Consider the following 115,343-nt stretch of genomic DNA (forward strand, 5'->3'; position numbering starts at 1 on the left):
TTGCGCCCAGTGAGAACAGGCTTGCTTATTATTTACCGGCAATTTCAGCCAGGTTGTCTTTATCTACACCAACATAAGGAATGCGAACAACTTTGTTCTCAATTTTCCAGTTGGTGCCGGCAGCGGCTTCTTTACCTTCGGCGAGGTTTTTCGCCAAATCAAAGCTGGCTTTTGCCTGGTTGTTGGCATCGTTCAGCACGGTACCGGCCATCGCACCGGATTTAACCAGCGCCAGAGCTTCAGGCAGCGCATCGACACCAAAGACCGGAATAGAAGACTTGTTGTGGGCTTTCAGCGCTTCTACCGCACCCATTGCCATGGCGTCGTTGTTCGCGATAACCACTTCAATTTTGTTAGCGTTAGGACCGGAGAGCCAGGCATCCATTTTATCTTTCGCCTGAGCGGTGTCCCACATTGCGGTATCCAGTGCCAGCTGCTGGGTTTTGATGCCCTTGTCATTCAGCTCTTTAATAACGTAAGTGGTACGCGCTTCCGCATCCGGGTGGCCCGGTTCGCCTTTCAGCAGTACGAACTGGATCTGGCCATCTTTATTCAGATCCCAGCCCTGATTCGCCGCCCAGTGTTTCGCAATCAGGTCGCCCTGAATAACGCCGGATTCTTTGGAGTCGGTACCCACATAATAGGCTTTGTCGTAGCTATCCAGCGCTTTGCGAGACGGCTCTTTGTTGAAGAACACCACCGGCACATTCTGGCCGCGCGCTTTCTCAATAACAGTCCCCGCCGCTGCCGGGTCAACCAGGTTGATCGCCAGTGCTTTTACGCCTTTCGCCAGCAGGACGTCGATCTGGTCATTCTGTTTGGATTGGTCATTCTGGGAGTCGTTCATCAGCAGCTGTACATCCGGCGCTGCTTTGGCATCTTTCTCGATAGCCTTACGTACAACAGACATAAAGTTGTCGTCATACTTATAAATGGTCACACCAATACGGGTATCCGCTGCGTGTGCGGCTGCGCCAAAAAGCATGCTTGCCATAACAGCAGACAGAGTCAACACCTTCTTATTCATGGTATCTCCGGTTTTTTATATGCAGGGTAGTTCTTGTGAATAATGCTCGGCGGGAAGTATGTTAATGGAACGTTACTTTCGACCGAAGCTCACGCTAAAAAAATCCATTCGTCCGTGTACGGTAACGCTCCAGAATTCGCTTTCTTCGATGTGTAACGCCGCAAAGCGCAGGTAAAATAAACACTCACCGTTACATCGTGTTTCAGCTTCTAAGACGCTGACATCATAGTCAGCGTCTTGTTAAGATACTGTGAATTTACTCACAGATTGAAAACGGTTACATCACCCGACGTTATAAGTTAGTGATCGATGCCACAGTTTGTCGCTGGCTTACCGAATGGCGACGCACCAGCGTGGGCATAAAACAGTGAGAAGCCTGTAAATCCAGCTTCCCTGCGGCACCCAGCAGTGCCAGCTCCGTCGCAAGACGCGCCATCGAGGCCACCGGATAACGCACAGTAGTCAGTTGAGGATCGGTGTAGCGGGCAATGGGAATATCATCGAAACCAATCAATGACAAATGCTGTGGCACCGCAATGCCGTTATCTTTCAGCGCCGTCAGCGCACCTGCGGCCATGCTGTCGTTATAGGCAAATACGGCCGTCAGTTGCAGGTTACGCCCCAGCAGCTCGACCATCGCGGCTTCACCGCCCTGCATATCCGGCGATCCGGTGCCTACCCAGCTATCCGGCGCGGCAATGCCCTGCTCTTCCAGTGCGCGGAACCAGCCTTCGCGACGTAAATCGTTATCTTCAATCTGGTGACTGGACGCCAGATAACCAATGCGCTGATGACCATGATTGAGCAGCATGCGTGTTGCCATCATCGCGCCGCTGACGTTGTCCAGGCAGACACAACGATGGGCATAACCCGGTACCAGCCGGTTAATTAACACCATGCCTGGAATCTGCTCCATGAAACCGGCCAGCTCTTCATCGCTTAAAGCTTTTGAATGGACAATCAAGGCGTTACAGCGTTGTCGTATCAGGACTTCGATGGAGTGGCGCTCTTTCTCGGCTTCGTGGTAACTGTTTCCAATCAGCACATATTTCTGGTGCTGCTGCGCGACGGTATCGACCGCTTTCACCAGCGCGCCAAAGAAGGCGTCCGACACGTCCATCACGACCACGCCGATGGTGTCGCTCACCTGCGTCGCCAGCGCCTGGGCATTGGCATTCGGGCGATAACCAAGCTGTGCGACCGCTTTCATCACCGCTTCACGCGTCTCCTGGCTAACCAGTGCACTGTTGTTAAGTACGCGGGAAACCGTCGCGACAGAAACGCCCGCCTGACGGGCAACGTCACGAATGGTGATCATTTTTCCCCACCTTTTCTGGATTGCGGCAGTTCACAGTCACCCCCTGGGTTAAGTAAGGGGGCTATTTTGTCAGTAGGCTGGTGATTGCTACGTGAGTGGCATCACATCAATGGAAACGGTTACATCCGTTTTGTTAACGATTGTGATCCAGATCGTTATCTGGATGTGCGCGATAATGATGTCCCTGCAGCACGTGCGGTTAACTGCCGCCATAGCCATTCCAGTGGCCCCTGACGGAAGCGTTTAAGCCAGAAGAGGGAGAAGAGAATATTGATGCCCCACACCGCTGGCACAAAAGCCAGCAACTGGAGGCGGTCAAATTTCATAAATAAACCGAGGTGATTGAACAGCGTTGTGCAGATCAGGGTCTGTAGCAGATAGTTGCTCAACGCCATACGGCCGACACAGGCAATGGCACTGACCAGCCTGCTGGCGCAAATCTGCGGCCAGAACCCCCATGCCAGTGCGGCATAACCCAGCGCCTGCAGCGGTGCGCCGAGTTCTCGCGGCGCCTGCAGGATAAAGGCACACCAGCGATAAGACCAGCCCAACTGCCATTGAGCAATAATCGCGGGCAGATTAATCAACATACCGAGCACAATCAACAGCGCGCCCACTTGCCGGTAATGACGCAGGCTGAACTGGCCTTTTAACCAGCCGCTACGCATTAATGCCGCCCCCAGTAGCATTAACCCAGCCAGTTGCCAGCCATACTGCGCGCCCAGCGCCAGCAGCATATTAGAGAGCATATCCGCCCGGTTGCTGACCGCTTCGATGGCGCTACCGCTGGTTTTCCACCAGGCTTCGTATTGCAGATTTGCCGCATCCGGCAGCCAGGCACGATTTGCCTGCCCTCCCGAGATGCCGCCAAGTAACAGCAGTACAGCAATGCCAATCAGATAAAGCACGATCCCGGTATTAAAGAGGGATTTTACGCTCTGTGCATCACGGATCATCCGCCAGGCAATCAACCCTACCAGGCCATAAGCCAGCAGAATGTCGCCATCCCAGAAAAAGAGCGCATGAATAAACCCTAACAGCACCAGCAGGGTCAGACGGGACTGTATCCAGCGTTTACCCCGCGGCAGCAGCATTTGCAGGCCCGCGCCAAACAAAATGGCAAACAGCGAGAGAAATTTAACCTGGGCAAAAAGATCGAGAAAGGCCCATGTCCAGGCATCCCGTTGCGTGACTTCGCCATACCAGGCAGGGTTCAGGTAGGCTGCCTTTGGCAAACCAAAGGCAGAAATATTCAGAAGCAGAATACCCAGAATGGCAACGCCACGAACAAAATCCAGCGTGACATTGCGTTCCATGTCTCCGGCTCTCCGACAATCAGTTAGTGTGGCGCACAGCGCGCAGGAACTCCTGGCGGGTATTCTGGCTTGATTTAAACAAGCCTCCCAGCGAGGTGGTGGTAGTGGCGCTGGTCGCATCTCGGATACCACGTGCTTTAACGCAATAATGCACCGCATCAATCGATACGGCCACATTGTTGGTGCCGAGCAGGGTTTGCAGTGCGGTCAGGATCTGCTGCGTTAAACGCTCCTGCACCTGCGGACGCTGGGCAAAAAACTGCACAATGCGGTTGATTTTCGATAAGCCTATCACCGACTCTTTCGGGATGTACGCTACCGTCGCTTTGCCGTCGATAGTAACAAAATGGTGTTCACAGGTACTGGTCAGGGTGATATCGCGTACCGTGACCATTTCATCCACTTTCATTTTGTTTTCAATGACGGTGATCTTCGGGAAATTGGCATAATCGAGGCCAGAAAATATCTCATCGACATACATTTTGGCGATGCGATGTGGCGTTTCCATCAGGCTGTCATCATTCAGATCGAGATTCAGCAGCTGCATCACCTCGGTCATGTGGCCAGCGATCAGGCGCTTACGGGTTTCGTTATCCATCTCGCGGACCGGTGGACGCAATGGCGTTTCCAGACCACGGGCAACCAGTGCCTCATGAACGAGAGCCGCTTCTTTAGTGAGTGATGACATCTTTTTATTCTCCTGCAGGTGTGGCGTGCTTCGCCATGACAACGGGCGAAGTGAGCAATCATTGTGCGTGAGGTCGCGCACATAATCCAGCCCTGGTATCGATAATTATTGAAATCCGGCTCTCTTTCAGGGTGAGCGTTTCCAGACCAGAATGCCACCGATCAGCAGAGCGATGGCAGCCACCCCGAGCGCCGGTTCAAGACGCTGTGTGAGCCAGGTCGAAAGCGCTGAGGTCATCGGCCCGACCAGTTGCCCCAACGCATAACCCGTGGTCAGTAACCCCGCCATGTAGCGCGCATGGGCAGGAGCAAGTTCACGTCCATACAGCAACGACAGCTGGACTGCGCAAAGGAAACCGCCGCCGACCAGTAGCGCTCCGGTAATCAACCCGCCAATGCCTGGAAGCAGCCATGCTGCCAACACCCCTGCTCCCTGTAACCACAGTACGATGGCTAAGCGCTGATGCGTGTGGCCCGCATGACGCAGCAAGATGCTTAACGCAATGCCTACCACCGAGGCCACGCCAAAAACCGGCCAGACAAACTGAGCAAACAGACTGCCAGGAAAGCGCAGCGCCGCCATTTGAGAGAGGAAAGTTGCAGGCAGAATATAGCCAAACCCGGCGAGGCTGTAGCTCCAGACCAGGCGTTTCACGTTCGCGGTCATGGGCAGTGCTTGCACGATTTGCCCCGGCCGGTGCCATTCGCCGGGGCGCGGCAGGTAACGGGCAATCATTACCACCAGCAATAAGGCCAGCACGCCATACACTTGCCAGGCCGACGCCGCCGACAAGCCTTTCGCCTGGATAGCCACTGCCAGCAGGCCGCTTAAGGCAATGCCAGCACCTGGTCCGGCAAACACGGCGGCGCTCAAACCTGGCCGCCCGGCCTGGGCCAGTCGATCATTTGTCCAGGCGGCAATCAGCACCATCGCCCAGCCGCTCATCGCGCCGATCACCAGACGTATTGCACCATGCAGCAGTGCGTTGTCGGCTATAGACGATAAAAACGTCAGCGCCACCGCGCCGCCAATACCTGACCAGAGACGGAGTTCGATATGTCGCTGCGCACGCATCGCATCCCACGCGCCGAGCAGATACCCCAGATAATTGATCGCCGCCACCAGCCCGGCGCTGGTCAGGGTGAGTTGCCCATCGCGGATCATCAGCGGCACTTGAGGCGTAAAAGCAAAGCGCCCTATTCCCATCGCTACCACCAGCACAATAAACCCGCAGAGCGCGACCGCGCGTACCATGCACACCTCATTTGTTAACGTAAAGTTATGTTTATGATGCAGTATGTCGCATTTATGCGAAAGTGAAAGTTACTCACAGCGGGATGAATAATCTGTATTATGCAAAGATCGCTTTTACTTACGACGCACCATTAACTGAGGAGCCCCGCATGGAACTGCTCGAAGAGCACCGCTGTTTTGAAGGCTGGCAACAGCGCTGGCGCCACGACTCCGCCGTACTCAACTGTACGATGACCTTTAGCATTTTTTTACCGCCGCAGCACAGCGCCACGCCACCGCCGGTGCTGTACTGGCTCTCCGGCCTGACCTGCAATGATGAGAATTTCACCACCAAAGCGGGTGCACAACGCGTCGCGGCAGAACTGGGTATTGTACTGGTGATGCCGGATACCAGCCCGCGCGGCGATGACGTTGCCGATGCAGACAGTTACGATCTTGGCAAGGGTGCCGGTTTTTATCTTAATGCCACTGTGCAACCGTGGGCAGCGCACTACCGGATGTATGATTATCTGCGCGATGAGTTACCGGCGCTTATCAATAACGAGTTTAATGTTAGCCCTCACTGTGCCATCAGCGGCCATTCAATGGGCGGCCACGGTGCCCTGCTGCTGGCGTTGAAAAACCCGGGGCGCTATACGAGCGTTTCCGCATTCGCGCCGATCGTTAACCCGCTGCAAGTTCCGTGGGGGCAAAAAGCCTTTAGCACCTATTTGGGTGACAATGCGCAACAATGGCGCGAATGGGATAGCTGTGCCTTGATGCTGGAGAGCGATGAAAGTCGCGCAATACCGATGCTTATCGATCAGGGTGATAACGATCAGTTCCTCGCCGATCAGCTGCAACCTGCGCGACTGGCGGAAGTGGCCAGGCAAAAATCCTGGCCGCTGACGCTACGCATTCAGCCTGGCTATGATCACAGCTATTTCTTTATCGCTTCGTTTATTGAAGATCATCTGCGCTTCCATGCGCAGCATTTGCTGAAGTAATCCCGCTACCGGTGGCGTCCTGCCACCGGTTTTCTTCATCAGAAACGGTAATCCACTGCCATAAAGTAACGACGGCCATCTTCGTTATAGCTGTAGTCATCACGGCTCAGATCTTTGTCGCCAAGGTTCAGCACACCCGCACGCAGTTTGACGTTTTTACTGGCCTGCCAGGCGCCGCCCATATTCCAGATAACGTAACCGCCAGGTGTAGTACCCTGCGTGGTTGAACGCTTTTCACCGGTGTAGTTCGCAGAAAGATAGAACGACCAGTCTTCGGTGGTCTGCCAGTCCAGCGTGCTGTTGGCGGTGTGGTATGGCAAATCCTGCAGCGGCTTATTACCACCGCCACTGAGATTGCGGCCGTCGTTATAGGTGTAATTCAACGTCAGTTTCCATGCCTCACCAAACGGCACTTTCAGCTCCGTTTCCACCCCCTGAATGCGCGCTTTATCAACATTGTAATAACGGAATACCGGGATCGATCTGCCATTCGCATTGCGTTCAAAGCCGACAAAGTTGGAATAGCCCGGGGCTTCGCTCAGGCTGGGTGTGCGACTGATATTGATCATGTCGTCAATGTTGTTTTGAAATGCCGTTACACTCCCCTGCACACCGTCCAGCCAGCCCTCTTCGCCACTGTAATAGAGCCCGAGCTCGAAGCTCTCACTGGTTTCCGGCTTCAGTTCCGGGCTACCTACAATACGGCAGCTCCCACGACAGGAGTTAGTGGCCCAGTCAGGGCTGAGCTGCAGCAGGGACGGCGCTTTGAAAGCCGTTGCCCAGCCGCCTTTCACCGTCACTGTATCCGTCGCGCTGTAAACGAGGTACGCACGCGGGCTCCAGTGGTCGCCGTAGGTATCGTGGTCATCCATACGTACGCCGGTGGTCAGTGCCAGCGGCTCAAAAATACGCCACTCATCTTCGATAAACAGCGCGTACTGGCTGGCAGAGGTTTCGCTGCCGTTACCGCCAGTCAGATTCACCGGATCTGTCAGCTTATCGTGCCGCCACTCGCCGCCAACGGTGAGCAGTTGATTGAGGGTGCCCAGCGGCAGCACGTACTTACCGTCCAGGGTATTGCTTTGCGAAGTGATGGGGCTGCTATTTCCGGGGTTTTTATTGTCGACCTTTTCGCCATAAAAACGCAGTTCGCTGTTGCCCATTTCCCAACGGCCATTATGCGCCAGCGAGTAGTTCTGCCTGTCGAGGCGATTTTTGTTCAGCGAATCAGAATCCCGATCCTGGCGGTCATAGCCGTAACCGGCGGTAATGTCCTGATCCTCTGTCGGTGTCCAGGCAAACTCGACATTACCATCACGGTTGGTAAAGCCTTCAATACGCGGCGTCTGGCCGCTGGCGTCGCTTTGGGATGACTGCTGCTGATCTTTTTCGCGTTTCGCCACACTACCAAATGCTTTCATCCCGAGCACACCGTCAATTAACGGGCCGCTGGTATAGAACTGACCATTCCAGGTGTCGCCACGATCGCGATGTTCCTGAACAGTGCTGTCGGCGGTAATGCTGCCGCTCCAGCGCTGGCCAATCTTTTTGGTGATGATGTTCACCACCCCGCCCAACGCATCCGATCCATACAGTGACGACATCGGCCCGCGCACTACTTCAATCCGTTCGATAGCATCAACCGGGATCCAATTGAGATCAAAATCGTTATGGCGGAAGACGGCATTACGAGAGTTGACGCGCTTACCGTCAATCAGGATCAGCGTATAGCTGCTGTCGAGACCGCGCAAACTCACGCCTTTACGGTTATCGCCTTCATTGGTGAGCTGTACGCCGGGTACCTCTTTCAGCACATCCTTCAGGTTTTGCACCGGCTTACGCTGGAGATCCTGCTGGGTGATCACGCTGATACTGGCTGGGGCATCTTTCAGGTTTTGTTCGCTGGCAGAGGCCGTCACCACCAGTGTTTCACCGCTCTCTACGGCCGCCAGGGTTGGCAGCGCCCAGCACAATGCAGACGCGCAAAGGCCTCCCCGCACGATGGGATTCAAGGTAAACATTCCGTAACTCCATGAGGTCAAAATAAAGGCAAAAGGGGTGCTCACAAGCCAAAGACCGCGCCTCATTACTGTGACAAGGGCGGAAGCATTACCGGAGATCAGGGCGCAAAAAGTCGCAGCCAGCTCCTTGTTATTCAGCGAGTTACATTAATGAAAATGATAATGCTTATCAATTTCATTATTTTAAAGTTATGTAAATTTGCAGACGCGCAGGGAACTTTTTCAGGCAAAAAAAAGCCCTCCGGAAAGAGGGCTAAAAGAGTGAATACTTATTGAGTGAAACGCTCCGGGAACTCCATCTCACTATAGCGCACGAAACGCGTACCTTTCGACAGTTTGTAACCGAACCAAATCAGCAGGAATAACGGAATGCCGATATACGTCGCCGTTACCGCGCCCCAGTCGATACTATCGGCGAGGAAAGCCTGATAGTTCTGGCCGAGGGTAATGATCAGGCACAGTACGAAGGCGAAGATCGGCCCCAGTGGGAAGAAGCCAGAACGGTACGGTAAGTTATCCAGCGAGTGACCCTGCGCAACGTAACCGCGACGGAAACGGTAGTGGCTAATCGCAATGCCCAGCCAGGCAATAAAGCCCGTCATCCCTGAGGTGTTAAGCAGCCACAGGTACACGGTCTGGTTGCCAAACATGGAGGTCAGAAAACAGAGCGCCGCAATGACGGTAGTGGCATATAACGCATTACGCGGTACGCCACCTTTCGACAGTTTGGCGAAAACACGCGGCGCTTTACCGTCACAGGCCAGGGTATAAAGCATACGCGTGGAGGCATACATGCCGGAGTTACCCGCCGACAGCACTGCCGTCAGGATCACGGCATTCATCACCGCCGCTGCAGACAACAGCCCCGCATGCTCGAACACCAGTGTGAACGGGCTGACGCTGATATCTTTCACATCGTTACGCAACAGGCTCGGGTCGGTATACGGAATGATCAGGCTGATAATCAGGATCGCGAAGACGTAAAACAGCAGGATACGCCAGAACACCTGCCGCACCGCACGCGGAATATTCTTTTCCGGATCTTCAGATTCACCCGCCGCAATGCCGATAAGCTCCGTCCCCTGGAAGGAAAAGCCCACGATCATCGCCACACCAATCATCGCCGAAAAACCGCCGGCAAATGGCGCATCGCCAATCGCCCAGTTGCTCCAGCCTGCCGGTTTTTCGCCCTGGAAAATACCGACGATCATCATCACGCCGACCACGATAAAGATGATTACCGTTGCCACTTTGATCAGCGAGAACCAGTATTCCGCTTCGCCAAAGCCTTTTACCGAAATGTAGTTGAGCAGGAAAATCACAACCAGGAACAGCGCGCTCCAGATCCAGCCTGGCGTGTCCGGGAACCACCAGGTCATCACCAGCTGCGAAGCCACAAGGTCAACAGCAATGGTTACCGCCCAGTTGTACCAGTAGTTCCAGCCCAGGGCGAAGCCAAAGCCCTCTTCAACATATTTCTGACCGTAAGTGGAAAATGAACCTGAAACGGGCATAAATGCGGCGAGTTCGCCGAGGCTGGTCATCAGGAAGTAAACCATCAGACCAATGAGAATATAGGAGAACAGCGCGCCGCCCGGGCCCGCTGAAGAAATGGTCGCCCCTGATGCGACAAACAACCCTGTGCCGATGGATCCGCCAATGGCAATCATCGTCAGGTGACGCGCCTTCAGTTCACGACGTAGCGTGGGCGCTTGTGTGGTTTTTGATTCGGAAACCATAAGAAAAAGCTATCCATCCAAAAAATGAGGCGCGATTGTAGCAAACGAAACGCAGCCATTCCGGCATAAAACGTCTGTTATTAGAGAGCTTCATGATAGGCAGCGAATTATAAGTAAAGCAGTGATTGGGGAATGTTGCGAGGCGGTAAAGCGCTCCCGCAGCGCAGCGGGAGCGACGGCGATTAATTTAACCCACGTACAGAGGCGATAAACTGTTGCAGTTCTGGCGTGCGCGGCTGGGTGAAAAAGGATTTACTCTCCCCCTGCTCCCAGACTTTACCCTGATGCATAAACACCACGCGATTGCCCACTTCACGGGCAAAATTCATTTCATGGGTAACGAGGATCAACGTCATCCCCTCTGCGGCAAGTTGCTCCAGCACGCGCAGCACTTCACCCACCAGTTCTGGATCCAGCGCTGAGGTAATCTCATCGCACAACAGCACTTTGGGTTTCATTGCCAATGCGCGGGCAATGGCGACACGCTGCTGCTGCCCGCCGGAGAGATTCGCCGGATAGGAGTCAATACGTTCGCCAAGACCAACCTTTTCCAGCATCTGGATCGCCAGCTCCCGGCATGCCTGCGCCGGGAGCTTCAGTACCCGACGCGGGGCCAACATCACGTTTTCCAGCGCGGTCATATGCGGGAACAAATTAAAGCTCTGGAACACCATACCCACGGAGCGGCTTATTTCCCGCGCTTGAGATTCCCGGTCGGTCACGGTCATTCCGCCCAGCTTGATACTGCCGTCCTGATAACCTTCCAGCCCATTCATACAGCGCAGCAAAGTACTTTTGCCAGAACCGCTACGGCCAATGATCGACACCACTTCGCCCATCTCAATGTCGAGACTAACACCCTTCAGCACGTGATTGTCGCCATAGTATTTTTGAACATCATTAATGGTGATGAGCGGCATGGAATTTTTTCTCCAGATAACGGCTGTAGCGCGACAGCGGATAACACAGCAGGAAGTAGCCCAGCGCAACCAGGCCGAACACTTTAAACGGAGCGAATGTGACATTATTGAGCATGGTTCCGGCTTTAGTGAGTTCCACAAAGCCAATGATTGACGCCAGCGCCGTGCCTTTGATCACCTGTACCGAAAAACCGACCGTCGGCGCAATAGCAATACGAATGGCCTGCGGTGCCACCACCCGAAACAGCGTCTGCCCAAAACTCAACCCCAGGCAACGGCAAGCCTCCCACTGCCCCTTTGGCAAGGCTTTAATGCTGCCGTACCAAATATCCAGCAGAAACGCGCTGGTAAACAGCGTGAGCGCAAGTGTGGCCGCTGTCCAGGCGCTCACATCAATACCAAACAGCGCCAGACCAAAAAATGCCAGAAACAGTTGCATTAGCAGCGGCGTTCCCTGAAACAGCGCCGCGTAACCGGCTATCGCCCTTTTTGGCCACTGCCAGCGGCTAATGCGCAACACCAGCAGTGGCAGCGTGACCAGCGTCCCGCAAAAAAACGCAATCAGCGACAGCAGTACCGTCCAGCGCGCTGCCAGCAGCAGATTGCGTAGAATGTCCCAGTCGGTAAAGGTACTCATCAGCTCTCGCTCCCTAACCATTTACGGCCAATCGCCAGCAACGCCTGACGCATCAGCAGCGACAAGGCCAGATACAACAGCGTGGTGAGGAAATAGGCTTCAAAACTTAAAAAGGTGCGCGACTGGATCAGGTTGGCCATAAATGTCAGCTCTTCATAGGAGACCTGCGACACCACAGATGACCCCAGCATCACGATAATGCACTGGCTGACCAGGGCTGGATAAATACGCTTTAGCGCAGGCGGCAGGATCACGCGGATAAAAGCCTGCCCACGGGTCAGCCCGAGCACCCGCGCAGCTTCCCACTGTCCCTTCGGCGTGACCTGAATCCCGGCACGGATAATTTCGGTACTGTAGGCACCCAGATTCACCACCATGGCAATCAAGGCAGCCTCACCCGCGGTCAGCTTGAGGCCCAGCCCTGGCAAGCCAAACACAATAAAGAAAAGTTGCACCACAAATGGCGTGTTTCGGATCAGCTCCACATACACGCCCCACACCGTGCTCAGCAGGCTGGGCTTTCCGCTTCGTAGCGCGGCACCGACAATGCCCAGCGACACGCCCCCCACCGTCGCCAGCACGGTGAGCGTCAGGGTTGTCCACAAGCCCGCAAGCAGCTGCGGCCAGAATGGCCACAGCGCAACGAAATCCAGCGACGTTGTCATGCGGTTACGCGCCGAAGTTGGCCGGCAACGGTGCCTGCATCCATTTTTGCGACAGGTTGTTCAGCGTGCCATCTTTCAGCGCCTGCTCCACCAGCTTGTCGACTTCGCTTTTCAGTGCCGGTTCGTTTTTCATCAGCCCGATGTAGCACGGCGAGTCTTTCAGCATAAACTGACTGACCGGCGCTTTTTGCGGGTTCTGGCGGGCAATAGCGGCTACCACCACGTTGCCAGTGGCAAGGTACTGAACCTGCCCGGACATATAGGCAGAGAGCGTGGTGTTGTTGTCTTCGTAGCGTTTAACATCAGCATCTTTCGGCGCGATATCGCTCAAAACCATATCCTCCACCGCACCGCGGGTGACGCCAATGGATTTGCCGCTCAACGCTTTTGCATCACTCAACGTTGCCGCTTTCGGGCCAAACACCCCCAGGAAGAACGGTGCATACGCGCGACTAAAGTCGATCACTTTTTCGCGTTCCGCGTTCTTACCCAGGCTGGAAATGACCAGGTCGACTTTGTGGGTTTGCAGGTACGGTACGCGGTTGGCGCTGGTGACCGGCACCAGTTGCAACGTTACTTTCATGCTTTTCGCCAGGTATTCCGCCATATCAATATCGTAACCTTGCGGTTTGAGATCGGTGCCCACGGAACCAAAAGGCGGGAAGTCCTGCGGCACTGCAACGCGAAGTACGCCGCGTTTCTGAATATCCTGCAACTGATCCGCCAGCGCCTGCCCGGCGCATGTCATCATTAATGCTGCACCTGCTGCCGCCATCATCCATTTCTTCATCGTTAACACCTCATCGCTCATGAAACAAAAGATTCTTTGAATAACATTTTGCAACTAATGTGCCAACGCGATATATCCGTCATAACGTGCAGTACAAGCACAACGCAGCAATGGATGGGAGGAAATAGCGCTGCGTCTGCTCACCGAAACGGTGCAGACGCATGCTGATGGTGCAATTAAATGGCGCAGTAACGAATAAAGCGTTCGAGGGCGCTGGAGAGGTGTTTTTGCCGATGGTGTATGCGCCATAATGTGCGAACCAGACGCGGCAGCGGGATCGGCACTTCAACTAATGAACCGGTTTCCAGTTGTTCGGCGATCACCCGACGCGACAGGCAACTGATGCCAAGACCGTGGCGTACCGCGTGTTTTATGGCTTCAGAATTACCCAACTCCATGCCGAGATGAAACTGAGGTAAATGCGACAGCAGCAAATAGTCGACAATCTCACGCGTGCCTGAGCCCCGCTCACGCAGGATCCACGGTGCCGCCGCGAGCCGCTCCAGCGTTATCTCACCCCGTAGCAGGGACGCGGAAGGCGGAGCAAACACCACCAGTTCATCTTCAAGCCAGGGTTCAGCAATGATTTCTGCGGTGTGGCACGGCCCTTCGATTAAACCGATATCCACGCGAAAATCGGCCACGGCATTGATCACATCGAGACTGTTGCCGACGCTTAGCTCCAGCGGTAGCACAGGGAAGTCGCGGCGGTAGCGGGCGATCACTTCCGGCAGGATGTAGTTGCCGATGGTGCTACTGGCAAATACCCGTATTGCACCGTTGTCTTCACGAAACAATTGCTCAATTTCCGTAGCCTGCTCCAGAGCGGCCAGCGCACGCGGATAGAGCAACCGCCCATGTTCATTCACCACCAGACGCTTACCGACCCTGTCGAACAGTTGCACCCCCAGTTGGCCTTCCAGATCGGTGAGCGCTGCACTTACCGCAGACTGGGAAAGAGAAAGCCGCTGTGAAGCCTGGGTGGTGGAGCCGCTTTTCAGCACTTCAGCAAAGACTTCAAGCTGACGCAACGTAATATGCATAGATTCCACTTACCACTTATAAAGATTGATTATAAATATATAATCAATTTTACCTTTAAACCAGCTCACCGTAACCTTTTCTCCATGAAGAGGAGAAGGTTATGACAGATATCACGTTCCACCCCCACCGTTACCCAATATGGCGCTTCGCGCCGGGGCTGCTGCTTAGCGCAGCCATTACGTTCGTTGCACTGTGGCTTGGCGCAATCCCGCGTATTGCCGGTTTCGGGTTAAGCGCGTTAACACTGGCGATTCTGATGGGCATGATCATTGGCAACACGCTGTACCCTAAACTGCACCGGCACTGCGACAGCGGTGTGCTGTTCGCGAAGCAACATCTTTTGCGGCTGGGGATTATTCTTTATGGCTTCCGCCTGACGTTTTCGCAAATTGCCGATGTTGGCGTCAGCGGTATCCTTATTGATGTTCTGACGCTTTCCAGCACCTTTGCCCTGGCCTGTTTCCTTGGGCAAAAAGTCTTCGGTCTGGATAAAAAAACCAGCTGGCTGATTGGCGCGGGCAGCAGCATATGCGGCGCTGCGGCGGTGCTGGCGACCGAGCCGGTGGTGAAAGCCGAAGCCAGTAAAGTGACAGTTGCGGTGGCGACCGTGGTGATCTTCGGTACGCTGGCCATTTTCATCTATCCTGCGCTCTATCCCTTGCTGGGTTCGCTGTTCAGCCCGGAAACGTATGGCATCTGGATTGGCTCTACCGTACATGAAGTCGCCCAGGTAGTGGCCGCCGGGCACGCCATCAGCCCGGATGCGGAAAACGCGGCCGTGATCGCAAAAATGCTGCGTGTGATGATGCTGGCACCCTTTTTACTGCTGCTGGCAGCGCGCGTTAAGCAGTTAAGCCCGCAGAACGATAACGAGAAAAGTAAACTTACTGTTCCGTGGTTTGCGCTGGGTTTTATCGCTGTGGCTATTTTTAACTCGTTTCATCTGCTGCCGACATCATTGGTCAATGCGCTCAACGCGCTGGACACGCTGTTGTTAGCCATGGCAATGGCGGCGCTGGGACTGACCACACATGTTAGCGCGCTGAAAAATGCCGGGGCGAAACCCCTGGTAATGGGTCTGCTCCTGTTTGTCTGGTTGATTGTAGGCGGCGGCGCAATTAACCTCGGTATTCATCACCTGATGGCATAAACCATTACATCTCTCTCCTGCAGACCCGCTATCATTGCCACTTTCCCCCGGCGGGTTTTAACAGGAGTTTTTATGAAATACATTGGTGCGCATGTTAGCGCCTCAGGCGGCGTGGCAAATGCTGCCATCCGCGCCGCCGAGATTGCGGCGACCGCGTTTGCGCTGTTTACCAAAAACCAGCGCCAGTGGCGCGCTGCGCCACTGAATGCGGAAACGATCGACGCGTTTAAAGCCGCCTGCGAAAAATACCATTTCACCCCGGGCCAGATCCTGCCGCACGACAGTTATCTGATTAACCTCGGGCACCCGGTCGCGGAGGCGCTGGAAAAATCTCGCGAGGCCTTCGTTGATGAATTGACGCGCTGCCAGCAACTCGGGCTGACATTGCTTAATTTTCATCCGGGCAGCCACCTGATGCAAATCCCGGAAGAGCAGTGCCTGGCGCGTATTGCGGAGTCGATTAACATCGCGCTGGCGCAAACGGAAGGCGTCACCGCGGTAATCGAAAATACCGCTGGTCAGGGGAGCAACCTGGGGTTCCGCTTTGAGCACCTGGCCGCGATCATTGACGGCGTGGAAGACAAATCCCGCGTGGGCGTGTGCATTGACACCTGCCATGCTTTCGCCGCGGGTTACGATTTACGTACCGAGGCTGCCACGGCAGAGACGTTTGCAGAGTTTGATCGTGTGGTCGGCTTTAAATACTTGCGCGGGATGCATCTGAATGACGCTAAAAGCGCTTTCGGTAGCCGTGTCGACCGCCATCACAGCCTGGGCGAAGGCAATATCGGCCATGATGCGTTTCGCTGGATCATGCGCGACGAGCGTTTCGACGGCATCCCGATGATCCTTGAAACCATTAACCCGGATATCTGGGCAGAAGAGATTGCGTGGCTGAAAGCACAGCAAAACATCGACGCAACGGTCTGAGAAGGTAAACAGTCTGCGCCTCATCCGTGCAAAAAAAAGGGCCGCATAAGCGGCCCTTTTCGGTCCTTACGGATTATGCAGCTTTCGCTACCGCTTGCACTTCCGGACGTTTCAGCCAGGCATATACCAGGCCTGAAAGCAGTGTACCGGCAATAATAGCGAGCAGGTAACCGACCACCGGCGTGATTGCACCGGGGATCAGCAGGACGAACAGACCGCCGTGCGGCGCCATCAGTTTGGCACCAATCGCCATAGAGATGGCGCCCGTCAGCGCACCACCGGCGATACAGCACGGGATAACACGCATCGGATCACGTGCAGCGAACGGGATCGCCCCTTCAGAGATAAAGCACAGACCAAGAACCAGTGCTGCTTTGCCCCCTTCACGCTGACCTTTATCAAACTTGTTGCGTGCAACCAGTGTCGCCAGACCCATTGCCAGCGGCGGCACCATACCGGCTGCCATAATCGCTGCCATCGGTGCGTAAGTCTGGGTACTCAGCAGACCCACGCCAAAGGCGTATGCCGCTTTGTTCACCGGGCCACCCATATCGGTACACATCATGCCACCAAGGATTGCACCCAGCAGAACCGCGTTCGCGGTGCCCATGGTTTGCAGCCAGGAGGTCAGGCCGGCAAGGATTTTCGCCACTGGCGTACCGATCAGGTAGATCATCGCCAGACCGACGATCAGGCTGGAAAACAGCGGGATGATCAAAATCGGCTTCAGCGCTTCCATACTTGGCGGCAGCTTCACGTTTTTACTGATGGCTTTGGCAAGGTAACCGGCCAGGAAGCCAGCAATGATACCGCCGATAAAACCAGAACCGGTGCTCACCGCCAGCATACCGCCAATCAGACCTGGCGTCAGACCCGGACGGTCAGCGATAGAGAACGCAATGTAACCCGCCAGTACCGGCACCATCAGGGCGAATGCGGAACCGCCGCCGATTTTCATCAACGCAGCAGCCAGCGTCCCTTCTTCTTTAAAGGCAGTGATACCAAAAGCAAAGGAGAGTGCAATCAGCAAGCCACCCGCCACCACCATCGGCAGCATATACGACACGCCCGTCAGCAGGTGACGATAGGCACCCGCGCTCTCTTTCTGCCCTTCGCCCGCGTCCGCTTGCGCTTTGCCGGTCGGCTGGTACGTTTTGGCTTCCGCTACGGCTTTGTCCAGCTCCTGCGCGGTTTTCTTCAGCGCCAGACCGGTCGTAGTGCGGTACATCGGCTTACCGGCGAATTTCGCCAGGTCAACTTCAATATCGGCAGCAACAATAACCAGGTCCGCCTGTGCTACTTCTTCTGCAGTGATCGCATTGCCAGCACCCACAGAACCGCGGGTTTCGACTTTCACCCACCAGCCGCGTTTTTTCGCTTCGGTTTCGATGGCTTCAGCCGCCATAAAGGTGTGTGCCACACCGGTCGGGCATGCTGTTACCGCTACAATGCGTTTCGGGCCGCTGGCCGCCACTGCCGCTGTCGCAGCCGGAGCAGTGTAAGGTGCAGCGTGGTTTTTCGCTTCGCTCAGGAACAGTTCCGGGTGAGCAACTGCGCGATTGATGTCGCCCAGCCACACTTTTTTCCCGCTCAGGGCGCCGTCGTTCGGCACCTTGCTGCCCAGAACGATAGCCAGTTCCGCTTCGCCAGGGTTATCAATGAATTGCAGATTCGCCTTCTGCGCCGCCGCGCCCAGCAAGGTCTTTGCCATATAGGCACGGGCCTGCCCGAGTTCGGAGTCAATAATCAGCAGCGTTTTCATTATGCCTCTCCTGCTGTTAGTTAAAGGGTTTTAAGTCAACTCGCGCCATCATCGCGGCTAACTGGGTACGGTCGGTAATACCTACGTTACTCTGACTGACCGCCAGTGCAGCAACAGCGGTGGCCAGGCGTAATGTATGTTCACTGGACTCACGCATCAGCAGGCCATAAATCAGCCCACCAACCATTGAATCCCCTGCGCCAACGGTGCTTACCACTTCCATTGACGGCGGTTTGGCGATCCATTCACCCGAAGCGTTAACCCACAGTGCCCCTTCTGCGCCCAGCGAGATCACCACATGGGCAATCCCTTGTTCGCGAAGGCCGTGAGCAGCTTCAATAACGTCCTTCAATTCAGGCAACTTACGACCCGCCCAGATTTCCAGCTCGCGGCGGTTCGGTTTAACCAGCCACGGCGCGGCTTTCAGGCCGGCGACCAGCGCTTCGCGGCTGCTGTCGAAAATAATGCACGGGCACTGACTGCGCAGGCGCGTCATCCAGTCGGTAAAAGCTTCCGGGCTGACACCAGACGGCAAACTGCCGCTGACGCAGACCATATCGAACTGACCCAGCCAGGTGAGGGAGTCGGCAACAAAACGCTCCCAGTCGGTCGGCGTGACTTCAAAACCAGAGAAGTTCAGGTCAGTGACTTCACCGTCTTTTTCGGTCAGTTTCACGTTGATGCGGGTACGCCCCTGCACCACCTGAAAACGGTTGGCAATGCCCAGTTCACTGAACAGCTGCTGGAATCCGTCCTGGTTGTCTTTCCCCAGGAAACCGCCCACGGTCACGTCGATGCCGAGGTCTTTCAGCACTTTGGCAACGTTGATGCCCTTACCCGCAGCGTGTAAACCGGTAGTACGCACCAGGTTCACTTCACCACGTTCAATTTCCGGGGTGTACCCCACCAAATCATAGGCAGGATTGAGGGTAATAGTTGCGACACGTCTGCTCATTTATGCCCCCTCTCCCAGACCTGCGGCGATGGCTTCGCCAATCGCCTTCAGCGCCTGTTCAGCATCGTCACCCTGGGCGGTAAAACGCAGGCGATGGCCTTTCTTCACGCCAAGCGCAACGACCTTCATCAGGCTGCGGCCGTTAGCAGGTTTGCCGGTGCCATCAAGGTTAGCAACGGTGATCTCGCTGTTGAATTGTTTGATGGTATTCACCAGCATGGTACCCGGACGGGCATGCAGACCATGCTCGTTACGCACCACGAATTCTGCGTTCAGCACATCTTCTGCGATCGCGTCATCACTGGTCAGTAGTGCCAGCAGCGTTGCTGCATCGGCATTCAGCAAACGGTCAGCTTTATTGGCTAACAGCAGGTCACTCAGGCGTTTCAGCACCGCAACAGGTTGCTCATCCGCCATCGCGACGCTGACCAGCAGCGCAGCTTGCTCGCCTTCTACGGTGAAGGGTGTGGCCGCGCGACTTACTGCTACCGCGCTCAGCAGGTTGCCTTCAGCGCTGTCATTCAGCCAGATTCCCTGGCCCAGATTTAACGGTTGCTCATTGATGGCACGAGTGACATACGCTGCGTCTACCGCACCCGCTTCTTTCAGACGCGCAGCATTCAACGCTTGCAGCGTTACCAGATCGGTCGCGGCAACATCGAGGCTCAGTGTGTCGTTATCCAGCTTCAACGAGGCGCTCTGTTTTTCACCCATTAGCAACGCACGCAGCTCTTCTGCGGTGGTTGCAGACTGCAACTGCGCTGCGACGGCATCATCGCTCAGCACATGCGTCAACTGACGCAGCAGGCCAAGGTGTTCATCAGAACTGGCTGCGATACCGATCGCGACATACGCGACCTGGCCTTCACTCCACAGGATGCCCTGAGGGAACTGGAAAACTTTAACGCCCGTTTTCAGCACCTGGTCGCGCGTGTCGGTAGTGCCATGAGGAATGGCAATGCCATTTCCGAGGAAGGTGGAGGTCTGCTGCTCGCGCGCCAGCATGCCATTGACGTAACCGTCGGCAACATTGCCTGCTGCAACCAGTGCAGCGGCAATCTGGCGAATGGCCTCTTCTTTATTCCCGGCCTGCTGGCCCGGATGGATGTCCTGAACGGATAACTGGAACATATGACTCCTCTCCTGCTGAAATTGAATCGTTTCAGCTAAAATGAGAAATAAGACGTCATCGTTTGGGTTCATTAATTACACGATGACGCTGAAACGTTTCATGAAATCTTCACCTTTTTACTTCAGCAAGCAAGAAATCTCTGAATTTTCGTTGCAGAATTTAGAGCTACTGCACATTTCGCCTGCGCATGCGTCTTTTTTGCTGAAGTTGCTTTTGGCGTCAGCGGGCCCCTGTCAGCACGCGTCAGCTTTCATCGGCATTGGCCGCAATGGAATTTTGTTTTTTTGTGGCAGATTGCCCCGGCCAGGCTGTGCTTTTGAAACACAGCGGCGTACACTCCGCGTCTGCCCACTGGATCTTTTCAAAAATGCAAAACTCCCCCGCTGCCGCCAGGCCAGGCGCTTTTGACGTTACGTCGACGGCGTTTTTGATTGTCGCGTTTCTGACCGGCATTGCCGGCGCATTACAAACCCCGACGCTAAGCCTGTTTTTAACCAACGAAGTACATGTCCGCCCGGCAATGGTCGGTTTCTTTTTTACCGGTAGCGCGGTGATTGGTATTCTGGTGAGCCAGTTTCTCGCCGGGCGTTCCGATCGCAAAGGCGATCGGAAGTCATTGATAGTGTTCTGCTGTTTACTTGGCGTACTGGCCTGTGTGCTGTTTGCCTGGGATCGTAACTACTTTATTTTGCTGTTTGTGGGCGTCTTTTTGAGCAGCTTCGGCTCTACCGCTAACCCGCAGCTGTTTGCGCTGGCGCGGGAACATGCAGACAGTACCGGGCGGGAAGCGGTAATGTTCAGCTCCATTTTGCGTGCGCAGGTTTCGCTGGCGTGGGTGGTCGGCCCGCCGCTGGCTTACGCGCTGGCAATGGGTTTTGGGTTTACGGTGATGTATTTGTGCGCAGGCGTGGCGTTTATCGCCTGTGCGGCAATGGTCTGGCTGTTCTTACCCAGTATGCGCAAAGTGCCGCAGGCCCGTTCAGCGGTACTGGAAGCGCCGCGCGCACATCGCCGTGACGCCCTGCTGCTGTTTGTCATCTGCACCCTGATGTGGGGCACCAACAGCCTGTATATCATTAACATGCCCTTGTTTATTATTGATGAGCTGCACCTGCCGGAAAAACTGGCCGGGATGATGATGGGTGCTGCTGCCGGGCTGGAAATTCCTACCATGTTGATTGCTGGCTACTATGCAAAACGTTTTGGTAAGCGTTTTCTGATGCGCGTCAGCGCCGTGGCGGGCGTCTTTTTCTATGCAGGGATGCTAACGGTGCATACCCCGGCGATCCTGGTTGCTTTACAGTTGCTGAACGCCATCTACATCGGCATTCTCGCCGGTATCGGCATGCTCTATTTTCAGGATCTCATGCCAGGCCAGGCCGGTTCTGCCACAACGCTTTATACGAATACCACGCGCGTGGGCTGGATTATCGCGGGTTCCCTGGCGGGCGTGGTGGCAGAAATATGGAGTTATCACGCGGTGTTCTGGATTGCGCTGGCCATGTCACTGCTTGCACAACTGTGCCTTGGGCGAATGAAAGACGTTTAGGGTGCCGTCTGGCGTTCGAGTTCAAGCAGCCAGATCATCGCTTCATGACGATTATCGCCGCACATTTCGTGGCCTGGCTGCAGGCCCGCACATACTTTCGGGCGCAGTGGAGAGGCGAAAATTTTGCAGCGCTGCTGAGCATCAAGTTGCACGCAGGGGGTATTCGCCGGTTTACCGTTCGGCATGCCGGGGATGGGGCTACTGATGGACGGTGCGGTACAGCACGCGCCGCATTCCGGACGGCATTGCATAGTGGCTCTCTTGCTGGTTTACGCGCCGGACTGGCGCGAACAGCCGCACGCTATCATCTTTTACTGCATGAATGCAAAACTCGCCGATTCCTCTTGCCTGGAATGGCCCTCGCGAGTACTTTGTCGCGATATTTTTATTATTTTCTTCTCACAGGACCCTTGCAATGCCAAGAGCGAACGAAATCAAAAAAGGTATGGTGCTGAACTACAACGGCAAGCTGCTGATTGTAAAAGATATTGATATTCAGTCACCCAGCGCCCGCGGCGCAGCAACGCTGTATAAAATGCGGTTTTCTGATGTCCGCACCGGGCTGAAAGTGGAAGAGCGCTTTAAAGGCGACGACATCCTCGATACTGTTACCCTGAACCGTCGTTTTGTTGACTTCTCGTATGTTGATGGCAACGAATACGTGTTTATGGATAAAGAAGATTACACGCCGTATACCTTCAATAAAGATCAGATTGAAGAAGAGCTGCAATTCATTCCTGAAGGCGGTATGCCGGATATGCAGGTACTGCTGTGGGATGGTCAGTTGCTGGCGCTGGAATTGCCGCAGACCGTTGATCTGGAAATTGTTGAAACCGCGCCTGGCATCAAAGGGGCGTCTGCCAGTTCCCGTACCAAACCTGCAACACTGACCACCGGTCTGGTTGTTCAGGTTCCGGAATATCTGACGACGGGTGAAAAGATCCGTATTCATATCGAAGAGCGCCGCTATATGGGCCGCGCTGACTGATAAACGTCGTGCAAAGACAAAAAAAGCCACTTCACTGAAGTGGCTTTTTATTTGTTTCCCGTATCAGGCTTGTTTACAGCAGATCGCGGAACAACGTTTTCTTCAGCGCCAGCTCAACACCACGCACTTCCGCCATCCCTTTCAGACGCCCGATCGCTGAATAACCCGGGTTGGTTTTCTTGCGCAGATCGTCAAGCATCTGATGACCATGATCCGGGCGGAACGGAATAGGACGGAGATCGCCCGCTTTTTTCCGGCGCTGTTCTTCGGTCAGGATCGCCGCCACCACCGACACCATATCCACATCGCCGTGTAAATGCGCAGCTTCATGGAAGGTTTTCGGGTTCGCTTCACGGCAAGTTGAGCGCAGGTGCGTAAAATGAATGCGATCGCCGAAGGTTTCAATCATCTGCACCAAATCGTTATCTGCGCGCACGCCGTAAGAACCGGTACACATGGTAAAGCCGTTGTTAATGCTGTTTACCGCCTCTTTCAGCCACTGCATATCTTCAATTGTCGACACAATGCGCGGCAGACCGAGGATCGGGCGCGGCGGATCGTCCGGATGCACCGCCATACGAACCCTCACGTCCTGCGCCACCGGAACAATGGCCCGCAGGAAATACGCCATATTTTCGCGCAACTGCGCTTTATCAATGCCGTCATATTCTGCCAGACGGGCGTGGAACTGCTCCAGCGTATAGCCCTCTTCTGCTCCCGGCAGACCCGCAATGATATTGCGCGTCAGCTTTTCGATGTCGGCATCGCTCATCGCGTTGAAGTAAGCCTGCGCCTGGCGCTGCTCTTCTTCGCTGTAATCCGCTTCCGCACCTTTACGCTTCAGAATATGGATTTCGAAGGCTGCAAAGGCGATTTGATCGAAACGCAACGCTTTGGAGCCGTCCGGTAAGGTGTATTCCAGATCGGTGCGCGTCCAGTCAAGAATAGGCATAAAGTTGTAGCACACGGTATCAATACCGCATGCAGCCAGGTTGCGGATACTTTGTTGGTAGTTGGCGATCCACAGGTCATATTGCCCGCTGTGGGTTTTAATATCTTCATGTACCGGAATACTTTCTACCACCGACCAGACCAGGCCTTTTTCGGCCAACAACGCCTGACGCGCTTTAATCTCGTCTACCGGCCAGACCTGACCATTCGGAATATGGTGCAGCGCGGTGACAACCCCCGTCGCGCCTGCCTGACGCACATCATCAAGAGATACCGGATCGTTCGGTCCATACCAACGCCAGGTTTGTTCCATCGCCTTACCCTCTAAAGTTGTTATACCAATACACGCAACTGAATGACGACTACCATACATGTTTAAATCAGAGGGTCAAACCCTCCGGCAACAATGATTGATCCAGCTCACATTCCCCGGATAATTACGGCATACCAATTCTTTTTGCTGTCATATAACTTTACACTGGATAATGTTAATTATTGGTTAATCAGGTGTATATAGATGAAGACAATCGCCTCCGTAACGCTCCCCGCCATTGTGCAGCAGCCGCAGTACGCGCGTTCGCAACTGCGTTCAAGGATCGTGCATTTTGGTTTTGGCGCGTTTCACCGCGCCCATCAGGCGCTGTTGACCGACCGGGTATTGAATGCGCAGGGCGGCGACTGGGGAATTTGTGAAATCAGCCTGTTTAGCGGCGATGTGTTAATGACGCAGCTTCGCGCACAGGATCATCTCTATACCGTGCTGGAAAAAGGCGCTGAGGGAAATCAGCCGATTATTATTGGCGCTGTGCACGAGTGCCTGAACGCGAAGCTCGATTCGCTGGCAGCCATTATTGAAAAATTCTGCGAACCGCAGGTGGCGATCGTCTCATTGACGATCACCGAGAAAGGTTATTGCATTGATCCAGCGAGCGGTAAACTGGATCTACGCCAGCTGCGCATTGAGCACGATCTGCAGCATCCGCATGAACCGCACTCTGCCCCAGGGATCCTGGTCGAAGCGCTCCATCGCCGCCGTGAACGCGGTCTGCCGCCTTTTACTGTCCTCTCCTGCGATAACATTCCGGACAACGGTCACGTCGTGAAAAATGCTGTGCTGGGCATGGCGCAAACGCGCTCCCCCGAACTGGCAGAGTGGATCGCCACCCATGTGAGCTTCCCTGCAACCATGGTTGACCGCATTGTCCCGGCGGCTACCGAGGAGTCGCTGGCAGAGATCAGCCAGCTGTTGGGCGTTGAGGATCCCTGCGCCATCAGCTGTGAGCCCTTTATTCAGTGGGTCATTGAAGATAATTTTGTTGCCGGGCGCCCGGAATGGGAAGCTGCGGGCGTGCAACTGGTGCAGGATGTACAGCCCTGGGAGCAGATGAAATTACGCATGTTGAATGGTAGCCATTCTTTCCTCGCGTATCTGGGTTATCTCGCCGGTTTTGCCCATATCAATGATTGTATGCAGGACAGTGCATTTCGCGAGGCGGCGCGCAGGCTGATGCTCAATGAACAAGCACCTACGCTGCGTATTACCGGTGTCGATCTTAATGCCTACGCCGACAGTCTACTCACGCGCTTCGCCAACCCTGCGCTCAAACACCGCACCTGGCAAATTGCCATGGACGGTAGCCAGAAGCTGCCGCAGAGAATGCTGGATGGCGTGCGCGTACATTTACAGCGGGAAAGCGACTGGCCGCTCCTGGCGTTGGGCATTGCTGGCTGGATGCGTTACGTCAGCGGCGTGGATGATGCAGGCAACACTATCGATATTCGCGATCCGTTGATGGATAAAATCCGCGCAATTGTTGATACCAGTGATGACGCTGAACGCGTGACAGCCCTGCTGACCTTGCAGGAAATCTTCGGTAATGATTTGCCGCTGAACCCGGTCTTTGTCGACACTGTCAGCCACGCCTGGCATAACATTGCCACTCTTGGCGCACACGGTGCAGTGAAAGCCGTACTCGATCGTTAACATTTTCTGCTATTACCGCGGGCGATACGTGCTTTCCTTCGCCCGCGCCCTTCTCTTTTCTCCTTTTTTTCGCCAGGATCGTTGCCATTCCTCATTTTGTTGACGCCTGGAGTTTCAGTGACCAAGACCAACCTCATTACCGGCTTTCTCGGAAGCGGCAAGACGACCTCGATATTGCACTTACTGGCACATAAAGAGCCGCAGGAAAAATGGGCCGTGCTGGTAAACGAGTTTGGTGAAGTTGGCATTGATGGCGCGCTAATGGCAGACAGCGGCGCACTGTTGAAAGAGATCCCCGGCGGCTGCATGTGCTGCGTCAATGGCTTGCCCATGCAGGTCGGGCTGAATACGCTGCTGCGTCAGGGAAAACCCGATCGCCTGTTGATTGAGCCGACCGGCCTTGGCCATCCTAAACAGATCCTCGATATGCTAAACGCAGCGGTGTACGAACCCTGGATCGACTTGCGCGCGACGTTATGCCTGCTCGATCCGCGCCAGCTGCTGGATGAGAAAGCGGTTAATAACGACAACTTCCGTGACCAACTGGCGGCGGCGGACATTATTATCGCCAATAAACAGGACCGCGCCACACCAGAAAGTCAGGACGCCCTGGAGACGTGGTGGCGCGAATTCGGCGGCGATCGTTTCCTCGTCAACGCCACGCAAGGCACTATTGACGGCGCACTGCTTGATCAGCCACGTCGCAATCTGCGTGAACTGCGCGCCAGCGCAGAACATCAACATGCGCATGCCAGTAATAAAGGGCTGGCGGCCCTGAATTTGCCAGCACATCAGCGCTGGCGGCGTAATCTGAACAGCGGCCAGGGGCACCACGCCTGCGGCTGGATTTTTGATGCCGACACGGTTTTCGATACCGTTGGTCTGCTCGAGTGGGCGCGTCTGGCGCCCGTAGAGCGGGTTAAAGGGGTGATGCGCATTCCCGAGGGCCTGTTGCGGGTCAATCGCCAGGGGCAGGATTTTCATATCGAAACGCAAAATGTTGCCCCGCCAGACAGCCGGATTGAACTGATTACCGCGTCGGAAGCGGACTGGAACGCCTTGCAGTCCACCCTGTTGAAGCTTCGTTTAAGTTAATGGCACTACCGTTGCGCCTGTGTTAATTGAAAATGCCTTAAAGATGAAAACTCGTTTACCGTTAATTTTGTTGCTGAACGCTGCTGGTCTGGCGTTATTTTTAAGCTGGTACTTACCCGTCAACCACGGTTTCTGGTTCCCGCTGGACTCTGCCATCTTCCATTTTTTCAACCAGGGTCTGGTCGAGAATCGCGCTTACCTGTGGCTGGTGGCGCTGACCAATAACCGCGCCTTCGATGCCTGCTCGCTGGTTGCCATGGGCTGCCTGATGCTTTCGTTCTGGTTACCAGCGGATCGCGATGGCCGCCGTCGTGTGTTGATGATTGGCCTGACGATGCTGTTGATTGCGGTAGTGCTGAACCAACTGGCTCAGTTGCTGATGCCGGTGCAACGCACCAGCCCGTCGTTGTTCTTCAAAAATATCTACCGGGTCAGCGATCTGCTTAACTTCCCAACCAAAGATGCGTCCAAAGACAGCTTTCCGGGTGATCACGGTATGATGCTGCTGATTTTTGCCGCAATAATGCTACGTTATTTCGGCAAACGCTCCTTTGCGATAGCGCTGGTTATTGTTGTGGTTTTTGCTTTCCCGCGGGTGATGATTGGGGCGCACTGGTTCACTGATATTGCCGTAGGCTCATTGTCGGCGGTACTCATCGGCTTGCCGTGGTTCCTGCTGACACCACTTAGCGATAAAATTATTCTCCTGTTTGATCGTTATTTGCCCGGAAATAACAAAATTTAAACAAGTGCCCAACAATTATTTTCGCTATTCATTAGGGATCGTTTTAGATCCCTAATTAAAATTCCCGGCGATTGCCTAATTTTGTCATTTTCCTGTCATCGCAATCCGCCTATAAAAGAGCAATTTGCACGCTATTTAAACTAAATTGTCCATTTTGTGACCAATTCTGAATATTCACTTTCTGTATCATAATTTCTTATAAAAAAAGGGGGAAAAGCGCTCGCAATGCCGGGAGGGTTAGGGTAATCTCGCTTTCGTCTTATCGCAAAGAGTGCTTTTATTCTCATTGTGCGTAAATTTGTGCGTTGTTCCACAGATCCGACCATGAGTGTTTGTCTCGTTGCTTATAGATAATTACTCTCGCTGCGTTGGCAGTATTTATAACGATATTTATCGTTAAGGACTTCAAGGGAAAATAAGCAACATGGTCAAATCTCAGCCGATTTTGAGATATATCGCGCGGGCGATACCCGCGATAGCGGTAGCGGTACTGCTGTCAGCATGCTCATCAACAAATACCGCAAAGAACATGCATTCTGAGACGCTTGGTGTGGCTGAAGACACTTCTTCACTGCAAACCTCTCAGGATGAATTTGAAAATATGGTCCGTAACCTGGATGTTAAATCCCGTATTATGGATCAATATGCCGACTGGAAAGGCGTTCGCTATCGTCTCGGCGGCGACACCAAAAAAGGCATCGACTGTTCCGGTTTTGTGCAACGCACGTTCCGTGAACAGTTCGGTTTAGAACTGCCACGTTCCACCTGGGAACAGCAGGAAACCGGTAAGTCGATTTCGCGCACCAGTCTGCGCACTGGCGATCTGGTTCTCTTCAGAGCAGGTTCGACCGGGCGACATGTCGGCATCTATATTGGTAATAACCAGTTTGTTCATGCTTCCACCAGCAGCGGTGTGATGATTTCCAGCATGGATGAGCCGTACTGGAAGAAGCGCTACAACGAAGCGCGACGTATCCTGACCCGCAGCTAATAACTTAACGCCGGTTTTCCCTTGGCTGGCGCTTAAGAAAGAAGAACACTGCCCCGGCAGTGTTTTTTTATGCTCGCTATCCTCAAACCGCTTTTCGGGCTATAGTCCAGAAATTCACATCGTTCACTGCAGAACGCGGATAATTGGGTCCAACATCATGTTCACCCGCTACTTTCTCACCCTGAACCGAAAAATAGCGCTGATTAGCATCCTCATCGGCCTGTTTTCCGCTGTCTCGGTGGGTGGATTCCAGTTTTGGTTAGAGCAACAAAAACGGCTGACCCGCTATGAAACGTTGCTTAATGGCATTCAAAACTGGTTTACCAACTATCTCGGCGATATCCGCACCACGGCAGAGCTGTTGCAGCCGCTAACCCTGAATGCGTGCCATGATGTTGCCAGTGAACTGACATCGCGGGCCGCCTTCACCCTGAACGTCCGCGCCTTTCTTTTGGTCAAGGATCAGAACGCTGTCTGCTCGTCAGCAACCGGGGTGATGAATGTCCCCTTGAAACAACTGGTGCCGGATATCGACGTCAATAAAGCCACCGATATGGTGATCCTGCCCGGAACGCCAATGATGCCGGATAAACCGGCCATGGCGTTGTGGTTTCGTAGTCCTCTGTTTGACGATCGCGGTGTCTTTGTCTCGCTGAATATCAATCTTTCACCTTACATGCTGTACAGCTCTGAACAGCCGGATCTCACCGGGATCGCCATCGGCGTTAACGGTCGGGCAATATCGACCTTCACTGCAGGGCTCATTAATTTAGCCAGCTTTGATCAGGTGCCATTCAGCACCGAACAGATCGACGGCACGCCGCTGACCATTTATCTGTATGCAGAAAAATGGCGGCGGGAAGACGTGCAATTTGCGCTACTGCTGGGAGCAACGGCAGGAATGCTAATTGGGCTTCTGGCAGCTTACATCTTATCGACGCGCCTGCGCCCGGGCCGGGAGATACTTACCGCTATCAAGCGCGAACAGTTCTATGTGGTCTACCAGCCGGTTGTTGACGCAAAAACCCTCAAAGTCAGCGGCGTCGAAGTACTGATGCGCTGGAAACACCCCACCGCGGGCGAAATCCCGCCTGATGCTTTTATCCATTTCGCCGAAGCGCAACAGCTGATTATTCCGCTGACGTTACACCTGTTTGCGCTGATCGCCCGTGATGCCCCGGTGCTACAAACGTTGTTACCTGCCGGCGCGAAAATCGGCATTAATATTGCGCCCGGCCATTTGCATGCCGAGAGTTTTACCGACGACATTCATCAATTTTCGCAATCGCTGCCCCCACACCATTTCAGCATTGTGCTGGAAATCACCGAGCGCGATATGTTGCGTTACACCGAGGTGACAAAACGGTTTGAGTGGCTCCGCAATGAGGGTTATGAGATAGCGATTGACGACTTCGGCACCGGTCACAGCGCGCTGATTTATCTTGAACGTTTTACCCTCGACTACCTGAAAATAGATCGCGGCTTTGTCAATGCTATCGGCATGGAAACCATCACGTCGCCAGTGCTGGACGCCGTACTGACCCTGGCGAAACGGCTGAATATGCTGACCGTCGCCGAAGGTGTTGAAACACCAGAACAAGCGAGATGGCTGCGTGAACACGGCGTACATTTTATGCAAGGTTACTATTTTAGCCGCCCGATGACGCTTCAACAGTTTGTGGACTGGCAGGCGCCGCCATTTGAGGCTTTGCTCTAGCCGCGAATTATTTCACATCAGGCCGGGCCTCCCTTATTATTCAGCGATAAGAAGTTAGTGCGCCCTGCGCGCTACAGGTCATAGGAACACACAATGAAGTTTGTGCGCATTGCAGCGTTATTGTTGGCCTTTGTCAGTCTGGTCAGTCAGGCGCAAACCATCAAAGAAAGTTATTCTTTCGCCGTGATTGGCGAACCCAAATATGCCATTAACTTTTCCCATTTTGATTATGTGAATCCCGCGGCGCCCAAGGGCGGCAATGTCACACTCTCTGTCATTGGCACCTTTGATAACTTTAACCGTTTTGCTTTACGCGGTAATGCCGCCGTGCGTACCGAATCGCTTTACGATGCTCTCTTTACCACCTCCGACGATGAACCCGGTAGCTACTACCCGCTTATCGCCGAGATGGCGCGCTATGCCGATGATTATTCATGGATGGAGATCAGCATTAACCCACGGGCGCGCTTTCATGACGGCTCCCCTGTTCGCGCCAGCGACGTGGCGTTCACTTTTCAGAAATTTATGACAGAAGGCGTGCCGCAATTCCGCCTGATTTATAAAGGCTCCACGGTGAAGGCCATCTCACCGTTAACGGTGCGCATTGTGCTGGCGAAACCGGGCAAAGAGGACATGCTCAGCTTGCTGACCCTGCCGATCATGCCGGAGTCTTTCTGGAAAGATCACAAGCTTAGCGAACCGCTGAGCCGCCCGCCGCTGAGTAGCGGCCCTTACCGTATCAGCAGTTGGCGCATGGGGCAGTATATTGCTTATACCCGTGTACGGGATTACTGGGCGGCGGACTTGCCAGTCAACCGCGGCCGCTGGAATTTCGATAATATTCGTTATGACTACTATCTTGACGATAACGTCGCGTTTGAAGCCTTTAAAGCAGGCGCCTTTGACTTACGTAGCGAAGGTGATGCGAAAAACTGGGCCACACGCTATATCGGCACTAACTTCAGCCGCGGTTATATTGTCAAAGATGAACAACCCAATACTTCCGCGCAAAATACGCGCTGGCTGGCGTTCAATATCACCCGCCCGGTGTTCAGCGATCGCCACGTGCGTGAAGCCATTTCGCTGGCCTTTGATTTTGAATGGATGAACAAAGCATTGTTCTACGGGGCATACAGCCGGGCGAACAGCTATTTCCAGAACACAGAATACGCTGCACGTCACTACCCTGATGCCGATGAACTAACGCTGCTGGCACCGTTAAAAGCGCAGATCCCGCCGGAAGTGTTCACCTCTATTTACTCCCCGGCAAAATCGAACGGCGATGGTTATGACCGTGAAAACCTGCTCAAAGCCGATGCGCTGTTAAAACAGGCGGGCTGGGTGCTGAAAAACCAACAGCGCGTGGAAGCGAAAACCGGTAAACCTTTACGCTTTGAATTGCTGCTACCCTCCGGCGGTAACACGCAGTGGGTACTGCCATTTCAGCACAATCTCTCGCGCCTCGGTATCACTATGGACATCCGCCAGGTGGATAACTCACAAGCCACCAACCGCATGCGTAGCCGCGACTACGATATGATGCCGCGCCAGTGGCTTGCGCAGCCGTGGCCGAGTGGCGATTTGCAAATCGCATGGAGTTCACAGTATATCGACTCCTCGTACAACGCGCCGGGCGTGAAAAACCCGGCTGTGGACGATCTGATTGCGCAGATTAACCGCTGGCAGGGGAATAAGGAAAAGCTGCTGCCGCTGGGACGCGCGCTGGATCGTGTACTGACCTGGAACTATTACATGCTGCCCATGTGGTACATGTCAGCGGATCGCATCGCCTACTGGGATAAGTTCTCCATGCCTGGCATTCGCCCTGTCTACTCACTCGGTTTTGATACCTGGTGGTATGACGTAAACAAAGCAGCGAAATTACCCGCTGCCAGACGTTAAGGAGAAGCGATGGGCGCGTATCTCGTTCGCCGTTTATTACTGATTATTCCCACGATTTGGGCAATTATCACCATTAACTTCTTTATTGTGCAGATAGCCCCCGGTGGCCCGGTGGACCAGGCGATTGCCGCCATTGAATTCGGTAATCAGGGATCACTGCCAGGCAGCGGCGGAGGTGGAATGGGCGCAACGCATGCCCGCACCGGCGTAGGTGATGTCCTGAGTAATGACAGCCATTATCGCGGCGGGCGCGGCCTCGATCCGCAAGTCATTGCCGAGATTAAGCAGCGCTATGGTTTCGATAAACCGCTGCATGAGCGTTACTTCAAAATGCTCTGGGATTACCTGCGCTTCGACTTTGGCGACAGCCTGTTTCGTAGCGCGTCGGTGCTGCAACTGATTAAAGAAAGTATGCCCGTCTCCATCACACTGGGCTTGTGGGGCACGTTCATCATCTATCTGGTGTCGATCCCGCTTGGCATCCGCAAAGCGGTGCACAACGGTAGCCGTTTTGATATCTGGAGCAGTGCGCTGATTATTGTCGGTTACGCGATCCCGGCGTTTTTGTTCGCCATCATGCTGATTGTCTTTTTCGCAGGGGGCAGTTATTACGATCTTTTCCCCCTGCGCGGGCTGACCTCAAGCAATTTCGACGCATTACCCTGGTATAAACAGGCACTTGATTATCTGTGGCATATTACGCTGCCGGTGCTGGCGACGGTAATTGGCGGTTTCGCTGCCCTGACGATGCTGACCAAAAACTCCTTTCTGGATGAGATCCGTAAGCAGTATGTGGTCACCGCGCGGGCAAAGGGCGTCAGCGAACGCAATATCATGCGCAAGCATGTGTTCCGCAATGCCATGTTGCTGGTGATCGCTGGTTTTCCTGCCACCTTTATCAGCATGTTTTTTACCGGATCGCTGCTGATTGAGGTGATTTTCTCGCTCAACGGCCTCGGTTTACTGGGCTACGAAGCGACGGTGTCGCGCGATTATCCGGTGATGTTCGGCACACTTTATATTTTCACACTGATTGGATTGCTGCTGAACATCCTCAGCGACATCAGCTATACGCTGGTGGATCCGCGTATCGATTTCGAGGGACGCTGATGTTTCAATTAAGCTACGTCAATCAGGCGCGCTGGCTACGTTTTCGCCACAACCGCCGTGGATACTGGTCGCTGTGGATCTTTTTAGTGATTTTTATTCTCAGTCTGTGTGCGGAACTGGTCGCTAACGATAAGCCGTTGCTGGTGCGCTATGAGGGCCGCTGGTATGCCCCGATTGTCAAAGATTACAGCGAAAGTGACTACGGCGGCCCCTTTGCGACACCCGCCGATTATCAGGATCCGTGGTTACGTAAGCAGCTCGACGAGCGAGGCTGGGTTCTGTGGGCACCGGTGCGCTTTGGCGCACGCAGCATCAACTATGCTACCACCGAGCCCTTCCCGTCCCCACCCTCGGCAAAAAACTGGCTGGGCACCGACGCGAATGGCGGAGATGTGCTGGCGCGTATTCTCTACGGCACGCGAATCTCTTTGCTGTTCGGCCTGATGCTCACGTTTTGCTCAAGCGTGATTGGTGTGCTTGCAGGCGCGATCCAGGGGTATTACGGCGGTAAAATCGATCTCTGGGGGCAACGCTTTATTGAAGTGTGGTCCGGCATGCCAACGCTGTTTTTGATTATTTTGCTCTCCAGCGTGATTCAGCCGGGTTTCTGGTGGCTGTTAGGCATCACCGTGCTGTTTGGCTGGATGGCACTGGTTAGCGTGGTGCGCGCCGAGTTTCTGCGCACTCGCAACTTTGACTACATCCGCGCGGCACAGGCGTTAGGCGTCAGCGATCGTGGCATAATGCTCCGTCATATGCTGCCAAATGCGATGGTTGCTACGTTAACGTTGCTGCCCTTTATTCTGTGTAGTTCTGTCGCGACGCTCACCTCGCTCGACTTTTTGGGCTTTGGTCTGCCGTTGGGGTCGCCCTCGCTCGGTGAGTTACTCCTGCAAGGCAAAAACAACTTACAGGCTCCCTGGCTGGGGATTGCCGCTTTTATTTCCACCGCCCTGCTGCTTTCGTTGCTGATTTTCATTGGCGAAGCGGTGCGCGACGCGTTTGATCCCAATAAGGCGGTGTAAGATGGCCTCTCCTCTGCTGAGTATTGACTCCCTGACCATTGCTTTTCGCCAGCAAAACCAATCCCATACTGTTGTCAGGAATTTATCGCTAGCGATTGAAGCGGGAGAAACGCTGGCGCTGGTGGGTGAATCCGGCTCCGGTAAAAGCGTCAGCGCGCTGTCTGTTCTGCGGCTGTTGCCCTCCCCGCCGGTTGAATACCCGTCCGGAGATATTTTGTTTCATGGCGAGTCGCTGCTGCATGCCAGCGAACGCATCATGCGGGGTATACGCGGCAACAAAATCGCAATGATCTTCCAGGAGCCGATGGTTTCACTTAACCCGCTGCATACACTGGAGAAGCAACTGTATGAAGTGTTATCGCTGCATCGCGGCATGCGACGGGAAGCGGCACGCGCAGAGATCCTCGACTGCCTCGATCGCGTCGGCATCCGCAATGCCCGCAGCCGGTTGGGTGATTTTCCGCATCAGCTTTCCGGCGGCGAACGCCAGCGTGTGATGATCGCCATGGCACTGCTGACACGCCCGGAGCTGCTCATTGCCGATGAACCGACCACCGCACTGGATGTCAGCGTCCAGGCGCAGATCCTGGCGCTGCTGCGCGAATTGCGTGATGAACTGAACATGGGCCTGCTATTCATCACCCATGATTTGAGCATCGTGCGTAAACTGGCCGATAACGTGGCGGTGATGCAAAACGGGCAATGTGTGGAGCAAAACAACGCGCCCGCCCTGTTCAGCGCGCCGACCCATCCTTATACCCAGCGCCTGCTGAACAGTGAACCTGCGGGGGATCCCGTTGCGTTGCCGCCAGGCACGCCACCGCTGTTGCAGGTGAACAATCTCGGTGTCAGCTTCCCCATTCGTAAAGGGGTTTTTCGCCGCGTGGTTGATCACAATCAGGTAGTTAAGAATATCAGTTTTAGTCTGCGCCCAGGCGAGACAGTCGGACTAGTGGGTGAGTCCGGCTCCGGTAAAAGCACAACAGGCCTTGCCCTCTTGCGGCTGGTGGCGTCACGCGGGACGATACTCTTTGATGGTCACCCGTTGCATCAGTGGGGCCGTAAGCAGATGCTGCCCGTCCGCCCCCGTATTCAGGTCGTTTTTCAGGATCCTAACTCTGCGCTGAATCCGCGTTTAAATGTGCTGCAAATTATAGAAGAGGGATTACGTGTTCATCAGCCAGAGCTGACGCGCGCCGCCCGCGAGCAGCGAGTGATCGAGGTTATGCAGGAAGTTGGGCTGGATCCGCAAACCCGGCGGCGTTTTCCCGGTGAATTCTCAGGCGGTCAGCGCCAGCGTATTGCCATTGCCCGTGCGCTGATCCTGAAACCGGAGTTGATTATTCTGGATGAGCCGACGTCATCGCTGGACCGCACCGTGCAGGCGCAGATCCTGGCCTTGCTTAAATCATTACAGGAGACGCACCGACTGGCGTATATCTTTATCAGTCACGATCTGCATGTAGTGCGCGCGTTGTGCCATCAGGTGATCGTGCTGAAGGAAGGCGAAGTAGTAGAACAAGGCGAGTGCTGGCGTGTCTTCAACGACCCGCAGCAGGAATATACACGCCAGCTTCTCTCGTTAAGCTGACGTTCAGAAAGGGTTCTGCCCGGAAAAGGGTTCCGCAATGGCAACGCCAAAGTTTTTCAGGCGACAGGTTGCGGCAAATTCATCCTGGCAATTGACGAACAGACACGGCTCACCTTCGCACTCCAGCACCGAGCAATCTACTTCAATGTCACTTAATGCCTGGCTGAGTTTATGCATGACCGGCCAGGCACTGTCACCGTCCGGGCTCAGCAGTTTCAACGCCACAAGCGTGTCATCAGCCGACTGGCCATTTTGCGGAATCGGTTCAACTTTTGCGCCTGCAAAACCATCGAGCCAGCGATAGCACTGGGGTAAACGGTGGATGATAGAGAGCTGTAATGTATTCACTTTCTTTCCCCGGAAGCACTTTACTTCACAAATATTTTACATTTATATTAACACACTATTGACAAATCGTCCTGTCAGGCACGCAGAAAAGGTCACATCCCGCGCAGCGTGTGGTTTTGCCGCTCTTTTGTCAGGTTATTTTTGGGTAAGCGGCGGGTCGGTTTCGGGGTATATGTACCCGTTTCTGCGATCTAACTCAACCTTTTTCACTACAATGGTGTGACTTTTTACACTAATTGATTTTACATAAAAGAAACAAACATGTCAGAAGGTATGACCATTTTGGTTGATATGTATCAAAGAAGGGAGTCTTTTCACTCCCTTTGCTGAAGGGTTACGCCGGTTTTTTTCCGCGACTGGCGTAAAGACAGAAGAGAATGGAGCTGGTTGCGCAGAACGTGATCGACCAAATCATTGGCCAGGCAGAGTTAAAAGTCGCCATCGACAACAACGCGCCGATGATGGCACCAATGCCAAAACGGAACGTCCCGGCCAGCGATGACGCTGTCCCGGCCATATGAGGAAACTCATCAAGAATAACGGCCATCGCATTAGACGCTACCAGCGAGACACAGCCGACAAACGCCGCCACACCAAGTACCAGTGACCAGAACCCGACATCCAGCAACGCGGTTACCACCATCCATATCGCCATGGCAAACTGCACCCACAGCCCGCAGCGAAACATGTTCAGCGCGCCAACGCGACGCACAATGCGGCCATTAATAATAGTGGTTACAAACAGGAAGACGATATTCAGCGCGAAGTAATAACCAAAATCCTGCGGCGAGACGTGATTGATCTGAATGTAAACAAACGGCCCAGCGCTCAGAAACGAGAACATTCCGGCAAAGCTGAACCCGCTTGCCAGCATGTAACTCAGCACGCGCTTATGACGAAACAGCGAAGCAAAGTTACCGATAGTGGTGCGCAGGTGAAATTTATGCCGCTTATCCACCGGCAGTGTTTCACGAATAAAGATGGCGATCATCGCCGATGCCAGGAGCGCGGCCAGCGCAAGGATCCAGAAAATGGCGTGCCAGCTAAACCAGACCAGTACCGCCCCGCCCACCATCGGTGCCAGTAACGGCGCAATTGTCGTCACCAGCATAACGAACGACATCATGCGTGAGAATTCTTCCCGGGGGTAGATATCGCGCATCAGAGCGTTGATCACCACGCTGGCCGCCGCTGCCGCAAGGCCATGGAAAAAACGCATCGTGATCAATTGATCAATACTCTGCGCCAGCGCACAGGCCACCGCCGCAGCGGCAAAGATCAGGGTACCGCCAAGAATGACTGGCTTACGCCCGATGCTGTCGGCCATCGGGCCATATAGCAACTGACCGACCGCAAACCCCAGAATATAGGTACTCAGCGTCATCTGCGCACTGCCCGCCGGCACACCGAATTGCTCTGCAATCACCGGAAGCGCAGGAAGATACATATCGATGGACAGCGGCATAAGCATTGCCAGCAGCCCAAGAATAAACACAATGCTTAGCGAAGAGTGTGGCCTTGAGGTCACGTCAGTCTCCTGATATTAGCGTGGGGGCATGCCGATACTGGCAATTTCTTCTTCTGTCAGCGGACGATACTCACCGGGTGCTAAATCCGCATCCAGCGCAATAGCGCCAATGCGCTCGCGATGCAGACCCACCACATGATTACCGACAGCGGCAAACATGCGCTTAACCTGATGATAACGACCTTCTCTGATGGTCAGACGGACCTGATTCGGTGTTACTACTTCCAGCACGGCGGGTTTGGTGAGATCTTTTTCGTTGTGCAGCTGTACACCACGGGCAAAGTGTTCTGCCGTGTCGTCGCTTACCGGGGATTCGAGCGTCACCAGATAGGTTTTTTCACAATGATGGCGCGGCGAGGTAATACGGTGTGACCACTGGCCGTCGTCGGTCATCAGCACCAGCCCGGTAGTGTCAATATCCAAACGCCCGGCGGCATGCAGCTTGTGTGCAACCGGCTCATCAAGAAAATAGAGTACCGTCGGGTGATCCGGATCGTCGGTTGAGCAAACGTAACCTTCCGGTTTGTGCAGCATAAAGTAGCGCGGGCAATTTTGCTGCACCAGCGTATTGCCATCGTATTCGACATCGTGTTCGGGCAGCAGTTTAAATGCCGTATCACGCACAACGTCGCCATTAACAGTGACACGGTGAGCACGGATTTCACGCCCGGCAATGGCGCGGCTTACGCCGAGCTGCTGAGCGATAAACTTATCAAGTCGCATGAAATTTTTTTGCCTGTATGGTGCTGGATGCGGGCAATGAGCCCAAAAAAGACGTAATAAACGTGAGTAGTATAGCGGCCATCATACACCACTCAAGGGAAAGATCCGTGGCATACTATGCGCCGTCTACCTGCAACCCTCATCGAGACAATGACTTTTACGCTGCGCCCCTATCAACGCGAAGCGGTGGATGCCACCCTCGCCCATTTTCGTCAACATGCTGAACCGGCGGTGATCGTGCTACCGACCGGGGCCGGAAAAAGCCTGGTCATCGCCGAACTGGCGCGTCTGGCACGCGGTCGCGTGCTTGTGCTGGCGCATGTGAAAGAACTGGTCGCACAAAACCATGCCAAATACATTGCCCTTGGGCTGGAAGCAGATATCTTTGCTGCCGGATTAAAACGCAAACAAAGTAACGGAAAAGTGGTGTTTGGCAGTGTGCAATCGGTGGCGCGCAATCTGGCGCAATTTCAGGGTGAATTTTCACTGCTGGTGGTGGATGAGTGCCATCGCATCAGCGATGACGATGACAGCCAGTATCAGCAGATCCTGGCCCATCTGCGTAAGGTGAACCCTCACTTACGACTGCTGGGTTTAACCGCTACCCCTTTCCGGCTGGGCAAAGGCTGGATTTATCGCTTTCATTACCATGGCATGGTGCGCGGCGACGAAAAGGCGCTGTTTCGCGACTGCATTTATGAGCTGCCGCTGCGCTATATGATCAAGCACGGTTATCTCACACCGCCAGAGCGGCTGGACATGCCCGTTGTACAGTATGATTTCAGCCGCTTACAGGCGCAGAGCAACGGTCTGTTCAGTGAAGCAGATCTGAACCGGGAACTGAAAAAACAGCAGCGAATTACTCCGCATATCATTAGTCAGATTATTGAGTTTGCGCAGACGCGCAAAGGGGTAATGATTTTTGCCGCGACCGTTGAGCATGCGCGGGAGATCACCGGGTTACTCCCCGCGGACGAGGCTGCACTGATTACCGGAGAGACGCCTGGCCCACAACGCGATGCGTTAATCGATGCCTTCAAAAACCAGCAATTCCGTTATCTGGTCAACGTGGCAGTATTGACCACCGGTTTCGATGCGCCGCATGTCGACCTGATCGCCATATTACGTCCGACAGAATCCGTCAGCCTGTATCAGCAAATCGTTGGCCGCGGTCTTCGGCTTTCGCCGGGCAAAACCGACTGTCTTATCCTTGATTATGCGGGGAACCCGCACGACCTTTACGCGCCGGAGATCGGTGCGCCAAAAGGCAAAAGCGACAATGTGCCGGTACAGGTGTTCTGCCCTGCCTGTGGTTTCGCCAACACCTTTTGGGGTAAAACCACCGCGGATGGCACGCTCATTGAGCATTTTGGCCGCCGCTGCCAGGGCTGGCTGGAAGATGATGAAGGTCATCGCGAACAGTGTGATTACCGCTTTCGCTTTAAAAACTGCCCGCAGTGTCATGCAGAAAATGACATTGCTGCCCGTCGCTGCCGCAGTTGCGACACGGTGCTGGTCGATCCTGACGATATGCTGAAAGCAGCGCTGAAACTGAAAGATGCGCTGGTGCTGCGCTGCAGTGGTATGACGCTCCAGAACGGCGCGGACGAGAAAGGCGAATGGCTGAAAATCACCTATTACGATGAAGATGGCGCGGATGTCAGTGAGCGCTTCCGTCTACAGACACCCGCGCAGCGTACCGCCTTCGAACAGCTATTTATCCGCCCGCATACCCGTACTCCCGGCATGCCGCTGCGTTGGATTGTGGCTCGCGATATCGTCGCCCAGCAAGCGCTGCTGCGCCATCCCGACTTTGTGGTGGCGCGGATGAAAGGCCAGTTCTGGCAAGTGCGTGAAAAAGTGTTCGATTATGAAGGCCGTTTCCGTCGGGCGCATGAATTACGTGGATAAACGTGCTTTTGATTGATGTATCGAACATTCGGGGATAGAATACCGCCCGCTTTTGCATCCGCGAAAGCCGATCATCTGCCTGTTGCTGGGTCGCCTGTAACAGGATTTATTAAAGAGAGATTTAAATGTTTACTATCAATGCAGACGTACGTAAAGAGCAGGGTAAGGGTGCGAGCCGCCGCCTGCGCGCAGCTAACAAGTTCCCGGCTATCGTTTACGGTGGAACTGAAGCGCCGATCGCTATCGAACTGGACCACGACAAACTGTGGAACCTGCAGTCCAAAGCTGAGTTCTATAGCGAAGTAGTGACCATCGCTGTTGATGGCAAAGAAGTAAAAGTGAAAGTTCAGGCTGTACAGCGTCACCCGTACAAACCGAAACTGTCTCACATCGACTTCGTTCGCGCTTAATCGTCGACAAGTTGAAGAAACCCCGCTACGGCGGGGTTTTTTTATGCCTGTTCGCCGTCCATCAATGGCTGACCAATACGCGGTTCATCCCCTTCATCTGACTGCCGGTGCATGACCTGCTTAAGCAGTGTGCGCTGGCGGATCATCGCCTGAGACGGCGCCCAGGGCAGCATGCGCAGCGGAACAGTCTGCCCTTCCGTTAGCGCATCAAAAAGCGGCTCCTGGTTCAGCAGGTCCTCCCCTTCCCAGCGTTGCCCTGCATAGTCAAAATGAAAATGGACGCGTAACTCCAGCTCATCAATTTCGATATCGTCTTTTTCGCCGTGATCATCCACTTTGTTGCCGACTTTACCGTTGTGGGCCAGACGCGTTTTCTTCAGCACTGTCCCGCTGGTGTTAACACCGTGTTGGCGTAACAGCCCGCTGGCATAGTAATAACGCACACTGCTGATGTTTGACGTCACTGCAAAGCCGACCAGAAACAGACCACAAAGAAAAAAGACCGCAATCCCAATTATGCCCGCAATAGTGTGCGTTTCATCGGGTAACCAGGCATGGAAATACAGCAGCAGCGAAGCGGTCAGAAAAATAACGCCCAGGCCCAAAAGCAGACAAAACAGCAGCGCATGTTTGCGCAACACAGTGCGCAGCAATACAAAGTCGATACCTGGCGGATGCGTCATCGTTAAAACAGCTCCCGTGGCTCGCAAAGAAAAAACCTGCCAGTCAGCAGGTTTTGAGGATTATTTTCCGCCGTTAAGACGGCGTTGCAGCTGGTCGCGGAGGTTTGGCGGCGTGCCTTTGATGGTCAGCGTATCGGTTGCCGGATCCCAGAAAATACGTTCGCCCAGTAATAAGGCATCGAAATTAATGGTCAACCCGCCACCGCTGCCCGCGTATTTGGTCAGTTGGCGCAGCGTGCTGCGGTCGGCCGGGAAACTGTCTTCCAGCTCGTAGCCCTGGCCGGCAGTAAACTCTTCGAAGCTGACTTCGCTCACGCCTGCCAGCTCTTTCGACAACGACGCCAGTTCAATCTCTTCACCGGCCTGCAACTGTTCATTGCAGTAGGTGTAAACCTGCTGGCGTACCGTCTGGCGCTCGGATTTATCCAGCTCCGCCTGGGCGGTGAAATCATCCACCGCCTGCAGCAAACCGCGGTTTTGCGCTTTGGCGTTCAGTCCTTCGCTGGCGCCAAGAAAATCCATAAAGAAATCGGCGACCTTACGCCCAACGCGACCTTTCAGGAAGGTTAAGTAACGGCTGGATTCCGGGTTGGTTTCCCACTCGGTCAGGTCAATTCGGGCGACGATATCCGCATGATTTATATCAAGATAATGCGTGGAGCTGATATCCAGATTCTCATTCACGCGCATGCTGCTTAAGTTGTTCAGCACCGCCACCAGCAGGTATTCCACCGCGAGATAACGGTAGTGGCAAAACAGGACAATACCGCCATCAGCAAAGGGGTATTTCGCCAGCTCATCACGTAAACGTCCGGTCGCCGCACGGCTGAACGCGAGAAACTCTTCTTCACCCTGACGTTGCAAGCGCAGCGCCTGCGCCAGCTCGCTCTCTTCGTTGAACAGGCCATACGCTTTGTTTTTCGCGCTATAGACCCGGTGCAACTCTTCGACCATCTCTTCAACGGGCGGTGTTGGTTCCAGCAAAGAATCGCGCAGCACCAGCTCAAGGGTTTGCTCATCGCGTTTGATAAGCTGATGCAGGGCAATCTGGTTGATGTCCAGACTCATGATAAACTCTCCTTTTAGACCGCGGTATTCAACCACCACCAACGCGACTGTGCAACAGCAGATAAAAAAGCAGAAAAAAAGCTGTTGCTACGGTAATATGTTGCCCTTTCATGAACCAACATAAACTGATGTCGATTTATGCCACAAATCTCCCGTTACAGCGATGCACACGTTGAAGAACTGCTCACTGAGCTGGCCAACGTGCTGGAAAAACACAAAGCGCCGACCGACCTGTCCCTGATGGTGCTGGGCAATATGGTAACCAACCTGATTAACACCAGCGTTGCGCCCGCCCAGCGTCAGGCTATCGCCAGGTCATTCGCTCAGGCGTTACAATCGTCTATTGGCGACGACAAAGCGCATTAAGGGAATTAACAAGAGTTTATGGTGACGAATCGTCAGCGCTATTTTGAAAAAGTCTCCCAGATGGTGAGCTGGGGGCACTGGTTTGCGTTGTTCAACATTTTGTTGTCCATCGTACTGGGTAGCCGCTATCTGTTTGTCGCCGACTGGCCCACTACCCTTTCGGGCCGAATCTACTCTTATTTAAGCGTGGTAGGGCACTTCAGTTTTCTGGTCTTCGCCGCCTATCTGCTGATTCTGTTTCCATTGACGTTTATTGTCATGTCACAGCGATTGATGCGCGTGTTGTCGGCTATCTTCGCCACCATGGGCATGACGCTGTTGTTGATTGACAGCGAAGTCTTTACCCGTTTCCACCTGCATTTAAATCCCGTCGTCTGGGAGCTGGTGATTAACCCGGATCAGAACGAAACGGCGCGTGACTGGCAGTTAATGTTTATCAGCGTGCCGGTGATCCTGCTGATTGAAATGCTGTTCGCGACCTGGAGCTGGCAAAAGCTGCGCAGCCTCACCCGCCGTCGCCATTATGCCAAACCGCTGGCCGTCTTCTTCTTTGTCGCCTTTGTTGCCACTCATGTAATGTACATCTGGGCGGATGCCAATTTCTATCGCCCAATCACCATGCAGCGCGCCAACTTGCCGCTCTCTTACCCGATGACCGCGCGGCGTTTTCTGGAAAAACACGGCCTGCTGGATGCGCAGGATTATCAGCGTCGGCTGGTGGAACAAGGCAATCCGGAAGCCGTGTCCGTGCAGTATCCGCTCAGTGAGCTGCGTTATCAGGATATGGGCGCCGGGCATAACGTCCTGTTAATTACCGTTGATGGCCTTAACTATTCGCGCTATGAAAAACAGATGCCGCAACTGGCGAGTTTTGCCCAGCAGAATGTGAGCTTCACCCAACATATGAGCTCCGGCAATACCGCCGATAGCGGCTACTTCGGGCTGTTCTACGGTATTTCGCCAAGCTATATGGATGGCGTACTCTCAGCGCGTATTCCGGCGGCGCTGATCACCGCGTTCAACCAGCAGGGCTATCAGTTAGGCCTGTTCTCTTCAGACGGCTTTAGCAGCCCACTCTACCGCCAGGCATTGCTGTCTGACTTCTCACTGCCGGCCGCAAAACCGCAAAGCGATGAGCAAACTGCCGATCAATGGATTAACTGGCTGAGCCACTATGCGCAGGATGACAACCGCTGGTTCTCCTGGGTGTCGCTTAATGGCACCGCCTCGCTGGACAGCAACCAGCAGGGCTTTGCTCGCAAATACAGCCGTGCGGCATCCGATGTGGATGCACAAATCGCCCGCGTCATTGATGCGCTGCGCGCCTCTGGCAAGCTCGATGATACGGTGGTGATCATTACCGCCGGGCGCGGTATCCCGGAAAGCAAAGAGGCCAGCCGTTTCGACTGGTCACGTAGCACGCTGCATGTGCCGCTGGTTGTTCACTGGCCAGGCACACCGGCTCAGCACATCAATAAGCTGACGGATCATAAAGATATAATGACCACGCTGATGCAGCGTTTGCTGCACGTCAGCACACCGGCGAATGAATATTCGCAGGGGCAGGATCTGTTCAATGCCACACGGCGTAACAATTGGGTCACCGCTGCCAATGGCGACACGCTGGCAATTACCACGCCGGAAATGACCCTGGTGCTTGGCCAGAATGGCAATTACCAGACCTGGGATGCGCAGGGCAATAAAGTGCGCGAGCAGAAACCGCAACTCAGTTTGCTGTTGCAGGTTCTGACGGATGAAAAACGTTTTATCGCTAACTGATTGATTAATTATAAATCACTCAGTCTGCCCTTCACTTGCATTCAGCGACGAAAAGGGTACTATTAGCGCCACATGTCGGCACGTAGCGCAGCCTGGTAGCGCACTGTCATGGGGTGTCAGGGGTCGGAGGTTCAAATCCTCTCGTGCCGACCAAAATTCCCCCGAAAAACCAGCCTCTTACGGCTGGTTTTTTTATGCCTGCGATCAGGGAAAGGTAAAACCTGCAATGAGTGACACCGCGGCGCTGTGCATACGCTGCAAAAAAAAATCCCGGCGGGTTAGCCAGGATTTTTATCACAGTGATACTCAGTTCACAGGGCGATATCGGCCACCGTTTCACTGTCACTCTGCGGATGCACCAACGGTTTCTGCACCGGCGGCGTGACATCGGCAACCAGTGACTCGTCGCATTTCAGCCCGAGGATCTCGCTGGTGTAACGCAGTTCTTCATCAGCAGCGTCAACATTGCCGTTCAGCTCCGTACCAAAAGAAGGGATGATCTCCTTCAGTTTTGCCTGCCAGCGTTCAGAAGCAAAACGTTCGGTGAACACTTTCTCCATCAGCTCCAGCATAATGGGCGCGGCGGTAGAAGCGCCAGGCGATGCGCCCAGCAGCGCGGCAATCGTCCCTTCCTTATCGCTCACCACTTCGGTGCCTAAACGTAATACCCCACCCTTACCCGGCTCGCGCTTGATGATCTGGACACGCTGACCAGCCTGCCACAAACGCCAGTCTTCTTTCATCGCCAGCGGGTAATATTCGCGCAGCGCATCAAAGCGATCGTCTTCATTTTGCAGCACCTGGCTTACCAGGTATTTCACCAGACTGAAGTTGGTCATCCCCACCGTCAGCATGGGCAGCAGATTCGAGGTGTTGGTCGACCGTAGCAAATCCCACAGCGAACCATTCTTCAGGAAGCGGGTCGAGAAGGTGGCGAACGGCCCGAACAGCAGGACACGTTTGCCATCAATAATACGCGTATCAATATGCGGCACAGACATCGGCGGCGCGCCGACAGTAGCCTGGCCATAGACTTTCGCCAGATGGTGATTGACCACTTCCGGGTTTTCCGACACCAGAAATTGCCCCCCCACCGGGAAACCGGCATAATCCGCCGCTTCCGGGATACCGGATTCCTGCAACAGCTTCAACGCCGCGCCACCGGCACCAATAAAGATAAATTTCGCCTTAATGACCTGTTCACCGCCGCCTTTTAACGCATGCAGTGTCACTGTCCAGCTGTTGTCAGCATTGCGTTTAAGGCCACGCACTTCGGTGCCCAGTTGCAGCGAGAAGTTCTCTTTTTTCTGCAACGAACCAATCATCTGACGGGTCAGTTCACCGAAGTTCACATCAGTGCCAATTTCGGTGCGTGTCGCGGCAATTTTCTGTTTTGCATCGCGCCCTTCCATCACCAGCGGCGCCCATTTTTTTATCTGTTGCGGGTCTTCGGAATAGCGCATACCGCGGAACAGCGAACTCTGCTGCAATGCTTTGTAGCGGGCGCGCAGGAAGTTAACGTTGTCATCGCCCCACACCAGGCTCATATGCGGTACGGTATTGATAAAGGAGCGCGGTTCGCGCAGCACACCGGTCTTCACCTGGTGTGCCCAAAACTGGCGAGAAATACGAAACGCTTCGTTGATTTCAATCGCTTTTTTGATACTGATCGATCCATCCGCGCTTTGCGGCGTGTAGTTCAGTTCCATTAATGCGGCGTGCCCGGTACCGGCATTGTTCCAACCGTTGGAGCTCTCCTCCGCAAGGGCATCCAGCCGCTCTACCATCGTAATCGACCAGTCGGGCTCCAGCTCCGCAAGCCAGGTTCCCAATGTGGCGCTCATGATCCCACCACCAATTAAAAGCACATCTGTTTCCTGCTCTTTCGATGCGGAACCTTTTGCTGCTTTCGAGACAGCATTTAGCCCGACGGCCATCGAAAACAGTCTGGCAGTCATTTTTTTCATGTTGTCATTGCCTTACTTTTAGTGCTGCTTTATTCGCATTTATTGAGGGTAAAGTCGTTAGCGCTCTTAACGTAGCACTTAAAATCTGAGATTTAAATAATGTTTAATCATTAAATTTCCATTGTATAAATGTTACTAATAAGTTGATTTTTTGCATTAGTTTTAACACTTACTGCTGGTCTTAAGCGGGTGAAATCTGCTATCATCCTGCGCTTTGCCAATCGTATGGATGCCGTTTGCCTGCATCATGATGGCAAGACTCACCCGCGGATCCTTATGACCGAAAAAAACCCTCTTTCTGCTCATCAACTCAGCCACGTCCTGCGGTCGCCGCAACTGTTCAGCCGCGAAGTGCTGGCCGGAGTCCTGACCGCATTAGCACTGATCCCGGAAGTTATCTCCTTCTCGGTGATTGCGGGCGTTGATCCCAAAGTCAGTCTGATCGCCTCCGTCGTGCTGTGCCTGGGTATGTCATTACTGGGCGGACGTCCGGCAATGGTCACGGCTGCCGCAGGGTCAGTCGCTCTGGTTATCGGACCGATGGTTCATCAGAACGGGGTGGAATACATTTTACCTGCGGTGTTACTTGCAGGTGCCATCCAGATTGTGTTCGGCCTGACCGGAATGGCGCGCCTGATGCGTTTTATTCCGCATGCTGTGATGACCGGTTTTGTGAACGCGCTCGGTATCCTGATTTTCTTCGCCCAGGTTCCCCATTTCTGGAGCCGCGACCCGCTGATACTGGCACTGTTCGTGCTAACGCTGCTGATTGTGCTGTGGCTGCCGCGTTGGGTTAAAAGCATCCCCTCGCCGCTTATTGCCGTTGTGTTATTAACCGCCTTCACCGTGTTCTCGGGCCAGTTATTGCCCACCGTTGGCGATGAAGGATCACTGCGTGGTGGCCTGCCAGGCCTGACGCCATGGTTGGTACCGTTTGATCTGCACACCCTGAGCATCGTCTGGCCGTGCGCGTTAAGCATCGCTTTTGTCGGGTTAATGGAGTCGTTGCTGACCGCCAAACTGGTTGACGATCTCACCCACACGCCCTCCGCCAAAGGGCGGGAAAGCACCGGGCTGGGCATTGCGAATATCCTGGCGGGCTGTTATGGCGGTATTGCCGGCTGCGCGATGATTGGGCAGACCATTGTCAATGTGGAGATGGGTAAAGGCCGTACCCGCCTGTCAACGGTGGCTGCAGGTCTGGTTTTACTGCTGCTGGTCACCGCGCTAAGTGAAGTGATGGCGAAAATCCCAATGGCAGTCCTGGCGGGGATTATGGTGATTGTGGCATTTAAAACCTTTAACTGGGGCAGCCTGCAACCTGCCACGCTGAAACGGGCGCCCCTGGTTGAAACGGTAGTTATGCTGGTGACGGTCGCGGCCACTGTCAGCACCGGTAATCTGGCAATCGGTGTCGCCGCCGGGCTGATAACGCTGGCGGTAACACCAGCGAAATGGCGCAGCACAGCAGGCGCTACAGCAGAAAAATCGTCGCCAGCCCAAGAAAAATAAAGAAGCCCCCGGTATCGGTGATAGCCGTGATCATCACGCTTGAGCCGACAGCCGGGTCGCGTCCCAGTCGGGTCATCATCATCGGGATCAAGACCCCCATGAGCGCAGCCATTAGCAGGTTTAGCACCATTGCCAGCGTCATGACGCCGCCGAGCGCTGCATCGTCATACAGCCACCAGGTGACACCGCCCATAATCCCGCCCCACACCAGTCCGTTGATTAACGCCACCCCCATCTCACGCAGGATCAGGAAGGTAATGTTGCCCGGCTGAATGTTCTGAACTGCCAGCGCACGAACAATCATGGTAATGGTCTGATTACCCGTATTCCCCCCGATACCAGCGACAATCGGCATTAATGATGCCAGCGCCACCAGTTGTGAAATGGTATGTTCGAAGCCGTCAATCACTCGCGAGGCAATAAAGGCCGTGCATAAATTGGTCGCCAGCCAGACCCAACGGGTCTTCACTGCTTTACTCACCGGCGCAAAAACATCCTCTTCCGTGCTGAGGCCGCTCATCTGACGCAAATCGTTATCCGTCTCTTCATACACCACATCGACAATCTCATCGATGGTCAGACGCCCCATCAGCATGCCATCATTGTCTACCACGGCAGCGCTAAGCAGGTTGTCACGTTCAAAGGTGCGGGCGACTTTTTCTGCTTCATCTTCCGGGGAGAAACTCACCGGGTCGGCATCCATCACTTCGCTGACCCGCTTGCCCGCAGCGTTCAGCAATATTGTTTGTAGCCCCAGTTCGCCTGTCAGACGGTTATCCCGCCCAATAACAAACAGTTTGTCGGTGTTTTCCGGCATCTTGCCCAGCCGTCGCAAATAGCGTTGCACTGCCGCCAGCGTCACTTCCGAACGTACGGTGATCACCTCGAACTCCATGATCGCACCAACGCAGTTTTTGCCGTAACGCATCACCTGCCGGACACGCGCACGTTCCGCTGGAGGCAACGTCGCCATTAACCTGCCGGTCAGGTTACGCGGCAGATTCTGCACCAGCCAGATTTGATCATTAATGTCGAGGGTTTCCAGCGTATCGAGTAATGCCCGGTCACTCATCTCGTCAATCAGATCGCCCCAGACGTTTTCCGAAGCTTCGAGCAGCACTTTGCCACGCTTATCATCCTCCACCAGCCGCCATAAGGCGTGGCGCTCATCAACCGGCAACGCCTCAAGCGTATCGGCCAGATCCGGTGGCGGCAGGTGGGCAGCAAGCGCCCGGACTTCGACCAGATCCTGCTCAAGCGCTTCACTGTCGAGCTGTTCGATGGGGGAAACTTCCCCCAGCAGTGCCGCCGTAAGGGCTTTATGCGTGGTCAGCAGCCAAATCAGACGCGCTCGTTCCTCATCACGCAGTTTGACGCTGTTTTTCTTGGTAACTGACATTGAGCTATCTCTGAATGGCAAAACGCTCCGGCACAGCGAAGCTGGACAGCCTTAAGCATAGCGGCAGGCTTTGTAAAAAATAATAAACCGCGGGGGCGTTCGGGCAAAAAATCAGCAAAGCCCCGCAAAACAAGGGGGCTGTAAACATCAGGCAGTGCGGGCTACCGCATCGCGGGAGGCTTTTTCACGCTCTTCGCCGACCAGTTCCGTCAGTTGACCATCGCGCATTTCCAGTAGACGATCGGCATGAGTGAAGTAATGGTCGTCATGGCTGATGGCGAAAATGGTTTTTCCCATCTGCTGCATCAGCGGCAGCAATACCTGGTAAAAATCACGGCGGAAGTGCGGATCCTGGTCGGCAGCCCATTCGTCAAGCAGCAAGATATCGCGCTCTTCAGCAAGCGCCAGCAGCAACGCAACGCGCTTTTTCTGCCCTTTTGACAGCTTCAGGTTGAGGATCTTGCCGTTGTTCAGCTCCAGCTTGTGTGACATTTTCAGCTGTTCCAGCCACTTAGCCACCAGCGCCGGATCGGCCGGATTGCCTTCCGGCCCAAGCAGCGTGTCAAACAACCAGACATCGGTGAACACCGCTGAGAACAGTTTGCGGTAATCCTCCGGCCGGTCGTGCGCCATGGGTTTGCCATCAAGCAGGATCTGGCCGGAAACCGGCTGATAAAGTCCGGTGAGTAGCATCGCCAGCGTCGACTTACCGCTGCCGTTACCGCCGATCAGGAACACCAGTTCACCACGCTGCAGCGTCATGTTGACCGGGCCAATGGCAAAGTCGTTATCCTGATATTTGAAGGTCACATCGCGCAGCTCCAGCGTTTGCCAGTTCGGGAACGCCTGCGGGCGCGGGAATTCCGCCTGCCAGGGCGCCAGCGCAAATTGTTTCAGCTTATTAAACGCGACCTGCGCGCTCAATAAGGTGGGCAGTGCGCCTACAGCCGAGAGCAACGGCGTGCGCAGGAATAGCAGCGTTAAGGAATAGGTCGCCGCCACGTTGGTGTCCGCCCAGCCCAGACTGTTTGCCATCCAGAAGACCAGGCCAATGGCACCCAGCATCATGATGTTTGACCAGTTGACCGCGCTCAGGTGGAAGGTGTCGGCACGGATAATGTGGTGGCGATACTCGCGGGCGTCCGGCAGGTACATCTTTTCAAAGATATGTTGAGCTCGTTCGCGGTTCAGGTTCAGCTCTTTGCGCCCTTCCAGCACGGTCTGGAAATCGTTATACAGCTTATCTTCCGTTTCACGTAGCGTTGCCATGTGCTTATACACGCGGGAAACCAGCATAAAACCACCCCAGATGGTCAGTGCCATCCACAACGCGGTGATCAGCAACATTTTGCCGGAGAGGGTCGCCAGGTAGAGAGACGATCCGATGGTCAGAATGATCCCTTGTACTAACTCAGGCAAACGGACGAAAGCAATGGTGATATTACGGACATCGCTGGTCAGCCCAGCCAGCAGCGAGGCGCTGCCCAGTTGTTCAATACGTTCAACCGGCGTATCCAGGATGCGCTTGATAAATTCGCTACGCAGCCGGAAGACAAAATGATGGCCGAGCGTGGTCAGCGCCAGCTGCGATCCCAGTGTGACCGCCATCAGCAACAGCAATAGCCCCAAAAATTCCGGCAACACGGTGAGCGACAAAACCACCGTTTCGATTAACCGCTGGTTAATAAAGGCAATGAGTCCGATGCCAAATGCCGCGCTGGCCAGTGAGAGCATCAACACAGCCACAAATGGCCAGCGGTACTGCCGCCAGACAAGAAGGAGGAGTTCCATAAAACGACCCGGTCAACAAAAACAGCCAGCAGTTTAAACGGCTGTCGTTTTACATCAAGAATAATTCTTATTTTTGTTTAGCGGGACTGGCCTGGCGAAACGTCAGGTTATAACGACATTCGCCGGTCACCGGGTGATACCCCCCCTTCAGCGGCGCAATACCGTGATAAAAGAGCCGCGATTCGCCGCCCCACACCACGATATCCCCGTGTTCAAGCATCAACCGCTGTAGCGGATCGTTTCGCTTAATTCCGCCAAACTGGAAGATGGCCGGTAAGCCGAGAGAAACCGAAACAATGGGCGCACGCAGGTCTGGCTCATCCTTATCCTGATGCAGCGACAATTTTGCGCCCGGGGCATAGCGATTTATTAAACAGGCGTCCGGGCGGAAATCCGGGTAGCCCGCAGCGCTACTGGCCTGCTGGCAAAGCAGCCGGAATGCTTCAGGCATCGCCGGCCAGGGTTGCCGGGTTTGCGGATCGATCGGGGCATACAGATAACCGCGTTGATCGGTGGTCCAGCCGAGCGAGCCGCAGTTGGTCATCGCCACGGACATGGTATAACCGCCTGGCGTCACCATATGGCGCAACGGCGACTGACTGGTTACGGCTGCAATGCCTCGCATCAGGGCTTCGACATGCGGCAGGGCAAATCGTCGCAACACCACCGCCCCGCTCGCCAGCGGCTCCTGCCAGGGTTCATGATCGGCAAACAGATCGAGCATCAGGTCTCCTCTTTCTTCGTTTCGCGTTTCAGCAACAGTGCTTTACGCGCTGTTCCCCAACGATAGCCAGAGATCGCGCCATCGCCGCGTACCACGCGATGGCATGGCACAATAATCGCCAGTTTATTCGCCGCGCAGGCGCTGGCAACTGCGCGAACCGCGCCGGGCTTGCCTATCTTCTGCGCCAGCGCCTGATAACTTAGCGTTTCACCCGCAGGGATCTCACGCAACGCCTGCCAAACCTGTAACTGGAATGCCGTGCCACGCAGATCCAGCGGCAAGCTGAACGGACTATCGGCATTTTCCAGGCGATGGATAACCTGGGTGACGCGTTGTATAAATTCTGCACTGCCTTGTTCACGCTGGGCATGCGGAAAAAGCCCCGCCAGTTCTGTCATCAACTGCTCATCACTGTCGGCCAGCAAAATGGCACAAATCCCCCGCTCACTCTCAGCCACCAGGCATCGCCCCAGTGAACACTCGCTCACGGTATAGCAAACCGCGATCGCCTCCCCGCCCCGGCGAAACTGCCTGGCGGTCATTCCCAGCGAGGCGTCTGCATGGCGGTAATAACTGCTGCTATCCGGGAAACCTGCAGCCAGCACAGCGCCGGTCACGGTTTCGTTTTCCGCTAGCCGGGCCCGCAGACGCCGGGCGCGAAAAGCCAGTTGCCAGGCTTTTGGCGTCATCCCGGTAATGGATTTAAACAGGCGGTGAAAATGATAAGGACTCATGGCTAGCTGTTCCGCCAGCGCAGCCAGCGTGATCGGTTGCTCTTGTTCCAGCAGACGGCAGGCACGGGCGATTTTCTCCAGCCGCTGTTGCTGCGGGTGCGCCTTATCCGGCTGGCAACGCTTGCACGGACGGAATCCGGCCGCCGCCGCGTGGCCCGCATCCGGGTAAAAGCGCACATTTTGCCGCAGGGCATGGCGCGCCGTGCAGGAGGGACGGCAAAAAATCCCGGTGGTCAGTACGGCGAAAACAAACTGATCATCGGCCTCCGGGTTACGCGCCAGAACCGCCTGCCAGCGCTGTTCATCTGCTACAAACGTGTCGTTCATTTCAGGCTCCTCGTTTAAGCTTAGCCTTACTGTGCCCGTTAGCTTGCCATACGACACCCGCAATCTTGCGCTTTAATTCTTTTCGCTAACCAGGAAAGAGGCAAACTGCGGTGACATCCAGGTGGTAAAGCCTTCGCCCTGCTTCATGATCATAAACACCGCCAGTTTTTCTCGTTGTACCACCTCTTTTGCCCGTTCTGTACCCAGCACCATCAGGCCGGTATCCCAGGTATCCGCCTCCAGCGCCGTAGGGGCAATCACCGTCACCGACACCAGCGCATGTTGGATCGGCTGCCCGGTTCGTGGGTCGATAATGTGCGAGATACGTTTGCCATCCAGTTCATAATAGTTGCGATAACTGCCTGAAGTGCTAATGCCGTGACCGTTAATATCTACCACCGCCTGGACGGCATTTTCTTTATCGGTCGGTTTTTGGATAGCCACGCGCCATGGCTGCCCCTGCGCGTTCATGCCGCGACTGGCGAGCGCCCCACCTACCGACACCAGATAACGGGCAATGCCTTCCTGTTCCATCAGGCGCGCCAAATGGTCGGCTGCGTATCCTTCGCCAACGGTCGACAAATCGACAAACAGATCGGGCAGATCCTTTTGCAGGAATTGCTCGCCGGCGCGATTAATCACGCTCAGGTGTTGCAGGCCCGTGCGCGCTTTTGCGGCGTCTATTTGCGCCTGATCCGGCGTTTTAACCGGCTGCTTATCCGGCCCAAAACCCCATAAATTGACCAGCGGCCCGACCGTTATGTCCATCGCGCCGTCAGTTTTTTCCCCAACCCGCAATGAGGTGGTGACAATATCCGCCATTTCCGGACTAACCGGCCAGGGCGCCGTGCTCGCGGCATGGTTAAAACGCATCAGGGCAGAGTCATTTTTCCAGGTTGAGAGCAATCGATCGTCGGCATCCAGTTGTGCCTGAATTTTTTGTGCTAAGGCCTGAGCCTGCTGCGGGTTGATATCGACCAGACTGACACGCCATGAGGTGCCCATGGTTTTGCCTTCCAGCACGGTCGGCTTAACCTGAGGCGCGGTGTCGCACCCGACCAGGAATAACAGTGCCGCGGTCAAACCCGCACGAAGAAATGTCATCGCCATTATGTGTTCTCTCCTTTTAATGGCGGCAAGGGTACACCAAAACGCAGGGTTGAAAAGATAGCGGTAATAAAAAGGGGCCTTTCGGCCCCTGAGCAGTGTACGTGGCTAACTTAGAACTGGTAAACCAGGCCCAGTGCCACAACGTTGTCGGTGGTGATACCGGCAGCGCGGGTAAAGTCATTGTCATCCAGCAGGTTGATTTTGTAATCAACGTAGGTAGACATGTTTTTGTTGAAGTAGTAGGTCGCGCCAACATCGATGTATTTCAGGATATCCTGATCGCCGAAGTTAACTGTGCCGGTATTGTTGGTGATGTCTTTACCTTTGGACTGCAGGTAAGCAATAGACGGACGCAGACCGAAGTCGAACTGGTACTGAGCAACCACTTCGAAGTTTTGCGCTTTGTTAGCAAAACCATAAGCGGTGGACGGGCTGGAGCCGTTAGACGTACCGAAACGGGTTGCGTTATAGGTCTGAGAGTACTGTGCCGCCAGGTAAATATTGTTGGCATCGTATTTCAGGCCGCCGCTGTATACTTCTGCGCGGTCGCCTTCGCCGTACAGTGCAGCATTGTTGGTTGCGTTCTGGTCAGCAGTACGACGGGAAGAAGACATTGCACCACCAACGCTGAAGCCTGCGCCCAGATCGTAAGTCAGTGCTGCGCCGTAACCGTCGCCGTTTTGTTTCAGGGTGCTGCGGCCGGAGCTGTTTTCACCGCTTACGCTACCGTTTTTGCCCTGGTACTGCAGAGCAAAGTTCAGGCCATCAACCAGCCCGAAGAAGTCGGTGTTACGGTAGGTTGCAACGCCGTTAGCACGGGATTGCAGGAAGTTGTCTGAACCGTAGGTGTCGCCGCCGAATTCCGGCAGAACGTCAGTCCAGGAAGTCACGTCGTAAATGACGCCGTAGTTACGACCGTAGTCGAAAGAACCGGCATCAGCAACGCGGATACCTGCGAATGCCAGACGGGTCCATGCCTGATTGCTGGATGATTCCGTGTCGTTCGCCTGAACGTTGTATTCCCACTGGCCGTAACCAGTTACCTGATCGTTTACCTGTGTTTCGCCTTTGAAGCCAAAACGCACGTAAGTCTGATCGCCATCAGAGCCTTTATCATCAGAGAAATAGTGCAGGCCGTCGACTTTACCGTACAGATCTAATTTGTTGCCATCTTTGTTATAAATTTCAGCCGCATTTGCTGCGCCTGCTACCAGCAGAGCCGGTACCAGGAGGGACAGTACTTTAACTTTCATTTTATTAACCCTCTGTTATATGCATTTTTATTGCCACTGCTTGCTGATCAACCCTCTAATCAGCTGGCAAATTCATTCTCCCTAAAAAAGCAGAATAATCCAACAAGAATATGATACGAAAACTTTAAAGATGTTTCATATTTCTTGAGAGATGTTTCATGATGTAAATTCGAGGGAACTTTTTTTAGCACAAATAGCCAAAAAATAAGGCGCTAATAATCAAAAAATACATAAAAAATTTTATAAAACAGCAAGTTAACCAGAAAGAACTTTATAGCACTGATTGCAAAACCCGCCTCGTCGATCGCAACTAATATAATCAGCGCTATCATCATTAACTTTATTTATTACCGTCATTCGAATCTGAATGTCTGTTTACCCCTCTTATGACCGGATGCCCTGCATTCGGTTTTTTTTTACCTTTCTTTACCCGACCTGAACTTCAATCTACATATAATCACTATTTGTAACGACTATTAATTAATCAACAAACATGCCAGATTTTTCTTATTGCACGAAAGCGGTAATTAATTTCTTGTTATTTCGTGCGATCTTTTATCAGCGCAACGGTAAATATTTGTACAAAGCTGTTGTGCTGTACGTTTTTACCGCTACGTTTAGCGAAGTAGGTTCTCTCTGAATGTTTCAGGCTCTCTCTGTGAAGAGAATCTGGAAATTCATCGATTAACCGATATACTGCCTGCTGTACACTACTCAGCAGCACAACATCTATCAGTACACCGCACATCACAACAGGCGGTTCTGACGGCATGGCAGCAACATTGTCTCAGCAACGGCTGAGTGTCCTGGCAGTGTTGTCATAACGGGTTACACACACGAATGAGTCAATCTGACACAATGATCCCTGGCAAATTTTCCCTTATACCGGGCAACTTAACCCGTTTCTTTCTTCTGTTAATTATCGTCCTGCTCGTTACGATGGGCGTCATGATCCAAAGCGCGGTTAACGCCTGGCTGAAGGATAAAAGCTATCAAATTGTCGATGTGACGCACGCTGTTCATAAACGCATCGACACCTGGCGTTATGCTACCTGGCAGATTTACGACAACATTGCCGCTGCGCCCTCTTCTGCATCGGGCGAAGGTTTGCAAGAGACGCGTTTAAAGCAGGATGTTTACTATCTAGAAAAACCCCGGCGCAAAACCGAAGCGCTGATTTTCGGCTCCCACGATAGCTCAACGCTGGAAATGACCCAGCGCATCTCTACCTATCTGGATACGCTGTGGGGCGCGGAAACGGTGCCATGGTCGATGTATTACCTTAACGGCCAGGATAACAGCATGATCCTGGTTTCGACACTGCCGCTCAAAGACCTCTCATCCGGTTTTAAAGACAACACCATCAGCAACCTCGTCGACTCCCGCCGGGCAGAAATGCTGCAACAAGCCAATGCGCTGGATGAACGCGAGAGTTTTTCTTCGTTGCGTCGACTGGACTGGCAAAACGGCCATTACTTTACGCTGCGCACCACCTTTAATCAGCCGGGCCACCTGGCGACAGTGGTTGCCTTCGATCTACCGATTAATGACCTGATCCCGCCCGGAATGACGCTGGACAGTTTCCGCCTCGATCCAGACACGGCACAACCCACCAGCCGCACACAAGATAAAGAAGCGGCAGACAGCGCGTCTGTGAATTTCAACAGTTCCAAAATCGAAATCTCTTCGTCGCTCAGCGGAACCGGCCTGCGCCTGATTTGGCAGGTGCCTTTTGGCACATTGCTGCTGGATACGCTGCAAAATATCCTGCTGCCCTTGCTATTAAACATTGGTCTGCTGGCGCTGGCATTGTTTGGCTACGCCACTTTTCGCCACCAGCCAGGGCGCAAAACTGACAGTCTGACACCGCCAGGCACCAACAATGAATTACGCGTCATGCGTGCCTTTAATGAAGAGATTGTCTCGCTGTTACCGCTTGGCCTGCTGGTGCACGACCAGGAAGCAAACCGCACGGTGCTGAGTAATAAAATCGCCGATCATCTGTTGCCACACCTGAATCTGCAAAATATTACTGCCATGGCCGATCAACACCAGGGTGTGATCCAGGCGACAGTGAATAACGAACTGTACGAGATCCGTCAGTTTCGCAGCCAGGTGGCTTCTCGCACACAAATCTTTATTATTCGCGACCAGGACCGCGAAGTGCTGGTGAATAAAAAGCTTAAACAGGCACAACGCCTGTACGAGAAAAACCAGCAGGGGCGTTCCGCCTTTATGAGCAATATGGCCGAAGCGCTGAAACAGCCCGTCAAAGCGCTGGCCAGCGAAGCGGCGGCATTACAAAGCCAGGAAGGTAATCTGCTCACCGATCACGCCGACAGGCTTGTACAGCTTGTTGATGAGATTCAACTGGCGCATATGCTGGAGAACGACAGTTGGAAAGGTTCGCCGACGCTGTTCTCTATTCAGGATCTGATTGATGAAGTGGTACCGGATGTGTTGCCTGTTATTAAGCGCAAAGGACTTCAGTTGCTTATTAACAACCATCTGCCAGCAAATGAAGAACGTCACGGCGATCGTGATGCGCTCCGCCGTATTTTGTTGCTATTAATTCAATATGCGGTAACCACCACGCAGATGGGCAAAATCACCCTCGAAGTGAATATGGACGAGTCGGCAGAAGATCGTCTGACGTTCCGCATTCTGGACACCGGCGTTGGGGTGAACTCCAGTGAAATCGATAATCTGCACTTCCCGTTCCTCAATGCCACACAGGGCGATCAATACGGTAAAGCCAACGCTCTCACCTTCTGGCTCTGCGATCAGCTGGCCAGGAAACTGGGTGGGCATTTAAATATCAAAGCGCGTGATGATCTGGGTACTCGCTACTCTTTGCATGTCAGAATGGCGGCCCGCGCGCAGCAGGCGGAAAGCGAAGAGAAATTGCTGGATGACGTGGTGGCGATGATTGATGTTACTTCCAGCGAAATCCGCAATATTGTCGTGCGCCAGTTGGAAAACTGGGGCGCAAGCTGCATTTCCCCGGATGAGCGCTTATCAAGTCAAGAATATGATCTCTTTTTGACAGATAATCCGTCTAATCTTACTGCCTCAGGATTGCTTTTAAGCGATGATGAGGCTGGCGTGCGGAAAATTGGCCCTGGTCAATTGCGCGTCAACTTTAATATGAGCAATGCAATGCAGGGAGCAATATTGCAGCTTATTGAGGAGCAACTGGCGCAGGAAGAAGTACCGGAGTCGCCTTTGGGGGGCGATGAAAATGCCGAACTCCATGCCAGCGGCTATTATGCGCTGTTTGTTGACACAGTACCCGACGATGTTAAGAGGTTGTATACTGAGTCGGCGCTGAACGACTTCGCTGCGCTGGCGCAGACGGCACACCGCTTGAAAGGCGTGTTTGCCATGCTTAATCTGGTACCTGGTAAGCAGTTGTGCGAAACGCTGGAGCAATTAATTCGTGAATCCGATGCTCCAGGCATAGAAAATTACATCAGCGACATTGACGCTTACGTCAAGAGCTTGCTGTAGCAAGGTAGCCCAATACATGAACAATATGAACGTAATTATTGCCGATGACCATCCGATTGTACTGTTCGGTATTCGTAAGTCACTCGAACAAATCGAATGGGTCAATGTAGTCGGTGAATTTGAAGACTCTACAGCGCTCATTAATAACCTGCCGAAACTCGACGCAAATGTCTTGATCACCGATCTGTCCATGCCTGGCGACAAATATGGCGATGGCATTACGCTGATCAAATACATTAAACGCCATTTCCCGACCCTGTCGATTATTGTGCTGACCATGAACAATAACCCGGCAATCCTTAGTGCGGTACTGGATCTGGATATTGAAGGTATTGTGCTGAAACAGGGTGCGCCGACGGATCTGCCGAAAGCGCTGGCCGCATTACAGAAGGGCAAGAAATTTACCCCGGAAAGCGTTTCACGTCTGCTGGAGAAAATCAGCGCTGGCGGTTACGGCGACAAACGTCTGTCACCGAAAGAGAGCGAAGTGCTGCGTCTGTTCGCAGAAGGTTTCCTGGTCACGGAAATCGCGAAAAAGCTGAACCGCAGTATTAAAACCATCAGTAGCCAGAAGAAATCAGCAATGATGAAACTGGGCGTTGATAACGATATCGCGCTGCTGAACTATCTCTCTTCCGTTACGCTTACCCAGACGGAAAAAGAGTAATCACTGCGCAACCCCGGCACTCGCCGGGGTTCTTTTTATCTGCTTTCGCTAAATCCGACTGTTTCTAACCCGTGCGGCATAGGCAGCGAGGGTCTGTTTAAGCACATCCAGCGTCACCGGTTTTGACAGGCAACTGTCCATTCCTGACTCCAGACAACGCTGCTTCTCTTCCGCCAGCGCATTCGCCGTCACACCAATAACCGGTAGCGTCAGTCCGAGCTGGCGAATTCGCTGCGTTAAGCGATAACCATCCATATTCGGCATGTTGACATCGCTGAGTACAATGTCGATATGGTTTTTACTCAACACATTCAGCGCATCCACGCCATCGTTGGCGGTTTTACATTGATAACCCAGCGATCCCAACTGATCTGCCAGCAAGCGCCGGTTAATTGGATGATCGTCTACGACCAGGATCATCATGTCGTCGTTGCGCGACGTTTCACTGCTCGCTTCTGGCAACGCACTGTCCGTTTGCTGCTCGACCACCTGTACGCGGTAAATGCGCCCCAGCAACGCCAGCAGATCGTGCGGCGACGCTACGCTGTGCAGCCACTCTCCCGGCGCCCGTTCCACCGGAATACCAATATGGCGGCGACAGAAAATAATGGCGGCGCGCCCGGTCCACGACGATAAAAGTTCATCATCGGTGATCAGCGTATCCTGGTTACCGAGCGCCCGTCCGTCATAGTGCTTAACCGTGATACCCTGCCACTTCAGCAGGCTTTCAAGGTAACCCGACAACGAGGCATTACGCACGGACAGCCAGCAACAGGTGTCCACCAGCCCATCAGCCTCGACTGGCGTCGCTGGCACGCGGCCATACAGTGGAATGCGGATGGTAAACTGGCTGCCCATTCCCGGTTCTGTGTCCACCGAAATATCCCCGTCCATCATGCTGATCAATTTCTCGCAAATGGCCAGCCCCAGCCCGGTTCCCTGGAAATTGCGCTGCACCCCAGTCCCCACCTGAAAGAACGGATCAAACAGCCGTACCACCTCTTTGCCCGGGATCCCGACGCCGGTATCACGCACACGAATGCTCAGGTAATTATCATCACACTGGACATGCAAAATAATGCAGCCGATATCCGTAAACTTAATGGCGTTACTCAACAGGTTTGAGATCACCTGCTGCAAACGCATCGGATCGCCATTCAGCGTCGCGGGGACGTTGGGTTCGATAAAACAGTAAAGACCCAGTTGCTTGCGCACCACCAGCGGCAGATAGTTGGCGGTGATATGGCTCATTACTTCCCGCGGCGAAAACTCACGCGGTTCAATCTTCAGCTGTTCCGATTCAATTTTCGAGAAGTCGAGAATATCGCTGATGATTTTCAGCAGCAGGCTCGACGAGTTATTCATTGCCGTAACCAGTCGATCAACGCCCTTCGGCAGCTCTTTGGTTTGCAGCAGATCAAGGTTACCGATAATGCCATATAGCGGTGTGCGGAGTTCATGGCTGACGGTCGCGAGGAACATTGACTTCGACTGGCTCGCCTGTTCTGCCGCCTGCGCCATCTCCTGCAGTGACTCTTCCATTTTCACGCGGGCGGAGACATCTACCAGCACGCAAATCGCCACGTTTTCATTACGATAGCGTGAATGCACAAAGCTGATTTGCAGGTTGGTATTATTGCTGGTCAGAACATCGACAAAATTGACCTGCTGGCCACAGATGATTTGCGTGAGCCGCTGCCGATCCTCGTGCGTCAACATATTCAGGTAGTTATGCGCCAGCTCATTACTGAGGATGTTAGTCCCATCCTGGGTGCGCAAAATACAGATACCGACCGGCGCAGAGGCGACAATTTTGCGGTTGAATTGCTCATGCTCTTCCAGCCGCTGGGCATCATTTTCCGCCGGAATAAAGATGCGCCGTTCATACATACGCGCCAGGGTAAACAACGCGACCCCGACCAGCACATTGAGCAACACCGCATTAAGGATCAGCATCCGAATGCGTTCCAGCACCATATCAACCGGCACGGAGTAGACCACACTCAACGATGACGGCGGCAGGCTCTTTTTCAGGATCAGCTCACGAAAGCCGGAGGTATAACCGAACCAGGTACGCTCCTGAAGCCAGCGCGGATCGGCGGTAATGCCGCTATCCTGACCGGTGAGAGAAATCAGCGAATGCCCGCTTTCATCCAGAATCGTTACGCCCATCGGCAGGCTGCCTGGGGTAAAGAAGTTTTCCATACGAATGGATTGTTCCGTACCCAACAGTGCCTGCAGACGATTCCCAAGATACACCGGCGTCAGGGCGTAGAAATAACCAATCCCCGGACGTGGCCCCTGAGTCATCCAGTAGAGGTTATTGCTGCGTTCATCCTGCGGCGCGTTACGGTATTTCACAATCCGTTCATGCAGGCTTTTCAGCGTATCATCCCGCTCCACAGGCAGATCGCGCAGGCCGAAGTCCGCCATGCAGAGATTGTCGCTGCCAATGAGAAAAACACGGTTGAGATCGTAGGCAGCAGAGAAATTATCGCGCCAGTAGCGCATAAACCACGCCAGCGACTCCAGTGAACCACGCCATGAAGTGCCCATTGCCGAGCAGTCGGAGTCCGGGAATAGCGGTGAGAAGGTCGGCACGGCCGTTTTATCGTCGCGGTTACGGGAAGTCAGAATGCCGTTTTCCGCCGTCAGGCGGTTTTCAGCAATGTACTTCAGTTCTTTCATGACGTCTGAGGTGCGCTGAATGTAGCGCTGCGCCTGATCGGAGCTTAAATTAAACTCCTGGCGAATTTCCGACTCTTTGTCATGCAGAGCATTAACGATGTAAAAGACAGAGAAAAAGGCAATCAGTAGCCAAAGCAATAGCGCCAGCGCCCTGAACAGATAGCGGGAGACTTTCAGGGTACTGCGAAAAGAGACAAGGTATTTCAACCTGGGGAAACTCCGCCACGTGGAAGATAAAAAAGAGTGAAGTTAAGGTAGCGGTAAAACGCAAAGCCCGCAACGGCAATGAAAAAGGGCCGAAAACCGGCCCTTTGTAACGCATTATTCGTCGGCGTCGTCGGCCACGTCATCGTCGGTTTCCGCTTCCGGTGCGATATCATCGTCCCCTTCTGCGACACTCCCGTCGATAGAGTCAAGCTCTTCGTCGTCCACCGGCTCGGCCACACGCTGCAGCCCCACCACGTTTTCGTCTTCCGCGGTACGGATCAGAATCACGCCCTGGGTATTACGCCCCACTACGCTGATTTCTGACACGCGTGTACGCACCAGCGTACCGGCATCGGTGATCATCATGATCTGGTCGCTATCGGCAACCTGCACCGCCCCGACCACAGAGCCGTTACGCTCGGTGACCTTGATGGAAATCACGCCCTGCGTACCACGAGACTTGGTCGGATACTCGGTTTCTGCCGTACGTTTACCGTAACCGTTCTGCGTCACCGTCAGGATTGCGCCTTCGCCACGCGGAACAATCAGCGATACCACGCTGTCGTTTTCTGCCAGCCTGATACCACGCACGCCGGTGGCAGTACGCCCCATTGCGCGAACGGCACTGTCTTTAAAGCGCACCACTTTACCGGCGGCAGAGAACAGCATCACTTCGTCGTTACCCGAGGTGAGATCCACGCCAATCAGCTCATCGCCTTCGTTCAGGTTCACGGCAATGATGCCAGCAGAACGCGGACGGCTGAATTCGGTCAGTGCGGTTTTCTTCACGGTACCGCTGGCGGTCGCCATAAAGACGTTTACGCCCTCTTCGTATTCACGAACCGGCAGAATAGCCGTAATACGTTCATTCGGCTCAAGCGGCAGCAGGTTCACAATCGGACGACCACGTGCGCCACGGCTTGCTTCCGGCAGCTGATACACCTTCATCCAGTACAGACGACCACGGCTGGAGAAGCAGAGGATCGTGTCATGGGTATTGGCCACCAGCAGGCGATCAATAAAGTCTTCTTCTTTAATACGCGCAGCCGATTTACCCTTACCGCCACGGCGCTGGGCTTCGTAATCGGTCAGCGGCTGATATTTCACATAGCCCTGATGAGACAGCGTTACTACTACGTCTTCCTGGTTAATCAGGTCTTCAATGTTAATATCGGCGCTGTTGGCGGTGATTTCGGTGCGACGCTCATCGCCAAACTGTTCGCGAACCAGCTCAAGCTCTTCGCGGATCACTTCCATCAGACGCTCAGCGCTGCCGAGGATGTGCAGCAGTTCAGCGATCTGGGTCAGCAGCTCTTTATACTCTTCGAGCAGTTTTTCATGCTCAAGACCGGTCAGTTTTTGCAAACGCAGATCCAGGATCGCCTGTGCCTGCTGTTCGGTCAGATAGTATTTACCCTCGCGGATACCGAACTCCGGCTCCAGCCACTCCGGACGCGCAGCGTCATCGCCCGCACGTTCCAGCATTGACGCCACATTGCCCAGATCCCACGGCTGTGCGACCAGGCCTGCTTTTGCTTCTGCCGGCGTAGGTGCACGACGAATCAGTTCAATGATCGGGTCGATATTCGCCAGCGCAACCGCCAGCGCTTCAAGGATATGCGCACGATCACGTGCTTTACGCAGTTCAAAAATGGTACGGCGCGTCACCACTTCACGACGGTGACGAACAAACGCGGCAAGGATCTCTTTCAGCGTCATGATCTTCGGCTGACCATGGTGCAAAGCAACCATGTTGATACCAAAAGAAACCTGCAGTTGCGTCTGGGAATAGAGGTTATTGAGAACCACTTCACCCACCGCGTCGCGTTTCACTTCAATCACAATGCGCATGCCGTCTTTGTCAGACTCGTCGCGCAGCGCGCTAATGCCTTCAACACGCTTGTCTTTAACCAGCTCGGCGATCTTTTCGATCAGACGCGCTTTGTTCACCTGATACGGGATCTCGTGAACAATGATTGTCTCACGCCCGGTTTTCGCATCGGCTTCCACTTCCGCGCGCGCGCGAATATAGATTTTGCCGCGACCGGTGCGATAGGCCTCTTCAATACCACGGCGGCCATTAATAATGGCGGCAGTCGGGAAGTCCGGCCCAGGAATGTGTTCCATCAGCCCTTCGACGCTGATGTCTTCGTTGTCGATATAGGCCAGGCAACCGTTAATCACTTCCGTCAGGTTATGCGGCGGAATGTTGGTCGCCATACCGACCGCAATCCCCGAAGAGCCGTTGACCAGCAGGTTCGGGATCTTGGTTGGCATCACATCAGGAATTTTTTCGGTGCCGTCGTAGTTATCGACGTAATCCACCGTTTCTTTTTCCAGATCGGCCATTAATTCATGGGCGATCTTCGCCAGGCGGATTTCCGTATAACGCATCGCTGCCGCGGAGTCACCATCAATGGAACCGAAGTTACCCTGACCATCAACCAGCATATAACGCAGCGAGAACGGCTGCGCCATGCGCACAATGGTGTCATACACCGCGGAATCACCATGGGGATGGTATTTACCGATTACGTCACCAACGACACGGGCAGATTTTTTGTAGGCTTTATTCCAGTCATTGCCCAATACGTTCATGGCGTAAAGTACGCGACGGTGAACCGGTTTTAAGCCATCTCGGACGTCCGGAAGCGCACGGCCAACAATGACCGACATCGCATAGTCCAGATAGGAGCTTTTCAGCTCTTCCTCGATGTTAACCGGTGTAATTTCTCTCGCAAGGTCGCTCATCTAACCGCTATCCCTCTACTGTATCCCGGATTCAAAGGTCGCAAATTATAACACAACCGCTTTGAGACAGGTAAACCTATAACACCCCGTCAAAGGTTTATTCATCCCGTTGGCCTGATATACTCCACAGTCTTATTAAGAGAGGAGTCATTGCGCACATGAATGCCGAAAAATCGCCGGCCGGCCAGAACGTCGATCATGCTGAAATCGCCAAATTTGAAGCCGTCGCTTCACGCTGGTGGGATAAAGAAGGCGAGTTTAAACCGTTGCACCGCATTAACCCGCTGCGCCTGGGCTACATTGCAGAACACGCAGGCGGTCTGTTCGGTAAAACCGTGCTGGATGTTGGCTGTGGCGGCGGCATTCTGGCGGAAAGCATGGCGCGCGAAGGTGCCAACGTTACCGGGCTGGATATGGGCTTTGAACCTTTGCAGGTCGCCCGTCTGCATGCGCTGGAATCCGGCATTGAAGTTGACTATGTGCAAGAAACCGTCGAAGAACATGCCGCCAGGCATGCACAGCAGTATGATGTGGTGACCTGTATGGAAATGCTCGAGCACGTACCCGATCCGCAATCCGTGGTCAAAGCCTGCGCGCAGCTCGTGAAACCTGGCGGCCATGTCTTCTTTTCGACCATTAACCGTAACGGCAAAGCCTGGCTGATGGCGGTTGTCGGTGCGGAATATGTGCTACGGATGGTGCCAAAAGGCACGCATGATGTGAAAAAATTTATCAAGCCAGCCGAGTTGTTAACCTGGGTCGACGGTACTGTGTTACAGGAACGTCATATTACCGGGTTACATTATAATCCGCTGCTGAATAAATTTACCTTAGGGCCAGGTGTTGATGTTAATTACATGTTACATACAACGGCAAAAAACGACTAAGGTCATCAGTTAAAGTTATAAAGATTGCGCAGCATCAAACTGCGCAATCCTCGTCGCCGATGAAGAAATCAGCACTCGATCAAAAATTCATTTTTTTTTGCGAAATATTGACATCCCCGCCAGGCCTTACAATACGTGGACTTAGCGATTATTACCCTTTCGCAACCTCAATTTAACCTCAAAATCAACTCTTGTACTGAAAAGAATCCTTACTAGAATACTCACCATATAGCGTTTCTCTTATCGCAAACCCCCTACATATAGTATTTATCCACAGAGTTAGTCACAGCGACCGACTGTGGATAAATGGGGGGATACTTTTATTTCACGGACAGGTAAGCACATGAATCAGAGTCTGCTGGTGACAAAGCGTGATGGTGGCACAGAGCGCATCAATCTCGACAAAATTCATCGAGTACTGGATTGGGCGGCAGAGGGGCTGAATAACGTATCTATCTCGCAGGTTGAATTGCGTTCACATATTCAGTTCTATGACGGGATCAAAACCTCCGATATCCACGAAACGATTATCAAAGCAGCGGCAGATCTGATCTCCCGCGAGGCGCCGGATTACCAGTACCTGGCGGCGCGCCTGGCGATTTTCCACCTGCGTAAAAAAGCCTACGGTCAGTTCGAACCACCGGCACTGTTTGATCACGTCACCAAAATGGTTGAACTGGGCAAATACGATCATCATCTGCTGGAAGACTACACGGAAGAAGAGTTCAAGCAGATGGACGGTTTTATCGACCACTGGCGCGACATGAACTTTTCTTACGCCGCAGTGAAGCAACTGGAAGGTAAATATCTGGTTCAGAACCGCGTTACCGGGGAGATCTACGAGAGCGCGCAGTTCTTGTATATTCTGGTTGCGGCGTGCCTGTTCTCCAACTATCCGCGCGAAACCCGTCTGGACTATGTAAAACGCTTTTATGATGCGGTTTCGACGTTCAAAATTTCGCTGCCGACGCCGATCATGTCCGGCGTGCGTACCCCAACCCGTCAGTTCAGCTCCTGCGTGTTGATCGAGTGCGGCGACAGCCTGGACTCCATTAATGCGACCTCCAGCGCGATCGTGAAATACGTTTCTCAGCGCGCCGGTATCGGCATCAACGCGGGTCGCATTCGTGCGCTGGGGAGCCCGATCCGGGGTGGCGAAGCCTTCCACACCGGTTGCATTCCGTTCTACAAACACTTCCAGACCGCCGTGAAATCCTGCTCTCAGGGTGGCGTGCGTGGCGGTGCGGCGACGCTGTTCTACCCGATGTGGCACCTGGAAGTCGAAAGCCTGCTGGTACTGAAAAACAACCGTGGCGTTGAAGGCAACCGCGTGCGTCACATGGACTACGGCGTGCAAATCAACAAACTGATGTACACCCGTTTGCTGAAAGGCGAAGACATCACCCTGTTTAGCCCGTCTGACGTCCCGGGTTTGTACGACGCCTTCTTTGCCGATCAGGATGAGTTTGAGCGCCTGTACACCCAATATGAAAAAGATGACAGCATCCGTAAACAGCGCATTAAAGCCGTTGAGCTGTTTTCACTGATGATGCAGGAACGGGCGTCTACCGGCCGTATCTACATCCAGAACGTGGATCACTGCAACACGCACAGCCCGTTCGATCCGGTGGTTGCACCTGTACGTCAGTCTAACCTGTGTCTGGAAATCGCCCTGCCGACCAAACCGCTGGACGATGTGAACGACGAGAACGGCGAGATTGCGCTCTGTACGCTGTCTGCTTTTAACCTCGGCGCGATTCAGAATCTCGACGAACTGGAAGAGCTGGCAACGTTGGCCGTTCGCGCGCTGGACGCCCTGCTTGATTACCAGGATTACCCGATCCTGGCTGCAAAACGCGGGGCAATGGGCCGCCGTACACTGGGTATTGGTGTCATCAACTTTGCTTACTGGCTGGCGAAAAACGGTAAACGTTACTCTGACGGTAGCGCGAATAACCTGACGCACCAGACGTTCGAAGCCATTCAGTACTGGCTGCTGAAAGCCTCTAACGAACTGGCGAAAGAACAAGGCGCTTGCCCGTGGTTCAACGAAACCACTTACTCGCAGGGTATTCTGCCGATCGATACGTATAAAAAGGATCTCGACGGTATTACCAACGAACCGCTGCATTACGACTGGGAAGCGCTGCGTGAGTCCATTAAAACGCACGGTCTGCGCAACTCCACGCTCTCTGCGCTGATGCCGTCGGAAACCTCGTCGCAGATCTCCAATGCCACTAACGGTATCGAACCGCCGCGCGGCCACGTGAGTATTAAAGCCTCGAAAGATGGCATCCTGCGTCAGGTGGTACCGGATTACGAAAAACTGAGCAATGCCTACGAACTGCTGTGGGAAATGCCGAACAATGACGGCTATCTGCAACTGGTTGGGATTATGCAGAAGTTTATCGACCAGTCGATTTCGGCCAACACCAACTACGATCCGTCGCGTTTCCCGTCGGGCAAAGTGCCGATGCAACAATTGCTGAAAGACTTGCTCACCGCCTACAAATTTGGTGTGAAGACGCTGTATTATCAAAACACTCGCGATGGCGCAGAAGACGCACAGGATGACCTGGTGCCTTCTATCCAGGACGATGGCTGCGAAAGCGGCGCATGTAAGATCTAACGAAGGGGCGGGGAAACCCGCCCTTTTCTTTCGCAAGACAGGACTCACATTCAATGGCATACACCACTTTTTCACAGACGAAAAACAATCAGCTGCTGGAACCGATGTTCTTTGGCCAGCCGGTTAACGTGGCGCGCTACGATCAGCAAAAATATGACATCTTCGAAAAGCTGATTGAAAAGCAACTCTCCTTCTTCTGGCGTCCGGAAGAAGTTGACGTTTCCCGCGATCGCATCGACTTCCAGGCGCTGCCGGAACACGAAAAACACATTTTTATCAGCAACCTGAAGTACCAGACGCTGCTGGACTCCATTCAGGGCCGCAGCCCGAACGTCGCGCTGCTGCCGCTGATTTCGATTCCGGAACTGGAAACCTGGGTTGAGACGTGGGCCTTCTCTGAGACGATCCACTCCCGCTCCTACACCCACATCATCCGTAATATCGTTAACGATCCGGCGGTGGTGTTTGACGATATCGTGACCAACGAGCAGATCCTCAAACGCGCGGAAGGTATTTCGCACTTCTATGATGATCTGATCGAAATGACCAGCTACTGGCATCTGCTGGGCGAAGGCACCCACAGCGTGAACGGCAAAACCATCACCGTAAGCCTGCGCGAGCTGAAGAAGAAACTCTACCTGTGCCTGATGAGTGTCAATGCGCTGGAAGCGATTCGCTTCTATGTCAGCTTTGCCTGCTCCTTCGCTTTCGCCGAGCGCGAACTGATGGAGGGAAATGCCAAAATCATTCGCCTGATTGCGCGTGATGAGGCCCTGCATCTCACCGGGACGCAGCATATGCTCAACCTGCTGCGCTCTGGCGTGGACGATCCGGAAATGGCAGAGATTGCTGAAGAGTGTAAACAGGAGTGTTATGACCTGTTTGTGCAGGCGGCACTGCAGGAAAAAGAGTGGGCGGAATACCTGTTCCAGGGCGGTTCGATGATCGGCCTGAACAAAGATATTCTTTGCCAGTACGTGGAGTACATCACCAATATCCGCATGCAGGCCGTCGGCCTGGATTTACCCTTCCAGACGCGTTCAAATCCGATCCCGTGGATCAACACCTGGCTGGTGTCCGATAACGTGCAGGTCGCGCCGCAGGAAGTGGAAGTCAGTTCTTACCTGGTCGGTCAGATTGACTCTGAAGTGGATACCGACGATCTGAGCAACTTCCAGCTCTGATGAGCCGCATAACGCTACGTCTTTCCGGCACTGAGGTGCTGTGCCGGGATGAACACCCTTCCCTGCTGGTGGCGCTGGAGTCACAGCAGGTAGAAGTTGAATATCAGTGCCGCGAAGGTTACTGCGGTTCCTGTCGCTGCCGTCTGGTAACAGGCCAGGTAGACTGGATCGCCGAACCGCTTGCCTTTATCAACGAAGGGGAAATTTTGCCCTGCTGCTGCCGGGCAAAAGGCGACATCGAAATCGAGATGTAAATCGGGTCAGCACAAACCTGCCGGTCAATGCTGCGCGGCAGGCCTGCACAGAGACAACGTAAAAAGGCCTTTTCAGGCCTTTTTTATTTATGGTTGCCGGTGAAGAAACTGCACGGCTTTATCCGGGAAATCGGTAAACAATCCATCGACGCCCGCCTGGTTGTACAACACCTGATAAAGCTGATCCACATTTTGGGTGTAATCGGGGAGCTTATCCGCCCGCACGGTAAACGGATGCACCTGAAGATGGCTGGCATGCGCCTCTTTGACCATTGCCGTCAGCTTAACGTGCCCGACCGTGGAGCCCTCCGCCACCAGCATAGGGTAGTCCGGTCCGATGCCATCCGCATATTGCGCAATCTGTTTCATCGCACCGGGTTTAAACATCCAGTCGTAGCTGTAGTTTACCCATTTACCGTCCGGCTGCTGTTCCTGCGTTTCATTCCAGTCGGTATAAGCAATTAACTGCACCAGATTGAGATCCATCCCCATCTCCGGCTCCAGCGTGTGCTTAATACGCTTCAGTTCATTTGCGTCAAAGCATTGCAGATAGACCTTGTCATCCTTGCGGGTGTAGCCGTACTTCTTCAGCACTTCCAGCGTTTTCCTCGCAATGTCTTTGCCTTCCTGATGATGGAACCATGGCGCTTTAATTTCCGGATAGATACCTATGTTTTTACCGGTCGAGTGATTCAACCCCTGTACAAATTCGATCTCTTCTTCAAAAGTATGAATACGAAAATCGGATTTGCCCATCGGGAAGCGCCCCGGAAAAACCTGCACTTTTTTGCCGTTTTCCAGTTCAAACCCCTCGGTGAATTTCAGCGAGCGGATCTCGTCCAGCGTAAAATCAATGGCGTAGTAACGGCCATCTTTACGGGCACGATCCGGAAAACGCGTGGCTACATCGGTGACGCGATCGAGGTAGTGATCATGTAACACTACCAGGTGATCGTCTTTGGTCATCACCAGATCCTGCTCGAGATAATCCGCACCCTGCGCATAGGCCATCGCTTTTGCCGGTAGCGTATGTTCCGGTAAGTAACCGCTGGCTCCACGGTGCGCGATAACAATTTTTTCTGCGGCCGGCGCCTGGCTGGCAAACAGACCGGCCAGCAGCAGGCCGGTGGAAAGACGGGTAAATGTCGTTTTCATCTCAGCTTCCTGTTATGAGCGACGCGCAAGCAGCTCGGCGTGATGGCGCTTCTCGCCAATCATCACCACAATCAGCAACAATACCGCCAGAATGCTACCGCCAATCATCACCATAAAGCCGCCATCCCAGCCGAAGTAATCGACGGTATAGCCAACAATGGCGCTGGCCGCGACCGAACCGCCAAGGTAACCAAACAGACCCGTAAAGCCTGCTGCTGTCCCCGCCGCTTTTTTCGGCGCCAGCTCCAGCGCATGCAAACCGATCAGCATCACCGGGCCATAAATCAGGAAACCAATAACAATCATACAGATCATATCGAGGGTCGGATTTCCCGGCGGGTTAAGCCAGTAAACGATTGTCGCAATGGTCACCAGGGTCATAAAGAACACCCCGGTGGCACCTCGATTCCCCCGGAAGACCTTATCTGACATCCAGCCGCAGATCAGCGTGCCGGGAATACCTGCATATTCATAAAAGAAGTACGCCCAGGAGGATTTATCCAGCGCGAAATGCTTCACTTCTTTCAGGTAGGTTGGCGACCAGTCGAGGATGCCGTAACGCAGCAGATAGACAAACACATTGGCTACCGCGATATACCACAGCAGCTTGTTAGGCAGGATGTACTGCATGAAGATCTGCTTTGCTGTCAGTTCCTGTTCGTGCGTTTCGGTATAATCATCCGGGTAGTCATTCTTGTATTCTTCAATCGGCGGCAAACCGCAAGACTGCGGCGTATCGCGCATTAATGCGAAGGCAAAAATCGCAACCACAATCGCGGCAAAGGCAGGCATATATAGCGCGGCATGCCAGTCGTTGAACCATGCCATACCCAGCAGGAACAACAGGGGCGGCACACCGCCGCCGACGTTATGCGCGCAGTTCCATACCGACACAATCCCACCGCGCTCTTTCTGCGACCACCAGTGCACCATGGTGCGCCCGCACGGCGGCCAGCCCATCCCCTGGAACCAGCCGCACAAGAAAAGCAGCACAAACATCACCATAATGCTCGACGTCGCCCAGGGCACAAACCCCATAAACAACATCACCGCGGCCGCCAGAATCAGCCCGGCAGGCAGAAACACGCGTGGGTTCGAGCGGTCAGAAACAGAACCCATAATAAATTTGGAAAAACCATAAGCAATGGAAATACCGGACAAGGCAAAGCCTAAATCCCCGCGTGAAAACCCCTGCTCAACCAGATACGGCATGGCCAGCGCAAAGTTTTTACGCACCAGGTAATAGGCTGCGTAGCCGAAGAAAATCCCCAGAAATATCTGCCAGCGTAAACGACGGTAGGTCGTATCGATCTGCTCTGCCGGCAGACGCGACTGATGGGGGGCGGGTTTAAAAATACTCAACATAGCGGCCTCCATGGCGCAATGAACTCATGATGCCTGTCATCAATGAGTGAAAACGAACATAACAGGAGTTAGTCGTCGCGAATTGTATTGAAAGTTTTATTCAGAGAGGGTGAGTTGTCGCACATAATGTTACAGAAATATGACAAAAGTCTAAAAACACGCATGAAAGCGCGTTTCACTTTCGTTTTTTGTTCGAATATGCGCGATATCAAACAAACCACAGCAAGAGTGTGGCTAAATGGTCGTTAAAGAACGTCGAACAAAAGGACGCGACCATGCGCAATTCCAGTGACTACGATGTGATCATAATTGGTGGCGGCGCGACGGGGGCCGGTATCGCTCGTGACTGTGCCCTGCGTGGCCTACGTGCCGTGCTGCTTGAACGCCATGACATTGCGACCGGCGCAACGGGCCGTAACCACGGTCTGCTGCACAGCGGCGCGCGTTACGCCGTGACCGACAACGAGTCGGCGCGCGAATGTATCGCTGAGAACCACATCCTCAAACGCATCGCCCGCCATTGTATCGAGCCGACCGACGGCTTGTTTATTACCCTGCCTGAAGATGACTTAGCGTGGCAGCGCCAGTTTATTGATGCCTGTCAGCTGGCCGGCATTCCGGCACAGGCCATTTCACCGCAGGAGGCCCGGCGCATAGAACCGAGCGTCAATCCGGCACTGACAGGCGCAGTGCGCGTTCCGGATGGCACTGTCGATCCGTTCCGCCTGACAGCAAGCAATATGCTGGATGCACGCGAACATGGCGCAACTATCCTGACCGGCCACGAAGTCTGCGGGTTGCTACGCCATGGTGACACGGTGAGCGGCGTACACATTCGTCATGCCGCCAGCGGCGAGACACAAACACTGCATGCGCCAGTGGTGGTAAATGCCGCCGGGATCTGGGGCCAGCGCATTGCCGAATACGCCGATTTGCGTATTCGCATGTTCCCGGCAAAAGGCGCGCTATTAATTCTCGATCACCGCATTAACCAACATGTAATCAACCGCTGCCGCAAACCCGCCGATGCTGACATTCTGGTGCCAGGCGATACCATATCGCTGATTGGTACCACGTCGACCCATATTGATTACAACGATATTGATAACGTTCGCGTTACGCCAGAAGAGGTCGACATTCTGTTGCGCGAAGGCGAAAAACTGGCACCAGTGATGGGACAGACGCGAATTTTGCGCGCCTATGCCGGGGTACGCCCGCTGGTGGCCAGCGATGACGACCCGAGCGGACGCAATGTCAGCCGGGGAATTGTGCTGCTGGATCATGCCGCCCGCGACGGGCTGGAAGGCTTTATCACTATCACTGGCGGCAAACTGATGACCTACCGCTTGATGGCAGAATGGGCAACCGACGCGGTCTGCCGCAAACTAAATCATACTCGCGCCTGCACCACCGCCAGTGCTCCGCTGCCTGGCTCCAAAGACCCCGCCGAACAGGCACTGCGCAAAATTATCTCTCTGCCTACGCCGTTGCGCGGTTCTGCCGTGTACCGCCACGGCGATCGCACCCCGGTCTGGCTCGGTACGACCCGGCATAACCGCAGCCTGGTCTGCGAGTGCGAGGCGGTCACTGCGGGCGAAGTGCAATACGCGGTAGAAAACCTCAATGTACATTCACTGCTCGACTTACGTCGCCGCACCCGCGTCGGCATGGGCACCTGTCAGGGGGAACTGTGTGCCTGCCGTGCCGCCGGGCTGTTGAACCGCCTGCATGTGACCACGGAGCGCGAATCCCTGACACAACTGGCCGATTTTCTTAACGAGCGCTGGAAAGGTGTCAAACCTGTCGCCTGGGGCGATGCACTGCGCGAAAGCGAATTTACCCGTTGGGTTTATCAGGGATTGTGCGGTCTGGAGAAGGAAACAGAAGATGAGATTTGATACGGTCATTATCGGCGGCGGGCTTGCCGGGCTACTGTGCGGGATCCGTCTGAGCGAAAGCGGGCAACGCTGCGCGATTGTCAGCCGCGGCCAAAGCGCGCTGGGCTTCTCCTCAGGTTCTCTCGATCTGCTCTCGCACCTGCCAGACGGTCAACCGGTGAGCGATGTCGCTGCCGCCATCACACAGCTGGAGCAGCACTTCACCGCACACCCCTATGCGCTGCTGGGGGCAAATCGCGTGCTGAATTATGCCCGCCAGGCGCAAACACTGCTGGCAGACTGTGGCCTGCGACTGCAGGGCGATGCGGAGACGCCCCATCAGCGCGTGACGCCGCTGGGGACGTTTCGCCGGGCCTGGCTCAGCCCACAAGAGGTGCCGTTAAAACCCGAAACGACACTGCGCACAGGTGTGGTCGGCATCAGCGGTTTTCTTGATTTCCAGCCGCAACTGGCTGCCGCGACGCTGCGCAAACGGGGTATTGATGCCCATGCTGAAGAGATTGAACTGCCTGCGCTCGACACCCTGCGTGATAACCCCAGCGAGTTTCGGGCCGCGAACATTGCCCGTCAACTGGACACAGCAGAGCACTACACCGCGCTATACCAGGCGTTACGCCCGCTCAGCGAGCAGTATCAGGCGCTCTGGCTGCCCGCCTGTTTTGGCCTGATGGATAGCATCGTATTTGATCGACTGAATCAGCAACTGGCTTGCCCCCTGCGTCTACTGCCCACCCTGCCGCCGTCGGTACCCGGCCTGCGTATGCAGCACCTATTACAACAACGTTTTGTCCAGAGCGGTGGCAGCTGGATGCCCGGTGATGAGGTGATCCGTGCCGATATCAGCGGGGATCAGGTAACGCAACTGTGGACGCGCAAGCACGAAGATATCCCGCTGCGCGCACGCCATATCGTGCTCGCCAGCGGCAGTTTCTTCAGTAATGGCCTGATTGCCAGCCGTGACCGGGTACGCGAAGCGGTGTTTGATCTGGACGTTTTGCAAAGTGACAACCGCAGCGACTGGTATGGCGATGATGTATTTGCCTGCCAGCCGTGGCATCAGTTTGGTGTTCAGACCAACGCCCGGCTTAATGGGTTACGTCATGGCCGTGCGTTAAGCAATTTATACGTCATTGGATCGGTATTAGGTGGGTTCGATCCCATCACCCAGGGGTGTGGCGGCGGCGTTTGCGCGGTAACCGCGCTGCATGCGGCACAGCAGATTACCGATCAGGGAGGCGAACAATGAGCTCGACTCAGTTTGAAAGCTGCATCAAATGTACCGTCTGCACAACCGTCTGCCCGGTCAGCCGGGTGAATCCGGCTTATCCTGGCCCGAAACAGGCCGGTCCGGATGGCGAGCGGCTACGCCTGAAAGACGCAGCGTTATATGACGAGGCGCTTAAATATTGTACCAACTGCAAACGCTGCGAAACGGCGTGCCCGTCCGGGGTAAAAATTGGCGATATCATTCAGCGCGCACGAGCACAGTATGCAGAGAAACCGCTGTCGGTGCGTAATGCGATCCTCAGCCATACCGATCTGATGGGCTCACTTTCTACGCCGCTGGCGCCACTGGTGAATACCGCGACGGCGCTGAAACCGGTGCGGCAGTTACTCGACAAAGCCCTGAAAATTGATCACCACCGCACTCTGCCGAAATATTCTCACGGCACCTTCCGCCGCTGGTATCGCAGCGTTGCCGGGCAACAGCGCGCATTTCCCCAGCAGGTGGCGTTTTTTCACGGCTGCTACGTGAATTACAACCATCCGCAACTGGGCAAAGATCTACTACGAGTGCTGAATAATATGGGCATTGGAGTACAACTGCTAGAGCGGGAAAAATGCTGCGGGGTTCCGCTGATCGCCAACGGCTTTTTTAGTAAGGCCAAAAAGCAGGCACAATTCAACGTCAAGTCACTGGAACAGGCGATTGGCTCAGAAGGTTTGCCAGTGATTGCCACCTCGTCAACCTGTGCATTTACCCTTCGCGATGAGTATCCGCATTTGCTGGATGTTGATAACAGCCATCTGCGGTCGCATATCGACCTGGCGACACGCTGGATCTGGCGCATGCTGGATGAAGGGCGCACGCTCAGCCTGAAAGAGACACCGTTGAAAGTGGTCTATCACACCCCCTGCCATATGGAAAAAATGGGCTGGACACACTACACGCTGGAGCTGTTACGCCGTATCCCCGGTCTGGAGCTGACCGTGCTGGATTCACGCTGCTGCGGCATTGCCGGAACTTACGGTTTTAAGAGCGAGAATTACCCGACTTCCCAGGCGATTGGCGCGCCGCTATTTGCGCAAATCGAAGCCAGCGGCGCAGATCTGGTAGTAACGGATTGTGAAACCTGCAAATGGCAAATTGAGATGTCCACCAGCAAACGTTGCGAACACCCGATTACGCTATTAGCGCAGGCATTAATTTGACGTACTGAGATCCGCCGGGCGGACGCCCGGCGTAATAGGGTTACTCAACTGACAGGGTTTCCACCACATTGATCCAGCCGTGATCGCTGGTAATGTCTTTCCCTTCAAGCCAGCGGCGCAGGATATTGAGCGCCATCATCGCGCAGACTTCCTGGCGCACCGCCAGCGCATGGCGATTGGTGCTGAATTTTACCCGTAACGCACGGGTACCTTGCGGCGTGGCCAGCGCAAAATTCAGGTGATCGTCCTCAAGGCCCGTCACCGTCAGCGCCAGCCCGGCAAGGTGCCGGTTACGCAACTCGGTGGTCCAGCGCGCACTTTGCGCCAGCGCTTCAGACTGTGAGGGCAGCACTTCACTCGCCAACAGCGGCGCACCGGCGCGCGAAAGCTGTAACGCCACCAGACCGCCGGTGAATTGCTCGCTCAGCGTGAGGCTCAACTGGCGCTCGCGCAGACGCGCGGCAAGCACCGCTGGCAAACCGACAGTCCCTTCAAAAATCAGGCTTTCACCGGCGACGCGCTGCACTTCCGGCCATAGCGCTTCCATTGCAGCGCGCTGCTCTGCCGGGCCAGTCAGCTTCAATTCAATGATTGGCATTGAGGAGCGATAACCCATCACCACGCCCGGAGGCAACTGCAGGTGCGCCAGGCTCTGGGCCAGATCGCTTTCAGAGCGGCCAAAGGTGGTCAGGCGCAGGCATACCGGCGGCTGCGGCAGCGTAAAACGTGCACGCAAACGTGGCAGGATCTCCTGCTCAACCATCACTTTGAATTCCGACGGTACGCCGGGGGTGAAAAACATCAGACAGCGGTTAAGTTGTAGCGCAAAACCGCAGGCGGTCCCGACTGGATTATCAACCAGTTCGGCGCTGGCGGGGATCTCAGCCTGTTTGCGATTGCTCGGTGCCATCACCCGGCCACGCTCGCTGAAAAAGCGCTCCATCTGTGCCAGCCACGCTTCATGCAGCACCAGACTTTCGCCCTTCGCAGTTGCTGCCGCCAGTGCGCTCAGATCATCGCTGGTCGGCCCCAGACCACCATTCACAATCAGCACATCCGCATGCTCGCTGCGTTCACGCAGAATACGGACTAAATCGTCGAGGTTATCACCCACCGTGTTCCGGCGCGTTAATGGCAATCCCTGATTAAAGAAAAAATCTGCCAGCCAGGCTGCGTTGGTGTCCACAATCTGCCCATGCAACACTTCATCGCCGGTAGACAACATCTCTACGTTTAACATCATCAACTCCTGTAATAGAGGTTGAGACACTATAACGCATACGCAGATGAAAAGAGGAAAGAAACTGGCGCGGTCGAACGCCGCGCCGGGAGAAATTAGAAGCTTGCGCTCACGCCAACATAGGGGCCGTCGGCAACCACGTTATCGCGATGCCCTTCTTTACCCGTCATGTCGATATAGCGGTAGCCTGCTTCAACAGTCAGCGGGCGCATAATGGTGTAACGCGCGCCTGCATTGGCTTCCTGATAATCTTTTACGCCGCTGGAGAGCGAATCCGGCGAGTAGTAGTATTCGCCAAAGATGCTGAAGCTGCTGGCAATGTGCCACTGCAGACCGCCACCGACCGCGAGAGCATAACCTTCGCTGCCGACATCCGGATTCAGGTAGACCGCTTTACCGCCAACGGTGGCGAGAAATGGCCCCAGCGGCAGGTTGTAACCCAGCCCCAGACCGGCAATATCACCATCATCTTCGCTATGCGCCCAGTTACCACTTACGGCAATCCCACTGGTTTCGGTACCAAAACCAAAGCCCAGGTTGGTGTAATCTTTCCCCACCTGACCGCTCAGACTGACGGCCTGCGCTCCGGCTGAGGCCAGCAACAGGCTGGCTAAACTCAATACAGCAATTTTTTTCATTTCTGATTTTCCGCACATAACGGGCCAATGCCCAAAAGCCCCTGATTGTACGCTTATTTTTATGCAAGAAGAATGAATAAAAGACGCGAATAATATACCTGTCATCAATTAATCCACGCGCCACGAGTGATATAACATTCGTTCGGCTATTCACTATTTTAAGGAAAAGAAGATGCGACAACGGACCATCGTTTGCCCGCTAATTCAGAACGACGGGGCTTATCTGCTCTGTAAGATGGCCAACGATCGGGGTGTTTTTCCTGGTCAATGGGCTTTGTCCGGCGGCGGCGTGGAACCCGGCGAGCGTATTGAAGAGGCACTGCGACGCGAAATCCGCGAAGAGTTAGGTGATAAATTGCAGTTGAGCGCTATCACCCCATGGACGTTTCGTGACGATATTCGCGTGAAGACTTATGCCGATGGTACACATGAGCAAATCTATATGATTTACCTGATATTTGATTGCATCAGCGTCAACCGTGACATCGCGATTAATGAGGAGTTTGACGAGTACGCATGGGTCAGGCCGGCCGACCTGCATCGGTACGATTTGAACGAAGCCACCCGCCAGACGCTGAAAATGAAAGGCTTACTGTAACCTCGGATCAGAGGCCAGTTTCAGCGGCTGGCCTGTTTGAACATTGCCGGGAAGTCCTGGTAAGCGCCAGCACCGTACCGGGTCGATGCCGTAATATCATCCGTGATAAATAATCACACCTTCAGCCAGGCATTGACCCACTGCTGCAACGCACGGCGGGAAATCTTGATGCCGCCGTTTTTCAGTTCTGCTGGTAACACGAGCCAGTGCAAAGGATGCTGAAAACGGGCCAGCTTATCGGCGATCCAGCTGGGGAATAGCGAAATATCGGCGCCCTCTTCGCACTCCAGTACCGCCACCGGTCGCTGCCCGAACTCGGCATCATCTACCGGCACCACAAACACCTGGCGCACCTGAGAATGCGTGGCGATAACCCGCTCCACCTCTTCTGGCTGAATACCTTCGCCACCGCTAAAGAAGAGGTTATCCAGCCGACCGCGAACGGCCAGCCGACCTGCATCCAGCGATCCGCGATCGCGTGTGGCAAACCAACCTTCGCTGTTTACCAGCGGCACGAGTTCGCCATTGCGCCAGTAACCTGCGGCCATGCTGGCACCACGCAGCCATACCTCTTCATTGACAATTTTCACCTCCCGACCGGGCAAGGCATACCCCACATCTGCAGCACCATCGGCTTCTTTGGCACACACTGTCGAGGCAAATTCCGTCAGGCCATAACCGCACCAGCAACGAATACCGCGCTGGCGCGCCTGCTGCGTCAGCGCTACCGGAATCGCCGCGCCGCCAAGCAACACCGCTTTCAGCGCGATCGGCACATCACCGTTCAGCAAACGCCACAACTGCGTTGGCACCAGCGAGGCATGTGTGCAGCCCGCCAGCGCCTGCTCCAGCGGCTGTTTCTCACGCACGGTTATGCGCGCGCCAGCCAGTAACCAGCGCCACAGTATTCCCTGCCCGGAAACATGAAACAGCGGCAGCGAGAGCAACCAGTCATCCTCCCCGGTAAACGGGATCAGCGACAGTACACCTTGCGCGCTGGCGAGGTGCGCAGCGCCGGTGTGGACCGCCGCTTTCGGTAAGCCGGTGGAGCCGGATGTGAGCGTCATCGATACCAGCCGCTGCGGTTGCCAGGTAACGGCGTAGGTGCCGGCGACACCCTCCTGTCGCAGTGCCGTTAGCGTGCTGACGGTGTTTTGCCCGTCAGGCTCAAGCGCAAAGCGAAGCGTCAACTGTGGTAAAAGTGCATTCAGTAACGCCGCAGGCAGTTGCGGATTGACGGGTAAAATGCGCGCGCCACATTGCAATAATGCCAGCCACGTCAGTAAAGTTTGCGGATGATTACGGGCGCGCAGCATGACGCCATCGCCCTCACTGACTCCCTGTCGGGCAAAGCCTGCCGCCAGCGCATCCACCCGTTCACACAGCTCGCGCCAGTTCAGGGTTTGTTCATCAAGACGGATTGCTGCCTGGTCACCGCGCAGAGTACGCCAGTGTCGCCAGGGCCAGTCAGTAAACATCATAGTAAAGGTTCCAGCACATCGGTTTGCAGACAAGGAAGATCGCTGTCCGGCCAGCGGCGAATCAGTTGCGCTTTCATTAAATGCAGGGTGTCGAGTCCTGGCACGGTGCCCGGCGTTAACCAGGCGGCGATGCGCGCCAGTTGGGTGAGCCCCAGGCTCGACTCAATCGAAGAGCTGATTACCACTGTCAGCCCCAGCGCTTTAGCTGCGGCGACCTGCTGCTGCACGTGCTGCAAACTGCCGGTCAGCATCGGTTTGATTACCACCGCGCCCACGCCTTCCTGCGCTTCAAAGCGGAAATCCGCATCACGCAGGCTTTCATCCCAGGCAATGGTGATCCCCGTTTCTCGGGCAAAGGCGAGCGAGTCCTCGCGAGACCTACAAGGCTCTTCGATAAACGCGATGCGCGATCGATGCTGAGGATGAACGTACTTCGCAAACTGCTGCGCTTTTAGCGGCGTCCAGGCGCGGTTGGCATCCAGACGCAACTGTAAATCTGTTATCGACTCCAGCAGCAGATTAACCACCATGCCATCGCGCACAGCTTCATATAACCCGACTTTCACTTTTGCCAGCTTGTCACCCGGCAGCGCAGCAAGCGCGGCAAACAGCTCATCCGGATCGCCTGCACACAACATGGCTGCGCGGTAGTCGGCCTGCTGCGGCAGTTCATTCTGCAGCTCAGCCAACGCACAGCTCAGGCCAAACGCAGCTGAGGGTGGCGCTGGCAGCGCCAGCTCCTGACCTTCGCGCCAGGCCCGCGCCCACGCGACCACGAGGGGCTGCACATCGTCCAGCGTCTCCGGGCTAAAACCCGGCAACGGGGAAACCTCCCCCCAGCCGTGGCGCTCGCCGTCCTGCAAATGGACGAACAGACCGTCGCGGGTTTTCAGCCGCCGATCGCGCAATACCACGCCCGCGTCGAGGGGGATTTGCCAGCGGTAAACCTGCGCCTGCCGCATTATGGATTCCGTTTGAATTTGCTGAAGTCAGGCTGGCGTTTCTGGTTGAACGCGTTACGGCCTTCCTGACCCTCTTCCGTCATGTAGAACAGCATGGTGGCATTGCCCGCCAGTTCTTGCAGACCAGCCTGACCATCACAGTCGGCATTCAGTGCCGCTTTCAGACAGCGCAGCGCCATCGGGCTGTTTTGCAGCATTTCGCGGCACCAGCGGACAGTCTCTTTCTCCAGTTCCTGAACCGGCACCACGGTATTGACCAGCCCCATATCCAGCGCCTGTTGCGCATCGTACTGGCGGCACAGGAACCAGATTTCCCGTGCTTTTTTCTGGCCAACGATGCGCGCCATATAAGACGCACCCCAGCCACCATCGAAAGAACCGACTTTTGGACCGGTTTGGCCGAAAATCGCGTTTTCTGCCGCAATGGTCAGGTCACACATCATATGCAGCACGTGACCACCGCCAATCGAGTAACCCGCCACCATGGCGACCACCGGTTTCGGACAGGTGCGGATCTGACGCTGGAAATCCAGCACATTAAGATGATGCACACCGGTATCATCCTGGTAACCGCCGTAATCGCCGCGGACTTTCTGGTCGCCGCCCGCGCAGAAGGCTTTTTCCCCTTCGCCGGTCAGAATGATCACCCCGACGTTATCGTCGTAGCGTGCATCAGAGAGCGCATCGATCATCTCTTTCACGGTCAACGGGCGGAAGGCGTTGCGCACCTGCGGACGGTTAATGGTGATTTTGGCGATCCCATCGGCGGATTTATGGTAACGAATATCGGTGTAGCCTTCGGAACAGTCACGCCATTCAACCGGCGCGTAAAGCATGCTTTCTTCTGGATAGATCATAGTGTGTCCTTTATCTCAAGACGCAGAATTCGCGCCAGGGCAGTGGCAACGCCGACGGGGTTTTCCCGGTGCGCGTTGTGCCCGGCGGCAGGAATGGCGTGACAGTGGCGCGAGACTTGCGTCGCCAGCGCAGCAAATTTACTGTCGTATTCACCGTATAAATAATGAACAGGAAATGAAACCGCACGCAGTGCGGCACGAAGATCCGGTTGACGCGCCAGCGACGTGGCTTCCAGCATAGCGGCGAGCGTTGCGCCGTTATTCTGACTGCGCAACGCCACCAGGGCTGCGCGTTGTGTTTCGCTGAGCGAAGCAAAAACCGGCTGGCGATACCAGGCATCAAAAACCTCAGCCAGCGATTGCTGGCGAAAACGTGTCGCCCACTCTCTGTCGGCAGCTTCTCGCGCATTGCGGGCAGCAGACTCTGCCAGGCCTGGATGCCCCCCCTCCACCACCAGTCCCTGTAAACCGGTCGGCTGCTGGCAGGCGTGAAACATCGCTACGCGAGCGCCAAGCGAGTAACCCACCAGCCAGTACTCCGCAATGCCGTAGTGCTTCAGCGTGGCCAGAAGCAACGCATCCATGTCCGCAAATGCAGAAATGGCAATGCCCGCCGAGCCGCCATGGCCGGGGAGATCAAGGTACAACCGGGGAAACTCCGCCAGCGTCTGCCCCACCTCTTGCCATTCGCAGAGATCGCCGGAAAAACCGTGCAAAAATACCAGCCACGGCTGTAGACGACGGCCCGCACAGCGTTGACCCTTTAAAATCACAGCTTGCTTACCTGCGCTAAAAGGTTCTGTAAGGTCTGCGCGCCGTCAGTGCTATTCACCACCAGTTCGATCACCGTGGTTTCGGCCTTACTCCAGGCACCAGACAGCGCCTCATTCAGCTGCTCCCAGTTATCCGGGCAGTGGTAGCTCAGGCCGAACATCGCCGCTGCGTGTTCAAAATGCACATGCTGCGGCATCAGATAAAAGTGTTCGCGCTCAGCAGGCGGCGTGGGCAACAGCGAAAAAATCTGCCCGCCATTATTATTCACCACCAGCAACACAAACGGTGCGGACACCTGACGCAGCAGCGATAACGCGTTCAAATCGTACAGCGCAGAGAGATCGCCAACGATCGCCAGCGTTGGGCGGGCACTGGCACGCTGCACCCCAGCAGCCGTCGAGAGCAGGCCATCAATGCCGCTCGCGCCACGGTTGCTGTACACCGGGTAGCCTACAGGCAATTGCCCGAGCGCATCCACCAGACGAACCACCAGACTGTTACCGAGGAAAACCTGCCCCTGCTGCGGCAGAAAATCAGCAATGCGGTGGGCCAGTTGCGCCTCACCGAATGTATCGCGCAGTTCGCTGACGCGGGCCCATGCCTGAGCGGAAAGTTGCGGGATTGCACTATACCAGGGGGCGCGCGGCTCCGCCGGATGCTGTTCCAGCCATGCAGAAACATTGGCAACCAGGCGGCGGCCACGATGATGAGCGGGATCGAGCCGGCCCGGCAGGCTGTCAATCAGCCAGTATTCTTGCGGCTCGCACGTCGCCTGCCACTGCAACAGGCGCTTGCCGGTGAGACTGCTGCCAAACTGCACGACAATTTGCGCCTGCTGCAGTTCAGTGACGGCCTGGGCGTTGCCCAGCCACAGGTCGGCGCACGGCAAGGGTTGCCCGGTTTGTGAAAGCGCGTCGCCAATCAGCGGCCAGCCAAGGGTTTTCGCCCACTCCGCCAGTTGCCGACCTTCCGCCGCGCTCATGCGCCCGGCAACGACAACACCGCGTTTTTGCCGCCAGAAAAACCAGTCGCGCTGTGTTTCGAAACCCTGAGCTTGTGGTGCGTACAACCAGGGTTTCGTATCCTGCCACCAGTCTCCCAGCGCCTGCTGCCATTGCAGACCGGTATCATCCATTTCGCCGTATAAGGGTTCTGCAAACGGGCAATTGATATGCACCGCGCCACTGTGTAATGACCCCAACACATTATCAATCGCAGACACCAGCCAGCGTGCCGGAATATCCTGCGAGGGACGCGGCAGCGACAGCGATTCGCCAGGGTGAGAGGCAAACATACCAGGTTGGCGAATCGCCTGATTGGCCCCGCAGTCGATCAGTTCCGGCGGGCGATCGGCAGTCAACAGGATCAGTTTTTCGCCGGTAAGTCCGGCCTCAATCACAGCCGGATAAAGGTTGGCCACCGCCGTACCGGAAGTGACAATGATCGCCACTGGCTGCTTGCTGACTTTTGCCAGCCCCAGCGCCAGATGGCCTAACCCGCGCTCATCAAAATGGGTGTGATGAATAAACGCGCGGTTATCCGCCGCAGCCAGGGTTAAGGGAGTGGAACGGGAGCCTGGAGCAATGCACACATGCCTGACGCCATGGCGAGTGAGGGCTTCGAGGATCACCGTCGCCCAGCGTCGGTTAAATGAACTTATCGACATGAGTTTGTCCGGTATCAATATTGCGACTCAGTATAAATAATCGAAAACTGCGGGTTTTTGATATGGGTCGGTTATGTGTGCGTAAGTAATAATAATGATCGCAAACCTGCCGCTTTATTTTCGATTTCCTGCCACTCCTGTTCAGCATCAGAGCCCGGCACAATTCCCGCTCCGGCGTAAAGGCGTACCGTTGCATCATTGATTCTCGCCGAGCGCAACGCCACGCAGAACTCGCTTTGCTCACGGGACAGGTATCCCGCTGAGCCGGCATACCACTCCCGGGTGAAAGGTTCGAACTGTTGAATAAACGCCCAGGCGTCGCGTCGTGGCAAGCCGGCAACGGCTGCCGTAGGTTGTAGCAGCGTCAGGCAAAGCGCATCGTCAGGGGTCTGTAAATCGGTCCAGATGCAGCGACGCAAATGTTGCACCTTACGGAGCCGGACAACCTGCGGAGGCAGCACATCCAGCGCACCGGTTTGCCGTTGCAAACGCTGGCAGATATCCTCCACGACCAGCATATTTTCCCGCTGGTTTTTATCATCATTCATCAGCCACTCGGCGAGACGCTGAGCCTGCTGGTCATCTTCATGGTTGGCTACCGTGCCCGCCAGCGCTTCAGTGCGCAATGCGTTGCCACGGCGACGCCACAACCGCTCCGGCGAGGAGCCGAGAAACGCATTCTGCGCATTGAAGGCGTACATAAAATGAAAACAGTCGTGATTCAGACGGCGGCTGGCAGCCATCAGTGCTGCAGGATGCACCGGCGCGGCAAAGTAATAATCGGTGGCTCGGGCAAGCACGACTTTGTCCAGCTCTGCGCTATTGAGCGTGCGTAGCGCCTGCGCGATAAGCTCGCGCCACCCTTGCCGATCGGGAAAATGCTGCTGTTGCAGGCAGGTTTGCTCCACTGCCGCCAGCGGTTTTGCCGCCACCAGCGTCTCAAGAAACGCCTTTGCGTTGACGGCATCGTCCGATAAGGCACTGTCGCTGAAAAGATAGAGGCGCAGCGTCGCACGCCCGCCCTCGCGTCGCCACTCCAGACGCGGTAAGAACAGTGCGCCTTGCTGCGGGTTAAACGCGTTCAGCCCCCAAATGCGGATAGCGCCAGGATGTTGCTGAAGAAATTGCTGGGCAAGCGGCAATGAAGAGAACGGGCATAGCGCGCCAAGAGCGGCGGCTTCATCATCGCCGTTACGCTGTTGCCAGTAAAATTGAGGGAACACCGGCTGACTGGCAAGCCATGCCAGCGGGTCGAAAGCATCATTTAACGGGAAAGGGACATCAAAAAAACGCAAGCCGGGCGAAGCAGGAAGATCGTCGGCCAGCTGGCTGCGCAACGCGTCCAGCGCGGAGGAAATGGAATTCATGCGAACCCCTCCCTGTTAAAAAACACATAGTATACAAGGTACTTAGCGCAATAACAGTACCCCTTTCCAGGGAGGGGATGTGAGGCGTTAGCGGCGGGCTAACAGCAGACCAAGAACCAGGCCTACCGCAGCACCCGCGCCAATACCTTGCCACGGTTTTTCATGCACATAATCATCGGCACGGTAGACCGCTTTTTTGGCGCGATAATAGTAAGTGTCGGAAGCACTGCTTACACGGTTTTTCACCTCATGTAGCGCCTGTTCGGCACGGGCTTTCAGTTCAATATATTTCTGATCAGCAGGGTCGCCTGAGGAGCGGAGCACTTCTTCCAGCGTTTCGCTCAGCAGGGTCAGGTCGTCATCAATGTGTGAATCATAAGAATGATATGACATCTCTTTTCTCCATGTTATGCACCTGTTTGCCCGCTAACTATAGACAATAGCTGCCGGTTACGCCTGATGCGCCTCGCGCGCCATGCCGATATGGGGAATGCCATCCTCGTCGTAGACATCGGTCACGGGCAGGAAACCAAAATGGCGGTAAAACGGTTGCAGATGCGCCTGCGCACCCAGATATAGCGCGTGCTGCGGCCAGTTTTCTTCACAAGAGCGTACCGCACGTTCCATCAGTTGATGGCCCAGTTTTTCGCCCCGTACCTGCGCACTGACAATCACTCGCCCAATCACCACCGGTGACAAATCATCGTCACTTTTCAGAATCCTCGCATACGCCACCAGTTGGTCATCCTTCCAGCCAAGGATGTGGCGGTTTTCGCCAATCAGGTCGTCGCCGTCAATATCCAGATAGGGGCAGGTCTGTTCAACAACAAACACTTCGCAGCGCAGTTTCAATAGCGCGTACAGTTCGGCAACGGTTAATTCACTGTGGTGAAGGTCCTGCCAGCGGATCATATTTCTTCTCCTGATTTATCCTGACCTCGTTATACTAAATTTTTTGATAATCAGGCAAAGGACCGGGTCGATTGTGGAACTGATTTTTCTGGGAACATCTGCTGGCGTACCGACGCGTGCACGTAATGTCACATCGCTGCTGCTTAATTTACAGCACCCCACCCGTGCCGGTCTGTGGATGTTTGACTGTGGCGAAGGAACACAGCATCAAATGCTGCGCAGCCCCTTTCACCCCGGCAAGCTGGATAAGATTTTTATTACCCATTTACATGGCGACCATTTGTTTGGCCTGCCAGGCCTGCTGTGCAGCCGCTCCATGGCGGGCAATGTGCAGCCGTTGGAGATTTATGGCCCGAAGGGCATCCGCGAATATGTGGAAACTGCTTTACGCCTGAGTGGTTCATGGACTGATTATCCACTCATCATCGAAGAGGTTACCGCCGGGCTGGTCGTTGATGACGGTCTGCGCAAAGTGACCGCCTTGCCGCTGAATCATCCGGTGGAATGCTACGGTTACCGTATCGAAGAACACGACAAACCCGGTGCGTTAAACGCGGCGGCGCTGGCAGCACAAGGTATTGCCCCTGGGCCGATGTTCCAGCAGCTCAAAGCTGGGTTAACCGTCACGCTGGATGACGGCCGAACAATCAACGGTGCGGATTACCTTGCGCCAGCAGAAGCCGGTAAAAAGCTGGCGATATTTGGTGATACCGCCCCCTGTGCGGCCTCACTGGCTCTGGCCCAGGGAGTGAACCTGCTGGTGCATAAAGCCACGCTTGAAGCAGCGATGGAAGAGAAAGCCAACAGCCGGGGTCACAGCTCGACACGCCAGGCGGCAAGCCTCGCAGCCGAAGCCGGGGCAAAGCGTCTGGTCATTACGCATATCAGTTCACGCTATGATGAGGAGAGCTGTATGGGATTGCTGGCGGAATGCCGCACAATATTTGCGCAAACGACCCTGGCAGAAGATTTTATGACTGTTCGCGTATGATGTGATATTGCGCACTCCATTTTTCTCTTTAGGTGCCGATAACAGTTTACACGCAGGCATTTCCTATTGAGGGCATGATGGATAATTTCCAGAAAGACATCGATGACAGGGCGAATCTTACTCTGTCGAACCGGTTTGAGCTGTTACTGTTTCGCCTTGGCACATCGTTAGATGCCACTAAATCTGAGCTGTTTGGCATTAACGTATTTAAATTGCGCGAAATCGTTCCAATGCCCACCTTTACACGTCCTGCTGGCATGAAGCCGCCATTGATGGGCATGGTCAACATCCGCGATCAGGTGATCCCGGTGATTGACCTTGCTGCGGTGGCGGGTTGTAAGCCGGCAAGTGGCCTCAATATTTTGCTGATCACCGAATATGCCCGTAGCGTGCAGGCATTTGCGGTGGAGTCGGTGGAAAATATTATTCGCCTGGACTGGAAACAGGTGCACACCGCCGAAAAAGCGATTAATGGTCGCTATATCACCAGTATTGCCTGCCTGGATGAAGATAAGGATACCAACAACCTCGCGATGGTGCTGGATGTTGAGCAGATCCTGTATGACATTGTGCCTGCGGATCATGACGTACATGGTGATCATGTACCGGATAAGAAATTCAACCTTAAGGAAGGTTCGGTTGCTATCGTTGCAGAGGACTCCAAAGTGGCGCGCGCCATGCTGGAAAAAGGCCTCAATGCGATGAAAATCCCGAATGCGATGCACATTACCGGTAAAGACGCCTGGGAAAAAATTCAGGTTATCGCACAGCAGGCTGAAGCCGAAGGCGTTCCGGTTAGCGATAAGATCTCAATGGTGTTGACTGACCTTGAGATGCCGGAAATGGATGGCTTTACCTTAACACGCCTGATCAAAACCGATCCGCGTTTGAAAAACATTCCGGTTGTGATCCACTCGTCGCTTTCCGGTAGCGCGAACGAAGATCATGTGCGTAAAGTGCAGGCAGACGGCTACGTGGCGAAATTCGAGATCAATGAGCTCTCTTCCGTTATTCAGGAAGTGCTTGATCGTGCAGCTAACAATATTCGCGGCCCGCTGATCAGCCACCATCAGGTAAGCGCCACACCGCTACTGGCCAAGTAATTGTTACCCGTGTTACGCCCAAAACCCGGCTCTGCAGCCGGGTTTTTTTTTGCCTGTCACGGCATCTTTTCCTGCGATGAGAGCCGTTATTTACAGCAAGCCACGGTAAATCATTCTCCCTCTCCTGCTGGTGTTTTAGAGGCAAAAAAACCGCCGGGTGTTAACACCGACGGTTTTGCAATGCGCGAAATGCGATTACATCATCGGCATGGCCATTTGCACAATGCTAATCAGCGGCTGCGGGTAGATACCCAGCAGCAGCACCAGCAGAGCAGAGATGAGAACCACAATCCCGCCTGCGCTGTAAGCCCAGTCAGACGGTGCATCGCGGTTCAGTTGCTGCGGCGCAGACAGGTAAAGGCTCACCGCTACACGCAGGTAATAGTACAAACCAATCGCTGAACCCAATACTACCGCACCAGTCAGCCACCACAGGTGAGCCTGTACGCCCAGCGCCAGAATGTAAAACTTACCGATAAAGCCCAGCGTCATCGGAATACCAGCCAGCGACAGCATCATGACCGTCATGACAGCCGACAGGATTGGACGGTGCCAGAACAGGCCGCGATAGGAGTAAAGCGACTCGGCATCCGGTCCGCGGTACGGGCTGGACATCAGACTGACCACGCCAAATGCGCCAAGGCTGCTGAACAGATAACCCGCCAGATACACACCCACGGTTTCCATCGACATCTGACCGCTTTGCAGCGCAATCAACGCCACCAGCAAGTAGCCAAGATGCGAGATCGAGGAGTAACCGAGCAGACGTTTGATATTGGTCTGGCTCAACGCCATCAGGTTACCGAAAATAATCGATGCAAAAGCGATAAGGCCCAATACGACGCGAACAGCTTCACTGTTACCAACCGGCGCATACAGGAACAGGCGCATTACCACACCAAAGATAGCAATCTTGCTGGCGGTGGCCAGGAAGGTCGAAACCGGCGCAGGTGCACCCTGATAAACGTCCGGCGTCCACAAATGGAACGGCACCAGCGACAATTTAAAGCCAAGGCCAACAATCATCAGGCCCAGACCGGTAAGCAGTAACGGCTCATGCAGCATGTTTTCGGCAAGGCTTTTACCAATCGCAGCAAAGGCCAGGTTACCGGTCTGTGCATACACCAGTGCAATACCGAACAGCAGGAAGGAAGACGCTGCCGCAGAGAGAATGGTGTATTTGATACTGGCTTCCAGCGAGCGTTTCTGGCGGAAGGCATAACCGACCAGCCCGAACAGCGGCAGGGAAATGAGCTCAATGCCAAGGAACAGCGATGCCATGTGGTTCGCATTTGCCAGCAGAATACCGCCCATGGCAGCAATCAGCACCAGCAAATAGAACTCTTCTTTGTTGTCGCTATAGCCTTCCAGCCATGGGTAGGCAAAAGTGCAGGTGGCGAGACTCGCCAGCAGCACCAGCCCGGTATAGAGCATGGCGTAGCCATCAACCCGCATCAGCGGGGTGACATCCATCGCCCCCGCCTGGCCGACGAACCACAAAGAGAGTAGCGCGACGTTGAGACCGATGACCGACAGCGTGGCATTCAAAAAATGGTTGCGTCGCCACGCAATGGAGAGCATCACAACCACCACCGTCAATCCGACGATCAGCAGCGGCAGCAGCGCAATCAGGTGTTGTGGAGTTATTGTCATGGCGATTTACGGCCTTGTAGTAGTAACGGAATTAACAAACCACTGCTGGATATTGCCCATCGCAGCGTGCGATGTATCCAGAATCGGCTGCGGATAGAAGCCGAGCAGTACCAGAAGCACGACCAGGATCAGGATCATAGACAGTTCGCGCAGCGACAGTCCCGGCAGTTCTTCACTGGCCAGCGCGCTCTTCGCTTTACCGAAGTAAGCGCGGTGCAGCATTGCCAGTGAATAGACAGAAGCGAAGACCAGGCCGAAGGTCGAAATCACCGTGATCATCGGAACAACCTGATAGCTACCGAAAAGGATCATGAACTCGCCAACGAAGTTACCGGTACCCGGCATACCCAGCGTGGCGACGGCGAAGAACATTGACAGAGCCGGTAGCCATTTAATCTTGCTCCACAACCCGCCCATCATACGCATATCGCGGGTATGCAGGCGCTCATACAGCTGACCACAAAGGATAAACAGACCGGCCGCAGAGAGACCGTGAGCGATCATCTGGATCACTGCCCCCTGGTAAGCCAGCTGGCTGCCTGTGTAGATGGCAATCAGCACAAAGCCCATGTGGGAAACGGAGGTATAGGCAATCAGACGTTTGATATCAGTCTGAGTAAAGGCCATCCACGCGCCGTAGAAGATACCAATTACACCAAGCCACATGGCAATAGGTGCGAACTCCGCAGACGCATTCGGGAACAGCGGCAGCGAAAAGCGCAGCAGACCGTAGGCCGCAGTTTTCAACAAGATCCCCGCCAGGTCAACAGAACCGGCTGTCGGTGCCTGTGAGTGCGCATCCGGCAACCAACCGTGTAGCGGCACCACCGGCATTTTCACCGCAAATGCGATAAAGAAACCGAGCATCAGCAGATATTCGACGTTGTCGGACATCGGTGTCTTCAGCAGATCTTCGTAGTTGAAAGTCCACACGCCAGTGGCGTTGTAGTGCACCAGCACCAGCGCCAGGATAGCAATCAACATCACCAAACCGCTGGCTTGGGTATAAATGAAGAACTTGGTCGCAGCGGTAATACGCGTCTTCCCGTCAGAGGCTTTATGGCCCCACAGTGCGATCAGGAAGTACATCGGCACCAGCATCATTTCCCAGAAGAAGAAGAACAGGAACATGTCGATGGCAAGGAACACGCCGATAACGCCGCCCAGGATCCACATCAGGTTGAGGTGGAAGAACCCCTGGTATTTTTCGATTTCTCGCCATGAGCAGAGCACCGCCAGCACCCCGAGGAAACCGGTCAGCACTACCATCAGTAGCGACAAACCGTCCAGCGCAAGGTGGATACTGATGCCGAAGCGCGGGATCCATTCATGTTTGTACGTTTCCTGCCAGTGCGGGAAGTTAGCGGGTTGCGTCAGAGAATAGCCGCCCTGCAGCCACAGCTGCAGAGAAAGCGCCAGCGTCAGTCCCATGGTGATCAGCGCGATCCAGCGCGGCACCTTCACGCCGAAGCGTTCGGTCTGCCAGCACAAGAATCCGCCAATAAAGGGGATGAGTATTAGCCAGGGTAATAACATGGCGGTGTATGTCCCTTATATTAATTCCTGTTCAGGCTATCGTGCTCGCCAGCCTGATTATCAGGAATACTTACCTAAAATATGTTTTCATCGGAGGCGGCGTTCACCGCCTCACAAATCACACAAACTCAACGCAATACCATCAACAGTGCCAGCACCACAACGGCGCCGATGCTCATTGAGGCCACATACCAGCGCAGGTATCCGTTCTCGCTAAACAGCAGACCTTTGCCTGCAAAGCGGGACAGAATCGCCGGGATGTTCATCAATGCGTTCAGCGGGTCACTCTTCAGCAGCCAGGCAATACCGAGGTACGGCTTGACGAATACGCGATCGTACAGCCAGTCGAAGCCCCAGGCATTGAACCACCAGGTACCGAAGAAACGGCCTGCTGCGCTGTTGGCAACAGCGGTGACCAGCGTGCGTTTACCCAGCCACAGCCAGGCCGCCAGCAGGATACCGATGATCGCTACCGCGCCAGACGCCACTTCCAGCATTACCACACTGCTGTGTGCCAGCTCGGTGGTATCCGGCAGAACGCCTTTCAGCGGCGGCACAATCATTGCGCCAACAAACGTCGAGAGCACCAGCAGCACGATCAGCGGCAGATGGTGGGTGATCCCCTTCCCTGCGTGAGCGTGAATTTGTTCTTTTCCGTGGAAGACAATGAAAATCAAACGGAAGGTATAGAGCGATGTCATAAACGCACCGACCAGACCCGCGATCATCAGATTGATGTGCCCGTTCGCCACCGCACCTGCAAGGATCTCATCCTTACTGAAGAAGCCTGCAGTCAACATCGGCAGTGCGGACAGCGCCGCGCCACCCACCAGGAAGCAAGCGTAGACCAGCGGAATCGACTTACGCAGGCCACCCATTTTGAAAATATTCTGCTCATGGTGGCAGGCAAGAATCACCGACCCCGACGACAGGAACAGCAATGCTTTAAAGAACGCATGCGTCATCAGGTGGAAAATCGCCGCGTCCCAGGCCTGTACGCCAAGGGCAAGGAACATGTAACCAATCTGGCTCATGGTTGAGTAGGCCAGCACGCGTTTGATATCGGTCTGCACCAGCGCGGCAAAACCTGCCATCAACAACGTCACCGCACCGACAATTCCCACCAGATGCAGGACTTCCGGCGTCATCAGGAACAGGCCATGAGTACGGGCAATCAGATAAACACCCGCAGTGACCATGGTTGCCGCGTGAATCAGTGCAGAAACCGGCGTCGGACCGGCCATCGCATCTGCAAGCCATGTTTGCAACGGCAGTTGCGCGGACTTACCAACCGCACCACCCAGCAGCATCAGCGTTGCCCAGGTGAGCATCGTGTTGCCGTTGGCAAAGTGCTGCGGCGCGAGTTCAACCATTTCGCGGAAGTTCAACGTACCCAGCTCGCTATAAAGAATGAACAGCGCGAAAGCCAAAAAGACATCACCCACACGGGTTACGACAAAGGCTTTCATTGCTGCAGCGCCATTCTTCGGATCGGTGTAATAAAAACCAATCAGCAGATAAGAGCACAGACCCACGCCTTCCCAACCGAGGTACATCAGCAACAGGTTATCGCCCAGCACCAGCACCACCATGCTCGCGATAAACAGGTTGGTATACGCAAAGAAACGGGAGTACCCCTCTTCGCCGCGCATATACCAGGAGGCGAACATGTGGATCAGGAAGCCAACACCCGTCACCACCGACAGCATGGTCAGCGACAGACCATCCAGCACCAGATTGAAACCAATATTGAAATCGCCGACCGCCATCCAGGTCCACAGCGGCTTAACAAACGGTTGCTGGCCCTGGTTGAAGAAATCTACGCCTGCGATTGCCGTTACCAGCGCCGCCAGGCCAATGGAACCGACGCCCACTGTGGCAGAGAGGTTCTCTGACCAGCGACCACGAGAGAAGGCCAGTAAGACATAGCCAATTAAAGGGAAAATAATGGTTAAGGCGAGCATGTTCATCCACGCATCTCACTTACTGAATCGATATTCAGATTCTGGCGGCGACGATGGAGTTGCAGCAGCAACGCCAGGCCAATGCTCGCTTCCGCAGCCGCAAGGCTAATCGCGAGGATATACATCACCTGACCGTCGGTCTGGCCCCAATAGCTGCCTGCGACCACAAAGGCCAGCGCGGCGGCGTTAATCATGATTTCCAGCCCAATCAGCATAAACAGCAAATTACGACGGATAACCAACCCGGTTAAACCTAAAACAAACAAAATCGCCGCGAGGATCAGTCCATGTTGTAAGGGGATCATGCGCGCTCCTCCGTTTTTCTTTTCGCACGGTCGTCGGAGCGGTTGCTCAGCACTTCGCCCATGCGGTCTTCACGCCCTACGTGGAAGGCAACAACCAGCCCCGCAAGCAGGAGCATAGAAGCCAGTTCAACCGCCAGTACATACGGCCCAAACAAGGTGATACCGACCTCTTTAGCATTGATCGCCGTACCGTCGATACCCTGATCATTGACGCCAAGAATGGCGTAAATCATCACCACCAGCAGAACTGCAGAGAGCAGCGCCGGGCCAACCCAGATTTGTGGCGAGAGCCAGTTACGCTCCTGTTCAACCACGCTATTACCCAGGTTGAGCATCATCACAACGAAAACGAACAGCACCATGATGGCCCCGGCATAGACGATGATCTCCAGCGCCCCGGCAAAATACGCGCCAAGCGAGAAGAAGACCCCGGCAATAGCCAGCAGGGAGACAATCAGATACAGCAAGGCGTGCACCGGGTTGGTATGCGTAATCACGCGAACCGTCGTCAGGATGGCGACCAGGCCACAGATATAAAAAGCGAACTCCATTGCCCCTCTCCTTACGGTAACAGGCTCTTGACGTCGATAGGTTTGGCTTCGTTTTCCGCTTCACCTTTATCTTTGCCGTCGATTGCCATACCTGCCATCCGGTAGAAGTTATATTCCGGGTATTTGCCCGGACCGGAGATCAGCAGATCCTCTTTTTCGTACACCAGATCCTGACGCTTGAATTCGCCCATCTCGAAATCGGGGGTGAGCTGAATCGCCGTGGTTGGGCACGCTTCTTCACACAAACCGCAGAAGATGCAGCGCGAGAAGTTGATTCGGAAAAATTCCGGATACCAGCGACCATCCTGCATCTCGGCTTTTTGCAGCGAGATACAGCCTACCGGACAAGCTACCGCGCACAGGTTACAGGCAACACAACGTTCAGACCCGTCCGGATCGCGCGTCAGCACAATTCGACCACGGTAACGCGGCGGCAGGTAAACCGGCTCTTCCGGATACATCCGGGTTTCGCGCTTTGCAAACGCGTGCAGGCCAATCATCCAGATACTACGGACCTGGGTGCCGAAGCCCACGAGTAATTCTTTTAAAGTCATGGTCTTTTCACCCCTTATTGCGCTTGCCAGAGAATGACAGCTGCCGTTCCCAGCAAGTTAATCAGCGTCAGCGGCAGGCAGACTTTCCAGCCGAACGACATCACCTGGTCATAACGAGGACGCGGTAATGCTGCGCGGATCAAAATGAACATCATCATAAAGAACGCAGTTTTCAGCGCGAACCAGATGAAAGGCGGTAAGAACGGTCCATGCCAGCCACCGAAGAACAGCGTAACCATCAGTGCGGAAATGGTGACGATACCGATATATTCACCGACGAAGAACAGACCAAACTTCATCCCGGAATATTCGATGTGATAACCATCCGCCAGTTCCTGCTCTGCTTCCGGCTGGTCAAACGGGTGACGGTGACATACCGCCACGCCCGCGATTGCAAACGTCACAAAGCCAAAGAACTGCGGGATTACGTTCCACAAACCCGCCTGGTTGTTAACAATGTCGGTCATATTGAATGAACCGGCCTGCGCCACAACGCCCATCAGGGAAAGCCCAAGGAACACTTCATAACTCAGCGTCTGCGCCGAGGCACGCATTGCACCGAGCAGAGAGTATTTGTTGTTACTTGACCAGCCCGCAAACAGCACCGCATAAACAGCAAGCCCTGCCATCATCAGGAAGAACAGGATCCCAATGTTCAGGTCAGCGACAACCCAGGTCGGGCTGACCGGCACGATAGCAAATGCCAACAGCAACGAGGTAAACGCAATCATGGGCGCCAGAGTAAAGATCACACGGTCAGAAAATTGTGGGACCCAGTCCTCTTTAAAGAACATCTTGATCATGTCCGCAACCAGCTGAAGTGAACCACCCCAGCCTACACGGTTCGGCCCGTAGCGGTTCTGGAACAGACCCAGCAGACGACGTTCACCAAAGCTCATAAATGCGCCACAGGTAACCACCACCAGCAGGATCACTACCGCTTTCAGGATGCTTAACAAAATGTCGATAACATCCGGTGTTAACCAGCTCATGCTTGCGCCTCCTGCAGATTTTCAAGACGTGCTCCGGCCAGCACCGGCGCAATGCCAGGCATGCCCATCGGCAGACCTACCTGCCCTGCTGCCAGCCCTTCCGATACCTGCAACGGCAAACTGATGGTCTGCCCTTCATAGGTGAAGGAAATATGCGCACCCGCATTGACGCCAAGCTTCGCGGCATCGGCCGGGTTAAGCTTGATGTACGGCTGTGGCATGCGACTCTGGAACACAGGCGAACGCTGCGACATTTCGTCACTGCCAAACAGATGATAGTACGGGGCAATCCGCCATTTGCCGTCCTGAGCTTCAAATGCCCCCGGCACACTAACGAAGTAGTCCAGCCCGCTATCAGAGGCTTCAATCAGGCGTACGCCCGGATCGCCATGACGCAGGTGACCGCCCACTTCATCCTGGAACTTGTTCCATGCCTGCGGTGAGTTCCAGCCAGGCGCCCATGCGAACGGAATTTGCGAACGCGGTGCGGACGGCTGGTTGTTCCCTTCCATTGAGAAGGCGAACATGGTGTCTTTATCCTGCGGCTGACGCGGCTCGTGCACGCTGATATTGGCGCGCATAGCAGTGCGCCCGCTGTAGCGATGCGGTTCACGCGCCAGTTTCTGCCCGCGAATACGGAAGCTGGCATCCGGCGCGGCATCTTTAATACCGGCCAGTTGCGGCAACGCGTTAACAGCAGCATCAATAACGTGGTCAAGCTGCGTCCAGTCCACTTCACGGTTTTGCACGGTGCTGTGCAAGGAGTGCAACCAGCGCCAGCTCTCCAGCATAATGGTTTTGTTGTCGTAATAGCCTGGGTCGTAAACCTGGAAGAAGCGCTGAGCACGGCCTTCGTTGTTGATGACTGTGCCGTCGCTTTCCGCAAAACTTGCGGCAGAGAGCACCAGGTGCGCTTTGTCCATGATCGCCGTGCGCTGATGGTCAATGACCAGCACCAGCGGTGCTTTTGCCAGCGCGGCGTCGACACGGGTTGCGGATGCGTGGCGGTGCAGATCGTTTTCCAGCACCACGACCGCGTCGGCCGCACCGCTTTCCAGCTCAGCCAGTGCCTCATCGAGGCTACCGCCGCCAATCATTCCCAGACCCATGCTGTTGACCGAACGGGCAATCATGGTGATGCCCACATCAGAACCGCGGCCTTTCAGCGCTTTGGCAACGTTTGCCGCCGCGTGGATAACATCCGCGCTGCCCGCGTTCGTGCCAGAGATAATCAGTGGTTTTTTCGCCCCGGCCAGCGCCTGAACGATAACATCTACTTTGTTCTTCAGGTCATTGCTCAGGCCGTCAACCGCCGGTGCGGCGTCGTCCAGCGCATGGGCAATAGCAAAACCCAAACGGGCCTGATCTTCTACCGGTGCGCGATATGTCCACGCAGCGATATCATCCAGACGGGTACTGTCGACGTTGGTGACAAACAGCGGGTGTTTGGCACGCTGACCGATGTTCATGATCGCAGCAATCTGCCAGTCGGCGACTTTCTGAGCCGCAGCCATTTCTCGTGCTTTACCTTTCACGGCCTGACGCACCGCCAGCGAAACGCGGGCGCCGGTCTGGGTAATATCTTCGCCAAGGATCAGCACGGCATCATAAGATTCGATTTCACGCAGCGCCGGGGTACGGATACCGCCTTCACGCAGCACTTTCAGCGCCAGCTCAAGACGTTGTTGCTCACCTTTGGCAATGCCGGTATAGAAGTTTTCCGCACCCACCAGTTCACGCAGCGCGAAGTTACTTTCCACGCTGGCGCGCGGGGAGCCAATGCCAATCACTTTCTTCGACTGGCGCAGAATATCCGCTGCACCCTGCATCGCTTGCTCAGCGTTAAGCGTGATCAGATCGTCGCCGCGACGTTGAACCGGCTGACGCGGGCGATCTTTCAGATTGACGTAACCATAGCCGAAACGACCACGGTCACAGAGGAAGTAGTGGTTAACGGTACCGTTATAACGGTTTTCAATGCGACGCAGTTCACCGTAACGTTCACCCGGGCTGGTGTTACAACCCAGTGAGCATTGCTGGCAAATGCTTGGTGCAAACTGCATATCCCACTTACGGTTGTAGCGCTCAGAGTGGGTTTTATCGGTAAATACGCCTGTCGGGCAGATTTCGACCAGGTTACCTGAGAACTCGCTTTCCAGCACGCCATCTTCCGGGCGACCAAAATAGACATTGTCATGGGCACCGTAAACGCCAAGATCCGTGCCGTCTGCGTAATCTTTGTAGTAACGCACACAGCGGTAACAGGCGATACAGCGGTTCATTTCATGGGAGATGAACGGCCCGAGATCCTGATTACGGTGAGTACGTTTGGTAAAGCGGTAGCGACGGAAGCTGTGACCGGTCATGACGGTCATATCCTGCAGATGGCAGTTGCCGCCCTCTTCGCAAACCGGGCAATCGTGCGGGTGGTTAGTCATTAACCACTCAACAACGCTTTCACGGAACTGCTTCGCTTCATCGTCATCGATAGAGATAAAAGTACCATCGGACGCCGGTGTCATACAGGACATCACCAGGCGGCCACGCGTGTCTTCCGCGTTCTGATATTGCTTCACCGCACACTGGCGGCACGCACCCACGCTCCCCAGCGCCGGATGCCAGCAAAAATAAGGAATATCAAGGCCTAAAGAGAGACAAGCCTCAAGAAGGTTGTCTGCTCCATTTACCTCGTATTCTTTGCCGTCTACATGAATAGTAGCCATTAGCATGCTTCCAGTTGTCTCAGTCAGCGACTGAGAGTTAATCAAAATTCTGTTCGCGTCCCCTCACCCATTGCTGATGAGGGAAGGACCATTACCAGCGCGCTTTCAGCAAGTTTGGCTGGATACCGCCAATTGCATGGGTATTGCTGAATTGCTGTTTAATGCCCGCTTCAAACTCTTCGCGGAAATATTTAATCGCGCTCTGTAACGGTTCAACCGCACCTGGCGCATGCGCGCAGAAGGTTTTACCCGGCCCGAGTTGTCGACACAGTTGCTCAAGTGTCTCGATATCTCCAGGCTGGCCTTCACCACGCTCCAGCGCTCGCAGGATTTTTACGCTCCACGGCAGACCGTCACGGCATGGCGTACACCAACCGCACGACTCGCGGGCGAAGAACTCTTCCAGGTTGCGCACCAGCGAGACCATATTGATTTCGTGATCAACAGCCATCGCCAGTGATGTGCCCAGACGACTCCCGGCTTTACCAATGCTTTCGAACTCCATTGGCAAGTCGAGATGCGCTTCGGTCAGAAAGTCAGTGCCTGCGCCGCCCGGCTGCCAGGCTTTAAACTTCAGGCCATCACGCATGCCGCCGGCATAGTCTTCAAGAATCTCGCGCGCGGTGGTGCCGAAAGGCAGTTCCCACAGGCCTGGGTTTTTCACACGGCCGGAGAAGCCCATCAGTTTAGTGCCAGCATCTTTACTGGTCGAAATGTTCTGGTACCACTCCACGCCGTTGGCAAGGATAGCCGGCACGTTACACAGGGTTTCGACGTTGTTCACACAAGTCGGTTTACCCCATACGCCAGAACTGGCCGGGAAGGGTGGCTTGGAACGCGGGTTAGCGCGACGCCCTTCCAGGGAGTTAATAAGGGCGGTCTCTTCACCGCAGATATAACGCCCGGCACCGGTATGCACAAACAGCTCGAAGTCAAAACCGGTACCCAGGATATTTTTCCCCAGCAGGCCAGCTTCGGTCGCCTCAGCGATAGCACGGCGCAGGTGGACGGCAGCTTCGATATACTCGCCACGCAGGAAGATATAACCGCGGTAGGCTTTGAGTGCGAACGCGGAGATCAGCATGCCTTCCACCAGCAGGTGCGGCAATTGCTCCATTAACAGGCGGTCTTTGTAGGTACCCGGCTCCATTTCATCGGCGTTACACAGCAGATAACGGATATTCATGGATTCGTCTTTCGGCATCAGGCTCCACTTCAGCCCCGTGGAGAAGCCTGCACCACCGCGGCCTTTCAGACCCGAATCTTTCACCGCATTAACGATATCGTCCGGAGCCATGCCTGTCAGGGCCTTACGCGCACCGGCATAGCCATTTTTGCTCTGGTATTCATCCAGCCAGACCGGTTGCTTATCATCACGCAGACGCCAGGTCAGCGGATGGGTTTCGGGAGTACGGATAACAGTTTTCATTTATACCGCTCCAGTAGCTCAGGAATGCCTTCCGGTGTCAGATGACTGTGCGTGTCTTCGTCAATCATCATGTTCGGGCCTTTGTCGCAGTTACCCAGGCAGCAGGTCGGCAGCAGCGTGAAACGGCCGTCGAAGGTCGTCTGGCCTGGCTTGATTTTCAGGTGGCTTTCAATGGCCGACTGAATACCCTGATAACCGGTGATATGGCATACCACACTGTCGCAATAGCGAATAACGTGTCGGCCAACCGGCTGGCGGAAAATTTGGCTATAGAATGTCGCCACGCCTTCAACGTCGCTCGCCGGGATCCCCAGAACATCCGCAATGGCATAGATTGCGCCATCCGGCACCCAGCCACGCTGTTTCTGAACGATCTTCAGCGCTTCAATGGACGCCGCACGCGGGTCTTCGTAGTGGTGCTTTTCGTGCTCAATTGCCTCACGCTCTGCCGCACTCAGCTCAAAAGCCTCGGTTTGTGGTTGTTGATTCTCGTGCATAATTAGCGGTCCACATCTGACATAACAAAATCGATACTACCCAGATAAACAATCAGGTCAGAGACCAGGCTGCCGCGGATCGCCGACGGAATTTGCTGCAAGTGCGCAAAGCTCGGAGTGCGAACACGGGTACGGTAGCTCATGGTGCTGCCATCACTGGTCAGGTAGTAACTGTTAATACCCTTGGTTGCCTCAATCATCTGGAAAGATTCGTTAGCCGGCATGACCGGGCCCCACGAAACCTGCAGGAAGTGAGTAATCAGGGTTTCGATATGTTGCAGCGTGCGCTCTTTCGGCGGTGGCGTCGTCAGCGGGTGATCCGCTTTGAACGGGCCTTCCGGCATGTTATTCAGGCACTGCTCAAGGATGCGCAGGCTCTGGCGCAACTCTTCAACTTTCAGCATCACGCGGGTGTAACAGTCGCTGACGCCACCGCCCACCGGGACTTCAAAGTCAAAGTTCTCGTAACCGGAATACGGGCGTGCTTTACGCACGTCGAAATCAATACCGGTCGCACGCAGGCCAGCACCAGTAGTCCCCCACTCCAGCGCTTCTTTCGCGCCGTAAGCGGCTACACCCTGAGAGCGGCCTTTCAGAATGGTGTTACGCAGCGCCGCTTTCTCGTAGGACGCCAGACGTTTCGGCATCCAGTCGAGGAACTCGCGCAGCAGACGATCCCAACCACGCGGCAGATCGTGTGCCACGCCGCCAATGCGGAACCAGGCCGGGTGCATACGGAACCCGGTGATTGCTTCCACCAGATCGTAGATTTTCTGACGATCGGTAAAGGCAAAGAACACCGGCGTCATTGCGCCCACGTCCTGAATGAAGGTGGAGATGTAAAGCAAGTGGCTGTTAATGCGGAACAACTCAGAAAGCATCACGCGGATGACGTTAACGCGATCCGGTACCGTGATCCCTGCCAGTTTTTCTACCGCCAGCACGTATGGCATTTCGTTGACGCAGCCACCGAGGTACTCAATACGGTCGGTATAAGGAATGTAGCTGTGCCATGACTGACGTTCGCCCATTTTCTCGGCGCCACGATGGTGGTAACCGATATCCGGCACGCAGTCGACGATCTCTTCACCATCCAACTGCAGAATGATGCGGAACGCCCCGTGAGCGGAGGGGTGGTTCGGACCGAGGTTGAGGAACATGAAGTCCTCATTGTCGGTGCCGCGCGTCATACCCCAATCTTCCGGCTTAAATGTCAGCGACTCCATTTCCAGATCCTGCTTGGCTTTGGTCAGCTCAAACGGATCGAATTCGGTGGCGCGCGCCGGATAATCTTTACGCAGCGGGTGCCCCGTCCAGGTCTGCGGCATCATGATGCGCGTCAGATGTGGGTGGCCATTGAAAGTAATGCCAAACATCTCCCAGGTTTCACGCTCGTACCAGTTGGCGTTCGGGAAGATTTTGGTGATGGTCGGCACATTCAGATCGTTTTCCGACAACGCCACCTTCAGCATGATGTCGCGGTTGCGGTCAATCGAGATCAGATGATAGAAAACGGAAAAATCCGCAGCAGGTAAACCGGCGCGGTGAGTACGCAGACGCTCGTCCATGCCGTGCAGGTCGAACAGCATGACATAAGGCTTCGGCAACTTTTTAAGAAAATCAAAAACGTCCAGTAATTGCTCACGCTTAACCCAGACTACGGGTACCCCGGTGCGGGTCGCCTGAACGGTAAAGGCATCCGGCCCAAAACGGTTGCGCAATTCGCCAATGACCGGATCATCCAGATGATCCCGGGTCTGCCATGCGGCTTCTTGCGCAGTTAAATCGGTCATATTGTTCACCATTGCAAAGGGTCCGTGGTGACTGTCGGGTATGGCTTCGCGTTATTGGATTATTGAAATGCGAAGTATTTTTCCATTACCCACAGGCGCAAATTAAATCTCGTCCGGCGTACGCAGGTTGGTCACAGCAATGCGCTCGCCACGCTTACGGTCGCGTTCAGATTGCATATTGGCGCGGTAAACGCCCTGATCGCCAACCACCCATGAGAGCGGACGACGTTCTTTGCCAATCGATTCCTGTAACAGCATCAGCGCCTGCATATACGCTTCAGGACGCGGCGGACAACCAGGGATGTACACATCCACCGGGATAAATTTGTCAACGCCCTGCACCACAGAGTAAATGTCGTACATGCCGCCAGAGTTTGCGCAGGCACCCATGGAGATCACCCATTTTGGCTCCAGCATCTGGTCATATAGACGCTGAATAACCGGTGCCATTTTGGTAAAGCAGGTGCCGGCAACCACCATCAGGTCAGCCTGACGCGGAGAAGCTCGCAGTACTTCTGCGCCGAAACGCGCAACGTCGTGTACAGCGGTAAACGACGTCACCATCTCTACATAGCAGCACGAAAGGCCAAAGTTATAAGGCCAAATTGAGTTTTTACGCCCCCAGTTCACCATATCGTGCAGAGCATTCTCGAGTTTGCCCATATACACGCTACGGTTGATTTCTTGTTCCAGGGGGTCGGTTACGATCTCCTGTTTTTGCAGGGGGTAACGGTCGTTCTCACCGTTAGGATCTATGCGGGTGAGCGTATAATCCATCTTATTGCCTCGCGGTTAGCGTTGACGATCAGTGTAGCTGTTGGTCTCTGGGTTCATTTGCTCGCGGCGCGAACGCGCGGGCGTCCAGTCCAGCGCGCCAATACGCACCAGATAAACGAGACCAGCCAGCAGCACTAAAATGAAAATTGCGGCTTCGACAAAACCGACCCAACCACTCTCGCGAATGGAGGTTGACCATGCGAATAAGTAGAGCGCTTCTACGTCGAAGATCACGAAGAACATGGCCACCAGGTAGAACTTGGCGGACAGACGCAAACGCGCGGTACCGACAGAATCGATACCCGATTCGAAAGGAACGTTTTTGTGCCTCGCGCGTGCGCGACCGCCTAAAAACCGTCCGCCAATAAGCATGAAGCAGCACAGCCCAATGGCGACAATAAGAAAGATAGCGAATGCCCAATGATGAGCGATGATTTCAGTGGATGTTGACATACGCATTGCTTAACTCAAAAGGTAGCGTTAAAACCTCTGCTCTTGCTGGCAGATGACGCCACATCGATTCACGGGGAGGAATAAAAAACCACACATTTACTGCGTAATAGCGAAATACAGCTAAACGATGTGGGTTTTTACTCCTTTCTATAACCTTTTGTCAACTTTAACAAAAGTTTCCTCACATTAGTTTACATCGGCAGCAATCCATTAACATTTAATGCCGTTTTCAGGTTCAGCCTCGAGATTACCCGCAAAGTAAACGGGTGTTGAATCGTGTCCGTTGTGAGTTTTCATAAATATTACCCTCTTATTTTGACAGGATTTTGTTCGGATTCCTCCCCCTCTGCGGGAGTATTTTCTTGATCTGTGACACGCTTTTGTTAATTCATCACTAAAAACAGCAACAATCCAGTGTGATTTTTAACATGAGCAGAAGGCATGAAAGACTATAGTTTATAAAAGGATATTTTGCTGCAGGCAGGAATAACGCTTTGAAAAAAATAATGATTTCTATGATGAATAATTGACATGCTTATAATTTGTGCAAAAAATGAACCAGAGACAAAAATTTGTTCGTCAGTGGTTCATTTTTACACTTACATTTTGTTACCAGTTTTTGGAACAAATGTTACCCAAAATCCCCCTCGGCGATAAGAGAATCGCCTCCCCCTTCGGGAGTACTGCTACTGTAGTGCCACGGATTTTGATAGTGCTCCATTGCCTGGAAAATGACCTGCGCCAGCTCATTCTGACTGTGAGGATTATAGCAAAGCAGGTATTCCGTATCGGGCAGTAGCGGCAGACCATCAGTGCGCCCGAGCACCCGCAGTTCAGGGTTCATCATTTCAACCGGACGGGCGGTCACACCTAAACCGGCTTTTACCGCTGCTTTCACGGCCGAAAGCGTCGACGCAACGTAGGCCATGCGCCAGGGGATCCCGGCCTCATTTAGCGCATTGATCACCATATCGCGAAATGCACTTGGCTCATCCAGTAACACCAGCGGAACCGCCTCCCCTTTTTGCAAGACGTACTCTGCAGAGCAATACCAATGCGTGGGTGAAGTGCGCAACGTCAGGTTATCAAACTGACCGGAACGGTGTGTTGTCACCACCAGATCGACATCATGATCCTGCAGGCGATCGCCCGACAGAGGATTGCGCTTCACCCGAACATCCAGCGCAAGTTTCGGGTAAACCGAGCTAATACGATTAAGCAGAAAAGGCAGAATGGTGTCGGCAGATTCATCAGAAGCACCGATGGTCAGTACACCCTGAAGGTTGCTGAACATCAGCGATGTACATGCTTCATCATTGAAACGTAAGATCTTTCTCGCATAGCCCAGCAACTGGATGCCATGTTCAGTCAAAAGTTTATTACGCCCATGACGGGCAAACAGTTCTTTTCCCACTAACTGTTCCAGCCGCTGCATTTGCTGACTCACAGCAGACTGGGTGCGGCAAACCGCGGCGGCGGCTGCAGCAAAGGTGTTAAGATCAGCGACCGCAACAAAGGTTCTCAGCAGATCGAGGTCGAGATTCAGTATCGGACGATTTGCATTTATCATAATTTTTCACTTACGGGTTGCTCGCGCGGAGTTACCCGGGTTTATGCTGTGCTCGTAAGATTAAGTAATTCCATTTATAAGGTGCATCCTGCCAACCAGGGTCCGTATCAACCCGACTGTAAGTTATGGTGTTTATAGTTCGCCGTCTGATGCAAGCTGAACTCAATGAGTTTATTTAGCATACTCCCATTCCTTTTAGATATATAAACCATGCTAAAGCATCCTTATCCTTTTAAGAGATAAACCGTCGCAGGCATCATTCGCGACCATGCTTAGCACAAGCATCATATACAATCAGTTCTTATGGCTGATTGGGAGTAAAAACCTGTAATAACAAACATCTAAAACCAAAAAATATCCCGCATATGAAGCAGGGTTTTTTACAAGAATGCCATTACAGACTTTTCGATTTTAACCTAAAACCTTTATTTTTATAAGCATTATTACGAATAATCTCAAGCCAAAAAAATTGCGCGCCACCCAGCACAATCTTATTAATATTAATGATAGTCATAGTTCCTATTCTCAATATTAAATAGCTATTAATTAAGAAACAGTCCAACGATTAATAAAACTTAACACTGCGTTTACAGCGGCCCCCATTTTTCACCCTACCAAAATTGATGAACACCGTATCCATCATTCAGATTTTTCGAAAGAATCATGGGATTCACACTTGCGGATTTACCGCGAGGATACCCGGCAACCCGATCTCATTGGCATAAAATAATATCAAAACCAAATTCAACAACATTAACAACCATAAAAATAGAATACGAGTGGTTTAATTATAAAACAAACCACTAAAGATATAGTTAAAAAAGCGTTACCACAGAAAAAGTTAGCGCAAAATCTTCTCCTGCGAACCCTTCAAAACCAGCCCGTGGGGGAGTACATTGTTCGGTGTTCACTTCCACGGCAGGCAGTGACGAACACAGCTAAAAGGTCAAAGGTTCATGTCCTCCATCGAAAAATCCAGCAAGTTAGATAACGTCTGTTACGACATCCGCGGCCCGGTTCTGAAAGAAGCAAAGCGTCTGGAAGAAGAAGGCAATAAGGTTCTCAAACTTAACATCGGCAACCCGGCCCCCTTTGGCTTCGAAGCGCCGGATGAAATTCTGGTCGATGTGATTCGTAATCTGCCTGGCGCGCAAGGTTACTGCGATTCGAAAGGGCTCTATTCCGCCCGTAAAGCGATCATGCAGCACTATCAGGCGCGCGGGATGCGCGAAGTCACTGTCGAAGATATTTATATTGGCAACGGTGTTTCTGAACTGATTGTGCAGTCAATGCAAGCCCTGCTTAATAGCGGGGACGAAATGCTTGTTCCCGCGCCAGATTACCCTTTGTGGACTGCAGCCGTTTCGCTCTCCAGCGGCAAAGCCGTGCACTATCTGTGCGATGAATCCTCTGACTGGTTCCCGGATCTTGACGATATCCGCGCTAAAATCACGCCACGCACCCGCGGTATTGTGATTATTAACCCGAACAACCCCACCGGCGCGGTTTATTCGAAAGAACTGCTGATGGAGATCGTTGAAATAGCACGCCAGCATAACCTGATCATTTTCGCTGACGAAATCTACGACAAAATCCTCTACGACGACGCAGAGCACCACTCAATTGCGGCTCTGGCGCCAGATCTCTTTACCATTACCTTTAATGGTCTGTCGAAAACCTATCGCGTGGCCGGGTTCCGTCAGGGCTGGATGGTGCTGAGCGGGCCGAAAAAGCATGCCAAAGGCTATATTGAAGGGCTGGAGATGCTGGCCTCGATGCGTTTATGCGCCAACGTTCCTGCACAGCATGCGATTCAGACAGCGCTGGGCGGTTACCAGAGCATCAGCGAATTTATTGTGCCAGGCGGCCGTTTATACGAACAACGCAATCGCGCATGGGAACTGATTAACGAAATTCCGGGGGTTTCCTGCGTGAAACCGAACGGTGCGCTCTATATGTTCCCCAAAATCGACGCGAAACGTTTCAATATTCACGATGACCAGAAAATGGTGCTCGACTTCCTGCTGCAGGAAAAAGTGTTACTGGTGCAAGGTTCCGCGTTTAACTGGCCGTGGCCGGATCATGTGCGTATTGTGACTTTACCGCGCGAGGACGATCTGGAAATGGCCATCACCCGTTTCGGGCGTTTCCTTTCAGGCTACCATCAATAATTGCCGTCGGGGGAGGATTTGCATCTTCCCCCACTCTCTGCGCACAATGACTCCAGTCGCCGTCACAGACAAGGTTAACTATGAGTCAGAGTCATTTCTTCGCCCACCTTTCCCGTCTAAAACTGATCAATCGCTGGCCGCTGATGCGCAACGTGCGCACCGAGAATGTATCTGAGCATAGTCTGCAGGTTGCAATGGTCGCGCATGCCCTGGCAGCGATAAAAAATCGAAAATTCAACGGGCAAGTGAATGCCGAACGCATTGCGCTGTTAGCGATGTATCACGATGCCTCCGAAGTGCTCACCGGGGATCTGCCCACGCCAGTGAAATACTTCAACTCCCAGATTGCACAGGAATATAAGGCCATCGAAAAGATTGCCCAGCAGAAACTGGTGGAGATGGTACCGGAAGAGCTAAAGGACATTTTTGCCCCGCTGATTGATGAACAGCATTACAGCGCTGAAGAAAAATCGATCGTCAAGCAGGCTGATGCCCTGTGCGCTTATCTGAAATGTCTGGAGGAGTTGTCCGCCGGCAATAACGAGTTCCTGCTGGCAAAAAGCCGGCTGGAGAAAACGCTCGATGCCCGCCGCACTCCCGAAATGGATTATTTTATGCAGATCTTTGTGCCAAGCTTTCACCTGTCGCTGGATGAGATCAGCCAGGATTCACCGCTGTAAGTGCCAGAAAGCCGGGATGCTCCCGGCGTTTTATCAAAAGGGAAACAGCTCCGGGATCAGCACGGCGCATACCACCATCACCAGTAACGTAAAGGGCACACCGATTTTGACGAAATCGCTGAACTGGTAATTGCCCGGTCCAAGCACCAGCGTATTCACTGGCGATGAGACAGGAGTCATAAAGGCAGCAGAGGCCGCCATCGCCACCATCATGGCAAACGGATACGGCGACACGCCCATGGATTTTGCCGCCGCCAGCGCAATGGGCGCCATCAACACTGCTGTAGCCGTGTTGGAGATAAACAACCCAATTGTGGCGCATAATATAAAAAGACAGATCAGCATGATATGCGGCCCATAACCGCCACCCACATCCATCAATCCCTTCACGACCAGATCTACTCCCCCCGTCTTTTGTAGCGCCAGTGCAAACGGCATCATACCAACGATGAGAATGATGCTCGGCCAGTGAATGGCTTTATAAGCGCTTTCGGCATCTATACAGCGGAATTTCCCCATCAGCAAACAGGCTATGATCGCGGCCACCGGATTGGGGATCTCATCGGTCAGCATCAGCGCGACCATCAGCACCAGGCAGAAAAGGGCGTGAGGCGCCTGGCTGTGCGCTGGCGAAGCTGCACTCTCTTCCACGGGTAAATTCAATACCACAAAATCGCGGGCATGGGATGCCAGCTGGCTAATCAGTTTCCAGTTACCGACCACAAGAATAATGTCGCCCAGTTGCAGTGCTTCATCGGTAACCGCGCCTTCCAGCGCCTCACCGTCGCGTTTAAGGCCAACCACATTGAGCCCATAACGGGTACGAAAGCCGATTTCCCGCACTGTTTTGCCCGTCAGTTCCGAATCCGGGATCAGGGTCACTTCTGCCATGCCCACATCCAGCGCCTGATCGGAAAAATATTCGCCACGCAGGATCATCGGTTCCAGCAGTTGTTCGGCACAGAACTCGCGAAGATCCACGTCCGCGGCAGACATATCAATTAGCAGCACATCCCGGGCACGAAACTCAGACACCCCGTTAACGTTGACAATGACCCGCCGGAAGCGCCGCCAGCGTTCGACGCCAATAATGTTCGCGCCGTAACGTTCACGCAATTTTAAATCATCAAGACGCTGGCCAATCATCGGCGATCCGGGGCGGATTGCCAGGCGGCGCGCCCGGCCAGTGAGACGATACTCTTTGATCAGATCGCGGAAAGTACGCCGCCGCCAGCCATCACGCAGCATCTCGTCATCGCTGCCTTTCAGCATAAAGCGCATCAGTAACATATAAAGGATGCCCAGCAACAGGATCACCAGCCCCAGCGGAGTAACGCTGAAAAAGCTAAAACCTTGTAGCCCTTCGCGCAGTAACTCACTGTTGACCACCAGGTTCGGCGGTGTGGCGACCAGCGTCATCATGCCGCTGATTAACCCGGCGAAACTGAGCGGCATCATCAGGCGGGATGGGGATATGTGCATCCGCATTGAGACACTCAACACCACCGGGATAAAGATCGCTACCACGCCGGTTGAACTCATAAATGCGCCAAGCCCGGCAACGGTGATCATCAGCAACACCAACATCTTACTTTCGCTGTTGCCCGCGACGGTGATCAACCATGCGCCCATATTCGTTGCGACGCCAGTACGTACAAGGCCATCGCCAATAATAAGCAGCGCGGCGATAAGGATAACGTTAGGATCGCTAAAACCGGAAAACGCCTCCGACAGCGTCAGGGTGCCGCTAAGAACAAACGCTACAATCACAAACAGCGCGACGGCATCCATCCGTACCCTGCCAGTGGCAAACAGCACAACTGCGATACCCAGCAGACTCAACACCCAGATCAGTTCACCGTTCACAACATATCCTTGTCAGTTGATAGTCAGAAAATAGTGCCATAAAAAAACCCCACAAATGCGGGGTTAAATCATGAGATCAGGCCTTCAGCGTTACATTCACCGTTCCGTCTGGCTGCCTGATGACAGCCAGCGCTTCAAGCGTAGTGAGCACAAAATCCACCTCATCCAGACGGGGTGAATCCGCAGGGACATTTACCGCTATAACGTGGCAATCTGCCGCCAGGCCGGAGAGGATCCCCGCCGCGGCATCTTCCACCACCACGCATTCTTCTGGCGGCAACCCTAACAATTGCGCTCCCAGCAGATAAGCATCGGGTTCGGGTTTGCCGTGCATGACCTGTTCGGCGGTGACGAAAACCTTCGGCATCGGCAGCCCGGTTGCGCGATGGCGGGCATGGGCAACCGGCACCGATCCGGAAGTCACAATAGCCCAGGGAATGCCTTCAGCGTCTAAATGATTCAGTAAGGCGATAGCGCCAGGTAAGGCAGTAATACCGTCGGTATCTGAGGCTTCAATCTCTTCAAGGCGGGTGAACTCGGCGGCAATCTCCGCCTCCGATTTTCCCGCCATAAAATGGCGCAGAGAAGTAATGGCCTGCTTGCCATGGATAAAATTCAGCACTTCATCATGTGCGATGCCAAATCGGTCAGCCCAACTACACCATGCCCGCTCTACGGCGGGCAGTGAATTCACCAGTGTGCCATCCAAATCAAACAAAAATCCTTTGCACTGCACACTCACCTCCTCAGGCGTTAATGATTTGATTAATTTCGTTACTGCTCAGGTGGTACTGGCGCGGGCAGGAGTGCCAAACGCTCAGCATGCGCTGATATTTTTCCCACATTGGGGTCTGCGCATTGAAGCCGTGGGTGCCGGCGTCGAAATGGGTATAGCGGCCTTCCACATTCACCATAAAACGCACATAGCCCAGGTAACGTGCTTCCGTGGCGGCATCAAAACCGAGGAAGGTCACGCGGCGTTCGTCAATAGCAGCGGTATCTTTCAGGTTGGTCCAGGAGACATGCAACGCGTGGTACATCTCCATGATGTCGATAACGATGCGACAGGTTTCTTCTTTCAGCTCACCGAACTCACGATCAAGCTCGCGCATTTGCAGGCCGTATCCGCGCTCAATGATGGTCTGCAAACGGCGATAGCGTTCCGCATTCGCCGGATCCATCATGGTCATCATTTTATACTGATTAGATAAGATCAGACGTTGGGCATTGGTCATTTCCATCTTACGACTCCTGTGGCACATCGGCGCATTAAAAAAGATGAAGTCAGTTTACAGGTTGAAAACGATAGCTTTCTTGATTTGCCGGGGGTGTTGCATAGATCAGAAAGAAAAATAAAAAGAAGACATGTCGATGATGCCTTCTTCTATAGTAATGCCGACGATGACATTACAGATCATCAAGGAATGTTTTATCGAGTTGCTTAAAGGCGCGCTTAAGCGTGTCAGCCAGCGCCTGATAGTCCGGTTTACCTTCTACCGGCGCCAGTGCCTGGCCGGCTTGCTCAAGCTTGCCGCGCACTTCATAAAACCAGTGCAGAATCGAAGGCGGCAACGGTGTCACCGAGCGTTTCCCGAGCCACCACAGCCCCTGCATCGGCAGGCTCAGCGCAAACAGCGCAGTCGCCACCGCAGGGCCAAGCTGACCGCCGAGGGCAAGTTGCCAGCTAAGGGTAAAGACCGCCAGCGGCGGCATAAAACGGATGGCATAACGCGTGGCGCGAATCACGCGATTTTCAACAAATACCGGAGCGAGGCGCTTTTCCATGGGCCAGGTCTTCGCATAATGCTGCCCCCGGCGAAATAAACTAAAGAAACTGGCGGGGCGATTTTCTGAAGTGGACATGGCGTTACCTCAACTTCACATATAAAAATTAAAAAATTTGTGCAAAACAACAACTGTGAATGACAACGTTAAAATTTTTTGTCAATCCAACCTGGTATCAGGTATCCTGTGGCAGCCTTGACCAGGCATTAGACGAAAATCCGTAATTCGTCAAATTTAAGCTCATTATGCCACTGTCTGAAAATTGCGCAAAATAGCTTAAAATCTTATGTATTCTTCCATCATGCCGGAAAGTAAAAGAGGCATGATGTTAATCATAAATGTCAGCGTCAACCTGCGCTACGCTGTGCGACTCACTGACGTTTTTTAGCCACGTATCATAAATAGGTACTTCCATGTCGAGTAAGTTAGTACTGGTTCTGAACTGCGGTAGCTCCTCACTGAAATTCGCAATTATCGATGCTGTAAATGGTGACGAGTACCTTTCTGGTTTAGCCGAATGTTTCCATCTTCCTGAAGCACGCATCAAGTGGAAAATTGACGGTGGCAAACAAGAAGCGGCTTTAGGTGCAGGTGCCGCTCACAGCGAAGCGCTGAACTTTATCGTTAACACTATTCTGGCACAAAAACCAGAACTGTCTGCACAGCTGACCGCAATTGGTCACCGTATTGTGCACGGTGGCGAAAAATACACCCGCTCTGTGGTAATTGACGAATCCGTTATCCAGGGCATCAAAGATGCAGCCTCTTTTGCGCCGCTGCACAACCCGGCTCACCTGATTGGCATCGCGGAAGCGCTGAAATCCTTCCCGAACCTGAAAGATAAGAACGTGGCCGTGTTCGACACCGCGTTCCATACCACCATGCCGGAAGAATCTTACCTGTATGCTCTGCCGTACAAACTGTACAAAGAGCACGGTGTTCGTCGCTATGGCGCACACGGCACCAGCCACTTCTATGTCACACAGGAAGCGGCAAAAGTGCTGAACAAACCGGTTGATGAACTGAACATCATCACTTGCCACCTGGGCAACGGTGGTTCCGTTTCCGCTATCCGTAACGGTAAATGTGTTGATACGTCCATGGGTCTGACCCCGCTGGAAGGCCTGGTTATGGGCACCCGTTCTGGTGACATCGACCCGGCAATTATTTTCCATCTGCATGACACCCTGGGCATGAGCGTTGAAGCAATCAACAAAATGCTGACCAAAGAGTCCGGTCTGCTGGGCCTGACCGAAGTCACCAGCGACTGCCGTTATGTAGAAGATAATTACCAGACTAAAGAAGACGCAAAACGCGCAATGGATGTTTACTGCCACCGTCTGGCGAAATACATCGGCTCCTACACCGCGCTGATGGAAGGCCGTCTGGACGCTGTAGTCTTCACCGGCGGTATCGGTGAAAACGCCGCAATGGTACGTGAATTGTCTCTGGGTAAACTGGGCGTTCTGGGCTTTGAAGTAGACCATGAACGTAACCTGGCTGCCCGTTTCGGTAAGTCTGGCTTTATCAACAAAGAAGGCACCCGCCCTGCTGTTGTCATTCCGACAAACGAAGAGCTGGTTATCGCCCAAGACGCGAGCCGCCTGACTGCCTGATAACACACACCGCCAGCCAACGCTGGCGGTGCTGTTTTGTAACCCGTCTGCAATGACGGTAACGAAAGAGGATTAACCGTGTCCCGTATTATTATGCTGATCCCTACCGGAACCAGCGTCGGCCTGACCAGCGTCAGCCTCGGCGTGATCCGCGCTATGGAACGCAAAGGCGTTCGTCTGAGCGTCTTTAAACCTATCGCTCAACCTCGCGCTGGCGGCGATGCGCCGGATCAGACCACCACTATCGTGCGTGCAAATTCCGGCCTGCCGACGGCTGAACCGCTGAAAATGAGCCACGTTGAGTCGCTGTTGTCCAGCAACCAGAAAGACGTGCTGATGGAAGAGATCATCGCGCGCTACCACGAAAGCAGCAAAGACGCTGAAGTGGTGCTGGTAGAAGGCCTGGTGCCGACCCGCAAACATCAGTTCGCGCAGTCGCTGAACTTTGAAATCGCTAAAACGCTTAACGCCGAAATCGTGTTCGTTATGTCTCAGGGCACCGACACGCAAGAGCAGTTGAGAGAGCGTATTGAACTGACGCGCAACAGCTTCGGCGGCGCGAAAAACACCAACATCACCGGTGTAATTGTTAACAA

Annotated in this window: 96 protein-coding genes and 1 tRNA gene (1 of these 97 cut by a window edge); 36 read left to right on the forward strand and 61 right to left on the reverse strand. The window is 54.2% G+C overall.

What is annotated here, in order from left to right; all coding sequences use genetic code 11:
• Positions 1 to 28: 28 nt before the first annotated feature.
• The 5 genes from mglB to RTX30_RS06205 all read right to left on the reverse strand — a co-directional run bounded on the left by mglB (position 29) and on the right by RTX30_RS06205 (position 5,603).
• Entirely contained in the window at positions 29 to 1,027 is a 999-nt protein-coding gene (gene mglB, locus RTX30_RS06185) for a galactose/glucose ABC transporter substrate-binding protein MglB (protein WP_312687890.1), read from the reverse strand.
• 292 nt (positions 1,028 to 1,319) lie between these two features.
• Positions 1,320 to 2,345 carry an HTH-type transcriptional regulator GalS gene (gene galS, locus RTX30_RS06190; protein WP_312687893.1) on the reverse strand — a complete coding sequence of 342 codons (1,026 nt, stop codon included), beginning with the start codon at positions 2,343 to 2,345 and terminating at the stop codon, positions 1,320 to 1,322.
• Positions 2,346 to 2,500: 155 nt separating this feature from the next.
• Complete coding sequence (yeiB, locus tag RTX30_RS06195; RefSeq protein WP_312687896.1) at positions 2,501 to 3,661, reverse strand: DUF418 domain-containing protein YeiB; 1,161 nt, start codon at positions 3,659 to 3,661, stop codon at positions 2,501 to 2,503.
• A 19-nt stretch (positions 3,662 to 3,680) separates the two neighbouring features.
• Positions 3,681 to 4,349 (reverse strand): GTP cyclohydrolase I FolE, encoded by a 669-nt coding sequence (gene folE, locus RTX30_RS06200; protein WP_312687899.1) that lies wholly within the window; start codon positions 4,347 to 4,349, stop codon positions 3,681 to 3,683.
• A gap of 126 nt (positions 4,350 to 4,475) precedes the next feature.
• Positions 4,476 to 5,603: a YbfB/YjiJ family MFS transporter gene (locus RTX30_RS06205; protein ID WP_312687902.1), complete on the reverse strand. Its 1,128-nt coding sequence runs from the start codon at positions 5,601 to 5,603 to the stop codon at positions 4,476 to 4,478.
• Positions 5,604 to 5,752: 149 nt separating this feature from the next.
• Here RTX30_RS06205 and fghA point away from each other — a divergent pair, with 149 nt between their 5' ends.
• A complete protein-coding gene (gene fghA / locus RTX30_RS06210) occupies positions 5,753 to 6,589 on the forward strand; it encodes an S-formylglutathione hydrolase (protein ID WP_312687905.1) in 837 nt (278 codons plus the stop codon).
• Positions 6,590 to 6,627: 38 nt separating this feature from the next.
• On the opposite strand, the gene cirA is transcribed toward fghA, so the two are convergent.
• The 7 genes from cirA to yieE all read right to left on the reverse strand — a co-directional run bounded on the left by cirA (position 6,628) and on the right by yieE (position 14,404).
• Complete coding sequence (cirA, locus tag RTX30_RS06215; protein WP_312687908.1) at positions 6,628 to 8,610, reverse strand: catecholate siderophore receptor CirA; 1,983 nt, start codon at positions 8,608 to 8,610, stop codon at positions 6,628 to 6,630.
• 269 nt (positions 8,611 to 8,879) lie between these two features.
• Positions 8,880 to 10,349 carry an amino acid permease gene (locus RTX30_RS06220; protein ID WP_312687911.1) on the reverse strand — a complete coding sequence of 490 codons (1,470 nt, stop codon included), beginning with the start codon at positions 10,347 to 10,349 and terminating at the stop codon, positions 8,880 to 8,882.
• Positions 10,350 to 10,531: 182 nt separating this feature from the next.
• Entirely contained in the window at positions 10,532 to 11,269 is a 738-nt protein-coding gene (locus tag RTX30_RS06225) for an amino acid ABC transporter ATP-binding protein (RefSeq protein ID WP_312687914.1), read from the reverse strand.
• Positions 11,250 to 11,906 carry an amino acid ABC transporter permease gene (locus tag RTX30_RS06230; RefSeq protein WP_312687916.1) on the reverse strand — a complete coding sequence of 219 codons (657 nt, stop codon included), beginning with the start codon at positions 11,904 to 11,906 and terminating at the stop codon, positions 11,250 to 11,252. Before RTX30_RS06230 ends, RTX30_RS06225 begins: the two co-directional genes overlap by 20 nt.
• On the reverse strand, positions 11,906 to 12,571 hold the full coding sequence (locus RTX30_RS06235; RefSeq protein WP_312687918.1) for an amino acid ABC transporter permease: 666 nt from the start codon (positions 12,569 to 12,571) through the stop codon (positions 11,906 to 11,908). The genes RTX30_RS06230 and RTX30_RS06235 overlap by 1 nt, the downstream gene beginning before the upstream one ends.
• 4 nt (positions 12,572 to 12,575) lie before the next feature.
• Positions 12,576 to 13,361 carry a transporter substrate-binding domain-containing protein gene (locus tag RTX30_RS06240; RefSeq protein ID WP_312687920.1) on the reverse strand — a complete coding sequence of 262 codons (786 nt, stop codon included), beginning with the start codon at positions 13,359 to 13,361 and terminating at the stop codon, positions 12,576 to 12,578.
• 176 nt (positions 13,362 to 13,537) lie between these two features.
• A complete protein-coding gene (gene yieE / locus RTX30_RS06245) occupies positions 13,538 to 14,404 on the reverse strand; it encodes a DNA-binding transcriptional regulator YeiE (protein WP_312687922.1) in 867 nt (288 codons plus the stop codon).
• A gap of 101 nt (positions 14,405 to 14,505) precedes the next feature.
• On the opposite strand from yieE, the gene RTX30_RS06250 reads away from it, so the two are divergent.
• Both RTX30_RS06250 and nfo read left to right on the forward strand, forming a co-directional pair.
• Entirely contained in the window at positions 14,506 to 15,555 is a 1,050-nt protein-coding gene (locus tag RTX30_RS06250) for a YeiH family putative sulfate export transporter (RefSeq protein WP_312687925.1), read from the forward strand.
• 72 nt (positions 15,556 to 15,627) lie between these two features.
• Positions 15,628 to 16,485: a deoxyribonuclease IV gene (gene nfo, locus RTX30_RS06255; RefSeq protein ID WP_312687927.1), complete on the forward strand. Its 858-nt coding sequence runs from the start codon at positions 15,628 to 15,630 to the stop codon at positions 16,483 to 16,485.
• Positions 16,486 to 16,558: 73 nt separating this feature from the next.
• On the opposite strand, the gene fruA is transcribed toward nfo, so the two are convergent.
• Genes fruA through fruB form a run of 3 tightly spaced genes read right to left on the reverse strand, consistent with a single transcriptional unit; the run spans position 16,559 to position 20,333 of the window.
• Positions 16,559 to 18,247 (reverse strand): PTS fructose transporter subunit IIBC, encoded by a 1,689-nt coding sequence (gene fruA, locus RTX30_RS06260; protein ID WP_312687928.1) that lies wholly within the window; start codon positions 18,245 to 18,247, stop codon positions 16,559 to 16,561.
• Between the two features lie 16 nt (positions 18,248 to 18,263).
• Complete coding sequence (fruK, locus tag RTX30_RS06265) at positions 18,264 to 19,202, reverse strand: 1-phosphofructokinase (protein WP_061493985.1); 939 nt, start codon at positions 19,200 to 19,202, stop codon at positions 18,264 to 18,266.
• Positions 19,203 to 20,333 carry a fused PTS fructose transporter subunit IIA/HPr protein gene (gene fruB, locus RTX30_RS06270; protein ID WP_312687933.1) on the reverse strand — a complete coding sequence of 377 codons (1,131 nt, stop codon included), beginning with the start codon at positions 20,331 to 20,333 and terminating at the stop codon, positions 19,203 to 19,205.
• 368 nt (positions 20,334 to 20,701) lie between these two features.
• Here fruB and setB point away from each other — a divergent pair, with 368 nt between their 5' ends.
• Positions 20,702 to 21,883: a sugar efflux transporter SetB gene (setB, locus tag RTX30_RS06275; RefSeq protein ID WP_312687935.1), complete on the forward strand. Its 1,182-nt coding sequence runs from the start codon at positions 20,702 to 20,704 to the stop codon at positions 21,881 to 21,883.
• On the opposite strand, the gene RTX30_RS06280 is transcribed toward setB, so the two are convergent.
• A complete protein-coding gene (locus RTX30_RS06280; RefSeq protein ID WP_312687936.1) occupies positions 21,880 to 22,134 on the reverse strand; it encodes a YkgJ family cysteine cluster protein in 255 nt (84 codons plus the stop codon). The two genes, setB and RTX30_RS06280, sit on opposite strands and share 4 nt — an antisense overlap.
• Before the next feature lie 164 nt (positions 22,135 to 22,298).
• On the opposite strand from RTX30_RS06280, the gene yeiP reads away from it, so the two are divergent.
• Positions 22,299 to 22,871 (forward strand): elongation factor P-like protein YeiP, encoded by a 573-nt coding sequence (gene yeiP / locus RTX30_RS06285; RefSeq protein WP_312687939.1) that lies wholly within the window; start codon positions 22,299 to 22,301, stop codon positions 22,869 to 22,871.
• Positions 22,872 to 22,944: 73 nt separating this feature from the next.
• Here the strand turns inward: yeiP and uxuA are convergent, their stop codons facing one another.
• Positions 22,945 to 24,135, reverse strand: coding sequence for a mannonate dehydratase (gene uxuA / locus RTX30_RS06290; RefSeq protein WP_312687941.1), 1,191 nt, complete (start codon positions 24,133 to 24,135; stop codon positions 22,945 to 22,947).
• Between the two features lie 204 nt (positions 24,136 to 24,339).
• On the opposite strand from uxuA, the gene RTX30_RS06295 reads away from it, so the two are divergent.
• From RTX30_RS06295 to yejF, 9 genes are all read left to right on the forward strand, one after another.
• On the forward strand, positions 24,340 to 25,806 hold the full coding sequence (locus RTX30_RS06295; RefSeq protein WP_312687943.1) for a fructuronate reductase: 1,467 nt from the start codon (positions 24,340 to 24,342) through the stop codon (positions 25,804 to 25,806).
• A gap of 117 nt (positions 25,807 to 25,923) precedes the next feature.
• On the forward strand, positions 25,924 to 26,901 hold the full coding sequence (locus RTX30_RS06300) for a GTP-binding protein (protein WP_312687946.1): 978 nt from the start codon (positions 25,924 to 25,926) through the stop codon (positions 26,899 to 26,901).
• Positions 26,902 to 26,944: 43 nt separating this feature from the next.
• Positions 26,945 to 27,646 (forward strand): phosphatase PAP2 family protein, encoded by a 702-nt coding sequence (locus RTX30_RS06305; protein ID WP_312687949.1) that lies wholly within the window; start codon positions 26,945 to 26,947, stop codon positions 27,644 to 27,646.
• A 424-nt stretch (positions 27,647 to 28,070) separates the two neighbouring features.
• Entirely contained in the window at positions 28,071 to 28,637 is a 567-nt protein-coding gene (gene mepS, locus RTX30_RS06310) for a bifunctional murein DD-endopeptidase/murein LD-carboxypeptidase (protein ID WP_312687951.1), read from the forward strand.
• Positions 28,638 to 28,794: 157 nt separating this feature from the next.
• Positions 28,795 to 30,354, forward strand: coding sequence for a cyclic di-GMP phosphodiesterase (locus tag RTX30_RS06315; protein ID WP_312687953.1), 1,560 nt, complete (start codon positions 28,795 to 28,797; stop codon positions 30,352 to 30,354).
• Between the two features lie 93 nt (positions 30,355 to 30,447).
• Positions 30,448 to 32,256, forward strand: coding sequence for an extracellular solute-binding protein (locus RTX30_RS06320; protein WP_312687955.1), 1,809 nt, complete (start codon positions 30,448 to 30,450; stop codon positions 32,254 to 32,256).
• A gap of 9 nt (positions 32,257 to 32,265) precedes the next feature.
• The gene (locus RTX30_RS06325) at positions 32,266 to 33,366 is read left to right on the forward strand and encodes a microcin C ABC transporter permease YejB (protein WP_312687957.1); all 1,101 of its coding nucleotides are present in this window, start codon (positions 32,266 to 32,268) and stop codon (positions 33,364 to 33,366) included.
• On the forward strand, positions 33,366 to 34,391 hold the full coding sequence (locus RTX30_RS06330; protein ID WP_312687959.1) for an ABC transporter permease: 1,026 nt from the start codon (positions 33,366 to 33,368) through the stop codon (positions 34,389 to 34,391). Before RTX30_RS06325 ends, RTX30_RS06330 begins: the two co-directional genes overlap by 1 nt.
• A gap of 1 nt (position 34,392) precedes the next feature.
• Entirely contained in the window at positions 34,393 to 35,982 is a 1,590-nt protein-coding gene (yejF, locus tag RTX30_RS06335) for a microcin C ABC transporter ATP-binding protein YejF (protein WP_312687962.1), read from the forward strand.
• 3 nt (positions 35,983 to 35,985) lie between these two features.
• Here yejF and RTX30_RS06340 read toward each other — a convergent pair whose 3' ends face one another.
• The 3 genes from RTX30_RS06340 to rsuA form a co-directional block, all read right to left on the reverse strand.
• Entirely contained in the window at positions 35,986 to 36,330 is a 345-nt protein-coding gene (locus RTX30_RS06340) for a YejG family protein (RefSeq protein ID WP_312687965.1), read from the reverse strand.
• A 334-nt stretch (positions 36,331 to 36,664) separates the two neighbouring features.
• Complete coding sequence (locus tag RTX30_RS06345) at positions 36,665 to 37,858, reverse strand: Bcr/CflA family multidrug efflux MFS transporter (protein WP_312687968.1); 1,194 nt, start codon at positions 37,856 to 37,858, stop codon at positions 36,665 to 36,667.
• Between the two features lie 15 nt (positions 37,859 to 37,873).
• Positions 37,874 to 38,581 (reverse strand): 16S rRNA pseudouridine(516) synthase RsuA, encoded by a 708-nt coding sequence (gene rsuA, locus RTX30_RS06350; protein ID WP_312687971.1) that lies wholly within the window; start codon positions 38,579 to 38,581, stop codon positions 37,874 to 37,876.
• Between the two features lie 150 nt (positions 38,582 to 38,731).
• Here rsuA and RTX30_RS06355 point away from each other — a divergent pair, with 150 nt between their 5' ends.
• The gene (locus RTX30_RS06355) at positions 38,732 to 40,492 is read left to right on the forward strand and encodes a DEAD/DEAH box helicase (RefSeq protein ID WP_312688222.1); all 1,761 of its coding nucleotides are present in this window, start codon (positions 38,732 to 38,734) and stop codon (positions 40,490 to 40,492) included.
• 125 nt (positions 40,493 to 40,617) lie between these two features.
• Complete coding sequence (rplY, locus tag RTX30_RS06360) at positions 40,618 to 40,902, forward strand: 50S ribosomal protein L25 (protein ID WP_312687974.1); 285 nt, start codon at positions 40,618 to 40,620, stop codon at positions 40,900 to 40,902.
• Positions 40,903 to 40,943: 41 nt separating this feature from the next.
• On the opposite strand, the gene RTX30_RS06365 is transcribed toward rplY, so the two are convergent.
• Both RTX30_RS06365 and yejK read right to left on the reverse strand, forming a co-directional pair.
• Entirely contained in the window at positions 40,944 to 41,585 is a 642-nt protein-coding gene (locus RTX30_RS06365; RefSeq protein ID WP_312687976.1) for a hypothetical protein, read from the reverse strand.
• Between the two features lie 60 nt (positions 41,586 to 41,645).
• Positions 41,646 to 42,653, reverse strand: coding sequence for a nucleoid-associated protein YejK (gene yejK, locus RTX30_RS06370; protein WP_312687978.1), 1,008 nt, complete (start codon positions 42,651 to 42,653; stop codon positions 41,646 to 41,648).
• 138 nt (positions 42,654 to 42,791) lie between these two features.
• On the opposite strand from yejK, the gene RTX30_RS06375 reads away from it, so the two are divergent.
• From RTX30_RS06375 to RTX30_RS06385, 3 genes are all read left to right on the forward strand, one after another.
• Positions 42,792 to 43,019 carry a YejL family protein gene (locus tag RTX30_RS06375; protein ID WP_312687981.1) on the forward strand — a complete coding sequence of 76 codons (228 nt, stop codon included), beginning with the start codon at positions 42,792 to 42,794 and terminating at the stop codon, positions 43,017 to 43,019.
• A gap of 18 nt (positions 43,020 to 43,037) precedes the next feature.
• Positions 43,038 to 44,798 (forward strand): LPS biosynthesis-modulating metalloenzyme YejM, encoded by a 1,761-nt coding sequence (gene yejM, locus RTX30_RS06380; RefSeq protein WP_312687984.1) that lies wholly within the window; start codon positions 43,038 to 43,040, stop codon positions 44,796 to 44,798.
• Between the two features lie 76 nt (positions 44,799 to 44,874).
• Positions 44,875 to 44,951: transfer RNA gene (locus tag RTX30_RS06385), tRNA-Pro, on the forward strand.
• 158 nt (positions 44,952 to 45,109) lie between these two features.
• Here the strand turns inward: RTX30_RS06385 and mqo are convergent.
• Entirely contained in the window at positions 45,110 to 46,765 is a 1,656-nt protein-coding gene (gene mqo / locus RTX30_RS06395) for a malate dehydrogenase (quinone) (RefSeq protein ID WP_312687986.1), read from the reverse strand.
• A gap of 276 nt (positions 46,766 to 47,041) precedes the next feature.
• On the opposite strand from mqo, the gene RTX30_RS06400 reads away from it, so the two are divergent.
• Complete coding sequence (locus tag RTX30_RS06400) at positions 47,042 to 48,277, forward strand: SulP family inorganic anion transporter (RefSeq protein WP_312688225.1); 1,236 nt, start codon at positions 47,042 to 47,044, stop codon at positions 48,275 to 48,277.
• Here RTX30_RS06400 and mgtE read toward each other — a convergent pair.
• The 6 genes from mgtE to RTX30_RS06430 all read right to left on the reverse strand — a co-directional run bounded on the left by mgtE (position 48,240) and on the right by RTX30_RS06430 (position 55,615).
• Complete coding sequence (gene mgtE / locus RTX30_RS06405; RefSeq protein WP_312687988.1) at positions 48,240 to 49,676, reverse strand: magnesium transporter; 1,437 nt, start codon at positions 49,674 to 49,676, stop codon at positions 48,240 to 48,242. The genes RTX30_RS06400 and mgtE overlap by 38 nt on opposite strands.
• A 147-nt stretch (positions 49,677 to 49,823) precedes the next feature.
• Positions 49,824 to 51,467: a multidrug ABC transporter permease/ATP-binding protein gene (locus RTX30_RS06410; RefSeq protein WP_312687990.1), complete on the reverse strand. Its 1,644-nt coding sequence runs from the start codon at positions 51,465 to 51,467 to the stop codon at positions 49,824 to 49,826.
• A 67-nt stretch (positions 51,468 to 51,534) separates the two neighbouring features.
• A complete protein-coding gene (alkB, locus tag RTX30_RS06415) occupies positions 51,535 to 52,191 on the reverse strand; it encodes a DNA oxidative demethylase AlkB (protein WP_312687992.1) in 657 nt (218 codons plus the stop codon).
• A complete protein-coding gene (gene ada, locus RTX30_RS06420; protein ID WP_312687994.1) occupies positions 52,191 to 53,252 on the reverse strand; it encodes a bifunctional DNA-binding transcriptional regulator/O6-methylguanine-DNA methyltransferase Ada in 1,062 nt (353 codons plus the stop codon). Before ada ends, alkB begins: the two co-directional genes overlap by 1 nt.
• Positions 53,253 to 53,324: 72 nt before the next feature.
• Positions 53,325 to 54,362 carry an FAD:protein FMN transferase ApbE gene (gene apbE / locus RTX30_RS06425; RefSeq protein WP_312687996.1) on the reverse strand — a complete coding sequence of 346 codons (1,038 nt, stop codon included), beginning with the start codon at positions 54,360 to 54,362 and terminating at the stop codon, positions 53,325 to 53,327.
• Between the two features lie 110 nt (positions 54,363 to 54,472).
• Entirely contained in the window at positions 54,473 to 55,615 is a 1,143-nt protein-coding gene (locus RTX30_RS06430; RefSeq protein ID WP_312687999.1) for a porin OmpC, read from the reverse strand.
• Positions 55,616 to 56,455: 840 nt separating this feature from the next.
• On the opposite strand from RTX30_RS06430, the gene rcsD reads away from it, so the two are divergent.
• Positions 56,456 to 59,125, forward strand: coding sequence for a phosphotransferase RcsD (rcsD, locus tag RTX30_RS06435; protein WP_312688002.1), 2,670 nt, complete (start codon positions 56,456 to 56,458; stop codon positions 59,123 to 59,125).
• 16 nt (positions 59,126 to 59,141) lie between these two features.
• On the forward strand, positions 59,142 to 59,792 hold the full coding sequence (gene rcsB / locus RTX30_RS06440) for a response regulator transcription factor RcsB (RefSeq protein ID WP_312688005.1): 651 nt from the start codon (positions 59,142 to 59,144) through the stop codon (positions 59,790 to 59,792).
• 48 nt (positions 59,793 to 59,840) lie between these two features.
• Here the strand turns inward: rcsB and rcsC are convergent, their stop codons facing one another.
• Together rcsC and gyrA are read right to left on the reverse strand one after the other, a co-directional pair.
• Positions 59,841 to 62,687 (reverse strand): two-component system sensor histidine kinase RcsC, encoded by a 2,847-nt coding sequence (rcsC, locus tag RTX30_RS06445; protein ID WP_312688008.1) that lies wholly within the window; start codon positions 62,685 to 62,687, stop codon positions 59,841 to 59,843.
• 114 nt (positions 62,688 to 62,801) lie between these two features.
• Complete coding sequence (gene gyrA / locus RTX30_RS06450; RefSeq protein ID WP_312688010.1) at positions 62,802 to 65,438, reverse strand: DNA topoisomerase (ATP-hydrolyzing) subunit A; 2,637 nt, start codon at positions 65,436 to 65,438, stop codon at positions 62,802 to 62,804.
• 158 nt (positions 65,439 to 65,596) lie between these two features.
• Between gyrA and ubiG the strand changes: the two genes are divergently transcribed.
• The 4 genes from ubiG (at position 65,597) to yfaE (ending at position 70,392) form a co-directional block, all read left to right on the forward strand.
• Complete coding sequence (gene ubiG / locus RTX30_RS06455; protein WP_312688012.1) at positions 65,597 to 66,325, forward strand: bifunctional 2-polyprenyl-6-hydroxyphenol methylase/3-demethylubiquinol 3-O-methyltransferase UbiG; 729 nt, start codon at positions 65,597 to 65,599, stop codon at positions 66,323 to 66,325.
• Between the two features lie 343 nt (positions 66,326 to 66,668).
• The gene (gene nrdA / locus RTX30_RS06460) at positions 66,669 to 68,954 is read left to right on the forward strand and encodes a class 1a ribonucleoside-diphosphate reductase subunit alpha (RefSeq protein WP_312688014.1); all 2,286 of its coding nucleotides are present in this window, start codon (positions 66,669 to 66,671) and stop codon (positions 68,952 to 68,954) included.
• A 53-nt stretch (positions 68,955 to 69,007) separates the two neighbouring features.
• Complete coding sequence (nrdB, locus tag RTX30_RS06465; RefSeq protein WP_312688017.1) at positions 69,008 to 70,138, forward strand: class Ia ribonucleoside-diphosphate reductase subunit beta; 1,131 nt, start codon at positions 69,008 to 69,010, stop codon at positions 70,136 to 70,138.
• Positions 70,138 to 70,392, forward strand: coding sequence for a class I ribonucleotide reductase maintenance protein YfaE (gene yfaE, locus RTX30_RS06470; protein WP_312688021.1), 255 nt, complete (start codon positions 70,138 to 70,140; stop codon positions 70,390 to 70,392). The genes nrdB and yfaE overlap by 1 nt, the downstream gene beginning before the upstream one ends.
• 87 nt (positions 70,393 to 70,479) lie before the next feature.
• On the opposite strand, the gene glpQ is transcribed toward yfaE, so the two are convergent.
• Positions 70,480 to 71,547, reverse strand: a complete 1,068-nt coding sequence (gene glpQ, locus RTX30_RS06475; RefSeq protein ID WP_312688024.1) for a glycerophosphodiester phosphodiesterase — start codon at positions 71,545 to 71,547, stop codon at positions 70,480 to 70,482.
• Positions 71,548 to 71,559: 12 nt separating this feature from the next.
• Positions 71,560 to 72,912, reverse strand: a complete 1,353-nt coding sequence (gene glpT, locus RTX30_RS06480) for a glycerol-3-phosphate transporter (protein WP_312688026.1) — start codon at positions 72,910 to 72,912, stop codon at positions 71,560 to 71,562.
• 275 nt (positions 72,913 to 73,187) lie between these two features.
• On the opposite strand from glpT, the gene glpA reads away from it, so the two are divergent.
• From glpA to glpC, 3 genes are read left to right on the forward strand one after another with little or no spacing between them, the layout of a single operon-like run.
• On the forward strand, positions 73,188 to 74,810 hold the full coding sequence (gene glpA / locus RTX30_RS06485; protein ID WP_312688028.1) for an anaerobic glycerol-3-phosphate dehydrogenase subunit A: 1,623 nt from the start codon (positions 73,188 to 73,190) through the stop codon (positions 74,808 to 74,810).
• The gene (gene glpB, locus RTX30_RS06490) at positions 74,800 to 76,056 is read left to right on the forward strand and encodes a glycerol-3-phosphate dehydrogenase subunit GlpB (protein ID WP_312688031.1); all 1,257 of its coding nucleotides are present in this window, start codon (positions 74,800 to 74,802) and stop codon (positions 76,054 to 76,056) included. Before glpA ends, glpB begins: the two co-directional genes overlap by 11 nt.
• A complete protein-coding gene (gene glpC / locus RTX30_RS06495) occupies positions 76,053 to 77,243 on the forward strand; it encodes an anaerobic glycerol-3-phosphate dehydrogenase subunit GlpC (protein ID WP_312688034.1) in 1,191 nt (396 codons plus the stop codon). The genes glpB and glpC overlap by 4 nt, the downstream gene beginning before the upstream one ends.
• 40 nt (positions 77,244 to 77,283) lie before the next feature.
• Here the strand turns inward: glpC and RTX30_RS06500 are convergent, their stop codons facing one another.
• Positions 77,284 to 78,483 carry a nicotinamide mononucleotide deamidase-related protein YfaY gene (locus tag RTX30_RS06500; RefSeq protein ID WP_312688228.1) on the reverse strand — a complete coding sequence of 400 codons (1,200 nt, stop codon included), beginning with the start codon at positions 78,481 to 78,483 and terminating at the stop codon, positions 77,284 to 77,286.
• A 95-nt stretch (positions 78,484 to 78,578) separates the two neighbouring features.
• A complete protein-coding gene (locus RTX30_RS06505; protein WP_312688035.1) occupies positions 78,579 to 79,121 on the reverse strand; it encodes a YfaZ family outer membrane protein in 543 nt (180 codons plus the stop codon).
• A gap of 172 nt (positions 79,122 to 79,293) precedes the next feature.
• On the opposite strand from RTX30_RS06505, the gene nudI reads away from it, so the two are divergent.
• Positions 79,294 to 79,719, forward strand: coding sequence for a nucleoside triphosphatase NudI (gene nudI / locus RTX30_RS06510; protein WP_312688038.1), 426 nt, complete (start codon positions 79,294 to 79,296; stop codon positions 79,717 to 79,719).
• 113 nt (positions 79,720 to 79,832) lie between these two features.
• On the opposite strand, the gene menE is transcribed toward nudI, so the two are convergent.
• The 8 genes from menE to RTX30_RS06550 form a co-directional block, all read right to left on the reverse strand.
• A complete protein-coding gene (menE, locus tag RTX30_RS06515) occupies positions 79,833 to 81,200 on the reverse strand; it encodes an o-succinylbenzoate--CoA ligase (RefSeq protein ID WP_312688041.1) in 1,368 nt (455 codons plus the stop codon).
• Positions 81,197 to 82,162 carry an o-succinylbenzoate synthase gene (gene menC / locus RTX30_RS06520; protein ID WP_312688044.1) on the reverse strand — a complete coding sequence of 322 codons (966 nt, stop codon included), beginning with the start codon at positions 82,160 to 82,162 and terminating at the stop codon, positions 81,197 to 81,199. The genes menE and menC overlap by 4 nt, the downstream gene beginning before the upstream one ends.
• Positions 82,162 to 83,019 (reverse strand): 1,4-dihydroxy-2-naphthoyl-CoA synthase, encoded by an 858-nt coding sequence (gene menB, locus RTX30_RS06525; RefSeq protein WP_312688046.1) that lies wholly within the window; start codon positions 83,017 to 83,019, stop codon positions 82,162 to 82,164. Before menB ends, menC begins: the two co-directional genes overlap by 1 nt.
• Positions 83,016 to 83,792 carry a 2-succinyl-6-hydroxy-2,4-cyclohexadiene-1-carboxylate synthase gene (gene menH / locus RTX30_RS06530; protein ID WP_312688048.1) on the reverse strand — a complete coding sequence of 259 codons (777 nt, stop codon included), beginning with the start codon at positions 83,790 to 83,792 and terminating at the stop codon, positions 83,016 to 83,018. Before menH ends, menB begins: the two co-directional genes overlap by 4 nt.
• Positions 83,789 to 85,459 (reverse strand): 2-succinyl-5-enolpyruvyl-6-hydroxy-3-cyclohexene-1-carboxylic-acid synthase, encoded by a 1,671-nt coding sequence (gene menD, locus RTX30_RS06535; protein ID WP_312688051.1) that lies wholly within the window; start codon positions 85,457 to 85,459, stop codon positions 83,789 to 83,791. The genes menH and menD overlap by 4 nt, the downstream gene beginning before the upstream one ends.
• A gap of 71 nt (positions 85,460 to 85,530) precedes the next feature.
• Positions 85,531 to 86,826, reverse strand: a complete 1,296-nt coding sequence (menF, locus tag RTX30_RS06540) for an isochorismate synthase MenF (RefSeq protein ID WP_312688054.1) — start codon at positions 86,824 to 86,826, stop codon at positions 85,531 to 85,533.
• Between the two features lie 87 nt (positions 86,827 to 86,913).
• The gene (elaB, locus tag RTX30_RS06545; RefSeq protein ID WP_312688057.1) at positions 86,914 to 87,219 is read right to left on the reverse strand and encodes a stress response protein ElaB; all 306 of its coding nucleotides are present in this window, start codon (positions 87,217 to 87,219) and stop codon (positions 86,914 to 86,916) included.
• Between the two features lie 57 nt (positions 87,220 to 87,276).
• Positions 87,277 to 87,738, reverse strand: coding sequence for a GNAT family N-acetyltransferase (locus RTX30_RS06550; protein WP_312688059.1), 462 nt, complete (start codon positions 87,736 to 87,738; stop codon positions 87,277 to 87,279).
• 73 nt (positions 87,739 to 87,811) lie between these two features.
• Here RTX30_RS06550 and rnz point away from each other — a divergent pair, with 73 nt between their 5' ends.
• Entirely contained in the window at positions 87,812 to 88,729 is a 918-nt protein-coding gene (gene rnz, locus RTX30_RS06555) for a ribonuclease Z (RefSeq protein ID WP_312688062.1), read from the forward strand.
• Positions 88,730 to 88,806: 77 nt separating this feature from the next.
• Positions 88,807 to 89,832 carry a chemotaxis protein gene (locus tag RTX30_RS06560; protein WP_312688231.1) on the forward strand — a complete coding sequence of 342 codons (1,026 nt, stop codon included), beginning with the start codon at positions 88,807 to 88,809 and terminating at the stop codon, positions 89,830 to 89,832.
• Positions 89,833 to 90,027: 195 nt separating this feature from the next.
• Here the strand turns inward: RTX30_RS06560 and nuoN are convergent, their stop codons facing one another.
• The 14 genes from nuoN to lrhA form a co-directional block, all read right to left on the reverse strand.
• Positions 90,028 to 91,485: an NADH-quinone oxidoreductase subunit NuoN gene (gene nuoN, locus RTX30_RS06565; RefSeq protein ID WP_312688064.1), complete on the reverse strand. Its 1,458-nt coding sequence runs from the start codon at positions 91,483 to 91,485 to the stop codon at positions 90,028 to 90,030.
• A 6-nt stretch (positions 91,486 to 91,491) separates the two neighbouring features.
• Entirely contained in the window at positions 91,492 to 93,021 is a 1,530-nt protein-coding gene (gene nuoM / locus RTX30_RS06570; RefSeq protein ID WP_312688067.1) for an NADH-quinone oxidoreductase subunit M, read from the reverse strand.
• A 128-nt stretch (positions 93,022 to 93,149) separates the two neighbouring features.
• On the reverse strand, positions 93,150 to 94,991 hold the full coding sequence (gene nuoL, locus RTX30_RS06575) for an NADH-quinone oxidoreductase subunit L (RefSeq protein ID WP_312688070.1): 1,842 nt from the start codon (positions 94,989 to 94,991) through the stop codon (positions 93,150 to 93,152).
• Complete coding sequence (nuoK, locus tag RTX30_RS06580) at positions 94,988 to 95,290, reverse strand: NADH-quinone oxidoreductase subunit NuoK (protein ID WP_002463445.1); 303 nt, start codon at positions 95,288 to 95,290, stop codon at positions 94,988 to 94,990. Before nuoK ends, nuoL begins: the two co-directional genes overlap by 4 nt.
• Positions 95,287 to 95,841, reverse strand: a complete 555-nt coding sequence (gene nuoJ, locus RTX30_RS06585) for an NADH-quinone oxidoreductase subunit J (RefSeq protein WP_312688073.1) — start codon at positions 95,839 to 95,841, stop codon at positions 95,287 to 95,289. Before nuoJ ends, nuoK begins: the two co-directional genes overlap by 4 nt.
• An 11-nt stretch (positions 95,842 to 95,852) precedes the next feature.
• A complete protein-coding gene (gene nuoI / locus RTX30_RS06590) occupies positions 95,853 to 96,395 on the reverse strand; it encodes an NADH-quinone oxidoreductase subunit NuoI (protein WP_312688076.1) in 543 nt (180 codons plus the stop codon).
• A 14-nt stretch (positions 96,396 to 96,409) separates the two neighbouring features.
• Positions 96,410 to 97,387, reverse strand: a complete 978-nt coding sequence (gene nuoH, locus RTX30_RS06595) for an NADH-quinone oxidoreductase subunit NuoH (RefSeq protein ID WP_312688078.1) — start codon at positions 97,385 to 97,387, stop codon at positions 96,410 to 96,412.
• Complete coding sequence (nuoG, locus tag RTX30_RS06600) at positions 97,384 to 100,110, reverse strand: NADH-quinone oxidoreductase subunit NuoG (protein WP_312688080.1); 2,727 nt, start codon at positions 100,108 to 100,110, stop codon at positions 97,384 to 97,386. The genes nuoH and nuoG overlap by 4 nt, the downstream gene beginning before the upstream one ends.
• Positions 100,111 to 100,201: 91 nt before the next feature.
• Complete coding sequence (gene nuoF / locus RTX30_RS06605) at positions 100,202 to 101,539, reverse strand: NADH-quinone oxidoreductase subunit NuoF (RefSeq protein ID WP_312688081.1); 1,338 nt, start codon at positions 101,537 to 101,539, stop codon at positions 100,202 to 100,204.
• Positions 101,536 to 102,036 carry an NADH-quinone oxidoreductase subunit NuoE gene (gene nuoE, locus RTX30_RS06610; protein WP_086868054.1) on the reverse strand — a complete coding sequence of 167 codons (501 nt, stop codon included), beginning with the start codon at positions 102,034 to 102,036 and terminating at the stop codon, positions 101,536 to 101,538. Before nuoE ends, nuoF begins: the two co-directional genes overlap by 4 nt.
• 2 nt (positions 102,037 to 102,038) lie before the next feature.
• A complete protein-coding gene (gene nuoC, locus RTX30_RS06615; RefSeq protein WP_312688092.1) occupies positions 102,039 to 103,841 on the reverse strand; it encodes an NADH-quinone oxidoreductase subunit C/D in 1,803 nt (600 codons plus the stop codon).
• Positions 103,842 to 103,931: 90 nt separating this feature from the next.
• Positions 103,932 to 104,606: an NADH-quinone oxidoreductase subunit NuoB gene (gene nuoB, locus RTX30_RS06620; protein WP_007371088.1), complete on the reverse strand. Its 675-nt coding sequence runs from the start codon at positions 104,604 to 104,606 to the stop codon at positions 103,932 to 103,934.
• 15 nt (positions 104,607 to 104,621) lie between these two features.
• Positions 104,622 to 105,065 carry an NADH-quinone oxidoreductase subunit NuoA gene (nuoA, locus tag RTX30_RS06625; protein ID WP_312688096.1) on the reverse strand — a complete coding sequence of 148 codons (444 nt, stop codon included), beginning with the start codon at positions 105,063 to 105,065 and terminating at the stop codon, positions 104,622 to 104,624.
• Positions 105,066 to 105,690: 625 nt separating this feature from the next.
• Positions 105,691 to 106,629, reverse strand: coding sequence for a transcriptional regulator LrhA (gene lrhA, locus RTX30_RS06630; protein ID WP_312688098.1), 939 nt, complete (start codon positions 106,627 to 106,629; stop codon positions 105,691 to 105,693).
• Positions 106,630 to 107,585: 956 nt separating this feature from the next.
• Here lrhA and alaA point away from each other — a divergent pair.
• Positions 107,586 to 108,800: an alanine transaminase AlaA gene (alaA, locus tag RTX30_RS06635; protein WP_312688100.1), complete on the forward strand. Its 1,215-nt coding sequence runs from the start codon at positions 107,586 to 107,588 to the stop codon at positions 108,798 to 108,800.
• Positions 108,801 to 108,880: 80 nt separating this feature from the next.
• Positions 108,881 to 109,480, forward strand: a complete 600-nt coding sequence (yfbR, locus tag RTX30_RS06640) for a 5'-deoxynucleotidase (RefSeq protein ID WP_312688102.1) — start codon at positions 108,881 to 108,883, stop codon at positions 109,478 to 109,480.
• 33 nt (positions 109,481 to 109,513) lie between these two features.
• Here the strand turns inward: yfbR and RTX30_RS06645 are convergent, their stop codons facing one another.
• From RTX30_RS06645 to yfbV, 4 genes are all read right to left on the reverse strand, one after another.
• Positions 109,514 to 111,346: an SLC13 family permease gene (locus RTX30_RS06645; RefSeq protein WP_312688105.1), complete on the reverse strand. Its 1,833-nt coding sequence runs from the start codon at positions 111,344 to 111,346 to the stop codon at positions 109,514 to 109,516.
• Positions 111,347 to 111,422: 76 nt separating this feature from the next.
• Positions 111,423 to 112,082 carry a sugar phosphatase gene (locus RTX30_RS06650; protein WP_312688108.1) on the reverse strand — a complete coding sequence of 220 codons (660 nt, stop codon included), beginning with the start codon at positions 112,080 to 112,082 and terminating at the stop codon, positions 111,423 to 111,425.
• A gap of 10 nt (positions 112,083 to 112,092) precedes the next feature.
• The gene (locus tag RTX30_RS06655) at positions 112,093 to 112,587 is read right to left on the reverse strand and encodes a YfbU family protein (protein WP_312688111.1); all 495 of its coding nucleotides are present in this window, start codon (positions 112,585 to 112,587) and stop codon (positions 112,093 to 112,095) included.
• 166 nt (positions 112,588 to 112,753) lie between these two features.
• Entirely contained in the window at positions 112,754 to 113,209 is a 456-nt protein-coding gene (gene yfbV, locus RTX30_RS06660) for a terminus macrodomain insulation protein YfbV (RefSeq protein WP_312688114.1), read from the reverse strand.
• Positions 113,210 to 113,544: 335 nt separating this feature from the next.
• Here yfbV and ackA point away from each other — a divergent pair, with 335 nt between their 5' ends.
• On the forward strand, positions 113,545 to 114,747 hold the full coding sequence (gene ackA, locus RTX30_RS06665; protein ID WP_312688117.1) for an acetate kinase: 1,203 nt from the start codon (positions 113,545 to 113,547) through the stop codon (positions 114,745 to 114,747).
• Between the two features lie 78 nt (positions 114,748 to 114,825).
• A protein-coding gene (pta, locus tag RTX30_RS06670) for a phosphate acetyltransferase (protein ID WP_312688120.1) crosses the window boundary here: on the forward strand, positions 114,826 to 115,343 show its 5' portion. 1,621 nt of this gene lie beyond the right edge of the window; the window shows 518 of its 2,139 coding nt (coding positions 1–518); the start codon lies at positions 114,826 to 114,828; its stop codon lies beyond the right edge, outside the window.

It is taken from the genome of Kosakonia sp., from assembly GCF_032052965.1.
Classification (GTDB): domain Bacteria; phylum Pseudomonadota; class Gammaproteobacteria; order Enterobacterales; family Enterobacteriaceae; genus Kosakonia.

Bases quoted from the DNA above. Each gene is read 5' to 3' on its own strand.
- mglB (WP_312687890.1), bottom strand. From the start codon at position 1,027: ATGAATAAGAAGGTGTTGACTCTGTCTGCTGTTATGGCAAGCATGCTT.
- galS (WP_312687893.1), bottom strand. From the start codon at position 2,345: ATGATCACCATTCGTGACGTTGCCCGTCAGGCGGGCGTTTCTGTCGCG.
- yeiB (WP_312687896.1), bottom strand. From the start codon at position 3,661: ATGGAACGCAATGTCACGCTGGATTTTGTTCGTGGCGTTGCCATTCTG.
- folE (WP_312687899.1), bottom strand. From the start codon at position 4,349: ATGTCATCACTCACTAAAGAAGCGGCTCTCGTTCATGAGGCACTGGTT.
- RTX30_RS06205 (WP_312687902.1), bottom strand. From the start codon at position 5,603: ATGGTACGCGCGGTCGCGCTCTGCGGGTTTATTGTGCTGGTGGTAGCG.
- fghA (WP_312687905.1), top strand. From the start codon at position 5,753: ATGGAACTGCTCGAAGAGCACCGCTGTTTTGAAGGCTGGCAACAGCGC.
- cirA (WP_312687908.1), bottom strand. From the start codon at position 8,610: ATGTTTACCTTGAATCCCATCGTGCGGGGAGGCCTTTGCGCGTCTGCA.
- RTX30_RS06220 (WP_312687911.1), bottom strand. From the start codon at position 10,349: ATGGTTTCCGAATCAAAAACCACACAAGCGCCCACGCTACGTCGTGAA.
- RTX30_RS06225 (WP_312687914.1), bottom strand. From the start codon at position 11,269: ATGCCGCTCATCACCATTAATGATGTTCAAAAATACTATGGCGACAAT.
- RTX30_RS06230 (WP_312687916.1), bottom strand. From the start codon at position 11,906: ATGAGTACCTTTACCGACTGGGACATTCTACGCAATCTGCTGCTGGCA.
- RTX30_RS06235 (WP_312687918.1), bottom strand. From the start codon at position 12,571: ATGACAACGTCGCTGGATTTCGTTGCGCTGTGGCCATTCTGGCCGCAG.
- RTX30_RS06240 (WP_312687920.1), bottom strand. From the start codon at position 13,361: ATGAAGAAATGGATGATGGCGGCAGCAGGTGCAGCATTAATGATGACA.
- yieE (WP_312687922.1), bottom strand. From the start codon at position 14,404: ATGCATATTACGTTGCGTCAGCTTGAAGTCTTTGCTGAAGTGCTGAAA.
- RTX30_RS06250 (WP_312687925.1), top strand. From the start codon at position 14,506: ATGACAGATATCACGTTCCACCCCCACCGTTACCCAATATGGCGCTTC.
- nfo (WP_312687927.1), top strand. From the start codon at position 15,628: ATGAAATACATTGGTGCGCATGTTAGCGCCTCAGGCGGCGTGGCAAAT.
- fruA (WP_312687928.1), bottom strand. From the start codon at position 18,247: ATGAAAACGCTGCTGATTATTGACTCCGAACTCGGGCAGGCCCGTGCC.
- fruK (WP_061493985.1), bottom strand. From the start codon at position 19,202: ATGAGCAGACGTGTCGCAACTATTACCCTCAATCCTGCCTATGATTTG.
- fruB (WP_312687933.1), bottom strand. From the start codon at position 20,333: ATGTTCCAGTTATCCGTTCAGGACATCCATCCGGGCCAGCAGGCCGGG.
- setB (WP_312687935.1), top strand. From the start codon at position 20,702: ATGCAAAACTCCCCCGCTGCCGCCAGGCCAGGCGCTTTTGACGTTACG.
- RTX30_RS06280 (WP_312687936.1), bottom strand. From the start codon at position 22,134: ATGCAATGCCGTCCGGAATGCGGCGCGTGCTGTACCGCACCGTCCATC.
- yeiP (WP_312687939.1), top strand. From the start codon at position 22,299: ATGCCAAGAGCGAACGAAATCAAAAAAGGTATGGTGCTGAACTACAAC.
- uxuA (WP_312687941.1), bottom strand. From the start codon at position 24,135: ATGGAACAAACCTGGCGTTGGTATGGACCGAACGATCCGGTATCTCTT.
- RTX30_RS06295 (WP_312687943.1), top strand. From the start codon at position 24,340: ATGAAGACAATCGCCTCCGTAACGCTCCCCGCCATTGTGCAGCAGCCG.
- RTX30_RS06305 (WP_312687949.1), top strand. From the start codon at position 26,945: ATGAAAACTCGTTTACCGTTAATTTTGTTGCTGAACGCTGCTGGTCTG.
- mepS (WP_312687951.1), top strand. From the start codon at position 28,071: ATGGTCAAATCTCAGCCGATTTTGAGATATATCGCGCGGGCGATACCC.
- RTX30_RS06315 (WP_312687953.1), top strand. From the start codon at position 28,795: ATGTTCACCCGCTACTTTCTCACCCTGAACCGAAAAATAGCGCTGATT.
- RTX30_RS06320 (WP_312687955.1), top strand. From the start codon at position 30,448: ATGAAGTTTGTGCGCATTGCAGCGTTATTGTTGGCCTTTGTCAGTCTG.
- RTX30_RS06325 (WP_312687957.1), top strand. From the start codon at position 32,266: ATGGGCGCGTATCTCGTTCGCCGTTTATTACTGATTATTCCCACGATT.
- RTX30_RS06330 (WP_312687959.1), top strand. From the start codon at position 33,366: ATGTTTCAATTAAGCTACGTCAATCAGGCGCGCTGGCTACGTTTTCGC.
- yejF (WP_312687962.1), top strand. From the start codon at position 34,393: ATGGCCTCTCCTCTGCTGAGTATTGACTCCCTGACCATTGCTTTTCGC.
- rsuA (WP_312687971.1), bottom strand. From the start codon at position 38,581: ATGCGACTTGATAAGTTTATCGCTCAGCAGCTCGGCGTAAGCCGCGCC.
- RTX30_RS06355 (WP_312688222.1), top strand. From the start codon at position 38,732: ATGACTTTTACGCTGCGCCCCTATCAACGCGAAGCGGTGGATGCCACC.
- rplY (WP_312687974.1), top strand. From the start codon at position 40,618: ATGTTTACTATCAATGCAGACGTACGTAAAGAGCAGGGTAAGGGTGCG.
- RTX30_RS06365 (WP_312687976.1), bottom strand. From the start codon at position 41,585: ATGACGCATCCGCCAGGTATCGACTTTGTATTGCTGCGCACTGTGTTG.
- yejK (WP_312687978.1), bottom strand. From the start codon at position 42,653: ATGAGTCTGGACATCAACCAGATTGCCCTGCATCAGCTTATCAAACGC.
- RTX30_RS06375 (WP_312687981.1), top strand. From the start codon at position 42,792: ATGCCACAAATCTCCCGTTACAGCGATGCACACGTTGAAGAACTGCTC.
- yejM (WP_312687984.1), top strand. From the start codon at position 43,038: ATGGTGACGAATCGTCAGCGCTATTTTGAAAAAGTCTCCCAGATGGTG.
- mqo (WP_312687986.1), bottom strand. From the start codon at position 46,765: ATGAAAAAAATGACTGCCAGACTGTTTTCGATGGCCGTCGGGCTAAAT.
- RTX30_RS06400 (WP_312688225.1), top strand. From the start codon at position 47,042: ATGACCGAAAAAAACCCTCTTTCTGCTCATCAACTCAGCCACGTCCTG.
- mgtE (WP_312687988.1), bottom strand. From the start codon at position 49,676: ATGTCAGTTACCAAGAAAAACAGCGTCAAACTGCGTGATGAGGAACGA.
- RTX30_RS06410 (WP_312687990.1), bottom strand. From the start codon at position 51,467: ATGGAACTCCTCCTTCTTGTCTGGCGGCAGTACCGCTGGCCATTTGTG.
- alkB (WP_312687992.1), bottom strand. From the start codon at position 52,191: ATGCTCGATCTGTTTGCCGATCATGAACCCTGGCAGGAGCCGCTGGCG.
- ada (WP_312687994.1), bottom strand. From the start codon at position 53,252: ATGAACGACACGTTTGTAGCAGATGAACAGCGCTGGCAGGCGGTTCTG.
- apbE (WP_312687996.1), bottom strand. From the start codon at position 54,362: ATGGCGATGACATTTCTTCGTGCGGGTTTGACCGCGGCACTGTTATTC.
- RTX30_RS06430 (WP_312687999.1), bottom strand. From the start codon at position 55,615: ATGAAAGTTAAAGTACTGTCCCTCCTGGTACCGGCTCTGCTGGTAGCA.
- rcsD (WP_312688002.1), top strand. From the start codon at position 56,456: ATGAGTCAATCTGACACAATGATCCCTGGCAAATTTTCCCTTATACCG.
- rcsB (WP_312688005.1), top strand. From the start codon at position 59,142: ATGAACAATATGAACGTAATTATTGCCGATGACCATCCGATTGTACTG.
- gyrA (WP_312688010.1), bottom strand. From the start codon at position 65,438: ATGAGCGACCTTGCGAGAGAAATTACACCGGTTAACATCGAGGAAGAG.
- ubiG (WP_312688012.1), top strand. From the start codon at position 65,597: ATGAATGCCGAAAAATCGCCGGCCGGCCAGAACGTCGATCATGCTGAA.
- nrdA (WP_312688014.1), top strand. From the start codon at position 66,669: ATGAATCAGAGTCTGCTGGTGACAAAGCGTGATGGTGGCACAGAGCGC.
- nrdB (WP_312688017.1), top strand. From the start codon at position 69,008: ATGGCATACACCACTTTTTCACAGACGAAAAACAATCAGCTGCTGGAA.
- yfaE (WP_312688021.1), top strand. From the start codon at position 70,138: ATGAGCCGCATAACGCTACGTCTTTCCGGCACTGAGGTGCTGTGCCGG.
- glpQ (WP_312688024.1), bottom strand. From the start codon at position 71,547: ATGAAAACGACATTTACCCGTCTTTCCACCGGCCTGCTGCTGGCCGGT.
- glpT (WP_312688026.1), bottom strand. From the start codon at position 72,912: ATGTTGAGTATTTTTAAACCCGCCCCCCATCAGTCGCGTCTGCCGGCA.
- glpA (WP_312688028.1), top strand. From the start codon at position 73,188: ATGCGCAATTCCAGTGACTACGATGTGATCATAATTGGTGGCGGCGCG.
- glpB (WP_312688031.1), top strand. From the start codon at position 74,800: ATGAGATTTGATACGGTCATTATCGGCGGCGGGCTTGCCGGGCTACTG.
- glpC (WP_312688034.1), top strand. From the start codon at position 76,053: ATGAGCTCGACTCAGTTTGAAAGCTGCATCAAATGTACCGTCTGCACA.
- RTX30_RS06500 (WP_312688228.1), bottom strand. From the start codon at position 78,483: ATGTTAAACGTAGAGATGTTGTCTACCGGCGATGAAGTGTTGCATGGG.
- RTX30_RS06505 (WP_312688035.1), bottom strand. From the start codon at position 79,121: ATGAAAAAAATTGCTGTATTGAGTTTAGCCAGCCTGTTGCTGGCCTCA.
- nudI (WP_312688038.1), top strand. From the start codon at position 79,294: ATGCGACAACGGACCATCGTTTGCCCGCTAATTCAGAACGACGGGGCT.
- menE (WP_312688041.1), bottom strand. From the start codon at position 81,200: ATGATGTTTACTGACTGGCCCTGGCGACACTGGCGTACTCTGCGCGGT.
- menC (WP_312688044.1), bottom strand. From the start codon at position 82,162: ATGCGGCAGGCGCAGGTTTACCGCTGGCAAATCCCCCTCGACGCGGGC.
- menB (WP_312688046.1), bottom strand. From the start codon at position 83,019: ATGATCTATCCAGAAGAAAGCATGCTTTACGCGCCGGTTGAATGGCGT.
- menD (WP_312688051.1), bottom strand. From the start codon at position 85,459: ATGTCGATAAGTTCATTTAACCGACGCTGGGCGACGGTGATCCTCGAA.
- menF (WP_312688054.1), bottom strand. From the start codon at position 86,826: ATGAATTCCATTTCCTCCGCGCTGGACGCGTTGCGCAGCCAGCTGGCC.
- elaB (WP_312688057.1), bottom strand. From the start codon at position 87,219: ATGTCATATCATTCTTATGATTCACACATTGATGACGACCTGACCCTG.
- RTX30_RS06550 (WP_312688059.1), bottom strand. From the start codon at position 87,738: ATGATCCGCTGGCAGGACCTTCACCACAGTGAATTAACCGTTGCCGAA.
- RTX30_RS06560 (WP_312688231.1), top strand. From the start codon at position 88,807: ATGGATAATTTCCAGAAAGACATCGATGACAGGGCGAATCTTACTCTG.
- nuoN (WP_312688064.1), bottom strand. From the start codon at position 91,485: ATGACAATAACTCCACAACACCTGATTGCGCTGCTGCCGCTGCTGATC.
- nuoM (WP_312688067.1), bottom strand. From the start codon at position 93,021: ATGTTATTACCCTGGCTAATACTCATCCCCTTTATTGGCGGATTCTTG.
- nuoL (WP_312688070.1), bottom strand. From the start codon at position 94,991: ATGAACATGCTCGCCTTAACCATTATTTTCCCTTTAATTGGCTATGTC.
- nuoK (WP_002463445.1), bottom strand. From the start codon at position 95,290: ATGATCCCCTTACAACATGGACTGATCCTCGCGGCGATTTTGTTTGTT.
- nuoJ (WP_312688073.1), bottom strand. From the start codon at position 95,841: ATGGAGTTCGCTTTTTATATCTGTGGCCTGGTCGCCATCCTGACGACG.
- nuoI (WP_312688076.1), bottom strand. From the start codon at position 96,395: ATGACTTTAAAAGAATTACTCGTGGGCTTCGGCACCCAGGTCCGTAGT.
- nuoH (WP_312688078.1), bottom strand. From the start codon at position 97,387: ATGAGCTGGTTAACACCGGATGTTATCGACATTTTGTTAAGCATCCTG.
- nuoG (WP_312688080.1), bottom strand. From the start codon at position 100,110: ATGGCTACTATTCATGTAGACGGCAAAGAATACGAGGTAAATGGAGCA.
- nuoF (WP_312688081.1), bottom strand. From the start codon at position 101,539: ATGAAAACTGTTATCCGTACTCCCGAAACCCATCCGCTGACCTGGCGT.
- nuoE (WP_086868054.1), bottom strand. From the start codon at position 102,036: ATGCACGAGAATCAACAACCACAAACCGAGGCTTTTGAGCTGAGTGCG.
- nuoC (WP_312688092.1), bottom strand. From the start codon at position 103,841: ATGGTGAACAATATGACCGATTTAACTGCGCAAGAAGCCGCATGGCAG.
- nuoB (WP_007371088.1), bottom strand. From the start codon at position 104,606: ATGGATTATACGCTCACCCGCATAGATCCTAACGGTGAGAACGACCGT.
- nuoA (WP_312688096.1), bottom strand. From the start codon at position 105,065: ATGCGTATGTCAACATCCACTGAAATCATCGCTCATCATTGGGCATTC.
- lrhA (WP_312688098.1), bottom strand. From the start codon at position 106,629: ATGATAAATGCAAATCGTCCGATACTGAATCTCGACCTCGATCTGCTG.
- alaA (WP_312688100.1), top strand. From the start codon at position 107,586: ATGTCCTCCATCGAAAAATCCAGCAAGTTAGATAACGTCTGTTACGAC.
- yfbR (WP_312688102.1), top strand. From the start codon at position 108,881: ATGAGTCAGAGTCATTTCTTCGCCCACCTTTCCCGTCTAAAACTGATC.
- RTX30_RS06655 (WP_312688111.1), bottom strand. From the start codon at position 112,587: ATGGAAATGACCAATGCCCAACGTCTGATCTTATCTAATCAGTATAAA.
- yfbV (WP_312688114.1), bottom strand. From the start codon at position 113,209: ATGTCCACTTCAGAAAATCGCCCCGCCAGTTTCTTTAGTTTATTTCGC.
- ackA (WP_312688117.1), top strand. From the start codon at position 113,545: ATGTCGAGTAAGTTAGTACTGGTTCTGAACTGCGGTAGCTCCTCACTG.